The organism is Haloechinothrix aidingensis (genome assembly GCF_013450155.1).
Classification (GTDB): domain Bacteria; phylum Actinomycetota; class Actinomycetes; order Mycobacteriales; family Pseudonocardiaceae; genus Haloechinothrix; species Haloechinothrix aidingensis.
This window is the reverse complement of sequence record NZ_JACCKD010000003.1, coordinates 1-115,343: the sequence shown is the minus strand read 5'-3', so window position 1 is coordinate 115,343 and position 115,343 is coordinate 1. Positions and strand designations below refer to the sequence as shown.

104 protein-coding genes, 1 tRNA gene and 1 pseudogene (1 of these 106 running past the window's edge) are annotated in these 115,343 nt (G+C 70.2%); 43 read left to right on the top strand and 63 right to left on the bottom strand.

All coding sequences use genetic code 11. From position 1 onward, the window contains the following. Window positions 1-470, bottom strand: partial view of a DUF885 domain-containing protein gene (locus H0B56_RS08925; protein ID WP_180892524.1) — the 5' end (the start) only. The gene continues 1,222 nt to the left of window position 1, outside the view; 470 of the gene's 1,692 nt are visible here — the first part of the coding sequence; it begins with the start codon at window positions 468-470; the stop codon falls past the left edge of the window. A gap of 147 nt (window positions 471-617) precedes the next feature. Between H0B56_RS08925 and H0B56_RS08920 the strand changes: the two genes are divergently transcribed. Genes H0B56_RS08920 through H0B56_RS08905 form a run of 4 tightly spaced genes read left to right on the top strand, consistent with a single transcriptional unit; the run spans window position 618 to window position 5,016 of the window. Then, complete coding sequence (locus H0B56_RS08920; RefSeq protein WP_180892523.1) at window positions 618-1,709, top strand: polyprenyl synthetase family protein; 1,092 nt, start codon at window positions 618-620, stop codon at window positions 1,707-1,709. A 4-nt stretch (window positions 1,710-1,713) separates the two neighbouring features. Further along, entirely contained in the window at window positions 1,714-3,228 is a 1,515-nt protein-coding gene (gene crtI, locus H0B56_RS08915; RefSeq protein WP_180892522.1) for a phytoene desaturase family protein, read from the top strand. A gap of 2 nt (window positions 3,229-3,230) precedes the next feature. Beyond that, window positions 3,231-4,181, top strand: a complete 951-nt coding sequence (locus tag H0B56_RS08910) for a phytoene/squalene synthase family protein (protein WP_180892521.1) — start codon at window positions 3,231-3,233, stop codon at window positions 4,179-4,181. A 46-nt stretch (window positions 4,182-4,227) separates the two neighbouring features. Beyond that, the gene (locus H0B56_RS08905; RefSeq protein ID WP_180892520.1) at window positions 4,228-5,016 is read left to right on the top strand and encodes an LLM class F420-dependent oxidoreductase; all 789 of its coding nucleotides are present in this window, start codon (window positions 4,228-4,230) and stop codon (window positions 5,014-5,016) included. 108 nt (window positions 5,017-5,124) lie between these two features. On the opposite strand, the gene H0B56_RS22785 is transcribed toward H0B56_RS08905, so the two are convergent. After that, window positions 5,125-5,493 (bottom strand): Rv2175c family DNA-binding protein, encoded by a 369-nt coding sequence (locus H0B56_RS22785; protein WP_180892519.1) that lies wholly within the window; start codon window positions 5,491-5,493, stop codon window positions 5,125-5,127. 164 nt (window positions 5,494-5,657) lie between these two features. Here H0B56_RS22785 and pknB point away from each other — a divergent pair, with 164 nt between their 5' ends. Beyond that, on the top strand, window positions 5,658-7,607 hold the full coding sequence (pknB, locus tag H0B56_RS08895) for a Stk1 family PASTA domain-containing Ser/Thr kinase (RefSeq protein WP_180892518.1): 1,950 nt from the start codon (window positions 5,658-5,660) through the stop codon (window positions 7,605-7,607). Between the two features lie 25 nt (window positions 7,608-7,632). Here pknB and H0B56_RS08890 read toward each other — a convergent pair whose 3' ends face one another. Next, window positions 7,633-9,036: a class II 3-deoxy-7-phosphoheptulonate synthase gene (locus H0B56_RS08890; RefSeq protein ID WP_180892921.1), complete on the bottom strand. Its 1,404-nt coding sequence runs from the start codon at window positions 9,034-9,036 to the stop codon at window positions 7,633-7,635. A 193-nt stretch (window positions 9,037-9,229) separates the two neighbouring features. Here H0B56_RS08890 and H0B56_RS08885 point away from each other — a divergent pair, with 193 nt between their 5' ends. Together H0B56_RS08885 and H0B56_RS08880 are read left to right on the top strand one after the other, a co-directional pair. Beyond that, window positions 9,230-9,712 (top strand): helix-turn-helix domain-containing protein, encoded by a 483-nt coding sequence (locus H0B56_RS08885; RefSeq protein WP_180892517.1) that lies wholly within the window; start codon window positions 9,230-9,232, stop codon window positions 9,710-9,712. A 141-nt stretch (window positions 9,713-9,853) separates the two neighbouring features. Beyond that, the gene (locus H0B56_RS08880) at window positions 9,854-10,405 is read left to right on the top strand and encodes a GNAT family N-acetyltransferase (protein WP_180892516.1); all 552 of its coding nucleotides are present in this window, start codon (window positions 9,854-9,856) and stop codon (window positions 10,403-10,405) included. 76 nt (window positions 10,406-10,481) lie between these two features. On the opposite strand, the gene H0B56_RS08875 is transcribed toward H0B56_RS08880, so the two are convergent. Next, on the bottom strand, window positions 10,482-10,658 hold the full coding sequence (locus H0B56_RS08875) for a DUF397 domain-containing protein (protein WP_180892515.1): 177 nt from the start codon (window positions 10,656-10,658) through the stop codon (window positions 10,482-10,484). After that, complete coding sequence (locus H0B56_RS08870) at window positions 10,646-11,401, bottom strand: Scr1 family TA system antitoxin-like transcriptional regulator (RefSeq protein ID WP_089301283.1); 756 nt, start codon at window positions 11,399-11,401, stop codon at window positions 10,646-10,648. The genes H0B56_RS08875 and H0B56_RS08870 overlap by 13 nt, the downstream gene beginning before the upstream one ends. A gap of 109 nt (window positions 11,402-11,510) precedes the next feature. Here H0B56_RS08870 and H0B56_RS08865 point away from each other — a divergent pair, with 109 nt between their 5' ends. Together H0B56_RS08865 and H0B56_RS08860 are read left to right on the top strand one after the other, a co-directional pair. Beyond that, the gene (locus tag H0B56_RS08865; RefSeq protein WP_180892514.1) at window positions 11,511-11,684 is read left to right on the top strand and encodes a hypothetical protein; all 174 of its coding nucleotides are present in this window, start codon (window positions 11,511-11,513) and stop codon (window positions 11,682-11,684) included. 110 nt (window positions 11,685-11,794) lie between these two features. Then, a complete protein-coding gene (locus H0B56_RS08860; RefSeq protein ID WP_180892513.1) occupies window positions 11,795-11,935 on the top strand; it encodes a hypothetical protein in 141 nt (46 codons plus the stop codon). A 184-nt stretch (window positions 11,936-12,119) separates the two neighbouring features. Here H0B56_RS08860 and H0B56_RS08855 read toward each other — a convergent pair whose 3' ends face one another. From H0B56_RS08855 to H0B56_RS08830, 6 genes are all read right to left on the bottom strand, one after another. Next, complete coding sequence (locus H0B56_RS08855) at window positions 12,120-14,012, bottom strand: DNA/RNA helicase domain-containing protein (protein WP_180892512.1); 1,893 nt, start codon at window positions 14,010-14,012, stop codon at window positions 12,120-12,122. A 115-nt stretch (window positions 14,013-14,127) separates the two neighbouring features. Next, window positions 14,128-14,445: a nucleotide pyrophosphohydrolase gene (locus H0B56_RS08850; protein WP_180892511.1), complete on the bottom strand. Its 318-nt coding sequence runs from the start codon at window positions 14,443-14,445 to the stop codon at window positions 14,128-14,130. Between the two features lie 312 nt (window positions 14,446-14,757). Further along, window positions 14,758-15,777 carry a trypsin-like serine peptidase gene (locus H0B56_RS08845; RefSeq protein WP_180892510.1) on the bottom strand — a complete coding sequence of 340 codons (1,020 nt, stop codon included), beginning with the start codon at window positions 15,775-15,777 and terminating at the stop codon, window positions 14,758-14,760. A gap of 212 nt (window positions 15,778-15,989) precedes the next feature. After that, window positions 15,990-17,498, bottom strand: coding sequence for a glutamate synthase small subunit (locus H0B56_RS08840; RefSeq protein WP_180892509.1), 1,509 nt, complete (start codon window positions 17,496-17,498; stop codon window positions 15,990-15,992). Then, window positions 17,491-22,068, bottom strand: coding sequence for a glutamate synthase large subunit (gene gltB, locus H0B56_RS08835; protein ID WP_180892508.1), 4,578 nt, complete (start codon window positions 22,066-22,068; stop codon window positions 17,491-17,493). Before gltB ends, H0B56_RS08840 begins: the two co-directional genes overlap by 8 nt. Before the next feature lie 110 nt (window positions 22,069-22,178). Next, on the bottom strand, window positions 22,179-22,952 hold the full coding sequence (locus tag H0B56_RS08830; RefSeq protein WP_180892507.1) for a DUF998 domain-containing protein: 774 nt from the start codon (window positions 22,950-22,952) through the stop codon (window positions 22,179-22,181). 249 nt (window positions 22,953-23,201) lie between these two features. Between H0B56_RS08830 and H0B56_RS08825 the strand changes: the two genes are divergently transcribed. After that, window positions 23,202-23,993: an SDR family oxidoreductase gene (locus H0B56_RS08825; protein WP_180892506.1), complete on the top strand. Its 792-nt coding sequence runs from the start codon at window positions 23,202-23,204 to the stop codon at window positions 23,991-23,993. A gap of 39 nt (window positions 23,994-24,032) precedes the next feature. Then, the gene (locus H0B56_RS08820; protein WP_180892505.1) at window positions 24,033-25,103 is read left to right on the top strand and encodes an NAD(P)H-dependent amine dehydrogenase family protein; all 1,071 of its coding nucleotides are present in this window, start codon (window positions 24,033-24,035) and stop codon (window positions 25,101-25,103) included. Here H0B56_RS08820 and lgt read toward each other — a convergent pair. The 8 genes from lgt to hisF form a co-directional block, all read right to left on the bottom strand. Beyond that, window positions 25,065-26,144, bottom strand: coding sequence for a prolipoprotein diacylglyceryl transferase (gene lgt, locus H0B56_RS08815; RefSeq protein ID WP_180892504.1), 1,080 nt, complete (start codon window positions 26,142-26,144; stop codon window positions 25,065-25,067). The two genes, H0B56_RS08820 and lgt, sit on opposite strands and share 39 nt — an antisense overlap. Window positions 26,145-26,148: 4 nt before the next feature. After that, window positions 26,149-26,961, bottom strand: a complete 813-nt coding sequence (gene trpA, locus H0B56_RS08810) for a tryptophan synthase subunit alpha (protein ID WP_180892503.1) — start codon at window positions 26,959-26,961, stop codon at window positions 26,149-26,151. Then, entirely contained in the window at window positions 26,958-28,253 is a 1,296-nt protein-coding gene (trpB, locus tag H0B56_RS08805; RefSeq protein WP_180892502.1) for a tryptophan synthase subunit beta, read from the bottom strand. The genes trpA and trpB overlap by 4 nt, the downstream gene beginning before the upstream one ends. Next, entirely contained in the window at window positions 28,232-29,041 is an 810-nt protein-coding gene (gene trpC / locus H0B56_RS08800) for an indole-3-glycerol phosphate synthase TrpC (protein ID WP_180892501.1), read from the bottom strand. The genes trpB and trpC overlap by 22 nt, the downstream gene beginning before the upstream one ends. Before the next feature lie 171 nt (window positions 29,042-29,212). Further along, window positions 29,213-29,764: a Trp biosynthesis-associated membrane protein gene (locus H0B56_RS08795; RefSeq protein WP_180892500.1), complete on the bottom strand. Its 552-nt coding sequence runs from the start codon at window positions 29,762-29,764 to the stop codon at window positions 29,213-29,215. Then, window positions 29,757-31,397, bottom strand: coding sequence for an anthranilate synthase component I (locus H0B56_RS08790; protein WP_180892499.1), 1,641 nt, complete (start codon window positions 31,395-31,397; stop codon window positions 29,757-29,759). Before H0B56_RS08790 ends, H0B56_RS08795 begins: the two co-directional genes overlap by 8 nt. A 99-nt stretch (window positions 31,398-31,496) precedes the next feature. Further along, window positions 31,497-31,862, bottom strand: coding sequence for a phosphoribosyl-AMP cyclohydrolase (gene hisI, locus H0B56_RS08785; protein WP_180892498.1), 366 nt, complete (start codon window positions 31,860-31,862; stop codon window positions 31,497-31,499). Further along, window positions 31,859-32,632, bottom strand: coding sequence for an imidazole glycerol phosphate synthase subunit HisF (hisF, locus tag H0B56_RS08780; protein WP_180892497.1), 774 nt, complete (start codon window positions 32,630-32,632; stop codon window positions 31,859-31,861). The genes hisI and hisF overlap by 4 nt, the downstream gene beginning before the upstream one ends. Before the next feature lie 73 nt (window positions 32,633-32,705). Here hisF and H0B56_RS08775 point away from each other — a divergent pair, with 73 nt between their 5' ends. The 3 genes from H0B56_RS08775 to H0B56_RS08765 are packed head-to-tail and all read left to right on the top strand — an operon-like array spanning window position 32,706 to window position 34,623. Continuing rightward, complete coding sequence (locus tag H0B56_RS08775) at window positions 32,706-33,422, top strand: ABC transporter ATP-binding protein (protein ID WP_180892496.1); 717 nt, start codon at window positions 32,706-32,708, stop codon at window positions 33,420-33,422. Continuing rightward, window positions 33,419-34,153, top strand: a complete 735-nt coding sequence (locus tag H0B56_RS08770; RefSeq protein ID WP_180892495.1) for an ABC transporter permease — start codon at window positions 33,419-33,421, stop codon at window positions 34,151-34,153. Before H0B56_RS08775 ends, H0B56_RS08770 begins: the two co-directional genes overlap by 4 nt. Window positions 34,154-34,176: 23 nt before the next feature. Then, on the top strand, window positions 34,177-34,623 hold the full coding sequence (locus H0B56_RS08765) for a PPOX class F420-dependent oxidoreductase (protein ID WP_180892494.1): 447 nt from the start codon (window positions 34,177-34,179) through the stop codon (window positions 34,621-34,623). Window positions 34,624-34,735: 112 nt separating this feature from the next. On the opposite strand, the gene priA is transcribed toward H0B56_RS08765, so the two are convergent. The 3 genes from priA to H0B56_RS08750 all read right to left on the bottom strand — a co-directional run bounded on the left by priA (window position 34,736) and on the right by H0B56_RS08750 (window position 37,406). After that, on the bottom strand, window positions 34,736-35,467 hold the full coding sequence (gene priA, locus H0B56_RS08760; protein ID WP_180892493.1) for a bifunctional 1-(5-phosphoribosyl)-5-((5-phosphoribosylamino)methylideneamino)imidazole-4-carboxamide isomerase/phosphoribosylanthranilate isomerase PriA: 732 nt from the start codon (window positions 35,465-35,467) through the stop codon (window positions 34,736-34,738). A gap of 123 nt (window positions 35,468-35,590) precedes the next feature. Continuing rightward, window positions 35,591-36,220 (bottom strand): imidazole glycerol phosphate synthase subunit HisH, encoded by a 630-nt coding sequence (hisH, locus tag H0B56_RS08755; protein ID WP_180892492.1) that lies wholly within the window; start codon window positions 36,218-36,220, stop codon window positions 35,591-35,593. A 4-nt stretch (window positions 36,221-36,224) separates the two neighbouring features. Further along, window positions 36,225-37,406, bottom strand: a complete 1,182-nt coding sequence (locus H0B56_RS08750) for an MFS transporter (RefSeq protein ID WP_180892491.1) — start codon at window positions 37,404-37,406, stop codon at window positions 36,225-36,227. Between the two features lie 254 nt (window positions 37,407-37,660). On the opposite strand from H0B56_RS08750, the gene soxR reads away from it, so the two are divergent. Next, entirely contained in the window at window positions 37,661-38,122 is a 462-nt protein-coding gene (soxR, locus tag H0B56_RS08745) for a redox-sensitive transcriptional activator SoxR (RefSeq protein WP_180892490.1), read from the top strand. A 274-nt stretch (window positions 38,123-38,396) separates the two neighbouring features. On the opposite strand, the gene hisB is transcribed toward soxR, so the two are convergent. The 4 genes from hisB to hisD are packed head-to-tail and all read right to left on the bottom strand — an operon-like array spanning window position 38,397 to window position 42,733. Next, on the bottom strand, window positions 38,397-38,996 hold the full coding sequence (gene hisB / locus H0B56_RS08740) for an imidazoleglycerol-phosphate dehydratase HisB (protein WP_180892489.1): 600 nt from the start codon (window positions 38,994-38,996) through the stop codon (window positions 38,397-38,399). Continuing rightward, complete coding sequence (locus H0B56_RS08735; RefSeq protein WP_180892488.1) at window positions 38,980-40,089, bottom strand: histidinol-phosphate transaminase; 1,110 nt, start codon at window positions 40,087-40,089, stop codon at window positions 38,980-38,982. Before H0B56_RS08735 ends, hisB begins: the two co-directional genes overlap by 17 nt. 56 nt (window positions 40,090-40,145) lie before the next feature. Further along, window positions 40,146-41,387 carry an aminotransferase class V-fold PLP-dependent enzyme gene (locus H0B56_RS08730; RefSeq protein WP_343063817.1) on the bottom strand — a complete coding sequence of 414 codons (1,242 nt, stop codon included), beginning with the start codon at window positions 41,385-41,387 and terminating at the stop codon, window positions 40,146-40,148. Then, window positions 41,384-42,733, bottom strand: a complete 1,350-nt coding sequence (gene hisD, locus H0B56_RS08725) for a histidinol dehydrogenase (protein WP_180892487.1) — start codon at window positions 42,731-42,733, stop codon at window positions 41,384-41,386. The genes H0B56_RS08730 and hisD overlap by 4 nt, the downstream gene beginning before the upstream one ends. A 112-nt stretch (window positions 42,734-42,845) precedes the next feature. On the opposite strand from hisD, the gene H0B56_RS08720 reads away from it, so the two are divergent. Beyond that, entirely contained in the window at window positions 42,846-43,679 is an 834-nt protein-coding gene (locus H0B56_RS08720; protein WP_180892486.1) for a carbon-nitrogen hydrolase family protein, read from the top strand. On the opposite strand, the gene nadC is transcribed toward H0B56_RS08720, so the two are convergent. The 3 genes from nadC to nadA are packed head-to-tail and all read right to left on the bottom strand — an operon-like array spanning window position 43,644 to window position 47,313. Beyond that, the gene (gene nadC, locus H0B56_RS08715; protein WP_180892485.1) at window positions 43,644-44,537 is read right to left on the bottom strand and encodes a carboxylating nicotinate-nucleotide diphosphorylase; all 894 of its coding nucleotides are present in this window, start codon (window positions 44,535-44,537) and stop codon (window positions 43,644-43,646) included. The genes H0B56_RS08720 and nadC overlap by 36 nt on opposite strands. Beyond that, window positions 44,534-46,297 carry an L-aspartate oxidase gene (nadB, locus tag H0B56_RS08710; protein ID WP_180892484.1) on the bottom strand — a complete coding sequence of 588 codons (1,764 nt, stop codon included), beginning with the start codon at window positions 46,295-46,297 and terminating at the stop codon, window positions 44,534-44,536. Before nadB ends, nadC begins: the two co-directional genes overlap by 4 nt. Further along, a complete protein-coding gene (gene nadA, locus H0B56_RS08705; protein WP_180892483.1) occupies window positions 46,294-47,313 on the bottom strand; it encodes a quinolinate synthase NadA in 1,020 nt (339 codons plus the stop codon). Before nadA ends, nadB begins: the two co-directional genes overlap by 4 nt. A gap of 159 nt (window positions 47,314-47,472) precedes the next feature. Here nadA and H0B56_RS08700 point away from each other — a divergent pair, with 159 nt between their 5' ends. Continuing rightward, window positions 47,473-48,108 (top strand): NUDIX domain-containing protein, encoded by a 636-nt coding sequence (locus H0B56_RS08700; protein ID WP_180892482.1) that lies wholly within the window; start codon window positions 47,473-47,475, stop codon window positions 48,106-48,108. Between the two features lie 51 nt (window positions 48,109-48,159). Here H0B56_RS08700 and H0B56_RS08695 read toward each other — a convergent pair whose 3' ends face one another. From H0B56_RS08695 to H0B56_RS08670, 6 genes are all read right to left on the bottom strand, one after another. Continuing rightward, window positions 48,160-49,230, bottom strand: a complete 1,071-nt coding sequence (locus H0B56_RS08695; protein WP_180892481.1) for a M48 family metalloprotease — start codon at window positions 49,228-49,230, stop codon at window positions 48,160-48,162. Between the two features lie 69 nt (window positions 49,231-49,299). Further along, complete coding sequence (locus tag H0B56_RS08690; RefSeq protein WP_343063816.1) at window positions 49,300-49,905, bottom strand: DUF2567 domain-containing protein; 606 nt, start codon at window positions 49,903-49,905, stop codon at window positions 49,300-49,302. A 56-nt stretch (window positions 49,906-49,961) separates the two neighbouring features. Next, window positions 49,962-50,165 (bottom strand): biotin synthase auxiliary protein BsaP, encoded by a 204-nt coding sequence (bsaP, locus tag H0B56_RS08685; RefSeq protein ID WP_180892918.1) that lies wholly within the window; start codon window positions 50,163-50,165, stop codon window positions 49,962-49,964. Window positions 50,166-50,237: 72 nt separating this feature from the next. Further along, window positions 50,238-51,275 (bottom strand): biotin synthase BioB, encoded by a 1,038-nt coding sequence (bioB, locus tag H0B56_RS08680; RefSeq protein WP_180892480.1) that lies wholly within the window; start codon window positions 51,273-51,275, stop codon window positions 50,238-50,240. Between the two features lie 128 nt (window positions 51,276-51,403). Then, window positions 51,404-52,126, bottom strand: a complete 723-nt coding sequence (gene bioD / locus H0B56_RS08675) for a dethiobiotin synthase (protein WP_180892479.1) — start codon at window positions 52,124-52,126, stop codon at window positions 51,404-51,406. 78 nt (window positions 52,127-52,204) lie between these two features. Next, on the bottom strand, window positions 52,205-53,485 hold the full coding sequence (locus tag H0B56_RS08670; RefSeq protein WP_180892478.1) for an adenosylmethionine--8-amino-7-oxononanoate transaminase: 1,281 nt from the start codon (window positions 53,483-53,485) through the stop codon (window positions 52,205-52,207). A gap of 118 nt (window positions 53,486-53,603) precedes the next feature. Here H0B56_RS08670 and H0B56_RS08665 point away from each other — a divergent pair, with 118 nt between their 5' ends. Further along, window positions 53,604-53,969, top strand: coding sequence for a hypothetical protein (locus H0B56_RS08665; RefSeq protein WP_180892477.1), 366 nt, complete (start codon window positions 53,604-53,606; stop codon window positions 53,967-53,969). Continuing rightward, complete coding sequence (locus H0B56_RS08660; RefSeq protein ID WP_180892476.1) at window positions 53,962-54,423, top strand: hypothetical protein; 462 nt, start codon at window positions 53,962-53,964, stop codon at window positions 54,421-54,423. The genes H0B56_RS08665 and H0B56_RS08660 overlap by 8 nt, the downstream gene beginning before the upstream one ends. Window positions 54,424-54,454: 31 nt before the next feature. On the opposite strand, the gene H0B56_RS08655 is transcribed toward H0B56_RS08660, so the two are convergent. From H0B56_RS08655 to H0B56_RS08645, 3 genes are all read right to left on the bottom strand, one after another. After that, window positions 54,455-55,624 carry a glycosyltransferase gene (locus tag H0B56_RS08655; RefSeq protein ID WP_180892475.1) on the bottom strand — a complete coding sequence of 390 codons (1,170 nt, stop codon included), beginning with the start codon at window positions 55,622-55,624 and terminating at the stop codon, window positions 54,455-54,457. 121 nt (window positions 55,625-55,745) lie between these two features. Beyond that, entirely contained in the window at window positions 55,746-56,789 is a 1,044-nt protein-coding gene (locus tag H0B56_RS08650) for an NlpC/P60 family protein (protein WP_180892474.1), read from the bottom strand. 609 nt (window positions 56,790-57,398) lie between these two features. Continuing rightward, a complete protein-coding gene (locus H0B56_RS08645) occupies window positions 57,399-59,267 on the bottom strand; it encodes a D-alanyl-D-alanine carboxypeptidase family protein (RefSeq protein ID WP_343063815.1) in 1,869 nt (622 codons plus the stop codon). A gap of 278 nt (window positions 59,268-59,545) precedes the next feature. Between H0B56_RS08645 and H0B56_RS08640 the strand changes: the two genes are divergently transcribed. Then, on the top strand, window positions 59,546-61,237 hold the full coding sequence (locus H0B56_RS08640) for a DEDD exonuclease domain-containing protein (RefSeq protein WP_180892473.1): 1,692 nt from the start codon (window positions 59,546-59,548) through the stop codon (window positions 61,235-61,237). A gap of 75 nt (window positions 61,238-61,312) precedes the next feature. Here the strand turns inward: H0B56_RS08640 and qcrB are convergent, their stop codons facing one another. The 4 genes from qcrB to ctaE form a co-directional block, all read right to left on the bottom strand. Next, complete coding sequence (gene qcrB / locus H0B56_RS08635) at window positions 61,313-62,983, bottom strand: cytochrome bc1 complex cytochrome b subunit (RefSeq protein WP_180892472.1); 1,671 nt, start codon at window positions 62,981-62,983, stop codon at window positions 61,313-61,315. Continuing rightward, entirely contained in the window at window positions 62,980-64,155 is a 1,176-nt protein-coding gene (gene qcrA, locus H0B56_RS08630; protein ID WP_343063814.1) for a cytochrome bc1 complex Rieske iron-sulfur subunit, read from the bottom strand. The genes qcrB and qcrA overlap by 4 nt, the downstream gene beginning before the upstream one ends. Further along, a complete protein-coding gene (qcrC, locus tag H0B56_RS08625) occupies window positions 64,152-64,979 on the bottom strand; it encodes a cytochrome bc1 complex diheme cytochrome c subunit (RefSeq protein WP_180892471.1) in 828 nt (275 codons plus the stop codon). The genes qcrA and qcrC overlap by 4 nt, the downstream gene beginning before the upstream one ends. Before the next feature lie 67 nt (window positions 64,980-65,046). Then, window positions 65,047-65,676: an aa3-type cytochrome oxidase subunit III gene (gene ctaE / locus H0B56_RS08620; RefSeq protein ID WP_180892470.1), complete on the bottom strand. Its 630-nt coding sequence runs from the start codon at window positions 65,674-65,676 to the stop codon at window positions 65,047-65,049. 296 nt (window positions 65,677-65,972) lie between these two features. Between ctaE and H0B56_RS08615 the strand changes: the two genes are divergently transcribed. Continuing rightward, on the top strand, window positions 65,973-66,407 hold the full coding sequence (locus H0B56_RS08615) for a hypothetical protein (RefSeq protein ID WP_180892469.1): 435 nt from the start codon (window positions 65,973-65,975) through the stop codon (window positions 66,405-66,407). Continuing rightward, window positions 66,404-67,441 (top strand): anthranilate phosphoribosyltransferase, encoded by a 1,038-nt coding sequence (trpD, locus tag H0B56_RS08610; protein WP_180892468.1) that lies wholly within the window; start codon window positions 66,404-66,406, stop codon window positions 67,439-67,441. The genes H0B56_RS08615 and trpD overlap by 4 nt, the downstream gene beginning before the upstream one ends. 61 nt (window positions 67,442-67,502) lie before the next feature. Here the strand turns inward: trpD and H0B56_RS08605 are convergent, their stop codons facing one another. Together H0B56_RS08605 and ctaC are read right to left on the bottom strand one after the other, a co-directional pair. Beyond that, window positions 67,503-67,922, bottom strand: a complete 420-nt coding sequence (locus H0B56_RS08605; protein WP_180892467.1) for a cytochrome c oxidase subunit 4 — start codon at window positions 67,920-67,922, stop codon at window positions 67,503-67,505. Between the two features lie 79 nt (window positions 67,923-68,001). After that, window positions 68,002-68,925 (bottom strand): aa3-type cytochrome oxidase subunit II, encoded by a 924-nt coding sequence (gene ctaC / locus H0B56_RS08600; RefSeq protein WP_180892466.1) that lies wholly within the window; start codon window positions 68,923-68,925, stop codon window positions 68,002-68,004. A 302-nt stretch (window positions 68,926-69,227) separates the two neighbouring features. Between ctaC and asnB the strand changes: the two genes are divergently transcribed. Both asnB and H0B56_RS08590 read left to right on the top strand, forming a co-directional pair. Further along, window positions 69,228-71,156 carry an asparagine synthase (glutamine-hydrolyzing) gene (gene asnB, locus H0B56_RS08595; RefSeq protein ID WP_180892465.1) on the top strand — a complete coding sequence of 643 codons (1,929 nt, stop codon included), beginning with the start codon at window positions 69,228-69,230 and terminating at the stop codon, window positions 71,154-71,156. Window positions 71,157-71,270: 114 nt separating this feature from the next. Next, a complete protein-coding gene (locus H0B56_RS08590; protein ID WP_180892464.1) occupies window positions 71,271-71,441 on the top strand; it encodes a hypothetical protein in 171 nt (56 codons plus the stop codon). A 130-nt stretch (window positions 71,442-71,571) separates the two neighbouring features. Here the strand turns inward: H0B56_RS08590 and H0B56_RS08585 are convergent, their stop codons facing one another. Further along, entirely contained in the window at window positions 71,572-71,946 is a 375-nt protein-coding gene (locus H0B56_RS08585) for a HesB/IscA family protein (RefSeq protein WP_180892463.1), read from the bottom strand. A 146-nt stretch (window positions 71,947-72,092) separates the two neighbouring features. Here H0B56_RS08585 and H0B56_RS08580 point away from each other — a divergent pair, with 146 nt between their 5' ends. Both H0B56_RS08580 and H0B56_RS08575 read left to right on the top strand, forming a co-directional pair. Next, window positions 72,093-72,788, top strand: a complete 696-nt coding sequence (locus tag H0B56_RS08580; RefSeq protein ID WP_180892462.1) for a DUF3043 domain-containing protein — start codon at window positions 72,093-72,095, stop codon at window positions 72,786-72,788. Between the two features lie 12 nt (window positions 72,789-72,800). Continuing rightward, window positions 72,801-73,937 (top strand): nicotinate-nucleotide--dimethylbenzimidazole phosphoribosyltransferase, encoded by a 1,137-nt coding sequence (locus H0B56_RS08575; protein ID WP_180892461.1) that lies wholly within the window; start codon window positions 72,801-72,803, stop codon window positions 73,935-73,937. A gap of 30 nt (window positions 73,938-73,967) precedes the next feature. Here the strand turns inward: H0B56_RS08575 and H0B56_RS08570 are convergent, their stop codons facing one another. Further along, window positions 73,968-75,071, bottom strand: coding sequence for a branched-chain amino acid aminotransferase (locus tag H0B56_RS08570; protein WP_180892460.1), 1,104 nt, complete (start codon window positions 75,069-75,071; stop codon window positions 73,968-73,970). A gap of 114 nt (window positions 75,072-75,185) precedes the next feature. Then, window positions 75,186-76,124, bottom strand: a complete 939-nt coding sequence (locus H0B56_RS08565; RefSeq protein ID WP_180892459.1) for a hypothetical protein — start codon at window positions 76,122-76,124, stop codon at window positions 75,186-75,188. Between the two features lie 112 nt (window positions 76,125-76,236). Here H0B56_RS08565 and H0B56_RS08560 point away from each other — a divergent pair, with 112 nt between their 5' ends. Further along, the gene (locus tag H0B56_RS08560; protein ID WP_180892458.1) at window positions 76,237-77,739 is read left to right on the top strand and encodes a leucyl aminopeptidase; all 1,503 of its coding nucleotides are present in this window, start codon (window positions 76,237-76,239) and stop codon (window positions 77,737-77,739) included. Window positions 77,740-77,750: 11 nt separating this feature from the next. Next, window positions 77,751-78,983: an SMI1/KNR4 family protein gene (locus H0B56_RS08555; RefSeq protein WP_180892457.1), complete on the top strand. Its 1,233-nt coding sequence runs from the start codon at window positions 77,751-77,753 to the stop codon at window positions 78,981-78,983. A gap of 23 nt (window positions 78,984-79,006) precedes the next feature. Here H0B56_RS08555 and H0B56_RS08550 read toward each other — a convergent pair whose 3' ends face one another. Next, a complete protein-coding gene (locus H0B56_RS08550) occupies window positions 79,007-79,366 on the bottom strand; it encodes an oxidoreductase (RefSeq protein WP_180892456.1) in 360 nt (119 codons plus the stop codon). A gap of 282 nt (window positions 79,367-79,648) precedes the next feature. Here H0B56_RS08550 and lpdA point away from each other — a divergent pair, with 282 nt between their 5' ends. The 4 genes from lpdA to lipB all read left to right on the top strand — a co-directional run bounded on the left by lpdA (window position 79,649) and on the right by lipB (window position 84,750). After that, window positions 79,649-81,022: a dihydrolipoyl dehydrogenase gene (gene lpdA / locus H0B56_RS08545; RefSeq protein WP_180892455.1), complete on the top strand. Its 1,374-nt coding sequence runs from the start codon at window positions 79,649-79,651 to the stop codon at window positions 81,020-81,022. 67 nt (window positions 81,023-81,089) lie between these two features. Continuing rightward, complete coding sequence (sucB, locus tag H0B56_RS08540; RefSeq protein ID WP_180892454.1) at window positions 81,090-82,967, top strand: 2-oxoglutarate dehydrogenase, E2 component, dihydrolipoamide succinyltransferase; 1,878 nt, start codon at window positions 81,090-81,092, stop codon at window positions 82,965-82,967. A gap of 93 nt (window positions 82,968-83,060) precedes the next feature. Then, window positions 83,061-83,942: a TIGR01777 family oxidoreductase gene (locus tag H0B56_RS08535; protein ID WP_180892453.1), complete on the top strand. Its 882-nt coding sequence runs from the start codon at window positions 83,061-83,063 to the stop codon at window positions 83,940-83,942. Window positions 83,943-84,000: 58 nt separating this feature from the next. Then, complete coding sequence (lipB, locus tag H0B56_RS08530) at window positions 84,001-84,750, top strand: lipoyl(octanoyl) transferase LipB (protein WP_180892452.1); 750 nt, start codon at window positions 84,001-84,003, stop codon at window positions 84,748-84,750. 200 nt (window positions 84,751-84,950) lie between these two features. On the opposite strand, the pseudogene H0B56_RS08525 reads toward lipB, so the two are convergent. Further along, window positions 84,951-85,532: pseudogene (locus H0B56_RS08525) on the bottom strand (TetR/AcrR family transcriptional regulator); the annotation flags it as partial. A 213-nt stretch (window positions 85,533-85,745) separates the two neighbouring features. Here H0B56_RS08525 and H0B56_RS08520 point away from each other — a divergent pair. The 3 genes from H0B56_RS08520 to H0B56_RS08510 all read left to right on the top strand — a co-directional run bounded on the left by H0B56_RS08520 (window position 85,746) and on the right by H0B56_RS08510 (window position 88,404). Beyond that, window positions 85,746-86,294, top strand: a complete 549-nt coding sequence (locus H0B56_RS08520; RefSeq protein ID WP_180892450.1) for a hypothetical protein — start codon at window positions 85,746-85,748, stop codon at window positions 86,292-86,294. A gap of 65 nt (window positions 86,295-86,359) precedes the next feature. Further along, the gene (locus tag H0B56_RS08515) at window positions 86,360-87,340 is read left to right on the top strand and encodes an oxidoreductase (RefSeq protein ID WP_180892449.1); all 981 of its coding nucleotides are present in this window, start codon (window positions 86,360-86,362) and stop codon (window positions 87,338-87,340) included. Window positions 87,341-87,621: 281 nt separating this feature from the next. Next, the gene (locus tag H0B56_RS08510) at window positions 87,622-88,404 is read left to right on the top strand and encodes a DedA family protein (RefSeq protein ID WP_343063813.1); all 783 of its coding nucleotides are present in this window, start codon (window positions 87,622-87,624) and stop codon (window positions 88,402-88,404) included. Window positions 88,405-88,460: 56 nt separating this feature from the next. Here the strand turns inward: H0B56_RS08510 and H0B56_RS08505 are convergent, their stop codons facing one another. From H0B56_RS08505 to H0B56_RS23210, 7 genes are all read right to left on the bottom strand, one after another. Next, window positions 88,461-89,510, bottom strand: coding sequence for a saccharopine dehydrogenase family protein (locus H0B56_RS08505; RefSeq protein WP_180892448.1), 1,050 nt, complete (start codon window positions 89,508-89,510; stop codon window positions 88,461-88,463). A 132-nt stretch (window positions 89,511-89,642) separates the two neighbouring features. Next, window positions 89,643-91,595, bottom strand: a complete 1,953-nt coding sequence (locus tag H0B56_RS08500) for an aconitate hydratase (protein WP_180892447.1) — start codon at window positions 91,593-91,595, stop codon at window positions 89,643-89,645. A gap of 144 nt (window positions 91,596-91,739) precedes the next feature. After that, window positions 91,740-93,557, bottom strand: a complete 1,818-nt coding sequence (locus tag H0B56_RS08495; RefSeq protein WP_180892446.1) for an IucA/IucC family protein — start codon at window positions 93,555-93,557, stop codon at window positions 91,740-91,742. Between the two features lie 40 nt (window positions 93,558-93,597). After that, complete coding sequence (locus tag H0B56_RS08490) at window positions 93,598-95,298, bottom strand: IucA/IucC family protein (protein WP_343063812.1); 1,701 nt, start codon at window positions 95,296-95,298, stop codon at window positions 93,598-93,600. Window positions 95,299-95,436: 138 nt separating this feature from the next. Next, window positions 95,437-96,834 (bottom strand): lysine N(6)-hydroxylase/L-ornithine N(5)-oxygenase family protein, encoded by a 1,398-nt coding sequence (locus tag H0B56_RS08485; protein ID WP_180892444.1) that lies wholly within the window; start codon window positions 96,832-96,834, stop codon window positions 95,437-95,439. A 2-nt stretch (window positions 96,835-96,836) separates the two neighbouring features. Then, on the bottom strand, window positions 96,837-98,354 hold the full coding sequence (locus H0B56_RS08480; protein WP_180892443.1) for a pyridoxal phosphate-dependent decarboxylase family protein: 1,518 nt from the start codon (window positions 98,352-98,354) through the stop codon (window positions 96,837-96,839). Between the two features lie 182 nt (window positions 98,355-98,536). Continuing rightward, window positions 98,537-99,142: an HAD family hydrolase gene (locus H0B56_RS23210; RefSeq protein ID WP_219632537.1), complete on the bottom strand. Its 606-nt coding sequence runs from the start codon at window positions 99,140-99,142 to the stop codon at window positions 98,537-98,539. A gap of 75 nt (window positions 99,143-99,217) precedes the next feature. Here H0B56_RS23210 and moaA point away from each other — a divergent pair, with 75 nt between their 5' ends. Continuing rightward, complete coding sequence (gene moaA, locus H0B56_RS08470) at window positions 99,218-100,258, top strand: GTP 3',8-cyclase MoaA (RefSeq protein WP_180892441.1); 1,041 nt, start codon at window positions 99,218-99,220, stop codon at window positions 100,256-100,258. A 112-nt stretch (window positions 100,259-100,370) separates the two neighbouring features. Here the strand turns inward: moaA and H0B56_RS08465 are convergent. The 3 genes from H0B56_RS08465 to H0B56_RS08455 all read right to left on the bottom strand — a co-directional run bounded on the left by H0B56_RS08465 (window position 100,371) and on the right by H0B56_RS08455 (window position 101,549). Further along, window positions 100,371-100,442 (bottom strand) — tRNA-Val (locus tag H0B56_RS08465). 34 nt (window positions 100,443-100,476) lie between these two features. Continuing rightward, on the bottom strand, window positions 100,477-100,941 hold the full coding sequence (locus H0B56_RS08460; protein WP_180892440.1) for a peroxiredoxin: 465 nt from the start codon (window positions 100,939-100,941) through the stop codon (window positions 100,477-100,479). Window positions 100,942-101,123: 182 nt separating this feature from the next. Then, window positions 101,124-101,549, bottom strand: coding sequence for a DUF3052 family protein (locus tag H0B56_RS08455; protein ID WP_180892439.1), 426 nt, complete (start codon window positions 101,547-101,549; stop codon window positions 101,124-101,126). A 467-nt stretch (window positions 101,550-102,016) separates the two neighbouring features. Between H0B56_RS08455 and aceE the strand changes: the two genes are divergently transcribed. Continuing rightward, on the top strand, window positions 102,017-104,830 hold the full coding sequence (aceE, locus tag H0B56_RS08450; protein WP_246361010.1) for a pyruvate dehydrogenase (acetyl-transferring), homodimeric type: 2,814 nt from the start codon (window positions 102,017-102,019) through the stop codon (window positions 104,828-104,830). A 77-nt stretch (window positions 104,831-104,907) separates the two neighbouring features. Here the strand turns inward: aceE and H0B56_RS08445 are convergent, their stop codons facing one another. Next, window positions 104,908-105,660, bottom strand: coding sequence for a mechanosensitive ion channel family protein (locus tag H0B56_RS08445; RefSeq protein WP_180892437.1), 753 nt, complete (start codon window positions 105,658-105,660; stop codon window positions 104,908-104,910). Between the two features lie 155 nt (window positions 105,661-105,815). Here H0B56_RS08445 and H0B56_RS08440 point away from each other — a divergent pair, with 155 nt between their 5' ends. The 5 genes from H0B56_RS08440 to H0B56_RS08420 all read left to right on the top strand — a co-directional run bounded on the left by H0B56_RS08440 (window position 105,816) and on the right by H0B56_RS08420 (window position 110,785). Then, window positions 105,816-107,030 carry a PucR family transcriptional regulator gene (locus H0B56_RS08440; protein WP_180892436.1) on the top strand — a complete coding sequence of 405 codons (1,215 nt, stop codon included), beginning with the start codon at window positions 105,816-105,818 and terminating at the stop codon, window positions 107,028-107,030. 148 nt (window positions 107,031-107,178) lie between these two features. Further along, the gene (locus H0B56_RS08435) at window positions 107,179-108,129 is read left to right on the top strand and encodes an ACP S-malonyltransferase (protein ID WP_219632535.1); all 951 of its coding nucleotides are present in this window, start codon (window positions 107,179-107,181) and stop codon (window positions 108,127-108,129) included. Next, on the top strand, window positions 108,129-109,100 hold the full coding sequence (locus H0B56_RS08430; RefSeq protein ID WP_180892434.1) for a beta-ketoacyl-ACP synthase III: 972 nt from the start codon (window positions 108,129-108,131) through the stop codon (window positions 109,098-109,100). Before H0B56_RS08435 ends, H0B56_RS08430 begins: the two co-directional genes overlap by 1 nt. Window positions 109,101-109,138: 38 nt before the next feature. Then, complete coding sequence (locus tag H0B56_RS08425; protein ID WP_089300724.1) at window positions 109,139-109,384, top strand: acyl carrier protein; 246 nt, start codon at window positions 109,139-109,141, stop codon at window positions 109,382-109,384. 168 nt (window positions 109,385-109,552) lie between these two features. Further along, a complete protein-coding gene (locus H0B56_RS08420) occupies window positions 109,553-110,785 on the top strand; it encodes a beta-ketoacyl-[acyl-carrier-protein] synthase family protein (RefSeq protein WP_180892433.1) in 1,233 nt (410 codons plus the stop codon). A 47-nt stretch (window positions 110,786-110,832) separates the two neighbouring features. On the opposite strand, the gene H0B56_RS08415 is transcribed toward H0B56_RS08420, so the two are convergent. From H0B56_RS08415 to H0B56_RS08405, 3 genes are all read right to left on the bottom strand, one after another. Next, window positions 110,833-111,432, bottom strand: coding sequence for a hypothetical protein (locus tag H0B56_RS08415; RefSeq protein ID WP_180892432.1), 600 nt, complete (start codon window positions 111,430-111,432; stop codon window positions 110,833-110,835). A gap of 47 nt (window positions 111,433-111,479) precedes the next feature. Beyond that, a complete protein-coding gene (locus tag H0B56_RS08410; protein WP_343063811.1) occupies window positions 111,480-111,983 on the bottom strand; it encodes a DUF3145 domain-containing protein in 504 nt (167 codons plus the stop codon). A gap of 233 nt (window positions 111,984-112,216) precedes the next feature. Further along, a complete protein-coding gene (locus H0B56_RS08405) occupies window positions 112,217-113,692 on the bottom strand; it encodes a S8 family serine peptidase (protein WP_180892430.1) in 1,476 nt (491 codons plus the stop codon). A gap of 465 nt (window positions 113,693-114,157) precedes the next feature. Between H0B56_RS08405 and H0B56_RS08400 the strand changes: the two genes are divergently transcribed. Further along, on the top strand, window positions 114,158-115,252 hold the full coding sequence (locus H0B56_RS08400; protein ID WP_180892429.1) for a hypothetical protein: 1,095 nt from the start codon (window positions 114,158-114,160) through the stop codon (window positions 115,250-115,252). Window positions 115,253-115,343 lie beyond the last annotated feature (91 nt).

Here is a 115,343-nt window from a genome sequence, read left to right as displayed (position 1 = left end):
CGCAAGGCCGCGACACGGCCGGCGTCGGAGGAGACAAGCAACGAGGACCGCACCTGGTCCATCGCGCGGGGCACCTTGCTCATCCGCTCGGCGATGGTTTCCCAGTCCCGCACCGTTCCCTGCGGCATGAGGTCGAACACCATGCGCACCTCGTGCACCGGGCTCTCGATCACGTTCAGCGCGGCCATGTCGAGCCCGGCCTCGTGGAGCTCGGCGTCGACCGCGGCACGCTCGGTGAACACCGCCTTGGCCGCTCGCTCGGACGCGTCGGCGGGCTCACGCTCGGCGAGCGCGTCGGCCGCCCGGCGGGTCATTTCGGCGCGGGCCGCGTGCCCGTCCGGGGAGTAGTCCGTCATCTCGGTGTCGTGCCCGGCGACTCCCATGAAGGTCGCGGCCACGGGGTGTGCGGCGGCGTAGTCCTCCACGAACTGGTCACAGATCTGGTGGATATCTGATGTGCTGGAAACCATAGCGGCACGTTACCTGGCACTGTTGGCGCGAAGCACGCACCGTGTGTGGCCGGCACGCCGCCGCACCGGCGCCCGCGAGCCCGCGGGTGTCGCGCGGAGCACCCCTCGACGACCCCGCCCCCACCGTCGTTTCGCGCACACCGGACCATGGACCCCGTGAACGATCTCGACACCGAGCTGCCCGGTCACGTGGAGCGGGCGCTCGCCGACTACCTGGAGCGCGCAGGCGAGGGCATCGGCCACGTGGAGCAGTTCGCCGAGCCGCGGCGAGCGCTGGTCTCGTTCGTCCTCGGCGGGGGCAAGCGCATGCGCCCCACGTTCGCGTGGTGGGGCTGGCGCGGCGCGGGCGGCGCGTCAGGTGGTGAGCGTGCCGAGGCGACGCTGTACGCGATCTCGGCGCTGGAGCTGATCCAGGCATGCGCGCTCATCCACGACGACGTCATGGACGACTCGCACTCCCGGCGGGGTGCCCCGACCGTGCACGTCTCGTTCGCCGCCAAGCACACCGAGCGCGACTGGCACGGTTCCGCGGAGCGCTTCGGGCTCGCCTCGGCCGTCCTGATCGGTGATATCGCGCTCGCGTGGGCCGACGACATGTTCAACTCCGCTGGCCTGCCCGCCACGGCCCTGTCCGCCGCGCAGCCTGCCTGGCACGCCATGCGCACCGAGATGCTCGCAGGCCAGTACCTGGACATCGTCAACCAGGTCACGGCCGACCCCTCGCCCGAGGCGGCGATGCGCGTCGACGAGCTCAAGACGGCTGCCTACACCGTGCAGCGACCGCTGCACCTGGGTGCGGCCCTCGGCGGGGCCGGTCCCGAGCTCATCGCCGAGCTGCAGGCCTTCGGCAGGGACGTCGGCATCGCCTACCAGCTGCGCGACGACCTGCTCGGGCTGTACGGCGACCCTGCGGTGACCGGCAAACCCGCGGGCGACGACCTCCGCGAAGGCAAGCGAACGCTGCTCGTCGCGCTCGGCCTCGAACACGCCAAGCAGCAGGGCAAGCACGCGCTCGCCGCGACGATCTCCGACGCGGTGACCGGCCCGGAGCCCACGGACACGCAGATCGAGCGCGCGGTCTCCGCGCTCGACGAGGTGGGCGCCGTGGACTCGGTGGAACGCCGGATCGGTGAGCTGACCGGCTCGGCGCTGGCCGCCCTGGAGCGCGCCGACGTCGCCGAGCCCGCGGCGACCAAACTCGCCGAGCTGGCGCACACCGCGACATCGAGGACGTTCTGAGGCCATGCGCAGGAGGTCACCGCGCAGCGACGCGCACACGGTGGACGGCCGGGCCGAGCACATCGTCGTCGTCGGCGCCGGGCTCTCCGGCCTGTCCGCGGCACTGCACCTGCTGGGCGCAGGCAGGCAGGTCACGCTGATCGAGCGGGAGTCCGCCCCCGGCGGCCGTGCCGGGTCGAGCACGCTCGGCGGGTTCACCGTCGACGCGGGCGCGAGCGTGCTCACCATGCCCGCGTTGCTCGACGAGGCCTTCGCCGCCGTCGGCGAGTCACTGGCCGGGCGGGTACGGCTGGCGCGACTGGACCCCGCTTACCGCGCGCACTTCGCCGACGGCGAGTCGATCACCGTGCACTCCGATGCCGGTGCCATGGAGGCCGAGATCCGCAGGGTTTCCGGCCCCGCGGACGCGCAGGGGTACCGCGAGCTGCGCGACTGGCTGACCCGGCTCTACCGCGTGCAGTCCGAACGCTTCATCGGGGCCAACTTCGACTCACCCCTCGACCTGCTCGGCACCGACCTGGTCAAGCTCACCCTCCTCGGCGGGTTCGGGCGGCTCGGCCCGCGTATCGGCAGGTTCTTCCGGGACGAGCGGGTACGCAGGTTGTTCTCGTTCCAGTCGCTGTACGCGGGGGTCTCCCCCGCCACCGCGCTCGCCGCCTACGGGGTGATCGCCTACATGGACACCGTCGCCGGGGTGTACTACCCGCACGGCGGTATGGGGGCGGTCGCCTCCGCGATGACCGCGGCGGCCGAACGTGCGGGCGCCCGCGTGCGGATGGGCACGGACGTGACGGCGCTGGAGTCCGGTTCCGGCCGAGTGCGCGCGGTACGCACGCACACCGGCGAGCGGATCCCGTGCGACGCCGTCGTGCTGGCTGTCGAGCTGGACAGTGCCTACCGGTTGCTCGGCACGCGGCCACGACGGCCGGTGGCCCTGCGCCCCTCCCCCTCGGCGGTCGTGCTCGACGCGGGCTGCGACGCGGCGCCCGCAGGCAGCACCGACCACCACACGATCTACTTCGGCGAGCAGTGGGACCGCACCTTCGACGAGATCATCGACGAGGGATCCCTGATGAGCGACCCGTCCCTGCTGGTGTCACGCCCCACCGCGACGGAGCCCGCGCTCGCCCCGCACGGCAAGGAAGTGATCTCCGTACTGGCTCCGGCGCCCAACCTGTCCGCCGGTCACATCGACTGGCAGGCCACCGGCCCCGCCTACGCGGAGAAGATCCTGGCGACGCTCGAGGAACGTGGCATGCGTGGCGTCCGCGACGTGATCGAGGTGAGCAGGCTGCGCACACCGCACGACTGGGCGGCGCAGGGATTCACCGCGGGCACCCCGTTCTCGCTGGCGCACACGGTGCGGCAGACCGGCCCGTTCCGGCCCCGCAACGTGGTGCGTGGCGTCCGAAACGCCGTGCTCGCCGGGTGCGGGACCACCCCAGGCGTCGGGATCCCGCCCGTGGTGATCTCCGGGAAGCTCGCCGCCGAACGCATCACGGGGAGCGGGAACCGGTAGCCATGACACACGCCCAGCGAGGCATCCCGCGGCACGGCAGCGTGGTCCCGGCCGGGCAGCCGTCCGCACGGGAGCTACGCGCCGCCTACACGTGGTGCAGGCGCATCAACGCGCATCACGGGCGCACGTTCTACCTGGCGACGAAGGTGCTCCCGGCGCACGCTCGTCCCGCTGCGCACGCGCTGTACGGTTTCGCGCGCGCCGCGGACGAGATCGTCGACAACCCCGCGCCGCACAGCGACCCGGCCGCCGAGCTCGCCGCGCTGGAGACCGCCCTGTTCCGCGCGTTGGACGGGCAGCACACGCGAGACCCGGTCCTGACGGCCGTCGCCGACACCGCGAGCCGGTACCGCATCGACCGCGCGCACTTCGAGGCGTTCCTCCGCTCCATGTGGATGGACCTGCGTGTCGCGGAATACCCCACCCGCGCGGCCCTGTCCGAGTACACGCACGGCTCGGCCGCGGCGATCGGGCTACAGATGCTTCCGGTGCTCGGCACCGTCGTGCCGCGCGAGGAGGCCGCGGCGGAGGCCGCCGCGCTGGGTGAGGCGTTCCAGCTGACCAACTTCATCCGCGACGTCGGTGAGGACCTCGGCCGTGGCAGGCTCTACCTGCCCTCCGGCGAGCTCGCCGCGCACGGGGTGGACCGGCAGCGGCTCTTGTGGGCGCTGCGCACCGGTGAGCGTGACGCACGCATCCGCGGCGCCATCGCCGAACAGGTCGGCCACGCCCGCGCGATGTACCGGCGCGCCGAACCCGGCGTCGGGAAGCTGCGCCCCGAGTCCCGGCCGTGTATCCGCACCGCGCTGCGGCTGTACGAGGCGATCCTCGACGAGATCGTCGCCGCCGACTTCGACGTGTTGCGCGGGCGCGCCGTCGTTCCCCGCGCACGGCGCCTCGCGCTCGCCGGGCGGGCGGTGCTTCGCGAGTACACCGCATCGCGGCGAACGTGACCGCGACGGCCCACGCGCACCCCTGGGTCGCGCTAGGGTGGCGACCATGAGCACGAGTACGAATCGACCGGTCCGAATAGGCCTGCAACTACAACCACAGCATGCCGACTACGAAGCGATCCGGCGTACCGCCAGTGCCGCCGAGGACCTCGGCGCCGACGTGGTGTTCAACTGGGACCACTTCTACCCGCTCTACGGCGACCCGGATGGAAAGCACTTCGAGTGCTGGACCATGCTGGGCGCGTGGGCGGAAAGCACCTCGCGCGCCGAGATCGGGGCGCTGGTGACCTGCAACAGCTACCGCAATCCCGACCTGCTCGCCGACATGGCGCGCACCGTCGACCACATCAGCGGCGGCAGGCTCGTCCTCGGGATCGGCTCAGGCTGGTTCGAGAAGGACTACGAGGAGTACGGCTACCCCTTCGGCACCAAGGGGAGCAGGCTCGACGACCTCGCCGAGGCGCTGCCGCGGATCGAGGCCAGGCTCGCCAAGCTCAACCCGCGGCCGACCCGCCGGATCCCCATCCTCATCGGTGGCGGCGGGGAGAAGAAGACCCTGCGGCTCGTCGCGAAGCACGCGCACATCTGGCACGGCTTCGGCGGCCCGGACGTGGTCGAGCGCAAGGTCGACATCCTCGACCGGCACTGTGCCGACGTCGGTCGCGACCCGGCGGAGATCGAACGAGCCGTCGGGGTGAGCGGCCCGCCGGAGGAGCTCGGACCGCAGCTGCTCGAGCTGGGGGTCACGCAGTTCACCGTGGGCGTCGGCGGGCCGGACTACGATCTCGGCCTGCTCGCCGACTGGATCAACTGGCGGGACAAGCAGAACTCCTGACCACACGCCCGGGCAGCACGCACTGGCAGGGCGGAGCGAGTGCTGACGGCGAGGCCGCACGCGTCACTCGCTCCGCCGCCGTGCTGCCCACGGGCCGCGGTCCTTGTGCTACAGGGCCGAGGCTTGCGCGCGCCGCTTGACTTCGGTTCCTTGGTTGCTGCGCAGGGCGTTGATCGGTGTCCGCCCCGGCAGGCTCTCATCGGACGTGAACAGCCAGGTCAACATCTCCGTCGGTTCGAATCCGGCGTCAGCGAGCACCGTCAGGGTTCCCGCCAGCCCTTTGACCAGCGCGTCCTCCGCGATGAACTCCTCGGGCACGCACAACGTGCCCGACCGCCGCAGGGCAATGAGATGCCCGTCTCGTACTGTCTGCCGTACTTTGTTGACCGATACGCCGAGCCGGTTCGCCGCCTCTTCCAAGGTGATCACGGCGACGTCCGTACCCAGTACGTCATCGGCGACAGGGATCGCACTCACAGGTATCAGCCTGCCATAACGACCAGCCGCACAACATTCCGTCCCGCTGCTCCGTTCGGGGACGCCCGCGCCACGCTCGGTTCCCTCCCGGGCGGGCCGGAAGCCGGGGAGCGGCGCGCTGCCGCCCGCGAGCGCCCGTTCCGGTGCCGATAGCATCCCGTGGTGTGACGCAAGCGGACGCAACCCTGGTCGGGTCGCTGCTCGACAACCGGTATCGCGTGACAGGGCTCCTCGCCCGTGGCGGTATGTCAACCGTGTTCCGGGGCATCGACACGCGCCTCGACCGGCCGGTCGCGATCAAGGTGATGCATCCGCAGTACGCGGCCGACAGCAACTTCGCCGAACGCTTCGAGCGGGAGGCACGGGCCGCGGCGCGGCTGCACCACCCGCACGTGGTCGCCGTGTTCGACCAGGGTGTCGACCGGACGGCCGACCAGGCGTACGCGTTCCTCGTCATGGAACTCGTCGACGGCGGCACGTTGCGTGAGCTGCTCGACCAGCGCGGCGGGCTGGACGTCCCGCTGGTATGCGGGATCGCTCTGCCCGCGCTGCGCGCGCTGTCCACGGCGCACAAGGCCGGGCTCGTCCATCGCGACATCAAACCGGAGAACGTGCTGCTGGGCAGGACTCCGCAGTCCGAGGCAACACCGTCGGCCACCGTCAAGGTCGCCGACTTCGGGCTGGTGCGCGCCATGGCGAGTGCGAGCACGACCAGTTCCAGCGTGATCCTGGGCACCGTCGCCTACCTCTCCCCCGAGCAGGTCACCACCGGTGACGCCACCGCGCGCAGCGACGTCTACTCGTTCGGCATCCTGCTGTTCGAGATGCTCACCGGGCAGGTGCCCTACACAGGGGACTCGCCACTGTCGGTGGCCTACCGGCACGTCAACGACGACGTGCCGCCGCCGAGCTCGGTCAACCCGCGGGTACCGGCTGCCCTGGATGAGCTCGTGGTGCGCGCCACGCGGCGCGACCCGCAGTCCAGACAGGCCGATGCGGGCGTCCTGTTCGACGAGCTGGACCGGCTGCGCACCGAGCTCGTCATCACGCCTGCCGCCGTTCCCGCGCTGCCCCCGCCGGATCACGACGTGGACACCACGACGGGAGACACCGTGCCGGTACGGGCCGGGAGGCACAACCGGAACGGCACCCGGGTGTACTCACAGGCCGAGCTGGCCGGCGAGCTCGCAGACACCACCGGCGAGCACGACGCGGTGCGACCACGGCGACGCAGGACGCGCCGTATCGCACTGCTGTCGGCACTCGGGCTGGTCCTCGCGGCGTTGCTGGGGGCCGGGGCGTGGTGGTTCGCCGCCGGAGGTACCACGACCGTCCCCGAGGTCGCGGGAATGGACCAGGCCAGTGCCGAGGAGACGCTGGAGCGGGCCGACCTCGACGTCGACATCACCAGGCGTCACCACGACTCGGTCGAGGCAGGCACCGCCATCGGCACCGAACCGGCTGCGGGCACCGAAGTCGATCAGGGCGGGACCGTCGAGCTGTCCATGTCGATGGGCAGGCCGGTCGTTCCCGACATCGCCCCCGGCACCCCGCTCGCCGACGCCGAGGCCGCTATCGCCGATGTCGAGCTGGTACCGGTCCGCGACTCGGAAGCCGACGACTATCACGAGTCGGCCCCCGAGGGCGACGTGCTCGCGGTGTCCCCGGAGCCGGGCACCGCACTCGACGTGGGCGAGGAGGTCGCCATCGCGCTGTCCCTCGGTCCGCCGCCCGACCCGGTTCCCGACGTCGCGGGCCTCAGCGCGGAGAAGGCGCACGACGAGCTGAGCGATGCGGGGTTCGAGCCCTACGACGCGGGTGAGGAGTTCGCCGAAGGCGTACCCCCGGGTGCCGTCGTGCGCACCGACCCCGAGGCAGGCGCGCGGCCCGAGGGCGACACACCCCGGGTCGGGGTGTACGTCTCCAACGCGGTCGAGGTTCCCTCCGTCACCGGCCGGACCGTCGGCCAGGCCGAGAGCATCCTCGCCGAGCACGGCCTGGAAGCCGAGGTCGACTCGGCTGCCGGGCGGTTCTCCGTTGTGGTCGGCCAGGATCCCGAAGCCGGCGAGCTGGTCGAGCCGGGCAGCACGGTCACCATCGACGCGTTCCCGTAGAGGTCGCGCGCCCAGGGCCGTCCGGTCAGTTGCGCAGCATCTCGGCGACGAGGAAGGCCAGCTCGAGGGACTGCTGAGTGTTCAACCGCGGATCGCAGGCGGTCTCGTAGCGTCCCGCCAGGTCGGTGTCGGTGATGTCCTGCGCCCCGCCGAGGCATTCGGTGACGTTCTCGCCGGTGAGCTCGATGTGGATGCCGCCGGGGTAGGTGCCCAGCGAGCGGTGCACCTCGAAGAAGCCCTGCACCTCGTCGACGACCCGGTCGAAGTGGCGGGTCTTGTAGCCGGTGGAGGACTCGTGGGTGTTGCCGTGCATCGGGTCGCACTGCCAGATCACCTGGTGCCCGGAGGCCTCGACCTTCTGCACGATCTGCGGCAGTACCTCGCGCACCTTCCCGTTGCCCATCCGGGCGATCAGCGTCAGCCGCCCCGGCTGGTTGTGCGGGTCCAGCCGCTGCACGTACTCCACGGCCTGCTCGGGCGTGGTGGTCGGGCCGATCTTGACCCCGATGGGGTTGGCCATCAGCTCCGCGAAAGCGATGTGCGCCCCGTCCAGCTGCCGGGTGCGCTCGCCGATCCACAGGTAGTGCCCCGAGAGGTTGTACAGCTGCGCGTCCGGGGAGTCCGGATCGTCCAGCCGCAGCATCGCCCGCTCGTAGTCCAGCAACAGCGCCTCGTGGCTGGCGAAGATCTCGGTGCTGTGCAGCGACGAGTCGTTGACCCCGCAGGCAGACATGAACCGCAACCCGCGGTCGATCTCGCCGGCCAGCGCCTCGTAGCGCTCCCCGGCCGGTGAGGTGCGCACGAAGTCCTTGTTCCAGTCGTGCACCTGGGCGAGATCGGCCATCCCCGCGCCGGTCAGCGCCCGCACCAGGTTCATCGTCGCCCCGGAGTTGGCGTAGGCGCGGATCATCCGGCCCGGGTCCGGCACCCGCATCTCCTCGGAGGCGGCCAGCGAGTTCACCACATCGCCCCGGTAGACCGGCAGGCCCAGCGCGTCGGTGCTCTTCGACCGCGGCTTGGCGTACTGCCCAGCGATGCGGCCTACCTTGACCACAGGCAGGCTCGCGCCGTAGGTCAGCACCACGGCCATCTGCAGCAGCGTGCGCAGGTTCGCCTGGATGTGCGGCTCGGTGTTCGACTCGAACGTCTCGGCGCAGTCGCCGCCCTGCAGCAGGAACGCCTCGCCGCGGGCGACCATCGCCAAGCGCTCGCGCAGCCGGTCCACCTCGGCGGGCACGGTGATCGGAGGCACCGACTCCAGCACGCCGCGCACGTGCCGCATCATGTGCTCGTCCGGCCATTCCGGCTGCTGAGCCGCAGGCTTGGCCAGGGCCTCGTCCAGCTTCCGCCGCAGGTCGCCCGGCAGGGGCGGCAACGGCGGCAGGGATTCCATCGGGGCGTCGACAGTCCAGTTCACGCACCCCAGAATACGGGTCCGGCCGATCGCGGCTGCGCGGGACCGCGCCCGTCCCCGCTGGCGACCGCTCGATCGATGCCGACGTGTCGGTGGTCGACGGTACTCTGCGCCGCACATAGCGCGGGTGGTGCCGGCTTTCGGAGAGCCGGAATGCTGGCTTTCGTTTTGTTCGCATATTTGCGACGCAAAGGTTGTGGGTGCAGGCATGGTTGAACGCTTCGTCCTACCATCGAACCAGCCCGAGTCGCTCTCCGCGCTGGTCACAGCCCTACGACAGGATGCGCGTGGTCAGGAATCGGTGCTTGTCGCCAGCGACGAGTCCCGGATCGAGCTACCGGACGACCTGGTCGCCGTGCTCCGCGATGTCGCCACCGCGCTGTCCCAGGGGTTCGCGGTCAGGGTCGCCCCGCAACACACAACGCTGACCACCAGTCAGGCTGCGGACGTCCTGGGGATCTCCCGGCCGACACTCGTACGGCTACTCGAACAGGGCGAGATCCCGTTCGACAAGCCTGGCCTGCATCGCCGGGTGCGCTTGGCCGACGTTCTCACCTACCAGGAGCGCGCCCGCCGCGCGCGCTCCGCCGGTCTCGACGAGATGGTTCGCCACTCCGAGGAAGCCGGCGTCTACGACATCGACGAGGGTGCGACGACCGCCCGGTCCACGCCCGAGCAAGGCCACAAGTGAGCGCGCAGGATGTTCCGGGCATTCCTCATCGCCACCGGTGTCGCGCTCAATGCCCGATTGTCGGGCCTCGCCGGTACGGTACGCGCCTTCCTGCATGTGGTTACCCGCGCATGACGAGGCCAGATTGCGAAGGGACGCCCGATGGACGCAGCCAATTCGAAGCTCATGACGTATCCGGTGACGCCGCAGCTCTGGCCGGACCTGGCCGCGCTGTTCGAAAGACCTGGCCCTCGGGGTGGCCGTCCCGTCACGGCGAACTGCTGGTGCGCCGTCTGGCGCTGGCCGTTGCGCTCACCCGGGTCGAACAAGGAGGCGCTGCGCTCGCTGGTCGACGGCGGCGAGCACACCGGGCTGCTGGCCTACCGGGAGGACCAGCCGGTCGGGTGGGTATCGGTGGCGCCGCGCGAGCAGTTCGCCAGCCTGCGTTCCAGCCAGTTCAAGCCGAAAGACGACGACACGGGTGTCTTCGTGATCAGCTGCTTCGCCGTGGACCGCACGGCACGAGGCCATGGGATCGGCCGCGCACTGGTGGACGCGGCCGTGCGGTACGCGCTGGATGCGGGCGCGACCGCCGTGGAAGCCTTTCCCGGTCAGCCGACGGACTACAAGGGCAAACTCGAGTGGTTCCTGGACTACGACTTCGAAGCGACCCGCACGGTCGGCAAACGCACCGTCGTGCGGTACACGCCGTGAGCGGGATGCATTCTCCCGCGTACGGATTCGTGCCTCCGGCCCTGTTCGGTCCGGAGGCACGATTCCGCAGCTGGTGCTACTGCTCGGGAACGCTCGCGACGAAAGCGCGCCAGGCGTCGAACGAAACCGCCAGCGTGCCGCCCTCGCGGTCCTTGGTGTCCCGGATGCGAGCGCGGGTCGGTTCAACCGCCAGCTCAACACAGTCACCATGCGTCCCCGAGCGGGACGACTTGCGCCACTCTACGTGTTCCATTGCTCCGCCACTTCCACGATCCGTTCTTGAGACTGCCGCTGTGGTAGCGCCTCGCCTCTGAGGTGGTCCCATCGTCTCACGAGTTGTGTGACGACCTCTGGATCGTCCAGCACGAAGCCGCGCGCCGGTGTATCGACATAACTGATCTCTCGATTATCGACCGTTACCAGGCTGAACCCGCCATCGACTCCGAGATATGTGTCAGCACCGAAAGGCATGACCTGCACACTCGCTGATACTTCTGTGAGGTGCTTCAGTTGCCGGTACATGACGTCCCGACTGCCGATCTGACGGTGCAATACAGCCTCGTCCAGTACAGCGACGATGTCTGGAGGCTTGTCCTGAACGAAAATGTGCTGTCGTGCCATGCGCGCAGCGACCTGATCCTCGTCGCCGAGCAGCGCGCGAGCGTAATCCTCAATCTGCAATTGGCCGGGCACGACCAACGGCGCAAACAGTCGGATCACGCTGGCCTGCTCTTCGATGTCCGGCCATGCGCGGAACCACTCGGGGACGACGTCCTGCTTCAGCGTGTGCAGCCGGATTCGCGACAGGAAGCCATCGGTGCTCAACGCCTTATCGGCTTCCGTGGCGAACGCTTCGCTGGGAAACTTGTTACCGACCTCCACCTTCTCGACGAGGCTGGCCGAGAACTTGACTTCTTCCGCGAGCTGCTCTCGGGACCAGCCGAGGCCCTCCCGGGCACGCCGCAGCTCGCTGCCGAACAAACTCACCACATTCACTCACCCCATTCGCACGGCTTCCGCACTACGGCATCCGGGTGCCCCACTGATGTCGTGATGCGTACACGTTCCGTTTCGTAGCGTAATCGAGAGGTATGACACTCAGTACATGTCCACGCTCTGGATCTCGCTTCTGGTCGTCACGTGCCTGCTGATGATCGGCTACGTCCTCGGCCATGTCGTGCGCGACGCGCTGCTGCGTCGGCGTCGCTGGCAACACGATCCCCGGCCACACATGGTCATCACCGACAGTGAATCCTACTTGGACAGTGGCGAGCAGTAGCGGGGAAGTCCCGCTTGCCGTCATCACCCGTGACACTCCCGGCCGGTGCGCGTCGTTCCGCCCGCGCGCCGGCCGGTTCCCATCCCGAACCGCCAGAAAGGGACGAACGCATGAGCTGGTGGCACCGACTCGATGGCCGCATCATCGTCGACGACGGCGACAACGTGTACGTCATCCACCCTGACGATCCCGACCACCCGGACAACATCGGCGACGTCGAGTCGACCCTCGAACACGATGCATGGCGGTAAACGACGATGCCCCGGTTGCCTGTTCGCCGCAGGTGACCGCGCACTCGAAGGGTTGCTTGGCCTACTCGTCCAAGCCGGACGGCCCCCCGTTCGGCAGCACGCGGCTCGATACGTCCGGCGAGGGCACTCTCCCGCGCATGCGTGAAGGACTGCTCACTACACGCGACATGCCGAGAGGCAACACCTAGCGCGTCAGCTCCTCGAGGAACGCCTGTGTCTCCGGGTCTGTCGAGTACACGCACACACCTTGCATGCCACGTGTCAGCAACACCTTGTACGTGTTGCGGATCAGCGCACCGAAATGGAGCTCATCCGCCTTCCTGACCGCTGGGTCGTGTGAATACTCGCGCCGAGCGACCCATTGGCCATCGCGACGCACGAAGTCGGGACCGAAGATCACGCCTGCCCAGTCGTACTCAAAGCCCTGGGCGGTGTAGATGCAACCAACCTGTCCGAATCCTCGCTCGTCGGACGCCCAGTAGTACGATTCCGGCGCATCGGGTACCCGCTTGCCGGGTTTGGCGTTCCACGGACGTTGCCAGTCGCCGATGACTACGTCGGGTACGAGCCGCTTGCCTGTGTCGGTACTCACCGGATCGCTCCACTGCCAACAGAAACCTGCCGCCAGCCGGGACGTCCCGCCGTCCTGATCCTGCTTGGCGCGCAACCAGGACTCGACACCCTCGGGAGTCGAAGCGCTCGTGACGGAGAAGTCGTCATCGAGAGGGCTCGCCAGCTTGCCCCATTCGATCGGAGGTTGTTGGTCGAGGCCGAGCAACCGCGCAACCCAGGTATCGAACGCCGCTGAGCCGCCGCATCGGAACTGGCCTTCGAGACGTACGACCTCGAGCTTGCATCCCTTGGCTTCGGTGGCTGCGGAGATCTCCTCGAGGGAACCCATCTCGCCGGGCCGCACGATCTGGTTCTCGTCGAGCAGGAACACAGGAACCCACGCGACGTCGATGAGCTCGTCGACCTGCCGCCCGGCGCGTTCGCGCACCTCCTTCCTGGTGTAGCGGTTGACGCTGGTCTCCCTGATGCGGTGTGCCTCGTCGGCGATCAGCACATCCAGCTCTCGCGGTTCAGCCGTCGTGTAGTTGTTGAAGTACTTGAACAACGACTGGACCCGACCGTTTCTCCGGCCCGCGATCTTGCGCATGGTGTTCGTGAACGCGCTCGAACCCGTCGCGTGGTGGACCGTGCGGCCCTTCCGGGCAAGATCACCGAGCAGGCTCAGCGCGATAACACTCTTTCCCGACCCCGGCCCGCCGAGGACGACAACGACGGTCCTGGTGTTGGCCGCACGCGCGCGCTCCACTGCTTGGGTGACGTGCTCGTACGCGACTTGCTGCTCGTCGAGCAGGACGAACTGTTCCCGTTCCTGGATCTCGCGGGCGGCCATGCTGAGTAGTGGCTTCGACGGAGCGTGATGGATGCCGAGGAAGTCGTCTGCGGCACGCCGTGCGTCGGCGTAGTCCGAATCCGGATCGAGCAGCGCACGTAGCCGATCCAAGAACGCGGAACGCTCGTCGAGCGTGTAGAGCTGACCGTACTCATCCGGCGTGTACTGCTTGAGGGAAGCGATACCCGCGGTGGCGGCATTGTGCAGGTAGGCAAGTCCGCGCACGATATGCGGTCGATCCGCGAGAGCAGGCGTCGAATCGACGAGATACTGGCAGTACCTACGGACCTGCTCAGCAGGATGGAGCTGTAGCTCATCCCCATACGCCGTGATGCTTACCAGCTCGCCCGCCAGCAGCTCGGCTTGCGACCACTGCTTCAGCTCGATGAGCACATAGCTGGCTTCGCCGGTTCGCGGATGCCTGCCGCACAGGATGGCATCGACACGTTTAGGGCTGTGCGGGAGCTTGTGCTCCAGAAGTACCTCGACATGACCGAGCCCCGCCTCCGCGAGATCGGACAGGAACGTCGGCAGGCTCCGCATCCAGGAGCGCACCTCGCTCGTTCCAACCGACGAATCCAGCTGGTACGTGGCCTGCTCCGCAAGGAACCCGTGCAGCCTGTCGGCCTTGGCCTCGACAAGCAGGTCGGCGGCGCTCCGCCGGACAAGAGCCACTTCCTACCCCCACGAGGCACGCGTGATTCACGCGCGGGTGGGGGCAGCGACGAAGTGGCTACTTCGGTGCCCGTCGGGCCGCGATTTCGAGCACCCAGGTTAGTAGATGGGCCCCTCACCGGGACGGAGGGAATCGCAGTTCGTTGCGATCGATCTTGGCCTTGGCTACTTCGAGGATGTCCACACCGAGGACGTCTGCGAGCCGGATCAGGTAGATGGCGATATCAGCTACCTCGTCACGCACATCGGCGGCCAGCTCCGGGTTGTCCTGCCATTCGTCGGACTCCTCGGGGGTAAGCCACTGGAACAGGGCGTTGAGTTCGCCGACCTCGCCCGACAACGCCATGACGAGGTTCTTCGGCGTGTGGTACTGGTGCCAGTCCCGGGCGTCGGCGAACTCGCGGAGCCGCTGGCGGAGGTCGTCGAGGTTCATGGACGAGATCCTAGGTCTTGGTCGAAGAAGAGGCGCCACCACTCGTCGAGGACGGCGGCGGCTGCGCGGGTGGATCGAACGACCAGTTCGGGACGGCGAGCAGGAACTGGAGATCCAGCGCGCCGGGGCCAGGCGCGAGCACCAAGAGGCCAGTGCGTGAGACGAGAACGATGCCGAATACGGCCCGACACAACGTGCCCCAACGCCCAACACGGTGTGTCGGCACGCCCGACACGGCATGTCACAACGCCAGACGCGGCGTGCTGGAGCCCCCGGCACACGGGGTTGCCGGGGGCTCCAGGCGTCGAGGAGTCAGAAGGTCGAGGCGCGGTCGTAGACTTCCTGGGCCTCGTCCCCGAAGTACGGCCCGAACATGGTGCCGGGCCAGAAGACGTAGCCGAAGCTGTTCACCGAGTTCTGCAGGCCGGTGCCGGACTGCTCGTCGAAGTCGAGGAACCACGGTCCGCCGCTGGAACCACCGGTCATATCGCAGTCCATCCCCATGGCGTCGGAGAAGAACGGGTCGTTGAACGTGTCCCCGCTGCAGTGGATGAGCTCGCTGCCGTCATACGGATCCGCGGCCGGGTAGCCGAACGAGTACATGTGCTGGCCGCGCTCCTGGTTGAACGCGATGCCCTGGCCACCGACGACCTCGGTGAGGCTCTGGCCGTCCTGCTCGTGCACGACGGCGGCGCCGACGTCGTAGTTGATGTCCTCGGACTCGACCCATTCCTGCGTGGCCATGGTCGTCTCGGCAGGCCACTCACCGTGCGGGGCGTCCCCGTTGTCGTACCCGGGCACGAAGACCCAGTCGTCGTGCCACTCGCCGTCCATCCGCACGCAGTGCCCCGCGGTGATGACGGTGCTGTTGTTCTCGCTGGTCACCGCGTTGCCACTGCAGGAGGCATCCTGCCCGTCGTAGGTGAAGAACACGCGGCCCGCGGTGTCGGCCACCTCGCCGCCGCCCGTCCACGGCTCGCCCGAGCTGGAGCTGAGCAGTCCGCCGAGACCGGATCCCAGGTCGAGCCGCGGTGTGGCCGGGATCGACACCGGTTCGCCGCCGGTGAGCGAGCCGACGACCTCTCCGAGGCTGAGCACGTCCCTGCTCTCGGAAACCAGCTGGTCCATGGGCACGGCCCGGCGCATCCGCTCCGCGCTCCAGGATCCCGTGACCTCCTGCGCGGCCGAAACCGTGTCCGCCACGATGTTGACCACCGTGCCGTCCGCGTCGTCGGCGCCATAGCCGGACGCCGATGCCGGTGCCGCGAACGCGAACGTCGCCAGCGCACCGGACGCGAGCACGGCGACGACCCTCCGGGATACAAGCCTCATCGCTCACCTCGTCACTGGCCTGCGGCGATGCCGCGGGCCGCGTTGCAGGGTTCTCGTTACCGGGACCTTATGTACGGTGAACCCCATCTCCCTATGCTCATGAACCAATTGGCTCCGAACGGAGCAGCTCGTTGCTCCACCCGGTCTAGAACTAACGATGGAACCCGGCGCGGCGTTACTGTGCCCGCGCATAGAGCTACTCTGGAGAGTCGCTACACCGTCGACAGTGGCAGCGCGGTGGGGTGCACCGGATCCGGCAGCCGCGACTCCCCCATCAGGTAGCGATCCACCCAGTGTGCGGCCGACCGCCCCTCAGCGATGGCCCACACGATGAGCGAGGCCCCGCGGTGCGCGTCGCCACACACGAACACGCCTTCCGCGCCGGTGTGCCAGTCGGTCCCGCAGTGCACCGTCCCGCGCGGGGTGCGTTCCAGGCCGAGGTCGTCCAGCAGCCGCATCGGCTCCACCCCGTTGAACCCGATCGCCAGCAGCACCAGGTCGGCAGGTAGCCGGATCACCTCGTCGGTGGCCGGGAGCACCTCGCGGCGCCCGGTTTCCGGGTCGCGGCGCACCTCCACCTCGCGCAGCTCGATCTCGCGCACGTGCCCGTGCTCGTCCCCGTGGAACCGGCTGATCCCGACGCCGAACCTGCGTTCGCCCCCTTCCTGGTGGGCGGGATAGGTGCGCAGTATGTACGGCGACGTCGGCCACGGCGAGTGCTCCTCGTTACGCTCGTCGGGCGGGCGCGGGTACTGGTCGAGCTGGGTGACCGAGCGAGCGCCCTGGCGCGTGGCCGTGCCGTAGCAGTCCGCTCCGGTGTCGCCGCCGCCCACGATCACCACGTTCTTGTCCCGCGCGGTGATCGGGCTCGGGCCGTCGCCTTCGCACTCGTGGTTGGCAGGCACGAGGTGCTCCATGGCGAGGTGGATGCCGTCCAGCCCGCGCCCCGGGATGGTCGGGTCGTCGCGCCCGTCGAGCGCGCCCACGGCGAGTACGACGGCGTCGAATCGCGCGCGCAGTTCGGGCACATCGACGTCCACGCCGACCTCGCAGCCGGTGACGAACTCCGTGCCTTCCGCGCGCAACTGCTCGATCCTGCGGTCGATGCGGTGCTTCTCCATCTTGAACTCGGGGATGCCGTAGCGCAGCAGGCCACCGATCCGGTCGTCGCGCTCGAACACGGTGACGGCATGCCCGGCCCGGCTCAGCTGCTGCGCGGCGGCCAGGCCTGCGGGCCCCGAGCCCGCCACGGCGACCCGCTTACCCGTATGCGTGTCCGGCCGCAACGGCCGGATGTAACCACGTTCCCACGCGGTGTCCACAATGGTTTGTTCGATCCGCTTGATCGTGACGGGGCCGCCGACTTCCGTGGGTATCGCCAGCACGCACCCCGACTCGCACGGGGCGGGGCACAGCATGCCGGTGAACTCGGGAAAGTTGTTGGTCGCGTGCAGCCGCTCGCTGGCCTGCTCCCACTCGCCGCGGCGGACGAGGTCGTTCCACTCCGGGATGAGGTTGCCAAGCGGGCATCCCGCGCTCGCCGAGTGGCAGAACGGGATGCCGCAGTCCATGCACCGCGCCGCCTGGGTGGCGACCTCGGCGTTGCGCGTCGCGGGTTCGGGTTCGGCATAGACCTCCCGCCAGTCACGGACCCGCTCGGCGACGTCGCGCTTGGGCGCGTCGGCGCGGGCGTACCGCAGGAACCCGGTCGCGTCAGCCACGGGCCGCCTCCATGATCGCCTCGTCGACGTCGCGGCCCTGCTCGCGCGCCCGGCGCGCGGCCTCGAGCACCCGCTGGTAGTCGCGCGGCATCACCTTGGTGATGGCCGCCGAGCGGCGGGTCCAGTCGGCCAGTACCGCGGCGGCGACCGTGGAGCCCGTCAGGTCGCGGTGGCGCGTGATGATCTCCCGCAGCCACGTGAGATCCTCCGGCCCCGGTCGCTGCAGGTCGACCATCGCGGTGTTGACCTGCTCCGGGTCGAGATCGAGCACGTACCCCGCTCCCCCGGACATCCCCGCGGCGAGGTTGCACCCGCACGGGCCGAGCACCACAGCGCGCCCGCCGGTCATGTACTCGAAGGCGTGGTCCCCGACTCCCTCGGCGACCACGCTCGCCCCGGAGTTGCGCACGCAGAACCGCTCCCCGACCTGGCCCCGCAGGAACACCTCGCCACCGGTGGCGCCGTAGGCGATCACGTTGCCCGCGATCACGTGATCCTGCGCGCCCGAGCCGGTGAACCGCGTTCCCTCGGGTGGCCGGACGACGATCCGGCCACCGGACAGCCCCTTGGCGACGTAGTCGTTCGCGTCACCGACGAGGTCGAGCGTGACCCCGCAGGGCAGGAACGCCCCAAGGGACTGGCCCGCCGAGCCGGTGAGCGTCACGTGAATGGTGTCCTCGTCCAGGCCCGCTGCCCCGTACCGTCGTGTGATCTCCGCGCCGAGCAGTGTGCCGACCGTGCGGTTGACGTTGCGCACCGGCACGTCGAGCCGGACCGGGTGAGCGTCCTCCAGCGCCGCCTCGGACAGCTGGATCAGCGTGCGGTCCAGCGCGTGGTCCAGGCCGTGGTCCTGCTCGCGGGTCTTGTGCCGCGACCCGCCGTACGGCCCGAGGGTGGGGATCTCGAAGATCGGTGTCAGGTCGAGACCGTCTGCCTTCCAGTGCGACACCGCCTCGGCGGTGTCGAGCATCTCGGCGCGCCCGATCGCTTCGTCCAGGCTGCGCATGCCGAGTCCGGCCAGCGTCTCGCGCACCTCTTGAGCGACGAACCGGAAGAAGTTCACCACGTGCTCGGCCTGCCCCCGGTACCGGGCGCGCAGGTCAGGGTTCTGCGTAGCCACCCCCACCGGGCAGGTGTCCAGGTGGCACACCCGCATCATCACGCAGCCTTCCACCACAAGCGGAGCCGTCGCGAAGCCGTACTCCTCGGCACCGAGCAGGGCCGCCACCACGACGTCGCGCCCGGTCTTGAGCCCCCCGTCGACCTGCACGGTGATGCGGTCCCGCAGCCCGTTGAGCAGCAGCGTCTGCTGGGTCTCGGCCAGCCCGATCTCCCACGGGGTGCCCGCGTGCTTCAGCGAGGTCAGCGGAGCCGCGCCGGTCCCCCCGTCATGCCCGGAGATCAGCACGACATCGGCGTGCGCCTTGGACACACCCGCTGCGACGGTCCCCACGCCCAGCGAGCTGACCAGCTTCACGTGCACGCGAGCGAACTCGTTCGCGTTCTTCAGGTCGTGGATCAGCTGGGCCAGGTCCTCGATGGAGTAGATGTCGTGGTGCGGCGGCGGGGAGATCAGCCCCACGCCCGGTGTCGAGTGCCGCGTGCGGGCGATCCACGGGTACACCTTGTTCGGCGGGAGCTGGCCCCCTTCACCCGGCTTGGCCCCCTGCGCCATCTTGATCTGGATGTCGCTGCCGTTGACCAGGTACTCGCTTGTCACGCCGAAACGCCCGCTCGCCACCTGCTTGATCGCGCTGCGCCGCTCCGGGTCGTACAGGCGGTCGGCGTCCTCCCCGCCCTCACCGCAGTTGGAGCGCCCCCCGATGCGGTTCATCGCGATGGCCAGCGTCTCGTGCGACTCCGCCGAGATCGCACCGTAGGACATCCCTCCGGTACCGAACCGCCTGCAGATCGACTCGACCGGCTCGACCTCCTCCACCGGGATGGGCTCACGGTCGCTGCGCAGGCTGAACAGCCCGCGGAGCGTGCCGCCCTGCCGCTCGAGCCTGCGCACTTCCTCGGTGTAGGCGCGGTAGGCGCGTTCCCGCCCCGAGCTGCTCGCGTGCTGCAGCAGGAAGACCGTCTCCGGGGTGAACAGGTGCAGTTCCCCGTCCCGCCGGACGGTGTACTCCCCGCCGCTGTCGAGACCGCGGTGCGCCTGTGTGGCGGGGTCGTCGTGGTGGGCGCGCCGGTGGCGCGCGGCCACCTCGGCGGCGAGGACGTCGAACCCGACACCGCCCAGTACGGACCGGGTCCCGGTGAAGTGCTCGTCGAGCAAGCCCTGGTCCAGCCCGAAGGACTCGAAGACCTGGGCGGCGGTGTAGGCGCCCACCGTGGAGATCCCCATCTTGGACATCACCTTGCGCACGCCCTTGACCAGTGCCTCCATGTAGTTGCCGAGCGCGGTCCCGGTGTCCACCTCGGTGATCGCGCCCGAGGCCACGAGATCCTCGATCGACTCCAGCGCGAGGTACGGGTTCACCGCGGCGGCGCCGTAGCCGAGCAGCAGCGCGACATGATGCACCTCGCGGGCGTCGCCGGACTCGGCCACCAGCGCCACGCGCAGCCGCTCCTTGGTGCGGATCAGGTGATGGTGCACGGCCGAGACGAGCAACAGCGACGGGATCGGGGCCCGCGTGCCGGTCGACCCGCGGTCCGAGAGCACGAGGGTCCTGGCCCCGCCCGCGATGGCCTCGGATGCCTCGGCGCAGACGCCGGCCAGCGCCTCGGCCAGCGCCGCTCCCCCACCGTCGGGCTCGTACTGCCCGTACAGCACGCGGCAGGCGAATCCAGGCAGGTCACCGTCGTCGTTGATGTGCACGAGCTTGGCGAGCTCGTCGTTGTCGATCACCGGGTAGGGCAGCCGGATGTGCCTGCACGACACGGGGCCGGGGGCAAGCAGGTTCTGCTCCGGTCCCATGATGCGGGCCATCGACGTGACCAGCTCCTCCCGGATCGCGTCCAGCGGCGGGTTGGTGACCTGCGCGAAGTGCTGCACGAAGTAGTCGTAGAGCAACCTCGGCCGCTGCGACAGCACCGCCTGCGGGGTGTCCGTGCCCATCGACCCGACCGGTTCCGCCCCGCTGCTTGCCATGGGGGCGACCAGCATCTTCAGCTCCTCGGTCGTGTAGCCGAAGGTGAGCTGGCGCCGCAGCACCGACTCGTGGCTCGGTACCGCGTGCGGGCGCTGCGGGAGGTCGGCCAGGTGGAGCAGCCCCGCGTGCACCCACTCGCCGTAGGGATGCTGCGCGGCGAGCTCGCCCTTGACCTCGTCGTCGTCGATCAACCGTCCCGCGCCGGTATCGACCAGGAACATCCGGCCCGGGCGGACCCGCCCCTTGGCAACGACGTTCTCCGGGGCGATGTCCAGCACCCCGGACTCGCTGGCCAGCACCACCCGGTCGTCGGCGGTGCGCCACCAGCGCACCGGGCGCAGGCCGTTGCGGTCCAGTACCGACCCGACGACGGTGCCGTCGGTGAAGGTCACGCACGCCGGCCCGTCCCACGGCTCGGTGAGGCTGGAGTGGAAGCGGTAGAACGAGCGGCGAGCGGGGTCCATGCCCTCGTCGTTCTCCCACGCCTCGGGGATCATCATCAGCACCGCGTGCGGCAGGCTCCTGCCACCGAGGTGCAGTAGTTCGAGCACCTCGTCGAAGGAGGCCGAGTCGGAGCCCTCCTCCGAACAGATCGGGTAGAGCCGGGAGAGGTCACCGGGGATGAGGTCGGACTCCAGCAGCGCCTCCCGAGCGCGCATCCGGTTCCGGTTGCCGCGAATGGTGTTGATCTCTCCGTTGTGCGCCACGTACCGGTACGGGTGCGCCAGCGGCCAGGAGGGGAACGTGTTGGTGGAGAACCGGGAGTGCACCAGGGCGATCGCCGACGCGAAACGCGGGTCGGTGAGGTCACCGAAGAAGACCGGAAGCTGCGCGGGTGTGAGCATCCCCTTGTAGACAAGGGTTCGCGCGGACAGCGACGCGAAGTACGTGCCACAGCCTGCGGTCACGCTGTCGTGCTCGACGCGCTTACGCAGGCAGAACGCCATCCTGTCCAGCGCGATCCCGCTCGCGCACCGAGCATCGCCCGTCGGGTCGGCGGTCACGAACAGCATCGCGAGGTGCGGCATCACCGAGCGCGCGGTCGGCCCGATGCCCGCGCGGTCCGGCGCCACAGGCACGTCCCGCCAGCCGAGTACGGTGAGCCCCTCGTCGGCAGCCAGGTGCTCGGCAAGGGCGACAGCATCCGCGCGCAACCCGGGGTCGGCTGGCAGGAACGCGATACCGGCGGCATAGCGGTGGGCGCCCCGCCCATCGGGTTCCGGGAGCGCGAAACCGGTCGTGGCCCGCAGGAACGCGTCCGGCAGCTGGACCAGGATGCCCGCGCCGTCACCGCTGGCCGGCTCGGCGCCGGCCGCACCGCGATGGTCGAGGTTTCTCAGCGCGGACAACCCGTCGACGACGATCCCGTGATCGGCACGACCGGCGATGTCGGCGACCATCGCCACGCCGCACGAGTCCTGCTCGGCCGCCGGGTCGTAGAACCCCTGGCGGTCGGGTAGCGCGGAGAAGATCATCTGCCGACCTCCCTCGGCGAGGGTGCCATCGATGTACCGACAGCATGCGGTGACCAGCACGAACGCGCAAGGCCGCCGGTCGATGTACCCGCACCCACCGGGGAGTCGTGTCAGCCGTCCCGCCCTGCGGGATCGCCCGCACCGTCACCGTCCAGCGGCGCCCCGGAACGGGTCACGGCGAACAACCATCCGGCGAGCACGAGCAGCAACACCAGCTCACCGGCGAACAACGCGCGCTGCAACAGCCCGCCGACGGCGACGTTACCGATGGCCGAGACGAGCGGCCAGCCCGGCGCGATGTCCGGCAGCCGCGCTGTCAGGTAGGCAAGCGCGAGTGCCAATGTGGCGATCGCTGCCCGGCGCAGTGTGGTCGCGACGCCACGCGCCCGTACCGCACCGGACGGCTCACGCAGGGCCAGCAGTACCGCGAGGGGCAGCGTCACGAACAGCGACGCTCCGGCGACCTGGTGAATCACTCCGGACACCGACAGGATCCGCGGGTCGTCGTCGGTGGGGAACAACGCCACCAGCACCACCCCCGCGCACCAGCTGTTCATCAGCACGAGCGCCGCGGTGCGGCGCAGCGCGCCCGCTTTGAGCAGGGCCAGCGTCAGGGCCGCGCCGGCGAGCGCCATCTCCAGCAACGCGACCGTGAACCGTACGCGAGCGCCGTCGACGTATGCGTAGTAGCTGATGGCCTCGGCGACGGGATCGAGCTCGGCGGGGAACCGGAACGCGAGGTACAGGAGCGTCCCGGCGCCGTGGACCGAAGCGAAGATCACCACCGACGTCAGCAGGATCAGCCCGGTCGAACCGCTGAGCACCCAGCTCCGCTCCGGGACAGCCCGCTCGTGCCCGCTCGCTGCCCGATGCTGTCTACCCATGCTCTACCGCTCCCCCGAGCATCGGACACACGCCCACCCGTACGTGCACAACAACCCCTCCAGTACCGACCACCAGCCGCAGCGGCGGTGCGCAGCCGGGCGACGTTCCGGATCGCGCACGACATACGCGAGTACTCGCCCGACTGCCCGAGCCAGACTACCGCCGACCCCTGACAGGACGCGCGCGAATTACCCGGCCGCCACTCGTTCCGGCGACACATGAACTAGAACATGTTACAGTCCGTCGGTATGATGATCGATCGCTTCCGTGTCCAGGACCGTGCCGCCGTCGTCACGGGTGCCGGTAGGGGCATCGGCGCCGCGACGGCGGTCGCCCTCGCCGAGGCAGGCGCCGACGTCCTGATCGCCTCCCGCACCGAGTCCGACCTCACCGCCGTGGCCGAGCGCGTCGAGCAGGCAGGCCGCAAGGCACACGTGGTACCCACCGACCTGTCCGACCCCGAGGCAGCCGGAGCGCTGGCGAACGCCGCGCACGAGCGGTTCGGCAGGCTCGACATCGTGGTCAACAACGTCGGCGGCACCTACCCCAAACCGCTGCTGGAGACCGACACCGAGTTCCTCGAGGAGGCGTTCCGGTTCAACGTCTCCACCGCGCACGCGCTCACCCGCGCCGCCGTACCGGCCATGCTCGAGTCCGGCGGCGGCGGCGCGATCGTGAACATCTCCTCGGTCATGGGCCGCGTCAGCGGGCGCGGCTTCCTCGCCTACGGGACCGCGAAAGCCGCCCTGTCCCACTTCACCAGGATGGCCGCCTACGATCTGGCGCCCCGCATCCGGGTGAACGGCCTCGCGGTCGGTTCGGTAGCGACCTCGGCGCTGGACGTCGTGGCGCAGGACGACAACCTCCGCCAGCAGCTGGAGAACAACACCCCGCTGGAACGGATCGGCGACCCGGAGGAGGTGGCCGCCTCCGCGCTGTTCCTCGCCTCGGACGCGGGCAGCTACATCACGGGCAAGGTGCTCGAAGTCGACGGCGGGTTGCAACGTCCCAACCTCGATCTCGGGCTGCCCGATCTCTGAGCCGCACACCCACGGGTCCCACGACACCAAGGAGGCAGCATGAGCTATCGCGTCGTGCAGTGGAGCACGGGAAACGTCGGACGGAACACCATCGCGGGAATCGACGCTCATCCCGAGCTCGAGCTCGTCGGCGTGTGGGTCTCCGACCCCGCCAAGGACGGCAAGGACGCCGGTGACCTTGCGGGTCTGCCCCACTCGCTCGGGGTGTCAGCCAGCACGGACGCCGGGACCGTGCTCGGCACCGCGCCCGACTGCGTCGTCTACACCGCCATGGCCGACGACCGCATCTCCGAGGCCATCGAGGATCTCACCGGGTTCCTGCGCGCCGGCATCAACGTGGTCTCCAGCTGCCCGGTGTTCCTGCAGTACCCGGACGGTGTCGTCCCCGACGAGATGTCCCGCCCGATCCGCGAGGCCGCGGCCGAGGGCGGCGCGTCGTTGTGGGTCAACGGCGTCGACCCCGGCTTCGCCAACGACTGGCTGCCCCTTGCCCTGACGGGCGTGAGCGAGCGGATCGAGCAGGTCCGGTGCGCGGAGATCCTCGACTACAGCACCTACGACAACGGCACGGTGCTGTTCGACATCATGGGCTTCGGCAAGCCGCTCGACGACACACCCATGCTGCTGCAACCGGGTGTGCTGTCGATGGCATGGGGCAGCGTGGTGCGCCAGCTCGCGGCCGGGCTCGACGTCCGGCTCGACAGCGTCGACGAGACCTACGAGCGCCTACCGGCGCCGGAGACGTTCACCGTCGACTCGGGAACCATCGAGCAGGGCACCGCTGCCGCGCTACGTTTCGAGGTGCGCGGCTGGAGTGGCGGCGCACCCGTCTGCGTACTCGAGCACGTCACGCGGCTGCGCTCCGACCTCGGTCCGGACTGGCCGCAACCGGCAGGCGCAGGCTGCTACCGCGTGGAGGTCACCGGTGAACCGAACTACACGCTCGACCTCCAGCTGCTCGGCTCGGACGGCGACCACAACACGGCAGGCCTGAAGGCCACCGCCATGCGCCTGGTCAACGCCATCCCCGCGGTGGTGGGGGCGCAACCCGGCCTGCTCAGCGCGCTGGACCTACCGCTGATCCCCGGGCGCGGGCTCGTCCGTACCTGACGCAGCCTCCGGCTCCCCGGCAGGCTCGTCCGCGGGCGGGGAACCGTCCTGCCCCTCGCCGGCAGCGGTCCCACCCGCGGGGTCAGCGCCCGTCGTGCCTGCTTCCGCGTCCGCCGAGTCCTGTGCGGCTTGTGCCGGGGCTTCTGCCGGGGCTCCGGCGGGCGCGAGAAGCGCCGGGTCCTCCCGCGGGCCACGACCGCGGGCCACGATCATGTAGAGCACCGCGCCGAGGAAGACCGCCGTCGCGGTCCACACGTTGATCCGCACATCCAGCACCGGCCGCCACGCCTCGTCCACGCGCAGCAGCTCGATCCAGAACCGGCCCGCCGTGTAGCCGGCGACGTAGAGCGCGAACGCCCGGCCGTGCCCGAGGCGGAACCGCCGGTCCGCCCAGACCACGAGCACCGCGACACCCAGGCACCACAACAGCTCGTACAGGAACGTCGGGTGGACGACGGCCAGCGGCGTGGTGTCCACGGCTACACCGTCCACACCGGCCGGTCGCGACGGGTTGTCCGGGTCGACACGCTGGTAGATCTCCAGCCCCCACGGCAGCGAGGTCTCCTTGCCGTAGAGCTCCTGGTTGAAGTAGTTACCGAGCCTGCCGATACCCTGCGCGACGACGATGCCGGGAGCGACGGCATCCGCGACGGCCGGCAGCGGGATCCCGCGGCGGCGGCAGGCGATCCACGCGCCGACCGCGCCGAGCGCGATCGCGCCCCAGATGCCGAGCCCACCGTCCCAGATGCGCACCACGTCGAGCGGGTCGTTCCCCGCGCCGAAGTACCGCTGCCAGTCGGTCATCACGTGGTACAGGCGGCCACCGACCAACCCGAACGGCACAGCGAACACCGCGATGTCGGTGATCAGCCCACGCTCGCCACCGCGCGCGGCCCACCGCCGCTCGCCCCACAGGATGGCGATGATGATCCCGGCGATGATGCACAGCGCGTACGCGCGGATGGGGACCGGACCGATCTCCCATACCCCGCGAACAGGGCTGGGGATGTTCGTATGGAACAGCTGCGCAGCGTACGTCACGGCGTCACCGTAACCCGGACGGCCGGGCCTCCCCCGCCGAGGGGGCACGTACCCCGCCTGCCAGGTCGGCGGCCAGGTCCCGCACCGCGCGCGTCCCGCTGCCTGCCTGGCTCACGAAGGCGGAACCGACGATGACGGCGTCGGCGAACGACGCGACCTCGGCGGCCTGCTCGGCCGACCGGACGCCCAGCCCCACACCGATCGGCAGGCCGGTTACCTCGCGCGCCCTGCCGACCAGCTCGGCAGCACCGGCCCCGACCTGGTCCCGCGCCCCGGTCACGCCCATCACGGCCGTGGCGTAGAGGAATCCGGAGCTGGCCCTGGCCGCGCGCTCGATCCGCGCCTGCGAGGAGGACGGCGCGATCAGGAACGTCCGGCTGAGATCGTGCGCGGCCGAGGCGGTGAGCCACTCCTCGGCCTCATCCGGTATCAGGTCCGGAGTGATCAGCCCGTGGCCACCCGCGGCAGCAAGGTCCCTCGCGAACGCGTCGACACCGTAGCGGTGTACCGGGTTCCAGTAGGTCATGACCACCGCGTGCCCGCCGCGCGCGGCGACGGACTCCACGACCGTGAACACGTCACGAAGCCGGAACCCGTTACGCAGCGCGGTGCCGGCGGCCGCCTGGATGGTCGGGCCGTCCATCACCGGGTCCGAGTAGGGCACACCGACCTCGACGAGGTCCACGCCGCCGTCGATCATCGCGCCGAGCAGCTCCATCGAGCCCTCCAGCGTCGGGTAACCCGCTGGCAGGTAGCCGATCAGGCTTCCCCTGTGCTCGGATCGCGCCGCGGCGAACACCGCATCGAGGCCGCTCACGATCGCCCTCCCGTGTCGTGGTCATCCACGTAACCGAAGTACTTGGCCGCGGTGTCCATATCCTTGTCGCCCCGGCCGGAGAGGTTGACCACGATCAGCGATCCCGCACCGAGCTCCTGACCGAGTCGCAGCGCCCCGGCGAGGGCGTGCGCCGACTCGATGGCCGGGATGATGCCCTCGGTACGCGACAGCAGCTGGAACGCGTCCATGGCCTCGGCGTCGGTGGCGTAGCGGTACTCGGCTCGGCCGGTGTCCTTGAGCCAGGCGTGCTCGGGGCCGACCCCCGGGTAGTCGAGGCCGGCCGAGATCGAGTAAGCCTCGATCGTCTGCCCGTCGTCGTCCTGCAGCAAGTAGGACAGCGCGCCGTGCAACATCCCGGGTGAACCGCTCGTCAGCGTGGCGCCGTGCTCACCGGAGTCGATGCCGTGACCACCCGCCTCGACACCGACCAGCCGTACGTCGGGGTCGTCCCGGAACCCCTGGAAGATCCCGATCGCGTTGGAGCCACCTCCCACGCACGCGGCCACGGCGTCCGGCAACCGACCGGTCGCGTCCAGGATCTGCCGCCGCGCCTCCTCGCCGATCACGGCGTGGAAGTTGCGCACCATGACAGGGAACGGGTGCCCCCCGGCCACCGTGCCGAGCAGGTAGTGCGTGGTGTCCACGTTGGTGACCCAGTCGCGCAACGCCTCGTTGATCGCGTCCTTGAGGGTGCGCGACCCCGTGTTCACCGGTACGACCCCGGCACCGAGCAGCTGCATCCGCGCCACGTTGAGCGCCTGCCGCTCGGTGTCCACCTCCCCCATGTAGATCACGCAGTCGAGATCCAGCAACGCGCAGGCGGTCGCCGTCGCGACACCGTGCTGACCGGCCCCGGTCTCGGCGATCACCCGTGTCTTGCCCATCCGCTTGGTCAGCAGCGCCTGGCCGAGCACGTTATTGATCTTGTGGGAGCCGGTGTGGTTGAGGTCCTCGCGCTTGAGGAAGATCCGCGCCCCGCCCGCGTGTTCGGCGAACCTCGGTGCCTCGGTCAGCAGCGAGGGGCGGCCCGCGTAGTTGGTCAGCAGGTCGTCGAACTGCGCACCGAACTCCGGATCATGGCGCGCCTTGTCGTACTCCGCGGCCAGCTCGTCGAGTGCGCCGATCAGAGCCTCGGGCAGGAACCGCCCCCCGTACGGGCCGAAATGCCCCCGGTCCGTCGGGTCGTGCTGCTGACCGGTTCCGCCGCCCGCGGGTGCGCTCGCCCGCCCGGTGCCGCCGTCCCGCTCGGTCACCGGCTGGGCCTCGGGCATGCCGGATGGGATCCCGCCGTCACCAGTTGCACGAGTGCACCCTTCGGATCCTCGGCGGTGACCAGCCCTTCCCCCACGAGCACGGCATCCGCGCCGTGCCCGGCGTAGGTCATCAGGTCGCGCGGGCCGCGCACACCGGACTCGGCGATCTTGAGGACCTCGGCGGGCAGGCCGGGAGCCAACCTGCTGAACGCGTCCCGGTCCACATCGAGCGTGTGCAGGTTGCGCGCGTTGATGCCGATCACCTTGGCACCCGCCTCCAGCGCGCGGTCGGCCTCCTCGGCGTTGTGCACCTCGACGAGCGCGGTCATGCCGAGCGACTCCACCCGGTCGAGCAGTGCCGCCAGCGCGTTCTGCTCCAGCGCGGCCACGATCAGCAGCACCATGTCCGCACCGTGCAGGCGCGCCTCGTGCACCTGGTACGGGCTGACGATGAAGTCCTTGCGCAGCAGCGGAACGTCCACCGCGTCGCGCACGGCCGCCAGGTCCGACAGCGACCCACCGAACCGGCGCTGCTCGGTGAGAACGCTGATCACGCGCGCGCCCGCGTCCGCGTAGTCCGCGGCGAGCGCGGCGGGATCGGTGATCGCGGCGAGCTCGCCCTTCGACGGGCTGTTGCGCTTGACCTCGGCGATGACGCCGATACCTGGCTCGCGCAGTGCGACCATCGCGTCGCGGGGCTCGGCAACGTTGGCCGCCTTCTGCTTGAGCTCGTCGAACGGCAGCGCGGCCTCTCGCTCGGCGAGGTCCTGCCGCACGCCGGCGACGATGTCATCGAGAACGCTCACGGCACCTCATCCACGGAAAGTTGCACACGGCCCGGCCGTGCTGGCAACGCGACCTTCGTATCAGCGTCACTGCCGCTTGCACCACTGCTGATAGCTCACAAAAACTGTCCTTCCCGCCCTCAAGATGCTAACCCGCGCGCCCACACCGGCGGAGTGCGGGGTCGGGCGGCGTCATCGCGTGTCCCTGGTCGGATCGTCACCTGCGGAGAGGGCATCCCACAGCTCGGCGTCGGGGTCGGAAGCGGCGCTCCGCTCGGGCGCACGGGAGTACCGCGCCCCCATGGCAGGCATCCGGTCGGCGGCGACGGCACCGGCGAGGCCTGCCGTCGTGACCAGCAGACCACCCGCCAGTGCCAGGCCGTGCCCGGGCAACACGGTGGATAGCTCCAGTACCCCTGCCACACCGAGCGCGCAGGTGGCCAGCCCCGCCAGCACCAGCACGCCGCTGAGCACCCGGCGCGCCCAGCCGGACGTCGCGAGCACACCCGCGATACCGGCGAGCGCGAGGACCGCCAGCGGCAACAGCGCCGGAACCGCGTCGGCCCCCGTCTCGGCCTGCTCGACCATCGCCGCGGGCCCGTGGCCCGCTCGCTCCTCGCCCCACCGCTGCCGCGTGGACAGCCAGATCGCGCCCGACCCGAGTACGAGCCCCAGCACGACCAGCCAGAGCGTGCGCGCCGACCGTGCCGGACGCCGCCGGGAGTCGTTGCCTGCCTCAGGCACCGCCGCCTCCCCCCGCCGTATCGGCCACGGCAGGCCCGGCGGGCCCGGCGGGCTCGGCGGGCTCGCCCTCCCCGCCCTGCCCGTACGGCCGGGGCGGCGACATCGTCTCCGCGGCGGCCACCGCCGCCAGCACGGTGCGGGCCTTGTTCAGCGACTCGTTGTCCTCGTACTCCGGGCTGGAGTCGGCGACGACCCCTCCCCCTGCCTGCACGTACGCGACCCCGTCGCGCATCAGCGCGGTGCGGATCGCGATCGCGGTGTCCGCGTCACCGGCGAAGTCCAGGTAACCGACCACGCCGCCGTACAGGCCCCTGCGCGTCGGCTCCAGCTCATCGATCAGCTCCATGGCCCGCACCTTCGGGGCTCCGGTCAGCGTGCCTGCCGGGAAGCACGCGGCGACAGCGTCGGCGGCGGTCGCACCGGTATCCAACTCCCCGGTGACGGTGGAGACGATGTGCATCACGTGGCTGTAGCGCTCGATGGAGAAGGAGTCGACCACGTGCACCGTGCCCGGCTTGCACACCCGGCCGAGATCGTTGCGGCCGAGGTCGACGAGCATGAGGTGCTCCGCGCGCTCCTTGTCGTCGGCGAGCAGGTCCTTGGCCAGCATCGTGTCCTCGTCCGGGTCCTCGGCCCGCCAGCGGGTACCCGCGATCGGATGCGTCGTAGCGCGCCCGTCCCGGACCGTCACCAGCGACTCCGGGCTCGAACCGACGATGTCGAAGGCGATCTGGTCGCCGTTGGTGTCGAAACCGTCCAGCCGGAGCAGGTACATGTACGGGCTGGGGTTGGACGTGCGCAGCACCCGGTACACGTCCAGCGCGTCTGCCCCGGTGGCCATCTCGAAGCGCTGGGACGGCACGATCTGGAAGGCCTCCCCCGCGTGCACGGCCTCCACCGCCCTGCGGATGGCGTCGTGGTAGTCCTCGGGCGTGCGGCGGCGGCGGAACTGCGGCGCGGGCCGGTCGAAGGTGGCCGCGGTGGGCGGTGTCGGCTGGGCCAGCGCCGCGCTCATCTCGTCGAGCCGTGCGACCGAGTCGTCGTAGGCCGCGTCCACCCGCTCGGGCGAGGCATCCCAGTTCACCGCGTTCGCGATCAGGGTCACCGTGCCCTCGTGATGGTCGTACGCGGCCAGATCGGTGGCCAGCAGCATGATCAGTTCGGGGATGTGCAGGTCGTCGCGAGCGTGCTCGGGCAACCGTTCCAGCCACCGCACGGCGTCGTAGCCGATGTAGCCCACCATGCCCCCGGTCAGCGGCGGCATGTCCGGAAGCGGTTCGCTGTGCAGCTCCTCGACCGTCTCGCGCAACGCGCTCAGCGGGTCACCGCCCGACGGCAGGCCGACAGGGGGGTGACCCAGCCACGTCGCCTCGCCGTCGCGCACCGTCAACGCCGCCGGGCTACGCACCCCCACGAACGACCACCGGGACCAGGACTCACCGTGCTCGGCGGACTCGAACAGGAACGTTCCCGGCCGGTCGGCCGCGAGCTTGCGGTAGAGCCCGATCGGCGTCTCGGCGTCGGCAAGCACCGTGCGCACCACGGGGATGACCCTGCGCTCGCGCGCCAGCGCGCGGAACTCCTCCCTGCTCGGCCTGACCGAACCCAGGCCTGCCCTGCCGGAATGCACCATGCGCGCAATTGTGCCCGGCGGCACGCGACGCGTGACGGCCGGGACCGGCGCGGCGCGCGGCGGCCCAGCAGCCCGGATGCCGCGGCGTAGCCGGGCGGGTCACGGCCCGTCGTCGGTGAGCAGCAGGCGGTCGGCGCCGTCGAAGCAGGTGCGCTCGCCGGTGTGGCAGGCCGGACCGGTCTGCTCGACACGTACCAGGACCGTGTCGCCGTCGCAGTCGATACGCACCTCGCGGACCGCCTGGGTGTGCCCCGAGGTCTCTCCCTTGACCCACAGCTCGCCCCTGCTGCGCGAGTAGTACGTGGCTCGCCGGGTCACCAGGGTCCGGTGCAGCGCCTCGTCGTCCATCCAGGCCATCATGAGCACGTCCGAGGTGTGATGGTCCACGGTGACGGCGGCGACCAGACCGTCGGCGTTGCGCCTGAGCAGGGAACCGATCGCGGGGTCGAGTCCGGACGTAGTCACCTGACCTCGATTCGTTGTTCGCGCATGGCCTCTTTGACGTCACGCAGCGTCAGTTCCTTGAAGTGGAACACGCTCGCGGCCAGCACCGCGTCAGCGCCCGCGTGCACAGCCGGGGCGAAGTGCTCGGTCGCTCCCGCCCCGCCGCTGGCGATGACCGGTACACCCACCGCGGCGCGCACCGCGCGGATCAGCTCGACGTCGAACCCGCTCTTGGTGCCGTCGGCATCCATCGAGTTCAGCAGGATCTCCCCCACGCCGAGCGCCTCGCCGCGTTCGGCCCACTCGACGGCGTCGATACCGGTGCCTCGCCTGCCGCCGTGCGTGGTGACCTCGAACCCCGACGCGGTGGACTCGGATCCCTCCGGAACCCGGCGCGCGTCGACGGACAGCACGACGCACTGCGCGCCGAACCGCTCGGATGCCTCCCGCAGCAGCTCCGGCCTGGCGATCGCCGCCGTGTTGATGCTGACCTTGTCCGCCCCGGCGCGCAGCAGACGATCGACGTCGGAGATGCTTCGCACGCCGCCGCCCACGGTCAGCGGGATGAAGACCTGCTCGGCCGTTTGACGCACCACCTCGTAGGTCGTCTCCCTGTCGCCGGAGGACGCCGTCACGTCCAGGAACGTGAGCTCGTCGGCACCTTCGGCGTCGTACACGCGCGCCAGCTCGACCGGATCACCGGCGTCGCGCAGGTCGGTGAAGTTGACGCCTTTGACGACGCGACCTGCGTCGACATCGAGACACGGGATAACCCTGACCGCCACGGACATGCCCCCAGCTTACGGGGTGGGTGATCGCGGGCCGTGCTTGTGTCGGCCGCCAGGAGCCCGCATAGTTCAACACATGATGAATTATGCCGTGGAAGTCAGCGGGCTGCGCGTCGAACGCGGCGGGCGCGAGGTCGTGCGGGGCGTCGGCTTCGGGGTCGAGCCCGGCACGGTCACCGGGCTGCTCGGCCCGAGCGGGTGCGGCAAGAGCACCCTGATGCGATCCGTGGTCGGTGTGCAGATCATCCGCGCCGGCCGGGTCACGGTGCTCGGTCACGATGCCGGGGCCAAGGCCGTGCGCGGCAGGGTCGGTTACGCCACCCAGGACCCGGCGATCTACCCGGACCTGACGGTGGCCGAGGCGCTGCGGTACTTCGCCGCCATCGTGCGCGCCTCCACGTCCGATGTGTCCAGGGTCATCGGTGAGGTCGGTCTGCGCGATCACGCGGACTCCCTCATCGGCACGCTGTCCGGCGGCCAGCACAGCAGGGCCAATCTCGCCGTCGCGCTGCTCGGCAGACCCGAGGTCCTCGTCCTGGACGAGCCGACGGTCGGCCTCGACCCCGTGCTGCGGGACGAGCTGTGGGAACTGTTCACCCGGCTGGCCGCAGGCGGCACGACCCTTCTCGTGTCCAGTCACGTGATGGACGAGGCCGCCCGGTGTCACCGCCTGCTCCTGATGCGCGACGGCGCACTGCTCGCGTCCGACACCCCGGAACGCCTGCGCGAGCGTACCGGGGAGTCCGATCTCGAGCGTGCGTTCCTCCGCCTGATCCAGGAGGTCACGCCATGAACCCCGTGCTCACCCTCGCCACCGCGCGGCGCATCCTCACACAGCTGCGCCACGACCGGCGCACGGTGGCGATGCTGCTGCTCATGCCGTCGATCCTCATGGCGCTGCTGCGGTACGTCTTCAACTCCGAGGCGGCCTTCGACCGGTTCGCGCCCGCACTGCTCGGCATCTTCCCGTTCGTGATGATGTTCCTGGTCACCTCGATCACGACGCTGCGGGAACGCACCACGGCGACGCTCGAGCGGCTGATGGCGCTGCCGATGGGCAAGCTCGACCTGCTGACGGGCTACGCCGTGGCGTTCGGCGCCCTCGCGCTCGTCCAGGTATCGATCGTGACGGCGGTATCGCTCACCTGGCTGGGGCTGGACCTCGCGGGGCCGGTGTGGATGCTGTTCCTGATCGCCGTGCTCGACGCGGTACTCGGCATGGCTCTCGGCTTGTTCGTCAGCGCGTTCGCCAGGACGGAGTTCCAGGCCATCCAGTTCATGCCGGTCATCGTGATGCCGCAGTTCCTGCTGTGCGGGCTTTTCGTACCCCGCGACGAGATGGCTGTGCTGCTCAGGTGGCTGTCGAACGTGCTGCCGCTGTCCTACGCCGTCGACGCGATCACAGCGGTCACCAGGACGGCGACCGTGCAGGCGTCCCTGCTGCGCGACATCGGTGTCGTCGCCGGGTTCGTCCTGCTCGCGCTCGCACTCGGCGCCGCGACGCTGCGCAGGAGGACACCGTGAGTTCCGGTAAGTAGGGTGGGCCCATGCCGACCGACCAGGAACGACTCGGTGACGAGAAGTACGTGCAGCTGACCACCTACCGCAGGTCCGGCCGGGCCGTTCCCACCCCGGTGTGGGTCGCACGTCACGGTACCGAGCTCGCCGTCTGGGCCGAGCGCACCAGCGGGAAGGTCAAACGTATCCGCGCGGGCAGCAGGGTCGAGGTCACCGCGTGCGACGCGACAGGACGCAAGGTGCACGGCCGCACGGTTTCGGGGCGGGCACGGCTGCTCGACCAGGACGAGACCGACACGGTCCGGGGTCTGATCCGCGCCAAGTACGGCATCCTCGGCGCGCTGGGCATCTACGGCAGCATGCTGCGCGGCGGCAAGCAACGCACCATCGGTATCGCGATCACCCTCGACGGCGCCGAGCCCGGCGGTGACGAGCCCGGCCACCCGGCCGGCTCCCGGGAAGCCGAGGACACCTAACGGCTCAGCCGGGCGAGCCGAAGGCCTCCTCGGATACCTCATATGTACCCAAGGGGCCCTTCGGCTCGCCCCCTGGGCGGGTGTCGGCGGTCGGTGCGGGGTGCCAGGACGATCAGCGGACGGCGGCGAGCGCCTCGCGCAGCGTGAACGCGCCCGCGTACAGCGCCTTGCCCACGATCGCGCCTTCCACGCCGTCACCTTCGAGCCGCGCGAGGTTCGCCAGATCCTGCACGGTCGAGACCCCGCCGGAGGCGATCACCGCGGCGTCGGTGCGCGCCGTGATCTCCCGGAGCAGATCGAGGTTCGGGCCCCGCAGGGTGCCGTCCTTGCTCACGTCGGTGACCACGTACCGCTCGGCGCCGTCGGCGTCCAGCCGCTCGAGGGCCTCCCACAGGTCGCCGCCGTCGGTGGTCCAGCCGCGCGCGGACAACCGGTGCCCGGACTCGGTGATGCGCACGTCCAGACCGATCGCGACCCGGTCGCCGTGCCTGGCGATCACCTTGGTCGTCCAGTCCGGATCCTCCAGCGCCGCGGTACCCAGGTTCACCCGCCGCGCACCCGTGGCCAGCGCCGCCTCCAGCGAGGCGTCGTCGCGGATGCCCCCGGAGAGCTCGACCTGGACGTCCAGCTTGCCGACGACCTCGGCGAGCAGCTCCCGGTTCGACCCGCGCCCGAACGCGGCGTCGAGGTCGACCAGGTGGATCCATTCGGCGCCGTCGCGCTGCCAGGACAGCGCGGCCTCGAGCGGGCCGCCGTACCGCGTCTCGGTACCGGCCTCGCCCTGGACGAGCCGCACGGCCTGGCCGTCGGCGACATCGACTGCGGGAAGCAAGGTGAACGTCACGGCCCCAACTCTATAGAGCGCGCTCCGCACCCCCGGCAAGGTGGTCACCCTCGCCACCCCGGGTGTGAGCTGAATGACGCTTTCAGCGCACCGGATGGACCGAAAGCGTCCTTCATCGTTCCGTCACAGCGTGGTGAGCCAGTTACGCAGCACCTGTGCGCCCGCGTCGCCGGACTTCTCCGGGTGGAACTGGGTCGCGCACAGCGGCCCGTTCTCCACCGCGGCCACGAAGTCCTCGCCATGATGCGCCCAGGTGACCTTCGGGCCCGCGGAGGGAAGCTCGGAGTCGAGCTGCCAGCTCCGCGCGGCGTAGGAGTGTACGAAGTAGAACCGCGTGTCGGCGTCGAGCCCGGCGAACAGCACCGAGCCCTCCGGAGCGCGCACCGTGTTCCATCCCATATGCGGCAACACGTCCGCACGCAGCCTGTCCACCGTCCCCGGCCATTCCGCGAGGCCCTCGGCCTCGATGCCGTGCTCGATCCCGCGTTCGAACAGGATCTGCATGCCGACACAGATGCCGAGCACGGGGCGCGCGCCCGCCAGGCGCTTGCCGACCAGCTTGTCCCCGCCGACGCGCCGCACACCCTCGGCGCAGGCGGCGAAGGCGCCGACCCCCGGTACGACGAGCCCGTCGGCGGCCAGCGCGGCCTGCGGGTCGGCGGTGACCTCCACCTCCGCCCCGGCTCGTTGCACGGCGCGCTCGGCCGAGCGCAGGTTCCCTGAGCCGTAGTCCAGAATCACAACACGAGGCACCTGTTCAGCGTACTGCGTATCGTGCGCGCGGCCACGCGACGGGCACGAGCAGGATGGCCAGTGCCGCGAGCATCGCGAACGCCACGGGAAACCCCGTCAGCGTCACCACGGCGCCGACCACGGCGGCGCCGGCACCCTGCCCGGCGTCGAACGCGATGTTCCAGGCCACGCTGGCACGTGCGGCGGATACCCGCGCGAACATCACCACGAGGGCGTCGTTCTGGATCACACCGAAACCCGCACCGTAGACCGCCACGAAGCTCACCCCGAGCACCAGCGCCGCCGTTCCGCTCGCACCGGCCCCCACCGCGAGCCCCAGCAGCCCGGTCGACGTCGCGGCCAGGCCCGCGACCAGCAGCTTCCCGGTCGGCCTGGCGCTGTCACCCCAGATCCCGGCCAGCCACCTCCCGACAAGCGCGGTCGCCGACATCAGCAGCAGCGCAGCCGAACCCGCCAGCGGCGACTCGGTGAACACTATCGGCAGGAACGTCACCAGCGCGCCGAAGGCGACGGAGCCGGAGAGCATGACCAGCCACGGGCGCCACACGGCCCGTGCGGCGGGCACGGTGCCGCGACCGTCCTCCTCCGGGTGGGCCGTGGTCCGCGGTAGCAGGGCCAGCGGCACGATCCCCAGCAGCGGTAGGGCCGCCCCGGTGACGAACACGACAGCGAACCCGACGTTCTGCGCGAGCCAGGCTCCCGCCGGCAGCCCCACAAGCAGCGGCAGCCCCACGGCGAGCCCGAACACCCCCGACCCCTTGGCGAGCATGCCGCGCGGCAGCAGCTCCGCGATGAGCGCGCTGCCGCACACGGTGACGATGCCGAACCCGATCCCCCGCACGAACGACACCGCCAGCACCGGCTGCCAGTCGGTGAACAGCGTCAGCAGCGACGCCGGTGCGCCGAGCAGGACCGCTCCGGTGATCGCCATGGCGCGGTAGCCGAACCTGCGCACCAACGTGGACATCATCAGCTGGGCCAGCACGGTGCTGGTCATGAACACGCCGGTGACAGCGCCCGCGCTGAACTCGCCGGAGCCGTGCTCGACGACCCACAGCGGCACCACCGACACCAGCAACGCGAAGCCGAAGAACATGCCGCCTGCCGCGAGCAGCAGCAGCACGAACGGCCTGCTGCGCAACGGCGAGCGGACGACGTCGCGATCGGTCTGCTGAGGCGTGCCCACCTCACCGTTTGTACCCTGCCGAGCGCGACTCACGACCCCGCAGGGGTGGGAGCCGAATGTGACATCGGGCGCCTTCTACGGAACCGGTGTCACCTTGGGCTCCTTCCGGCCACCGGAAGCGGTGGGAGCCGAAGGTGACATTCGGTTCTTCTAGGGAGCCGAACGTGACATTCGGCTCCCACCCGGTCGCCGGTGCCGGCACGCCGCGGCGAGGCAACTTCGACTAAGCTCGAAGTCAGCGATAGTGTGGACGGGTGTCGAAACTCGCCAACACACTGACCATCGGGCAGGTAGCGGAGCGAAGCGGTGTCCCCACAACCGCGTTGCGGTTCTACGAGGACCGCGGCCTGATCACCTCGCAGCGCACCACGGGCAACCAGCGGCGCTTCCCGCGATCGATACTGCGCCGGATCGCGTTCATCCGCTCGGCTCAACGGATCGGGCTGAGCCTCGAGGAGATCAGCCAGGCACTGGCCACACTGCCACACGACCACGCACCCACCAAAGCGGACTGGGCGCGCCTGTCCAGCCAGTGGCGTCAGGAGCTGGACGCGCGCATCGACGCGCTGCAGCGCCTGCGGGACAACCTGACGGGGTGCATCGGGTGCGGCTGCCTGTCACTGAAGTCCTGCGCGCTGCAGAACCAGGACGACGAGATGGCGCGCTTCGGGCCAGGGGCACCGCGACTCAAACCCGCGACCGAAGGAGGGCGCTGACCGGGCAGCGAACGGCCCGCGGCGACGGTGTTCGCTCCCTCAGAGGGAGCTCCACCACACCACCGCGCCACCCGCCGCCAGTACCGCGCCCACCGCGAGCAACATCGCCATGGCTTTGGCGGTCTTCCACGTGGTGTACACGCCCCCGATGAGGAAACCGGCTACTGCCAGCAGGACAACGATGAACAGCTCCTGGGACAGGGTTCGTCACTCCTTCGACATCCGGCAGCCGGCACCGTCCCGGTGCCGGCTGGTACTGGCTGGTACGGACCCGCTACAGCGTGCCCTTGGTGGACGGGATGCCGCCCATGCGGGGGTCGGCCTCCGTCGCGTCGCGCATCGCGCGCGCGACCGCCTTGTACTGTGCCTCCGCCATGTGGTGCGGGTCCCGGCCGTGCAGGACCCGGACGTGCAGCGCGATCTCGGCGTGGAAGGCCAGCGACTCGAACACGTGCCTGGTGAGCACGAACGGGTAGTTACCGCCGATGGTGAAGTTCTCGAACCGCTCCGGCTCGCCGAGCTGCACGCAGTACGGCCGCCCCGATACGTCCACGGCAGCGTGCGCGAGCGTCTCGTCCATCGGGACCCAGGCATCGCCGAAACGCCGGATGCCGCTCTTGTCACCGAGCGCCTCGCGGACCGCCTTGCCGAGCACGATCGCGGTGTCCTCCACCGTGTGGTGCGCATCCACCTCCACGTCACCCTCGGCACGCACCCGCAGGTCGAGCGCGCCGTGCACGCCGAACGCGGTGAGCATATGGTCGTAGAACGCCACACCCGTGTCGACCTCGACGCTGCCCGTGCCGTCGAGGTCGACCTCGACGGCGATACGCGACTCCTTGGTGTCGCGCTCCACCTTACCGATCCGGCCCACTGGCGACCTCCTTGCTCGCTGCCAGGAACGCGTCGTTCTCCTCGGGCGTGCCGATGGTCACCCGCAGGTACCCGTCTATACCGACGTCCCTGATCAAGACACCGTTGTCCAAATAGGATGTCCACACTCGATGCGCGTCGGCGAACTGTCCGAACAGGACGAAGTTCGCGTCGCTCGGCACCACGTGGAAGCCCATCTCCGCGAGGGTGGCACTCACGCGTTTGCGTTCGCCGACGATGGTCGCCACCGACGCCAGCGTCCGCTGCCCGTGCTCCAGCGCCGCCCGCGCGGCGGCCTGCGTCAGCACCGAGAGGTGGTAGGGCAAGCGCACCAGCTGCAGCGCATCCACCATCGCGGGCGCCGCCGCGAGGTACCCGAGCCTGCCGCCGGCGAACGCGAACGCCTTGCTCATCGTCCGCGACACGATCAGCTTACCGGGGTACTCGTCGAGCAGCTCGATACTGCTCGGCTGCTCGGAGAACTCCGCGTAGGCCTCGTCGACGACCACGATCGCCGGCGCGGCGTCGAGCAGGGCACGCAGCTCGGCCAGCGAGGCCGACCCACCTGTCGGGTTGTTCGGGCTGGTCACGAACACCACATCGGGCCGGAGCCGCAGCACAGCGGCCACTGCGGCGTCGATATCCAGGGAGAAGTCCGCGCGGCGCTGCTCGGCGTGCCACTCCGTCCTGGTGCCCGCGGCGATGATCGGGTGCATCGAGTACGACGGCACGAAACCCAGCGCGCTGCGCCCCGGGCCCCCGAATGCCTGCAGCACCTGCTGCAGGACCTCGTTCGAGCCGTTGGCGGCCCAGACGTGCCCGGCCGTCAGCGCAGAGGACGTTACCGCGTTCAGGTACCCGGCGAGCTGCTCGCGCAGGGCCGTGGCATCCCGGTCCGGGTAGCGGTGCAGCTGACCGGCTGTGCGCTCCACCGCGGCTGCGACGTCCGCGCTGAGCTCGACCGGCGGCGGGTACGGGTTCTCGTTGGTGTTCAGCCGGACGGCGACATCCAGCTGCGGCGCGCCGTACGGCGTGCGGCCGCGCAGGTCCTCCCGCAGCGGGAGGTCGTCCAGGGTCACTTCGTCAGTGCTCATCTCGGTCCTTGGCTGCGCAGGGTCGTGCCCCACCAGCGTACGGCGTGGCAGGGCGCTCAGCTGCGCGGGGACATGCCGGGTACCCGCGCCAGGTCGGCGACCGCCGCAACGCACGCGTCGAGCTGCTCGGCGGTGACGAAGTAGTGCGGGGACGCCCGGACCACCGCGTCGAGCCCGCGTCTGGGCAGGTCCATCCTGCTGGAGGCCGCGGTGCTCACGGTGACCGTGACACCTCGTTCGGCGAGCCGGTCCCGCACACGTTCCGGATCGACCCCGGTCACGGTGAACGTCACGATCCCGCACGTGCGCTCACCCAGGTCGTGGACCCGCACCCCGGGTAGGTCGGCGAGCGCGTCCCGCAGGTGGGCCGCCCGCCAGGCAACGGAGGTGGCGACCTGCGCCACGCCCAGCTCGAGCAGGTACTCGGCGGCACGGATCAGCCCGAGACGCTCGGCGATACCGGTCTCCCACAGCTGCAACACCCGCGCGTCCGCCCGCAGCCGGTACGCGCGCTCGGCCACCCAGCTCGCCCCGGAGTGGTCGATCTGGCGTGGCGCGAGGTGGTCGAGCACGGACCGGCGGACCGCGAGGAACCCGGTGCCGCGCGGGCCGCGCAGCCACTTACGCCCGGTTCCGGTGAGCATGTCCACGCCGAGCTCGTCCATGCGCACCGGCAGCTGGCCGACGGACTGGCAGGCATCCAGCATGACGAGCGCGCCCGCCTCGTGCGCGGCTCGGGTGATCTCGCGCACCGGGTTGACCAGCCCACCCTGGGTGGGTACGTGCACGGCGGATACCAGCCGGACCCGTTCGTCGAGCCGGCCGCGCAGCGCAGCGACGTCGAGCTGGCCGGAGCCGTCCGACGGCACCACCTCCAGCCGGGTCCCGAATCGCTCGGCGTGGCGCAGCAACGCGACGGCGTTGGCGGCGTACTCGGACTCGCCGACCAGCACGCGGTCACCTTCCCGGAATGGGATCGCATCCAGCAGGCTCAGCCAGGAGCGGGTGGCGCTGTCCGTGAACGCCACCTCGTCCGGTGCGCAGCCGAGCAGCTCGGCGAACGTGCCGTACCCACCTTCGAGAGCGTCCTGCCGTTCGGCGGCGGCCCGGTACCCACCGACCTCGGACTCCCTGCGCAGGTGCTCGATCACGGTCGTCAGCACCGGCGCAGGCGGAAGCGACGAGCCCGCACTGTCCAGGAACACCTGCTCGCGGCATCCCGGGGTGTCGGAACGCACCGCGGCGAGATCGGCGATGCCCGGCCCGTCCGAGGCAGGCACGTCGTGTGACGCGGTCACGACCCGGCGACGTCCCCGGACCGGCCGCGCGCGGGGCCCAACCGTGCCAGCACGGCCTCACCGTGCGCGGGCAGGTCCTCCACGTCGGCGAGCGTGACCACGTGCCCGGCGACCTCCCGCAGCGCGTCGGCGCTGTAGTCGACCACGTGGATGCCACGCAGGAAGGTCTGTACGGACAGGCCCGCGGAGTGCCGCGCCGACCCGCCGGTCGGCAGGACGTGGTTGGAGCCCGCGCAGTAGTCCCCGAGCGACACGGGCGCGTACGGGCCGACGAAGATCGCTCCCGCGTTGCGTACCCGCGCGGCGACCTCGCGGGCGTTCGCCGTGTGGATCTCGAGGTGCTCGGCGGCATAGGCGTCGACCACCCGCACGCCGTCGTCGAGGCCCGCCACCAGCACGGTGCCCGACTGCCTGCCGCGCAGCGCCTCGGTGACGCGCTCGTGGTGTTTCGTCGCGGGCACCCGGCGCGCCAGTTCCGCGTCGACGGCATCGGCGAGCTGTACCGAGGGGGTCACGAGCACGCTCGCTGCCGCGGGGTCGTGCTCGGCCTGGCTGATCAGGTCACTGGCGACGTAGGCGGGGTCGGCGGTGTCGTCGGCGAGGATCGCGATCTCGGTGGTGCCCGCCTCGGAGTCGATGCCGATCACCCCGCGCAGCATGCGCTTGGCGGCCGTCAGGTACACGTTGCCGGGACCGGTGACCATGTCCACGGGGTCCAGGTCCGTGCCGTCGGTGTCGGTGCCGCCGTAGGCGAGCAGGGCCACCGCCTGGGCTCCCCCGACAGCCCATACCTCGTCCACCCCGAGCAGCGCGGCGGCCGCGAGGGTGGTGGGGTGCGGCTGCCCGCCGAACTCGGCCTGCGGTGGGGTGCACAGCACGACGGAGCTCACCCCGGCTTCCTGCGCGGGAACGACGTTCATGACCACGCTCGAGGGATAGGCGGCCAGCCCGCCCGGTGCGTACAGGCCCACCCGGCCAACGGGAACCCACCGCTCGGTGACCGTGCCGCCCTCGGCCACCCTCGTCGTCACGTCGGTGCGCCGCTGGTCGGCATGGACCGCCCTGGCGCGGGTGACGGACTCCTCGAGCGCGGCACGGACGGCCGGGTCCAGCTCGGCCAGCGCGCGGTCCAGCTCGCCCCGCGGAACCCGCACGGTGTCGGGCCGGACGGCGTCGAAGCGCGCGGTGTAGTCCAATGCGGCAGGCACGCCACGCTGGGCGACGTCGTCGACGAGCGGGCGCACGGCCCGCAGCGCGTCGTCGACGTTCACCTCCGCGCGCGGCAGGCATGCTCGCAGGGCGGCGCCCGAGGGGATGTCGGCACGCCAGTCGGTGCGTTCGAGCATGCCCCCACCTTAATCCGGGTTGGAGCCCGATGTGACGTTTGGTTCCCTAGAAGAACCGAACGTCACATCGGGCTCCAACTCCAGGGGCCGTACCAGCCAGCAGGAGGCGCGCATGCCACGCATCGCCCTGTGCCAGTTCACCGCGAGTGCCGATCCGGCGGCCAACCTCGAGCACGTGCGCACCGGTGTGTCCACGGCGCGGTCCGAGGGCGCCTCGATCGTGGTCTTCCCGGAGGCGACCATGGCACGCTTCGGCACACCGCTGGTGCCGCTGGCCGAACCCCTCGACGGGCCGTGGGCCGGTGAGGTAGCCGCCGCCGCCGAGGACGCGGGCGTCCTGGTCGTGGCAGGCATGTTCACCCCGGCCGACGAGGGCAGGGTGCGCAACACCCTGCTGGTCACCGGGCACGGGCACCACCTCGGCTACCACAAGATCCACCTCTACGACGCGTTCGGCTTCTCCGAGTCCCGCGTCGTCGCGCCCGGTGACGCGCTGGTCACGGTGGATACCGGCGACCTCAGGCTCGGTCTGACGACCTGTTACGACGTGCGCTTCCCCGCGCTGTTCCACGCGCTGGCCGAGAACGACGCCACCGCTATGGTCGTACCGGCCTCCTGGGGAGCGGGCGACGGCAAGCGCGAGCAGTGGGACGCGCTGCTGCGTGCGCGTGCCCTGGACGCGGGCTGCTGGGTGCTCGGCTGCGATCAGGCCGACCCGGCGGCCACCGGCGTGGAGGTATCGAGCAAGGCGCCGACCGGCATCGGCTACTCCGCGATCGTCGACCCGTTCGGCAGGCCGCACGCGCAGGCGGGCGCGGGCGCAGAGACGCTCATCGCCGACATCGACCCGGAGCGGGCGCACGCCTCGCGACGCGCGACCGGCGCGCTGGCCAACCGGGTCGACCTCGACTCACTCGAGGTCCAGACCAATGTCCAGCGCGGGTGAGGAGTGCGTCAGCGCCCCGACGGCCAGGTAGTCCACCCCGGTCTCGGCGTACGAGCGCGCCGCGGCCAGCCGCAGCCCACCCGACGCCTCCAGCAGCGTCCGGGGAGCGACGGTGTCCCTGCGCCGCACGGCCCCGGCGCACTGCGCGGTGTCGAAGTTGTCCAGCAGGACCTCGTCGGCACCCGCCTCGAGCGCCTCGTCGAGCTGGTCGAGATCATCGACCTCGACCTCGCAGGACAGCTCCGGGGCATGCCGGCGCACCGCGGCCAGCGCCGCCGTGACCGACCCGGCCGCGACGATGTGGTTGTCCTTGATCAGCACCGCGTCGCCGAGACCCATCCGGTGGTTGACCCCGCCGCCCGCACGCACGGCGTACTTCTCCAGCTCGCGCAGCCCGGGTAGCGTCTTGCGGGAGTCGCGCACCGCGCAGCCGTGACCACGCACCTCGGCTACCCATGCGGCCGTGGACGTCGCGACCCCGGACAGGTGACACAGCAGGTTCAGGGCGGTGCGTTCCGCGGTGAGCAGCCCGTGCACCGGCCCGCGTACGGCAAGCGCCTGCCTGCCCGCGCGCAGTGCCGTGCCGTCCCCGGTCCGTTCCAGTAGCTCGTAGTCCGCGCCGAGCACCGCGTCGAACACCGCGAGGGCGACGGCCCCGCCTGCGAGAACGCCGTCGGAGCGGACCCGCAGCCGGGCGGTGGCCCGGCTGCCCGCCGGCACCGTCGCCGCCGTCGTCGCGTCGGGACCGAGTCGCAGGTCCTCGTCCAGCGCGGTGCGCACCACGCGCCGCACCGTCTCCGGATCGAGCGAGCAGTCGCGCAGCAGCCGCGCCGTCGCCTCGCTGACCCACGCGGTCACGCCGCGTCCCGCAACGGCAACGGCGCGGTCAGCACGGGCTCGCCGGAGGGGTCGAGCCGGATGCGCTGGCTGTGCTGCCACCGCGCGTCGTCCCGGTCGCCGAAGTCCGCGCGGACGTGGCAGCCGCGCGACTCGGTGCGGTTGCCTGCCGCGACGAGCAGGGCTTTCGCGATCAGGGTCAGCGCGGCGTCCTCCACGTCCCTGTGGCCGTCCACGGCGCTCACGACGGACGCCGAAGCCACGGTCTCCCGCAGGGTGCTGAGCCCGCCGGCATCGCGGCCGATAGCCGCGTACCTGCTCATCGCGCGCTGCAGCACGTCCCGCTCGACGCGGCAGGCGGGCTCATCCCGGTCAACCGTGGAGTGCCGTGCCCGCGCCAGCAGGCCGGCGGCCAGGTCGGCGGCGACGGCCTCGGCCGCCCGCTCCCCGACGACCAGCCCTTCGAGCAGGCTGTTGGACGCCAGCCGGTTCGCCCCGTGCAGGCCCGTACGGGCGACCTCTCCTGCCGCATACAGGCCCCGCACGTCGGTACGCCCCTCGGGGGTGGCGAGGACACCGCCACAGGCGAAGTGGGCCGCCGGTGCGACGGGGATCGGGGCGCGCACCGGGTCGACCCCGGCACGCAGGCACGCCGCGTGCACCGTGGGGAACCTGCCCGCGAAGTCGGGTACCGCCGTGGCGTCCAGGTACACGTGGTCGTCGACGCCGTGCGGGGCCTGCGCCATCCGCCTGGTGATCGCGGCCGAGACGACATCACGCGGGGCGAGGTCGGCCTGCGGATGCACCCCCTGCATCACCCGGTCGCCTGCGGCGTCGATCAGCACCGCCCCCTCGCCCCGGACCGCCTCGGTGACCAGCGGGCAGCGCCCGCGCGCGCCCGGCACGTAGAGCACCGTGGGGTGGAACTGCACGAACTCCAGGTCCGCGGCCGTGGCGCCTGCCCGCAGCGCCAGCGCGAGCCCGTCGCCCGTGGCGATGTCCGGGTTGGACGTGGCCTGGTAGAGCTGGCCGAACCCGCCGGTGGCCAGCAGCACGGCAGGCGCTCGCAGCACCCCCCGGCTGCCGTGCGGGTCGAGCACCCGCAGTCCCCCGACCCCGCCGTGCGGGGCAGGCACGTCACCGACCGCGATGTGGTGTTCGAGCACGGGGATCCGGGCGCGCGTGACCTCCCCGGCCAGGGCACGCTCCACTTCGGCACCGGTGGCATCGCCACCCGCGTGAATCACCCGGAACGCCGAGTGACCACCCTCGCGCGTGCGGGCGAGCATGTCCCGGTGGCCGGTGCTCGTACCGGCGACGGGGTCGAAGGTGGCGCCACGAGCCATCAGGCGCCGCACGGCGGCCGCGCCACCGCCGATCACACTCCGTGCGGCCTCCGGGTCGCACAGCCCTCCCCCGGCCGCCACCGTGTCCGCGACGTGGCGCTCCGGGGAGTCCCCGCCCTCGCCGGGTCCCCCGTCGAGTACCGCTCCGTTTTCCCCCTCGCCGGGTCCCCCGTCGAGCACCGCTCCGTTTTCCCCCTCGCCGGGTCCCCCGTCGAGCACCACCGCGAGTCCGCCCTGGGCCCAGCGCGTGTTGCTTTCGGTGACCGTGCCCTTGGTGACCACCAGCGTGCGCAGCCCCAGCTCCCGCGCCCGCAGCGCCGCGGTCAGCCCGGCGATTCCACTGCCGACCACGATCAGGTCCGCGCTCGCGGACCATTCCGAGAAATCACTGGTTTTCGACTGTTGGTCGTCAACCAGTCGGTTCTCCGCGTTCATTCTCCGCCACCCGGTTGCCCGATCGAGACCATGCGGCGCACCGACTCGCGCGCGCTCTCCGCGACACCGGCGTCCACGTGCACCTCGTCGACGCCCTCCCGCAGGGCGCGTAGCAACGCCGCAGGCGTGATCATCTTCATGTAGCGGCAGGAAGCCCGGTCATTGACCGCCTGGAAGTCGATCTCGGGCGCGGCCTTGCGCAGCTGATGCAGCATGCCGACCTCCGTGGCCACCAGGACCTCCTCTGCCGAGGACTGCCGGGCCTGCTTGACCATGTCCCCCGTCGAGAGGATCTTGACCTGCTCGCTCGGCACGGCCCCGTCCCCTGCCAGGTACAGGGCCGAGGTCGCGCAGCCGCACTCCGGGTGGATGTACAGGTCGGCGTCGGGGTTGGCCGCCGCCCGCTGTGCGAGCTCCTGGCCGTTGATGCCCGCGTGCACGTGGCACTCGCCTGCCCAGACGTAGAGGTTCTCCCGGCCCGTCTCCCGCTTGACGTGCGCCCCGAGGAACTGATCTGGGCAGAACAGCACGTCGGTCTCGGCCGGTATGGAGCGGACCACCTCGACCGCGTTCGACGATGTGCAGCAGATGTCCGTCTCGGCCTTGACCTCCGCGGTCGTGTTCACGTACGACACGACGACCGCACCGGGATGTTCGGCCTTCCACGCCCGCAGTTGCTCGGCCGTGATGGACTCCGCCAGCGAGCAGCCGGCGCGGGCGTCCGGGATCAGCACCCGCTTGCCGGGGCTGAGGATCTTGGCCGTCTCGGCCATGAAATGCACGCCGCAGAACACGATGGTGCTCGCGGCCGACTCGGCGGCGATCCTGGACAACGCGAGCGAGTCACCGACGTGGTCGGCGACCTCCTGGACCTCGGGAACCTGGTAGTTGTGCGCGAGCAGCACGGCATCCCGCTCCGAGGCGAGGCGTCGCACCTCGTCGAACCAGGCGGCGTCGGCCTCGACTCCGCCGTAGGGAACGAGCTCCGCCGGGTTCTGCGCCAGCGTCTCCGTCATCGGTCTTCCTCCTAGCATCGCCGCGCACGACACTCGATCCGCGATTCCGGGTGCGCTCGCTTTACGCATCCAGGTTTTCGCTCTACGATCGAAAACGTGCGTAGCCATCTTAACACTGACACCCGGGTGACTCACGAGGTTCTGTGTGTAGTCCTACAGGTGCGGTCCGGCACGCTGCAGGCACTCCTCTGGCGGCGCGCGCTCGAGCCGCATCTCGGCCGCTGGTCGCTGCCCGGCGGCAGGCTACGCCACGACGAGGACGTCGAGACGTCCATCCGGCGCCAGCTCGCCGAGAAGGTCGACCTGCGCAAGCTCAAGCATGTCGAGCAGCTCGCCGTGTTCAGCACTCCGGACCGGGTCCCCGGTCCACGGGTGGTCGCGACGGCGTTCCTCGGCCTCGTCCCGAGCGATGTCGAGCCGACCGTTCCCGAGGACACCTCATGGCACACGGTGGAGCAGCTACCCCGCACCGCGTTCGACCACGGTTCCATCACGTTGCGCGCCCGTGAGCGGCTGCGCTCCAAGCTCAGCTACACCAATATCGGCTTCGCGCTGGCGCCGGACCTCTTCACCATCTCGGCCCTGCGGGACCTGTACTCCGCCGCACTCGGTTACCGGGTATCGGCGACGAACCTGCAGCGCGTACTGACCAGGCGGGGAGCGCTCGCGACCACGGGGGAGACCGTTCCGCCGGGCCGCTCCGGCGGTCGCCCCGCAGCGCTGTTCACATTCGCCGAGCACGGCATGCAGGTCACCGACCCTTTCGCGGCATTTCGCCCGCCGAGCACGCGCTGACTCCCGTTACCCGGGTGCGCCCGCAGGCGCGCGCCTGTCAGGGCGCGGTGCCTACCCGGATTCGCCGCCGCGGCCCTGCTCGTCGCCCTCGTCGGGATCGCTGCCGCGGGCACCCATCTTGTGCCACACCTTGCCAGCGACGTCGGTGACGGCCTCGCCGACACCGGTCAATACCTTCGACAGCGGGTCCGCCGACGTCGTCACGGCATCCTTGTAGGAGCGTGCCGCCGACGCAACGTCCTCGCTCCAGGCCGTGTGTGGCCGTTCGGCGTCCCGCCGCGGGTAGTCTCCGGCGAGGACGGCCTGGTACTCCGGCGACGACGCCCACTTCTGCAGCTCATCGGCCCGTACCACGGCGAGCGGGTGCGAGAGGTACTCGATACCGCGCAGCTTGTGAATGCTGTCCCGCAGGTCCTCCACGCCCTCGTACTCGGCTGCCTGCTCCAGGAAGGCGGAGACGTCCACCTGCTCGATATCGACTCCGCCGGCGAGCATGACGTGTACGCGCAACGCCGCGGGCGGGTCCTGCCCGCACAGCAACCCCGCCCGGTCGCAGGACAGCTCTGCCTTGCGGTACCACTCCGACAGCGCGGCGACGACCGCGCGCAGCGCGAGCGCGCTCACCGGCATCCATCCCAGGGCGCTCTGCATGCCGAGCAGGCGGTACAGCAGGGTGCGGTAGACCGCGTGACCGGACAGCACGTGCCCCATCTCGTGACCGACGACGAAGCGCAGCCCCGGAACGTCCAGCCGCTCGACGAGGTCCGTGGTGAGCACGATGAAGGGTTCGTCCATACCCAGGGTGTAGGCGGCTGCCTCACTGGACCGCGCGACGAACATCCTCGGCGCGGGGTGGACGTCGAGCGTGTCCGCGCACTCGCGGCGTATCCGGTCGAGCTCGGGGTACTGCGTGGGCCCGACCCGGATCATCGACGACAGCGCCATCATGCGCTCGCCACGCTCGGCGAAGAGTCCCGAGATCGTCTTGACCACCTCGGCGAAGCCGGGCACCGAGCGCAGCACGCCGAGCGCTCCCCTGTCGACGGGATGCTCATAGGCTCGTGGGCTGATCCCCGGGAAGCGCACTCGCCCGGCCGGCCCGTCCGCCTCCTCGTTCGACACAGGCGCTCCTCCATTCGGGTCCGCATCCAGGCTACGCCCGGCTACCGCCCCGTACGAACCGGTGAACGGTCAGCCCAGCCGCCTGCCAAGATCGTCGGTACCGTTCCACGCGGCCAGCAGCCCGTAGGTCAGCGCGGTGGCGAACGGCTGTGCCACCAGCACCAGCGGGGTACCCGGCTGGGGCGCCCGGGTCACCACGTCACCGACCTCCGGAGCGCCGGTCACCTCGTACATGCCCGCCACGAACATCTCGCCCATCAGGCCGGCCAACCATGCCGCGAGCAGCGAGCCGCACACCGCGGCGATCATCGCCACCGGACCCCGCCGCTCCCGCAGCATCCACACCAGCGCCCCGACGATCACGCCCGCGGCGATGCACAGCAGCGCGAAGATCACCAGCGCGTCGAACTGGTGCCAGCTCTCCAGCTCCGGGGCGACGAGGCTGCCGTCCGAGAGCACCCGCACCCGCTGCGGGGGTGCCAGCTGGGCCCAGATCCAGCCCACCGGGATGCCGATCAGACCGACGGTGGACAGCACGGACAGCGCGGGCAGCAGGTCCGCCTTAACGACGACCTTCGGGTGCTGCCTGCGCAGCACCTCGCGCACGCCGAACCGCGCGGCATCGCGGGATTCGGTACGTACCGAGCCCTCGCCGTCGACCTGCGAACTAGGCACTCACGACCTCCCGCGTACAGCTGAAGAACCCCCGGCACGGGACACTACCGGTCGCCTCACACCTGGTGGGAACGGCTGGTCGTTTCCCCGTGTCTGCTGCACCGCGCCGTCCAGCCGCTCGGCGTGACCTGCACGGTCATCCGCCGCGCGCACTGCGCGCAGAACCGGGGAGGTTCCAGTGAGGTCCGGGCGTTGCGGCATGCGGCCGCGTCGCACTGCTCCACGGTTCTGCCGCAGTGCACGCAGTAGAGCTCGTCCACATCACGCTCCTGCCGTGTTGTCGTGTTCACCGGTAGCGCCTGCCCCGGCCCCGCGGGCCGGGGCAGCGACGGTCACAGGGTGTCGGACAGCGCCTTGATGGGCATGCTGAGGTCCTCCAGCATCGAGAGGTCCCGCTCGGCAGGCCGCCCCAGGTTGGTGAGGTAGTTGCCCACGATGATCGCGTTGATCCCCCCGAGCATGCCCTGCTCGGCGCCGAGGTCACCCAGCGTGAGCTCGCGGCCGCCCGCGAACCGCAGCATCGTCCGCGGCATGGCCAGCCGGTACGCCGCGACGATGCGCAGCGCGTCCGGGCCCTCGATGGTCTCGTAGTGCTCGTACGGGGTGCCGGCCTGCGGGACGAGGAAGTTCATGGGCACCTCGTGCGGGCCCAGCTCGGCCAGCTGGACGGCGAACTCCGCACGCTGCTCGTCGGTCTCGCCCATCCCGACGATCCCGCCGCAGCACACCTCCATACCGGCCTCGCGCACCATGCGCAGCGTCTCCCAGCGCTCCTCCCAGGTGTGCGTGGTGACCACCTCGGGGAAGTGCGAGCGGGCCGTCTCCAGGTTGTGGTTGTAGCGGTGTACCCCCATCTCCACGAGCTCGTCGACCTGCTCCTGCGTGAGCATGCCCAGTGAGCAGGCGATGTTGATGTCGTTGCCGGACTCGCGGATCGCGTTGATCCCGTCCCGCACCTGCGACATCAGGCGCTTGTCCGGGCCACGGACGGCGGCGACGATGCAGAACTCCGTCGCGCCGGTCTCCGCGGTCTCCTTCGCCGCCTGGACCATCCCCGGGATGTCCAGCCACGCGGCACGCACCGGAGTGGGGAACAGTCCGGACTGGGAGCAGAAGTGGCAGTCCTCGGGGCACCCACCGGTCTTCACGCTGACGATGCCCTCGACCTCGACCTCAGGGCCGCACCACCGCATACGGACATCGTGCGCCAGCGCGAGCAGATCCTGTAGCCGGTCCCCACCAAGCCGCAGCACCTGCAGCACCTGGTCCTGGGTCAACCCCACGCCACGCTCGAGCACCTGCTCGCGAGCGACGGCGAGCACATCCTGCTCACCCACGGTCGATTCGGACTGTTGCGTTGCTGCGGTCACACGTTCTCCTAACCTCGGCTGCGTGCACGCCCGCGGGAATCGTACTCCGGCAGCGCACTCCGTCCGAACGTCGCCACCGGCCGCATCGGTACGCTACTGCCCCACGGCCCGGTACACAGCGAGCAACATCACGTTCGACCGGCCGACTTCGCGGTGAACTGCTCGGGATCGAACTTCCCGCCCAACCACGGGGACAACCCCCGGCGGGCACCCTCGATGAACGCGGACGGTTCCGCCTCGCCGAGCCCGTCGTCGAGCGCCCCGAGCAACGGGGCGGCAGCCGCGACCGGCAGGTCGTGCAGGTTGCACAGCTCGGCCGTTCCGGGGTCACGCGGCCAGGTGCCGATGATCACACCGGCGACGTGCAAGCCGCGCCGGTCGGCGACCTCGGCGGTCATCGCCGTCGCGTTCAACGTGCCGAGGCCGGCGCGTGCCACGACGACGACGGGAGCCCCGAGTGCCCATGCCACGTCCGCCAGCGTGCCGCCTGCCGGGTCGAACCGCACGAGCAGGCCGCCTGCCCCCTCGACGAGGACGTAGTCGTGTGTCTCGTCGAGCCGCGCAGCGGCCTCCGCGGCCTCGCCTGGCGTGACCGGCGGGAGGCCGCTACGCAGCGCCGCGGTCTCCGGGGCGAGCGGTTCCGGGAAACGCCGGATCTCGTGTGTGGTCACCGCACCGGCGTACCGGCGTACGACGTCGAGATCCGCGTCCTCGTGCTCACCGACCCCGGTCTGCGCGGCCTTGACGACCGCGACGCGATGACCGTTCGCGCGTAACAGCGCGGCGGCGGCCGCGGTGACCACCGTCTTGCCGACACCGGTATCCGTCCCGGTCATGACCAGCACGCTCACGAGCCAACACTGTAGTGCCTCGCAACTCGACGCCGATCACGAGGCGTCGCTCGGCCCGGCTTGTCGCCGCGCGCCCGGTCACGCCTCGCGCGCGACGGCCACCATGGCGTCGGTGATCGCGGCGATGTCGGCGTCGGTGGTGATGTACGGCGGCATCGCGTACACCATGTTCCGGAACGGGCGTAGCCACACGCCCCGCTCGGTGGCGACCCGGGTGGCTACGGCCATGTCCACCGGCCTGTCCAGCTCGATCACGCCGATCGCGCCGAGCGAGCGCACGTCGCGCACGCCCGCGACGTCGGCCGCCTGCCACAGTCCCGACCGCAGGCCCGCCCCGATCCGCGCGACGGCGGAGCTGAAGTCCATGTCGTGCAGCAGCTGGATCGAGGCGTTCGCCACGGCCGAGGCCAGCGGGTTGCCCATGAACGTCGGGCCGTGCGCGAGTACCGGCAGCTCTCCCCTGGAGATCCCGTCGGCGACCCGCGGGGTGCACAATGTCGCGGCCATCGTGAGGTACCCGGCGGTGAGCGCCTTACCCAGGCACAGCACGTCGGGGCTGACCCCGGCATGGTCGGCGGCGAACAGCGCGCCGGTACGCCCGAAGCCGGTGGCGATCTCGTCGAAGACCAGCAGGACGTCATTGGCTCGGGTGGCCTCCCGCAGGACGCGCAGGTACTCCGGGTGATGGAAGCGCATCCCCCCTGCGCCCTGCACGACCGGTTCCACGACCACGGCCGCGAGCTCGTCGGCGTGCTCGGCGATCGACTCGGCGAGCACGCGCGAGTAGGACTCGTCCGGGCCGGTCTCGTAGTCGGCAGGCGGTGCGGGCACGAAGACCTGCTCGGGCAGCACCCCGCGCCACAGCGAGTGCATCCCCCCTTCCGGGTCGCACACGCTCATGGGGTGGAACGTGTCCCCGTGGTAGCCGCTGCGCCAGGTCAGCATCTTCTGCTTACCGGGCTTGCCCACCGACCGCCAGTACTGCAGGCACATCTTGAGCGCGACCTCCACCGACACCGATCCGGAGTCGCACAGGAACACGTGCTGCAGGTCCTCCGGCGTGAGGTCCACGAGGTTCGAGGCCAGCGTGATCGCCGGTTCGTGGGTGAGCCCGCCGAACATGACGTGGCTCATCCGGCCGACCTGGTCGTGCACCGCCTGGTCCAGCACCGGGTGACGGTAACCGTGGATCGCCGCCCACCAGGAAGACATGCCGTCGATGAGCGCGCGCCCGTCGTCGAGGTGGAGGCGCACTCCCTCGGCCGAGGACACGAGCAGCGGGTCGACCGTGCCCGGCATCGGGCCGTAGGGATGCCACACGTGCTGGGCATCCAGCGCAAGCAATGTCTCGCTGTTCATGGTGTGTAGCCTATGAGGCGCCGGGAACGGCGCGTGCGCGCCGGGCACGCCGTGTCGCGTGCCGTGCCCGGCGACCAGCAGGAACGGCCCCGCGACTGCCGCGTGGAGGGATCACGTCGTGCCCGAGTACCTACCCACCGTCCTCGTCTTCGCGGCACTGATCGCCGCGGGGTGGACGCTGATCGGCCTGCTGCGCGATCGCGGGCCGGACAGGATACTGCTCGGCGCGCTGGCACTGATCGAAGTGGGCCTGCTCGCGCAGGCCGTGCTCGGCATCGCCGGTCTCGCGGGCGCCGAACGCGAGGTGGCGAGCGTGACGTTCGTCGGTTACCTGCTCGGTATCCTGCTCGTCCTGCCGATCGCCGCGGCTTGGGCGCTGGCCGAGCGAAGCAGGTGGGGCAACGCGGTACTGCTGGTCGGCTGCCTGGCCATCCCGGTCATGATCGTGCGCCTGCAACAGGTCTGGGACGGTCAGGGTGTCTGACGGCGCCCGAGGGGCCGGCCCGCGTGCACCGGCCGGAGCGCTGCGCCACGGTCCGGGACGCGCGCTCATCGCCGTCTACGCCCTGTTCGCCCTCTCAGCCACCGCGCGATCGGGCGTGCAGCTCGCGACGCGGTTCGACGAGGCCCCGGTGCCCTACCTGCTGTCCGCGTTCGCGGCGCTGATGTATGCCCTGGCGACGGTGGCCCTGGCGCGCGGCAGCGAGTCCTCCCGTGTGCTGGCCACCGTCATCTGCCTCGTCGAGCTCCTCGGGGTTGTCGTGGTGGGCACGATCAGCATGCTGACACCTGAGGCGTTCCCGGAAGCCACCGTGTGGTCCGGGTTCGGCAGCGGGTACGGCTACGTCCCGCTGCTGCTGCCCGTGCTGGGGCTGGTGTGGCTACGCATGGCCGGTCGCGGAGCGCGCGGCGCCGCGCAGGACCGGCGGGCGCGGTAACGGCTCCGCTCGCCGGGGTGGCGACCGGCTGTCAGCTCCGCTGTCCAGCCGGAGCCTGGCCGAGCAGCTCGGACAGCCTGCCCGCGATCCGGTCCCACCGCCAGTGCTGGTGCACCCACTGCCTGCCCGTCCGGCCCATCGTCCTGGCCCGCAACGGGTCGCCGAGCACGCTCGCCAGCGTGTCGACAAGCTGGTGCCTGTCGCCCCCCGCCACGACGTGCCCGGTCACCTCGTCCTGCACGGTCTCCGGCGCACCCCCGGAACGGCCGGCTACCACAGGAAGGCCGCTCGCCGAGGCCTCCAGATAGACGATCCCGAGGCCCTCCACATCGAGCCCGCCCGCGCGCGTACGGGCGGGCATCGCGAAGACGTCACCCGCCGCGTAGTACGCCGGTAGCTCGCCCCACGACACGCCGCCTGCCAGCACCACGTGCTCGGCGACCCCGAGCTGCTCGGCGAGCGCTCGGATGCGGTCGCGGTAGCGACCGTCCCCGACCAGAAGCAGAGCCGCGCCCGGCACGCGCTTGCGCAGTTCCGGCAGCACGCGCACCAGCATGTCCTGGCCCTTGCGCGGGACCAGCCGGGACACGCAGAGCACCGTCGGCCGGTCATCGAGGCCGTGCCGCCTGCGAACGACCTCGCGGGCCGCGGGGTCCGGCCGGAACCGTTCGGTGTCCACACCCGACGGGAGATGCTCGAGCCCGGCGAGCGGTCCGAACGCGCTCGCGACCCGCCGCCGGGTGTACGCGCTGACATAGGTGACGACGTCGGTCGTATCGCCGATCCGTCGCAGCGCCGACCTCGCGGCCGGCATCATCGACCAGCCCACCTCGTGACCGTGCGTACTGGCAACGACCCGTCCGGCGCCTGCGCGCCGCATCGCGGGTGCCAGCAGGGCCAGTGGGGCGGCCGCACCGAACCACACCGTCTCGGCCCCGTGCGCGCGTACCAGCTCGGCCGCCCTGCGCCGGACGTCGGCCGTTGGCAGCATCAGCGTCCCCGGGTGCCGGACCACCTCGAAGGGCTGCCGCGCGTCGAACGCGCTGTGCGAGCCGGTCCGCCGCGCATCCGGACCGTCCCACGACGGCGCGTACACCATCAGGCTCTCGGCTGGCAGGTGACCGGCCAGGCTGTGCAGGTAGGCCTGTATCCCACCGGGACGCGGCGGGAAGTCGTTGGTGACAAGCAGGGTTGGGCGCACGCGCCGAGGCTACCGTGACACGCCAGCGCGCGTCGCGTCATGCGGGTGTGGGGCGAGCCGAAGGGGTCCTCGGGTACCACATATGTACCGGAGGAGTCCTTCGGCTCGCCCCACCCGATCGTTACGCGACGCGGCGGGCACCGCTGAAGTCGTCCTCCATCATCTTCTGCACCTTGACGACGTCGCCCTCCTGCGGAGCGTGCACCATCTTGCCGTCGCCGATGTAGATGCCCACGTGCGAGACCGGGTTGTAGAAGAACACCAGATCACCCGGCTCCAGCTGGTCCCGCGGGATCGGCTGGCCGTGCTGGGACTGCGATCGGCTGGAACGCGGGATGCTCACGCCTGCCTGGTTGTAGGCCCAGGAGGTCAGGCCGGAACAGTCGAAGGTGTCCGGGCCCTGCGCACCCCATTCGTACGGGCTGCCACGCTTGGACATGGCCGCGTCCACGGCCTGTTGCGCCGCCGGGCCCGGCGCGACGATCTCCGACGGTGCGTCGGCGGCGTCGGAGGTATGCATGTCCTGGTCGGCATCGGACAGCAGGCCCGCTGCCTCCTCGACGCTCGCGATCTTCTCCTCGAGCGCCTTCTGGCGGGCCTCGATGTCCGTGACGAGCTGCTGCGCCGCCTCCTGTGCCTGTTCGGCCCGCGTCTTGGCGTCGTCGGCGTCACGCTGGGCCTCGCTGGCCTCCTCGACCGCAGCCGAGAGTTTCTCCACCGCCTTGTTCTGGTCGGCGGCGAGCACGTCGAGCGCAGCCGACCGGTCGAGGTAGTCGCGCGTGGAGTTACCCGTCAGCAGCGCCGACATCTGGGAGAGCTCGGCACCACCGGTGTAGGAGGCGCTGGCGAACTTGTCGACGATCTTCCGGTGCTCACGCTGCTCGGCGAGCGCCGCCTGCTTGGCGTCCTCGGCCTCGGCGAGGTCGGCCTCGGCCTGCTCCAACTCGCTTTCGGCCTTGGCCAGCTCGTCCTGCGCCTGGAGATGCTCCTCGTTGAGCTTCTCGGCCTCGGCGACGAGCTCGCGGTACTCCCGGAGCTCCTCCGAGGCGTTCGGGGGAAGTGGGTCGGGGTCTGCGGCGGCGGGCGCGTGGACTCCGAACACAGCGATGACTGCTGTAGCGGCGATCGCGCCGGACACCACTCGCTTCACATGTTGCGACTTCACGCCGCGCACATCTCCTTTGCCTTCGGTCGCCTGTCCGGGGCTGGACAGCGGAGAGGTCGGGGGCCCTCTCCTCGCACCGCGCGCGATGCGGAGGTACCGCATCGTCACCGCACGGCGCGTCGTACCGCGACACGGTCGGCAACACGTATGCCAGTCGGTGTCTGAACCTGCAGACTGCGGGTGTTCCAGCAGCCTCGCGGCAGCCCCGGAAACAGCTCCCCGACCAGCTGCCTCAGCGACAACCCCACAGCGCCGCCTCCTGTCGTATGGCGACTGCCTTCCGTGAGGTCTCGGCTAGGTTACGAAACCACACACGCCACGTCCAGCCCGACTCGGCCATTCAGCGCAGCCCGATCTGCGAGACACCATCAGAGCAGCAGCTCATCGCAGGTTGTGATTACCGCAACACCTAAGGATGACGCGATACGCCACCGCTCACCGAACGGATCAACCGTTCATCGCACGCGACTACGGATCGTCACCCCATGTGACAACCGGCATACGGACCGGAACCGACCACGGCACGCCCGTCGATCCCCTCTGCCGCACGGCCGCCGTGCGGGTCCGCACGCACCGTGCGAGCAGGTACACGGGGCCGCGCGCCACCGCCTACCCGCGCCCCACGTACTCCCAGTGCCACGGCTCTTCGCGGCCACCGCCCTGCCGCGCCCAGTTCGGGTGTATCCACCCGAACTCCGGCGCGTTCTCGGCCATCCACCGGAACTGGGCGGTACCGAACGACTGCACCCCGCCGCACATATCCAGCGCGAGTCCCCAACCGTGGTTGCTCGTGCCGGGAACCGCGGCCAGCGCAGGCTTACGGTGGTACAGGTCCACCTGGGCATCGAAGGTGCGGTACGAGTCGGTCACGCACAACCCCTCGCCGAACTCGCCGGCGTAGGCGCGAGACATCGCCACGAAGGCCTGTGCGGCGTCACAACGCAACGTGTGGCTGGATACCCCGATAGCGCACAGCGCAGAGGACGGGATCATGCCGTTGGGGTAGCCACCCCAGGCACCCGCCCCGTCGTGCTCGGTGTCACCACCGGTCGTCATCGGCAGCTCGACGCCGCCGCAGCGCCACGTCAACTCCCCGTCATCGCGCCGCGGCACATCACGCGCCTCGTCGCGCCTGCCGAGCGCGGGCCGTACCACCGCCAGCGCCGAATCGCTCGCGGGGAGATCGGTCACAGCTACGCTCGCGATCCTGCCGTCGGCTGCCAGCATGGTGCGGTCGTCGAGCACGACACCGACATGCTGCACGCCGTACTTCTCCGGCCCGATGAACACCAGGTCGCCGGGTTGCGCATCCGCATGTGGCACCCGCACGCCCCGCGCGAGCTGCTCAGGGGCGCGCTCGGGCAGCTCGAGACCACCCGCGCCGAATGCCGCGCGGACCAGCCCGTCACAGGAGTACGCGACCGGCCCCTCGCCCTCGTCCCGCGGCACGTACGGCTTGCCCAGCGCGTCCACGGCACTGCTGACCGCCTCGACCGTCTCCTCGGGTAGGACGAGCAGGCGTTCGCCGTCCACACTGGTCTGGGCCACGCCCGCCTGCGGGGTACCGTCGGTGCCCTCCACCGTACGCAGCCCGGACGGCAACGAGTCCGGGTCGCGCAACGCCGCCGCGCTCGGCGGGTCGATGCCCGCCTCGTCGAGCCGGTCGACGTAGGACTCCCAGTTCGCCGCGGTCTTCGCGTTGCGCTTCTCCTGTGCTCGTTGCTGGGCAACCACCGCCTCGTTGGCCTCCCCGATCGGCCCGCGGAGCTCGGACGAGATCGCGTCTGCGCGGTTCGACGCGTCATTGCTGCGGCGTTCCAGCTCCTCGGCACGCTCCTCGGCAGCCTCTTGCGCGGCCTTCGCCTCCCGCTCGGCGTCGACGGCGGCACGATGCCGGTCGAGCGCGTCGAACAGCCGCTTATCCTGCTCGGAACGCAGCATCCGGATCATCGAGGAACCGGCGAGGACATCCTCGGTGCTCTGCGCGGTCAGCAGCATCCGCATGTCATCCGGCCGCCCCATACCGGTGTACATCGCCCTGGAGAAGTCGTCGACCTCGTCCTGCTTCTCCCGCAGCGCCTCCTCGGCCTCCTCGCGCTCGCTCGCGGCCTCCTCGCGCTGCGCCGTCGCCTCGTCGAGCGCACGTTGCGCATCGGCGATACGGCTGGTCAGCTCGTCGAGCTCCTCCTGAACGTCGGTAGCCGACTCCTGCAACTCGGCGATCTTCGGATCGGCGAAGGCCTCCCCAGGGCGGGAGTCAGGCACCCCGGCATCCGGCGCCACACCCGCTTCGACCGGCGTATCGCCGGGGTCACCCGGGGAGTGTTCATCGGCCGAGGCGAACGGGACGACCACCAGCCCGACAGCCAACGCGAGGGCCGCCAGCAACGATGCGGAAGCCCGCATGCATACCTCCCCGTGCTCACCGGCGTGCCCGCCGCCCGTCTCGCCGTGCGCGAGTTGCTTACCAGCCTCCACCGACGCACCCACGCCAGTCGTCCAGCCGTGCCGGCCACCGAACTCGCCTGAGTCGTCCAACGGTAGCTAGCCACCGAACTCTCCCGAGCCGTCTAACGGTATTAACTACCGAACTCAGCTTACGTGACGGTTCCCACCCGAGTACGGTGATCTACCCACTGAAACGCCAACGGAGCCGCAACCGTTACGGGTCACGTGGTACTCGTCGGTCGCGGTATCGGTCTCACCCCGCGCCGTGCCGGGGCCGCGATGTCGGCCGAGTGGCTTATCGTGCCCCCATGGCCGCGCAGCTGACCTTCGACGAGCTCGGGACACCGCTACGCGACACCACGTTCGTCGTCGTCGATCTGGAGACCACAGGCGGCCGTGCCGGTCAGGACGGCATCACCGAGATCGGTGCGGTCAAGGTGCGCGGCGGTGAGGTCCTCGGCGAGTTCGGCACGCTGGTCGACCCCGGCCGCGCGATCCCCCCGCAGATCGTCTCGCTCACCGGTATCACCGAGGCCATGGTCGCTGACGCGCCCACGATCGACACGGTGCTGCCCGCGTTTCTCGAGTTCGCGACGGACGCGGTTCTCGTCGCGCACAACGCGCAGTTCGACACGGGGTTCCTCCGCACGGCCGCCGCCGAGCACGGCTACCCGTGGCCGCGCCCACCGGTGGTGTGCACCCTACGGCTCGCGCGGCGGGTGCTCTCCCGGGTCGACGCGCCGAGCTGCAAGCTCTCCGCGCTTGCCGCGCTGTTCGGCACGGACGTCCCCGCGCACCGCGCCCTCGACGACGCGCGCGCCACCGTCGGCGTGCTGCACGGCCTGCTGGAGCGAGTCGGTCCGCTCGGTGTGCAGTCCCTCGAAGAGCTACTCGGCTTCCTCCCGAACGTCACCACCGAGCAACGTCGCAAGCGCGGGATGGCCGCCCACCTCCCGGAGCGTCCCGGCGTCTACCTGTTCCGAGGTCCCCGGGACGAGGTCCTGTACGTGGGTACCGCGAGCAACCTGCGCCGCCGGGTCCGGCAGTACTTCACCGGATCCGAGGGGCGCGGGAAGATGCGCGAGATGGTCGCGCTGGCCGAACGCGTGGACTACGTGGAATGCGCGCACGCGCTGGAAGCCGGTGTCCGCGAGCTACGCCTGCTCTCGGCGCACCGCCCGTCGTACAACCGCCGCGCCAAGAACGCGCGGGGCCAGTGGTGGCTGGCGTTGACCGAGGAGCCCTTCCCGCGCCTGTCGGTCGTGCGCACCGAACGGGAGGGGGCACTGGGGCCGTTCCGGTCGCGTGCCGCGGCCCAGCGCGTGGCGGAGACGTTGACCGCGGCCACCGGCCTGCGGTCCTGCACGCAACGCATCCCCGCCCGCTCCCCGCAGGGCAGTCCCTGCGCGCAGTTCGACCTCGGGCGCTGTGGCGCACCGTGCGCGGGCAAGCAGAGCGTGTCCGACTACGCACCGGCCGCGCGCTCGGTCACCGGCCTGGTGGCCGGGCACGGCGCCGAGCCGCTACGCGCCGCAGAGGCGGAGATCGACGCCCTTGCCCGCGCGGAGCACTTCGAGCTCGCCGCACAACGCAGGGACGACCTCGCGGCCGTCGTCCGTTCCGTGGGTACCGCGCACCGCATGGCCTCGCTGGCCTCGATCGCCGAGCTGGTCGCTGCGGCGCCCGACGGATCAGGAGGGTGGGAGATCGCCGTCGTGCGTCACGGGCGGCTGGCCGCTGCGGGCACGGCACGCCGGGGAGTCGCCCCGATGCCGGTGGTCGAGCAGCTACTCGCGGCCGCCGAGACGGTGATCCCCGCGTCCGGCCCGCTGCGCGGCGCCCCACCCGAGGAGGTGCGCGTACTGCTGCGCTGGTTGACCCGCCCGGAGGTGCGGCTCGTCCGTTCCAGCCAGGGATGGGCCGAGCCCGCATGGGCAGCGGGGCCGTGGTACCGGTGGCTGGACGCGGTCGCTGAGGCCGCCACGGCCGAGCGCGGGTGACACGGGGCGTGCGCTCCCGTGTCACCCGCGCTCGGTACCGGCTCCGTATCAGCTCACTGCCGGCTCAGGGCAGGATCAGTGCTCGCCGGAACGGGTGGTGGTGACGTCACCCTCACCGGAGGGTTCCTCCCCGCCGTGCTGGCCGTTGCCGTGCCCGTGCTGGGCCGCGCGAGCGGCCTCGAGCGCTCTCGTCTCCTCACCGGGATCGGGTGTCAGCACACCGGGCACCGGCTTGCCTGCCGTGCCCAGCTCGTTCATCTTCTTCGGCACCGGGGCACCCTGGTACTCGAGCGGGATGGCGTGGCCGTGCTCGTCCACCCCGCCGAGTGGCTGGTGCACCTCGATGAACTCACCGTGCGGCAGCCTCTTGATGATGCCCGTCTCGATCCCGTGTTCCAGCACCTCGCGGTCGGACCGCTGCAGGCCGAGACAGATCCGGTACGTGATCAGGTAGGCCAGCGGCGGCAACACCAGCAGGCCGATGCGGCCCGCCCACACCATCGCGTTCAGCGAGATGAAGAACTTGTCCGCGATGACGTCGTTGCCGGTCGAGATCAGCGTGACCATGAAGTACGTGATCGCCATCACGCCCAGGCTGGTCCGTACCGGCACGTCCCTCGGACGCTGCAGCAAGTTGTGGTGCGCGTAGTCCTTGGTGAACTTGCGCTCGATCCACGGGTACAGCGCCGCCGCCGTCACCAGCAACGGGAGCCCGGCCATGAACGGCAGGAAGGTCGCGGGCAGGGTGTACGGGCCGATATAGGCCTCCCACGCCGGCCAGAGCCGCAACAACCCGTCCGTCCAGGCGATATACCAGTCCGGCACCGTGGCCGCCGAGACCTGCGAGGCGTTGTAGGGGCCGAGGTTCCAGATCCCGTTGATCTGGAACACGCCGCCCATGATCGCCGTAACGCCGGTGACGATAGCGAAGAAGCCGCCACCCTTGAGCGCGAACACCGGCATGATGCGCACGCCGACGACGTTGCTCTCCTTGCGCCGCACCCCGGGCATCTGGGTGTGCTTCTGGTACCAGACCAGCGCCAGGTGTACCGCGATGAGTGCGGCGAGGATCGCGGGCAGCAGGAAGATATGCACCGTGTACAGCCGGGGGATGATCTCCGTTCCCGGGTACTCCCCGCCGAAGGCCAGCCAGTGACCCCACGTACCGATCACGGGGATCGACATGATCAGCCCGGACATGATCCGCAGCCCCGAGCCGGAAAGCACGTCGTCCGGCAGCGAGTACCCGGTGAAGCCCTCCATGATGCCGAGGGCGAGGATCGTGATCCCGATGAGCCAGTTGGCCTCGCGCGGCTTGCGGAACGCGCCGGAGAAGAACACGCGCAGCATATGCGCGACGATCGCGGCCATGAACAGCAACGCCGCCCAGTGGTGCACCTGCCGCGCGAACAGGCCGCCGCGCACGTCGAACGAGATCTCCAGGGTCGACTCGTAGGCGCGGGACATCTCCAGGCCGCGCAGGTTCGTGAACGCCCCCTGGTAGGTGACTTCCTCCATCGAGGGGTCGAAGAACAGCGCGAGGTACGTACCCGACAGCAGCAGGATGATGAAGCTGTAGAGCGCGATCTCCCCGAGCAGGAACGACCAGTGCGTGGGAAAGACCTTGTTCATCTGGTGGCGCATGCCACCGGACAGGCGGAACCGGTCGTCCAGCGAGTTCGCCGTGCCCGCGGCCGCACGCTCGGCCGGATGCGTCCCCTTGGTGGGTGTGGTCAGCTCACTCATGACTCGCGCTCCCAGTATGCAGGACCGACCGGCTCAGGGAAGTCCCCTGTCGCGATGAAGTAGCCGGTCTCCGGGTCCACGGTGATCGGCAGTTGGGCCAGCGCACGCGCGGCGGGCCCGAAGACCGGCTTCGCGTACTGCAGGGCGTCGAACTGCGACTGGTGGCATGGACACAGGATTCGGTTCGTACGCTGCTCGAACAGCGACGTCGGGCAACCCAGGTGACTGCAGATCTTGGTGTAGGCGTAGTAGTCGCCGTAGTTGTAGTCTTCCTGGCCTTCCCGCTTGACCACGTGCGCGGCGTCATCGGGGCGCAGCCGGATCAGCATGACGGGCGCGTCCCCGGCCTTGATCGCGTGCACGAGGGCCTCGTGGTCGTGGCGATCCTCCTCGCGGAACGGGTACACCGTCTCCATCCCGCCCGCGGCAAGGTCCTCGGGCCGGACAAGGGAGATCTCCTCGAAGTTACCGGTGTGCCTGCGCAGGAACACCTTCTCACCGGGCTGCCGGTGCTGCCACGGCGTCGTGGTCAGCGCCTTCTCGCCCTCCGGGCCGCCCCACGGGTCGCGGACAAGGCCACCGAGGGCATAGGCACCGACGGCGAGGCCGAACGTACCGGCACCGAAGCCCGCCGTCCGCTTGATCAGCTTGCGGCGGCCGATCGTGCTGCGCGAACCGGCATCGGCGAGGTGCGCCGCCGCCGTCTTCCTATCCACCTCGGCAGACGGACCGTCGTGGCGCTGCTGGACGGCGACCTCGTGCGGGATGAACCGCTTCGTGTAGAGGATGACACCGATGCCGACGGCCAGGATCGACAGTCCCAGCGTGCCACCGATCAGCGGGGTGTAGAGGCTGTACAGGAAGTGGTCCTGACCGTCTCCGGGGGTCGGCGGCGCGTACTTCCACGGCCACCAGATGAAGAAGCCCAGGAACGCCAGCGCCGACAGGCCCGCCAGGCCGAACCACATGGCGACGAGGCGTTCCGAGCGCTTCTCCGCGCGCGTGCCCTTGACCGGCCACGGGTCGTGGTACTCGACGATCTCGACGCCGTCCAGCCGCCCGCCCAGCTGGACGAGCTCCTCCCGGCTCATCTCCGAGAGCTCGGCGTCGCTGGGAATCGGGCGCTCGTCCCCTGCGCCGTGCGTCTCCTGATCTCTCGGCTCGCTGCTCACCGCTTCGCTCCGATCCACATGGTCACACCAACCAGCCCGGCCAGACCGACGATCCAGGCGATCAGCCCTTCCGGCATCGGGCCGTACCCGCCGAGGGGGTGCCCACCCGGGGTGTTGTTGCCGTCCGTGACCGACTGAACATACGCGATGATGTCCTTCTTCTCGTCCTCCGTGAGCTGGCGGTGCGAGAACTTCGGCATGTTCTGCGGCCCGCTCGCCATGGCCGTGTAGATGACTTCCTCGTCGAGCCCGTCCAGGTTGGGCCCGTACTTACCGGCGGACAGCGCGCCACCCCTGCCGGTGAAGTGGTGGCAGGAGGTGCAGTTCGTCCGGAACAGCTCACCACCGCGCGCGGGGTTGTCCCCCTGCAGGTCGACACCGGTCTCCTCGGGGCGTTCCGGCCCGCCACCGTGCTCGTGGATGTAGGCGCTCACCGCGTCGATCTCGCTCGGCTCGAGCTGCGGCGGCTTGTCCGGGGCCTGGGCCTCCTGCCGCACCATCGGCATACGCCCCGTCGAGGTCTGGAAGTACACCGCGGCCTCGCCGATCCCGATCAGGCTCGGACCGCGATCCTCGACGCCCTCCAGGTTGGCACCGTGGCACGTGATGCAGGTGTTGTTGTAGATCTGCTCGCCCTCGCGCAGCAGCGTCGGATCCGCGTCCGCCCGGGCCTCCTGGGCCTCGGGGACGAACACGGCATACAGCGCACCAGCGGCAACGAGTGCCATCGCCAGCGCCAGCGCACCGGCAAGCTTGCGCTGGAGCCTGCGTTGCGGGCGAAAGCGACGCTTACCTGCCTTCGCCGGATCGGGACGGGTGGTCATTTCTGCGGCAACCTTACTGTCAGTTCGGGCTGTCTGGCTGTCGGTGCTGGCACTGCTCGCTGAGACGTCATGGCACGAAGTAGATGACCGAGAACAGGCCGATCCACACGACATCGACGAAGTGCCAGTAGTAGGAGACCACGATCGCCGATGTCGCCTGCTGGGGCGTGAACTTGGCCAGGTGGGTCCTGGTGATCAGGAAGACGAACGCCGCGAGCCCGCCGATCACGTGCAGCATGTGGAACCCGGTGGTCATGTAGAAGACCGTGCCGTACGGCACCGAGGAGAGCGTCACATGATGCTCGGCCAGCTCGATGTACTCCGTGATCCCGCCGAAGACGAAGATCGCCCCCATCAGCAGGGTGAGCAGGTACCAGCGCCGCAGGCCGAACACGTCACCACGCTCGGCCGCGAACACCCCGAGCTGGCAGGTGAACGAGGACGCGACCAGGATGATCGTGTACGGGAGCGCCTGCGCAAGGTTCAGCTCGATCTGCTCCCCCGTCTCGGGGTGGATCGGCGGCCATACGCCGGTATCGTTCTGGGCCTTCACGGTGAAGAACATCGCGAAGAGCCCGGCGAAGAACATCAACTCGCTTGAGAGCCAGACGATGGTGCCGACGCTGACCATGTTGGGCCGATTCAGCGAGTGCACGCGATGGCTCATCGTGGGCGCTGCCGTAGTCACGCCTGGCATTATGTCCTCCCTTGACCCCGGACGTACCTCCGGGTCCGTCATCCAGCCCGCCATCCCGCCAGCCACGGGTGGTCGAGTTGATCATCACCCCGCCCGGCCGTGCAGGGTGCGCTACACGATCGGACCATGCCGCCCGGCCGTCCACCCGGCAGCCCACCCGCCCGGGCGAACCACCTGGTGACTCCCTGGCCCTTACGGGCACGGCCGGAGTTCCGGCTACGATCGCCATGCCGGTCGGTGCTCCCGCAAGTACCCGACAAGTACCCCAGCAAGTACCAACGTCGAAGGCGGTCGTAATGAGCAGTGAACCGCACACGATCCTGGTGTTCTCGCACCGGGATGACGTACGTGAGTCGATCATCACAGCGATCGGCCGCCGCCCGGCGGCCGACATCGGCCGAGTGAACTACATCGAGGCCGCTCAGGTCTCCGACGTGCTCGCCGAGATGGACGCCGGCACCGTCGACCTGGCGATCCTGGACGGCGAGGCACAGCCGACCGGCGGGATGGGCGTGAGCAGGCAGCTCAACAGCGAGCTCGCGCAGTGCCCGCCGATCGTGGTCACCGTGCTCCGCAAGGACGACCGCTGGCTGGCGACCTGGTCGAAGGCCGACGCGGTACTGGTGCACCCGCTCGACCCCGTCACGGCCGCGGAGACCGTCGCCGACATCCTGCGCGCGCGCAAGCTGCCCACGGCCACCGGTGCCGGCGGGCGCGGAGCCGCGACATGAGCCGGTACACCTGGCCGACCGTGCTCGACCAGCTCATCCGGGGCACCGATATCGACGAGGCGGGCGCCGCGTGGGCGATGGCCGAGATCATGTCCGGCGACGCCACCCCTGCCCAGATCGCGGGCTTCGCCGTCGCGCTGCGCGCCAAGGGCGAGACGCCGCACGAGATCGCCGGGCTGGCCGGGGAGATGCTCGCGCACGCGCACCGTGTGGATGTCACCGTTCCCGCCGTCGACGTGGTGGGCACCGGCGGCGACCGCGCGGGTTCTGTGAACATCTCCACAATGTCGGCCCTTGTCGTGGCCGCCGCGGGGGCGGCCGTCGTCAAGCACGGCAACCGCGCGGCGTCCTCGCAGGCAGGTACCGCGGACGTGCTCGAGGAGTTGGGCGTGGTCATCGACCTCTCCCCCGGCGGCGTCCAGCACTGCGTGGCGGAGGTCGGGATCGGGTTCTGCTTCGCCCCGGTCTTCCACCCGGCCTTGCGGCATGCCGCCGCCCCGCGCAAGGAGCTCGGCGTTCCCACGACGTTCAACCTGCTCGGCCCGCTGACGAACCCGGCACGGCCCGGCGCCAGCCTGATCGGCTGCGCCTACCAGGACAAGGTACGGCTGCTCGCGGAGGTGTTCGCGAAGCGGGGGGCGAGCGCGCTCGTGGTGCGCGGCGACGACGGGCTCGACGAGCTCACCACCACGACGACGAGTACCGCGTGGGTGGTGCGTGACGGAGGTATCCGCAGGGAGTCGATCGACCCGCGCGCGCTCGGCTTCGGCATCGCCGATCCGGCCGATCTCCGTGGCGGGGACGCGGCGTTCAACGCGCGGGTGGTGCGCGACCTGCTGGCAGGCGAGCCCGGGCCGGTACGGGACGCCGTTGTGCTCAATGCCGCCGGCGCGCTGGCAGCGCACACCGGGTTCTCCGATTCGGTGGAGTCGGACCTGGCCACGGCTGCCGAGCAGGCCGCGGCGGCGATCGACTCCGGCAAGGCGGCCACCCTGCTCACCGACTGGGCCGCCCTGTCCCACACCCTCCGGTAAGTGCGCTGAATGACGCTTTCAGTCCACGAGAGGAACTGAAAGCGTCATTCAGCGCAACACGCTAGGTCTGGGGGGACCGGGTGTGGTACTCGAAGACGAGCCCACCCACAGTGATCAGGATGCCCACCACCGCGACGACGACCAGCCACCACTGCATGACGGCCAGGGCGATGCCGGCCAGCGCCGCCCCGGCGGCGATGGCGACCGGCCAGTAGCTTCCGGGGCTGAAGAAGCCCAGCTCGCCTGCGCCCTCGTGGATCTCGGCATCGTCGCGGTCTTCCGGCCGCGGGGTGAGGCGGCGCTCGACGAAGCGGAAGTAGCTACCGATCATCAACGCCAGCCCGGCTGTCAGGATCAGGGCGATCAACCCGATCGGCTCAACCCCGTACGGCATCCACAGGTGCGTGCCGACGCCGTAGAGCACAGCCACGACGACGGCGAAGACGGTCACCATGTCGAATATCCGGGCTTCGACCTTCATCGGAAGTCCTCACTCTCAACTCGTCACCGGACGTACTGCCGGATGTGTCCACCCCGCTCCCGGAGCCGGACCGCTGCGGCTAGCCGGAGGGCTCGCGCGCGGTGCGATCCGGGTCGAACGGCGCCGTCGTCTCGGCCTGGGACGGCAGGCCCATCGCCTCGAGAGCCTGCGTCGTGGTGTACGGCCGGCCGGTCTCCTCGTTGACCTGCGACATCAGGCCCAGGTACTCGTCGTACTGCTCGGGGGAGACCGCGCGCACCTCGAAGTTCATCATCGAGTGGTAGGTGCCACACAGCTCGGCGCACCGCCCGACGAACGAGCCTTCGCGCTCGATGGTGTTCTGGAAGGTGTTGTCCTGGTTGTTGCGCTCCGGCTCCGGGAAGACGTCCCGCTTGAACAGGAACTCGGGCACCCAGAACGAGTGGATCACGTCCGTCGAGCGCAGCTCGTAGCCGATGGACCGGTCCGTCGGCAGGACCAGGATCGGGATGTCGTCGGTGCTGCCCACCGTGCTGACCGGTTCACCGTCCGGGGTCTCGGCGTCGAGGTGGCGGAACTCCCAGTTCCACTGGAACGCCACGACCTCGATGGCCACGTCCGGGTCCTCGTCCTCGTCGAGAACCGAGAACTCGGTGGTCACCGTGAAGAAGAACAGCACGCAGACCATCACGACCGGGATGACCACGCAGAACAGCTCCAGCGGAACGTTGTACTGGAACTGCCTGGGCAGCTCGCCCGAGTCGCCCTTCTTCTTCCGGTGGAACGCCACCGACCACAGGATCAGGCCCCACACGATCACACCGACGACCAACGCGGCCACGGTCGCCCAGGTCCACAGCTGGCGCATCTCCTCGGCCTGCGGGGTGACGCCTTCCGGCCACCCGAATCGCAGAACCTCCTCGGCCGAGCAGCCCGTCACCGTGAGTGCGACGATGCCGGCAAGGACACTCGCCTTGCCGGCCCGGGACCACCGCGACACCGGGCTGCGCTCCTTCAGAGTCACTGCGCCACGCCTCCTCAGAGAGTTATTCCGAACGCTCGGGCAGAGCCTAGCCGAAACACCATGCCCCCCGACGCAAGGGGGAGAGGTGCCCTCACCCCGGGCACGGCCCGGTCGGGCCGTGGCTGTCGCATGCCCGGACCAGGGAATCGATCCCGCGCACACGCCCGCTGCGGGTCCGCCGGACCGGGGGCGTGCAGCGCTGTCCCGGGGCTTGATCAGGCACGGTGAGACGACCGGCATACTTGACTCTCACCTGCCAGGACCGGTGAGCGACGACGAGTGCGAAGGAAGTGTGAGGACCCGTGTGCGGCCTGCTCGGACTGATCTGCGGCACCACCCACGACACCCAGCAGGCGCGGTCGGCGGTGGCTGCCGCGTTGCACTGCCAGCGGCACCGCGGTCCCGACGAGAGCGACACCTGGGTCGACGACGAGGTCATCTACGGGTTCAACCGCCTGTCGATCATCGACATCGAGCACTCCCATCAGCCGCTGACCTGGGGACCGCCGGAAGCCGGGCAGCGGTACACCCTGCTGTTCAACGGCGAGATCTACAACTACCTCGAGCTACGTGAGGAACTGATCACACAGCACGGTGCTGTGTTCCATACCTCAGGCGACGGTGAAGTGATCATCGCCGCATACCACTACCTCGGGCCGGCCGCCGTCGGGCGGCTTCGCGGCATGTTCGCGTTCCTGATCTGGGACGCCGAGCGCCGCGTCGTCTTCGGCGCGCGTGACCCGTTCGGCATCAAACCGCTGTTCTACGCCACCGGCCCGGCCGGAACCGCGTTCTCCAGCGAGAAGAAGAGCCTCCTCGAGCTCACCGGCACGCTCGGGCTGGCAGGCGAGCTCGACCGCACGGCACTGCAGCACTACCTGACGTTGCAGTACGTGCCCGAACCGGAGTCGCTGCACGGCGCCATCCGGCGGGTCGAGTCGGGATGCTCGTTCACCGTCTCCCCCGGCGAGTCCCCTGTCTTCGAGCGGTACTTCGCCCCCGAGTTCACCGCGCGCAAGGTGACCGGGCACGCGGAGGCTTCCGAGCTGCACGAGCGGATCGCCTCGGTGCTACGGGACTCCGTAGCCAAGCACATGCGTGCCGACGTCACCGTCGGCGCCTTCCTGTCCGGCGGCATCGACTCGACCGCGATCGCGGCGCTGGCCCGCGAGCACAACCCGGACCTGGTCACGTTCACCACCGGATTCGAGCGCGAGGGCTACTCGGAGGTCGACGTCGCGGCGGAGTCGGCTGAGGCCATCGGTGTCAAGCATGTCGTGCGCACGGTCTCGGCGCAGGAGATGATGGACGTGCTGCCGCTGATCGTGTGGTACCTGGACGACCCGGTGGCCGACCCGGCCCTCGTCCCGCTGTGGTTCATCGCGCGCGAGGCACGCAAACACGTCAAGGTCGTACTGTCCGGGGAAGGCGCGGACGAGCTCTTCGGCGGGTACACGATCTACCGGGAACCGCTCTCGCTGGCGCCCTTCGAGAAGGTCCCCGGCCGGGTACGCAAGCTCCTCGGTGCGGTGTCGGCACGGATCCCGGAGGGCACGCGGGGCAAGGACCTGCTGCGCCGCGGCTCGATCCCGCTGGAGGAACGCTACTACGGCAACGCGCGGCTGTTCCGCGACGACCAGCTACGCCGGGTCCTGCGCACGTTCGACGAGGGCGTCGGACATCAGGACGTCACGGCTGAGCCGTACCGCATCTCGGCGGGATGGGACCCGGTCGCGCGCATGCAGCATGTCGACCTGTTCACCTGGCTACGGGGCGACATCCTGGTCAAGGCGGACAAGATGACCATGGCGAACTCGCTGGAGCTGCGCGTCCCGTTCCTCGACTCCGCGGTGTTCAACGTCGCGTCCGGGATCCCGCTGGACGAGAAGATCACCAAGGCCACCACGAAACACGCCTTGCGCCGCGCACTCGCCATGATCGTCCCGGAGCACGTGCTCAACCGCCGCAAGCTCGGCTTCCCGGTACCGATCCGGTACTGGCTGCGGACCGAGATGTACGAGTGGGCCAGGGCGATCATCGATGACTCGGCCACCGACGATGTGCTCGACAAGCAGGCGGTGCGCAGGCTGCTCGACGAGCACAAGGACGGGATCGTGGATCACAGCCGCCGGATCTGGGCGCTGCTGGTGTTCATGATCTGGCACGGGATCTTCATAGAGGGCCGCATCAGGCCCACGGTTCCCGAGCCGCACTACCCGGTGAAGCTGTAGCGCACGCCGGCCGAGCCCGTCTCGTCGACCGGTCGAGCTATGTCGAGCCGGGCAATGACATTACTTGCGAGTAGGGGTGTTGTGCTCGGCACTGAGTCTCTACCGTCAGCAGATGTGACGAAGGTAACCGAACCGGAGACCATGCAAGAGCTCATTGCTGACTGCGCCGAGCTCCCGACCGCGCTGACGCCTACGAGCGCGGTGCCCCCGCCACCGAGGGCACCCACCTGGGATGTCGACGATCGGTGTTGCGCACAGATCGCGGACCTCGACGAGTACGTCTAGGGCCCGAACTCCCCCAAGCCAACTCCAAATACAGCGGGGCCGTGAGCACATGTGCTCGCGGCCCCGTTTGTCGTTCGGAGAATGCTGGCCGGCAGCCATCCAGCCGGCTGCCGACCCGACGCCCGCCTGATCAGTTGAACGAGTCCCCGCAGGCGCAGGAACCCGTGGCCTGCGGGTTCTCGATCGTGAAGCCCTGCTTCTCGATGGTGTCCACGAAGTCGATCACGGCCTCCTGGACGTACGGCGCGCTCATCCGGTCGACCGCAACCTGCAACCCGTTGAAGTCGCGGACCAGGTCACCGTCCAGGGTGCGCTCGTCGAAGAAGAGCTGGTAGCGGAGGCCAGCACACCCACCGGGCTGCACAGCCAGACGCAGGTGCATGTCGTCGCGGCCCTCCTGCTCGAGCAGGGCCTTCGCCTTGGCCGCGGCCGCATCGGACAGGATCACGCCGTGCGTGGATTCAGCCGTCTCGGTTTGGGGGCCGCTCTGCTCAGCAGTCGTCATGGCACTCCTCAAGATGTCGCTGTCATGCGTTCGTCGCGTTCACCGATGCGAACGCCGGCGCAACACGGTGTATTCCGTGCCCTTTCATGGTGGCACATGCTGCGACCGGCTGAACATCATCGTGACGCCTACAATACTCTGGGCCGGTGAGCTTCTTCCGTCGTAACAGCACGTCAGCAGCAGAGTCCGGCGCCGAGGGCGACCCGGCCGCCGGCAGCGCGGCAGGCACCGGCGACAACGAGGCCGGTCAGGACGCCACAAAGGGGGCCACGCCGAAAAAGGGCAGGCCGACACCGCGCCGCCGCGAGGCCGAGAGCAAGCGCAGGGGCCCGGTGGCTCCGCCACCGAAGAACACCCGGGAAGCCATCAAGCGCAGCAGGCAGCAGCGCAAGCAGAACCCCAGCACGAAGATGAGCAAGGAGGAACGCCGGGCCGCGACCAGGGAGCGCAGGGAACGCATGATGGCCGGGGACGAGCGCTACCTGCTTCCTCGCGACCGCGGCCCGGTCAAGGCGTTCGTCCGCGACGTGGTCGACTCGCGGCGCAACCTCCTCGGGCTGTTCATGCCACTGGCGATCGTCGTGTTCCTGTCCCTGCTGGTGCCCGACCCGGCCATCCAGCAGGTCGCTACGTTGGCGACCACGGTGATGTTGTTCGGCATGGTGGTCGAGGGAGTGGCCAACGGTCGCCGGATCACCAAGCTGGCACGGGAGCACTTCCCGAACGAGGTGGTCAAGGGGCGGTCCATCGGCTGGTACGCCTTCGTGCGGGCCACCCAGCTGCGCAGGTTGCGGGTGCCGAAACCGCGGGTCAAGCCGGGCGACTCCGTTCGCGTGCACTGACGGGGCCGCGCCATGACATCGGACCCGGACGACGCCCGAGGCGGCCCTACCGAGCACGACGGCACGGGGTATGCCCCTCCCGAGTTCGGCCCCGTCGAGCCACCGGACGACACGGCGCGGGCCAGGACGCTGGAGCAGGCGGGTACACCGCTGTTGAGCACCCCCGTGCCGCCCCGGCGGCGGACCGGGGAGCGCAGCACGGCGCAGGCGCGCGCGGGCGGGCTCGGCCCTCTCGACGAGCTGGCCGCGTGGATCGCGGCATGCCAGGGGCGTTTCCCGCCCCGGCCGCTGCGCGCGCCCCGCCCCGTGGTGTTCGCCGCCGACCACGGCATCGCGGCACGGAGCGTGTCCACCCGCGCGACGAACTCGACGGCGGACCTCCTCACGGCCCCTGTCTCCGGTGCGGGCGTTGCCATGCGCCTGTTCGCCGAGCTCGCGGGGGTCAGCCCCCGGATCATCGACATCGGGCTGTCCGGCGATGTCGACGGGTCACTCGCCGAGACACGCTTCAAGGTCCGCCGTTCCTCCGGCGCGATCGATGTCGAGAACGCCCTCGACGAGCGGGACACCGTCTCCGCCGTCCGGGCGGGCATGACCATCGCGGATGCGGAGGTCGACTCCGGTGCCGACCTGCTGCTGGCCACCGGGATCGGGGTTGCCGCGTCGACACCGGCAGCGACCGTCATCGCGGCGCTGGCAGGCGCCGAGCCGGTGGCGGTGGCCGGGCGTGGCTCCGGCATCGACGACAGGGCATGGATGCGCAAGGCGGCGGCCATCCGTGACGCGCTGCGCCGCGCGCGCCGGGGGCAGCACGCTCCGCTGGCATACCTGCGCACCGTCGGCGGGACGGATATCGCCGCCATCGCGGGTTTCCTGGCGCAAGCCGCCCTCCGGCGAACCCCGGTGCTACTCGACGGGATGACGGCGGCGGCGGCCGCGCTCGCGGCCAACGAGCTCGCGCCAGGGGCCTGCCTCTGGTGGCGTGCGACCCACCTCGAGCCGGAACCGGCGCACGCCGTCGCACTCGAGCATCTGGGGCTCGACCCGGTGCTGGAGTTCGACATGGGTGCGGGCGCGGGTGCGGCGCTGCTTCCGATGCTCAGCACCGCGACCCGCGTGCACGCCGGGCCCGGCACGGCCGCCGAGTAGCAGGCGGATCCGTCAGCCGCGCCCTGCGCCTCACATCAGCGGGCGCATCCACCCGTGCGGGTCGGGATGGGTGCCGGTCTGGATGCCGATCAGCTCACCACGCAGCCGCATGGTGACCTCACCCGGGTCTCCCCCGCCGACGTCGAACTCTCCCCCTGCGTGCCGCACCCGGCCCACCGGCGTGATCACCGCGGCGGTGCCGCAGGCGAAGACCTCCGTCAGCTCTCCCGACGTCGCGGCCTTCTCCCATTCCTCGGTCGAGATCTTGCGCTCCGTCACCGGGTAACCGAAGTCGCGGCACAGCGTGATCAGCGAGTCGCGCGTGACGCCGGGCAGCAGGGTGCCGGTCAGCTCGGGCGTGACGATGTGCGCGTTCTCCCCGGACCCGAACACGAAGAACAGGTTCATGCCGCCCATTTCCTCGACCCACCTGTGCTCGGTCGCGTCGAGCCACACGACCTGGTCGCAACCCTGCTCGACGGCCTGTGCCTGCGCGACGAAGGAAGCGGCGTAGTTGCCGGCACACTTGACGAAGCCGGTCCCGCCGGGAGCTGCGCGCGTGTAGTCGGTCGACAGCCACACGCTGACCGGCTTGACACCACCGGCGAAGTACGAGCCGGCAGGCGAGGCGATCAGCGAGTACAGGTACCTGTTCGCCGGCCGGTTCACACCGAGACTCGCCTCGGTGGAGATCGTGAACGGGCGCAGGTACAGGGACTCACCCTCCTGCGCGGGCACCCAGCGATGATCGACCGCGATCAGCTCCTCGAGCGACCGGAGGAAGATCTCCTCGTCGAGCTCGGGGATGGCCAGGCGCCTTGCCGAGCGCTGGAAACGAGCCGCGTTCTGCTGCGGCCGGAACGAGGCCACGGAGCCGTCCGGCTGGCGGTAGGCCTTGAGGCCCTCGAAGATCGCCTGCCCGTAGTGCAGGACCGACGTCGCGGGCTCCAACGTCACCGGGCCGTACGGCTCGACGGTGGCGTCGTGCCATCCGCGCTCGGAGTCCCACCGCACGGTCACCATGTGGTCGGTGAAATGCGTGCCGAATCCGGGATTGGCCAGTACCTCAGCGACGCGTTCCGGGGTCGCCGGGTTGGAGCTGAGGTTGCGGGTGAAGGGTAGTGAGGTCGTCATGGGTGAACCGTATCTCGTGTGCCGGCGGAGAGGGAGGTCTGTGTCAAGTTTGCCGTGCCGTCGGCGGGCTCGGCCCCGTACCGCGCCCCCATCCGAGGTGTACCGCCAGGGAGCTTAGCCGCCGGACCGGCGGGCGGGCATGGCGGCACCGCGCGGCCGGACACACCCCAGCACGGTCGCGACCAGCGCCACGGACGAGGCCAGCAGCAGCGCGGTACCCGGGGACGGCAGGACGGCGAGCCCGGCGGCGAGTAACGCGGGGGGCGCGGTGAGCACCATTCCCCGCGCCCGCGGGGACATCCCGCGACGTGGGGCCAACGCGGACCCGCCGAGATCGTCGCGTGCCGCCGCGAGCACCACGACCATCCCCGCCACGGTCGCCAGCGCCACAACGGCATGCGCGATCCCGACCAGTCCCCCCGCGTCGGCCGCGACCAGCACGTCCCGCACCGGTGCCGGGGACAGGCCGAGCCGCTCGGGGCCCAGCTGGTACAACGCGGCGGACGCGACGGCCGCGGCCACCCCGGTAGCTCCGGCCAGCCGCAACAGGACCGGCCCGCGCCCCTGACCCCTGTCCAGCCCCCTGTCGAGCCCGGCGAACAGCGCGAACAGCACCACCGCCGAGACGACCACGTCCTGGGCCACACCGAGCACCGTCGGGGCGGGTCCGCCGGCCGTACCCGTGCCGACCGGCCGGATGGCCAGGCAGACCGCGACGAATGCGGCGGCCGCGACCAGCAGCAGCGCCGTCACCAGGCGCCGGAAGTGCCGGTCCGGCCTCCACCCGAGCGCGACCACCGTGGCGGAAACGGCGACCAGGAGCACGGCCGTGCCCGCGGTATGGCCGGGCACGAGGTAGGTGGCGAACGTCAGCGACAGCATGGCCGCGTATACGGCGGCCACCGCAGCGCGCAGCTCCGGCCAGGCCGGGCGCCGGGCCCACTCCGCGGCCGCTGCCAACAGCCCGGCGAGTACGAGCCCGCCCGGCATCCACCAGCCACCGGCCGCGGCACCGGCGGCGATGCCCACCAGCAGTCCGGCGCCCAGCAACACCGGCGATCACCGACCTCTCGTTCGGTCCCCGTCGGCGTCGCCAATAGCATGGCATCCGTGCCCGCCCGACAGGCAGGTGCAAGTACCCGCGATCGACACGCAAGGAGTCACCGTGACCGTGCCCCAGTTCGCGCTCGTAGACAGCCGTGACGACGCTGTGACCGCAAGCGACAGCGAAGCGATCATCATCGCGACCCTACAGGGCGAGGACGGGGTCGAGATCGCGAGTGGCTCGCGGGCGGTCGACGCCGCGTTCGACGGCACGCTCGCCGAGGTACTCGCCACTCTCGGCGCCAAGGGCAAGGCGGATGAGGTCGTCAAGATACCCACCCTCGGCAGGCTCGGCCCCGGTCTCGTCCTGGCCGCCGGGCTCGGCAAGGTCGACGACGGCATCACACCCGAGCAGGTCCGGCGCGCTTCCGGCGCGGCGGCACGGGCGCTGCCGAGCGGTACCACGCATGTGCTGTCCACCCTTTCCGTGCTCGACCCGCAGGCCACGGTGGAAGGTACCGCCCTCGGGGCCTACGCGTTCACCGACTACAAGTCCGAGTCCGGCGGCGAGTCCCTTGCCAGGGTCGATCTGCTCAGCCCCGCGGAAGGGTCGTCCCAGGATCACCGTGCCACCGTCACGGCCGCCACGAGCATCGCCGAGGCGGTCATCCTGGCGCGCGACCTCGTCAACACGCCGCCGAACGACCTCTACCCCGAGGTGTTCGCCGACCGGGCACGCGAGCTCGCCGAGTCCGCCGACCTCTCCGTCGATGTCCTCGACGAGCAGGATCTCGAGCGCAACGGCTTCGGGGGCATTCTCGGGGTCGGCGGCGGCTCGGTCCGTAAACCGCGCCTGGTGCGGCTGCGGTACAAGGGCAGCAAGCCGGTCCGGAAGGTCGCGCTCGTCGGTAAGGGCATCACGTTCGACACCGGCGGCATCTCGATCAAGCCTGCCGCCGGCATGGAGAACATGACCTCGGACATGGCCGGTGCGGCGGCCGTGCTCGCCACGATCGTGCTCGCCGCGAAGCTGCGGTACCCCCTCGAGATCACCGCCTACATCCCGCTCGCGGAGAACATGCCTTCGGCGACGGCGTACCGCCCGGGGGACGTGCTGGAGACCTACGGCGGCACGACGGTGGAGGTACTCAACACCGACGCGGAGGGACGGTTGATCCTCGCGGACGCGATCGCGCGGGCGGCCGAGGACGACCCCGACTACCTGATCGAGACCTCGACCCTGACGGGCGCGCAGACTGTCGCGCTCGGCAACAGGACCCCTGGGGTGATGGGCTCCGACGAGTTCCGCGACCGGGTCGCCGACATCGCGCGGCGCACCGGCGAGGGTGGCTGGGCGATGCCGCTTCCGGAGGAACTGCGCGGCGAGCTCGACTCCCGGATCGCCGATATCGCCAACGTGACCGGCAACCGCTGGGGCGGCATGCTCGTGGCGGGGGTCTTCCTCCGCGAGTTCGTCGCCGAGGACCTGCCCTGGGTGCACATCGACGTGGCCGGACCCGCGTTCAACACCACGGGCGCGTGGGGCTACACGGGCAAGGGGGGAACCGGCGTCCCGGTCCGCACGATGGCCGCCGTGCTCGCCGACCTCGCCGAGCGCGACTAGCGGAACCGGCGATGTACCCGCCGCACGGTCCGGTCCCGGCGCCCCCGGTCACTGACTGGGATCCGGACTCCTACGTCGAGCTGGCGGCCTCGACCGCGCTGACCGCGCCGCCCGCCCGGCTGGCAGCCACGGTCGGCCACGCCGCGGTCCTGCTCGCGGGCTGCGGGTTCGCAGGCGAGTCGGACCGGTTGATCACCACGTGGCGTCGCACGGCGGGATCGGCCGTCGAGGAGTTGTTCACCGACGCGGTGACGCGGCGGGCGGTGGTGGTACTGGCCGCCCACCGGCCAGCGGTGCCGGGGTGGGCTGCCGAGCTCGTGCCGCCCGACCTCAATGCCGAGCAGCGGGCGCATCGCGCGTACCTGAGCAGGCGGCAGCACGCCCCGAGCGACCTGCTCGGCCGGCTCGTGGGAGATGCCGGCGCGGAGGCGGCCACCGAGCTGGCGGGCGACCTCGCGAGCAGCGACGCACGGTCCGGGGACGGCGCGGAGCCGGAGCCTGCCGACCCGCTGCGCCCGATCGCGGCCGAAGCCGATGACGCCGCGCTCGCCGGGGACATCGAGCTCGCGCGTGCTGCGCTGCACCGCTGGGCCTTCGCGGCGCGCGGAAGGGCGTGGCCACCGGTGGCGATGCTGGCAGGATGCCGCAACCTCGCGGGGCTGCTGCTGGAGGGCGCACTCGCCGGGCCCCTCGGCGTCGGTGACTCGTGGGCACAGCGCTGCGCGGGCGAGCTGCAGGCCGTGCTGCGCGGCAGGCACCCGAGGGAGCACCGCGACAGATCGGGTGAGCGCACCATGGGCGAGCTCGTCTCCGCGATCCTGGCGGCCCGGCATCATCCCGACGTCGAGCCTCCGCCGGTGCCCTCCCCCGCTCCGGAGCATCGGGTGAGCGAGGCGGAGCGCACGCTCGGCGTGGCGCTACCGGCGGACTACCGGGAGTTCCTGCGGACCTGTGACGGCCTGCCGTCCGATGTGGTCTTCCCCCGGCTACTCGGCGCCGCCGAGCTGTACAGCAGCACCGAACGCGGCATCGTGATCAGCGCTCCCGGCCCGACCGGCGTGCTCGTACTGCTGGTGCGGGGCCGGTCCGCGGCACGCACGGGAGCCCGCGACGACGGCGCGGCGGGCCGTGGCGCGACGACGTGGTACGCGGCCGAGTGGGATCCGCAGCTCGGCACGAGCATGCACACCGGCTTCCGCCCGCTACTGGAACGGCACCTGCACCTGCTGGAGCAATGCCGGTGAACCGGAGCACACGGACGGGCCGGTCACGCCTCGCCCCGTTCCCGCCGCCGCCTGTCGAGGATCTTCTGGCGCTCGGTGTAGTCGCGCATGCGTTGCGGGTAACCGACCTTGGATACTTCGTAGACCGGCATCGACCGCTTGTGCCCGAACTCCTGGGCGGCATCCAGGCTGCCGATCCTGCGACGGGTCCATTCGCCGTCATGCGCGATGAGTACGACGGTCGTCTCCGTGATCCGGGTGGGGGGTTCGACGAACGCCTCGACTCCCCGCCGCTGGGCGGCCCACTCATCGAGGTGCGCGATGTCGTTCGACGTCGACTTGCGCACACCTCCTGGCGCCCCACCCGACTTGCGACGCTTGCGGAACGAGTCGAAAAGACCCACCGAGAACCACCTCAGCTCCTGTCGGGCCACGCTCGCGCGCGCGGCGCTCGGTCACCGGCTCCACCGGCACGACAAGTACGACCGCGCGTAATCCACCGGCCACGGCCGTGCTGCTGTCTCCATTATCACCACGATCACGTGCCTGTTGCTCACGCGCACTCGCGGGTAACTCGCTACCGTGGCAACCGTAGTGACAAGATGACGTGTGCCACCGGCGGGACCGTACCGTCGGCAGCGTACGACCACGACCCATTGTCGTCGCCTTCGCAAGGAGAGTTCGAAGTGTCTGATACATCCGCTGACCTGGTGATCCTTGGTGGCGGATCGGGCGGCTATGCCGCGGCGTTCCGTGCGGCCGAGTTGGGCCTTTCCGTAACCCTGATCGAGAAGGACAAGCTGGGAGGGACGTGCCTGCACCGTGGTTGCATCCCGACCAAGGCCCTGCTGCACGCGGCCGAGATCGCGGACGCGGCACGCGACAGCGACCAGTTCGGGGTGAAGGCCACCTTCGACGGCGTCGACATCGCAGGGGTCAACAAGTACAAGGACGGCATCGTCAGCCGCCTGTACAAGGGTCTGCAGGGGTTGACCAAGGCCCACGGCGTGACCTTCGTCGAGGGCAGCGGAACGTTGGTCGACCAGCACACCGTCGAGGTCGACGGGACCAGGTACACCGGCCGGAACGTACTGCTGGCCACCGGCTCCTACTCCAAGACCCTACCCGGACTGGAGCTGGGCGGCCGCATCGTGGCCAGCGAGCAGGCACTCACGCTGGACTACGTACCCGACAAGGTCGTCGTGCTGGGCGGGGGCGTGATCGGAGTCGAGTTCGCCAGCGTCTGGGCCTCCTTCGGTGCCGACGTGACGATCGTCGAGGCTCTCCCCCGGCTGGTGCCCGCTGAGGACGAGTTCGCGTCCAAGCAGCTGGAACGTGCCTTCCGCCGCCGCAAGATCGGGTTCAAGACAGGGGTGAAGTTCACCGAGGCGGCCCAGACCGACAACGGGGTGACCGTCTCGCTGGAGTCCGGCGAGACACTGGACGCCGATCTGTTGCTCGTTGCCGTCGGCAGGGGACCCAACACGGCGGGCCACGGCTACTCCGAGGTGGGCGTCGCCATGGACCGCGGCTTCGTCACCACCGACGAGCGCATGCGTACCAACCTGCCCGGCGTCTACGCTGTCGGGGACATCGTCGACGGACTGCAGCTCGCCCACCGCGGGTTCGCACAAGGGATCTTCGTGGCCGAGGACATCGCGGGTCTGAACCCGGAGCCGATCGACGAGGCAGGCATTCCCCGGGTGACCTACTGCCATCCCGAGGTCGCCTCGGTGGGGCTGTCGGAGGACGAGGCTCGCCAGCGTTACGGATCCGACGTCACCACCTTCACCTACGATCTCGGGGGGAACGGCAAGAGCCAGATCCTGAAGACATCCGGAGCGGTGAAGTTGATCCAGGCACCGGACGGTCCGGTCGTCGGCCTGCACCTGGTGGGCGACCGCGTCGGTGAGCTCATCGGGGAAGCACAACTGATCTACAACTGGGAGGCGTTCCCCGCAGACGTCGCCCCCCTGATCCACGCCCACCCCACGCAGACCGAAGCGCTCGGCGAGGCGCATCTCGCGCTCGCGGGCAAGCCCTTGCACGTGCACGGCTGATCACGGCCGAGCGCACGACTACCGTGAACAACCGGCTTCGAAACAGACACTGAGGAGTCAGCAAGAGATGGCCTTCTCCCTCACATTGCCGGAACTCGGCGAGAGCGTCACCGAAGGCACCGTCACCCGGTGGCTCAAGCAGGAGGGCGACCGCGTCGAGGTGGACGAACCCCTGCTGGAGATCTCCACCGACAAGGTCGACACCGAGGTACCCTCCCCCGTCTCCGGCACCGTGACGCGGATCGTCGCAACCCAGGACACGACCGTCGAGGTGGGCGCCGAGCTCGCCGTCATCGATGACGGCTCGGGGGGCGACGCCGCCCCGGCCGAGCAAGCCCAGCCGCAGACACAGCAGCAAGCCCAGCAGCCCGCTGCCGAGCAGGATGCCGCCCAGCAGGCCACACAGCAGGCGCCCCAACAAGCGGCCCAGCAGGCGCCCCAGCAGCCGGCCCAGCAGCCGGCAGGGCCCGCACCGGCGACGTCCGGGGGTGGCGGCACCCCGGTGACGCTGCCCGAGCTCGGTGAGAGCGTCACCGAAGGCACCGTCACCCGGTGGCTCAAGCAGGAGGGCGACCGCGTCGAGGTGGACGAACCCCTGCTGGAGATCTCCACCGACAAGGTCGACACCGAGGTACCCTCCCCCGTCGCGGGCACGCTCCTGGAGATCACGGCGCAGGCGGACGAGACCGTGGAGGTCGGCGGCCGCCTCGCGGTGATCGGCGACGCCCCGGCATCCCCGGCCGCCGCCGAGCAGCCCCAGCAGCAGCCCCAGCAGCAAGCCCAGCAGCAAGCCCAACCTGCCCCGTCCCAACCGGCTCAGCGGGAGCAGGCCCAGCCGCAACAGGCCCAGCCGCAGCAGGCGGAGGAACCCGCGGCAGCCGCGAACTCCGGCCGCCACGCCGCACCCGAGACGGCAGCGCCGTCCGGGGGGCCGTCCGGGGGGCCGTCCGGGGACGGTGCGGCACCGGCCGACGGCACCGCGTCGACTCCCTATGTCACACCGCTGGTGCGCAAGCTCGCGTCCGAGCACGGCATCGACCTGAACTCGCTGCAGGGAAGCGGGGTCGGCGGCCGGATCCGCAAGCAGGACGTCACCGCCGCGATCGAGGCCAAGCAGCAGGCGCCCGCGGCGGAACCGGCCGCTCCGGCGGCGCAGGGTCCGCAAGGGGGGCCCGCGGCGGGCTCCTCGGCGACCGCCGCACCCGCCGAGGACACCTCGGGGATGCGCGGCACGACGCAGAAGGCGAACCGGGTCCGGCTGACCATCGCGAAGCGGACCAAGGAGTCACTGCAGAACTCGGCCCAGCTCACGCAGGTACACGAGGTCGACGTCACCAAGATCGCCCGACTGCGTGAGCAGGCCAAGGCCGCGTTCCTCGAACGCGAGGGCGTCAAGCTCACGTTCCTGCCGTTCTTCGCCAAGGCCACGGTGGAAGCGCTCAAGCAGCACCCGAACGTCAACGCCTATCTCGACGAGGAAGCCCAGCAGATCACCTACTACGACGCCGAGCACCTCGCCGTCGCGGTGGACACCGACCGTGGGCTGATCTCTCCGGTGCTGCACAACGCGGGAGACCTCAACCTCGCGGGACTCGCCACCCGGATCGACGACCTCGCCAAGCGCACCCGGACCAACAAGATCACCCCGGAGGAGCTCTCCGGTGGCACCTTCACGGTCACCAACCTCGGCAGCAACGGCGCGCTGTTCGACACCCCGATCATCAACCAGCCGCAGTCCGGGATCCTCGGTGTGGGTGCCGTGGTCAAGCGACCGGTGGTGATCAGCGATATGGATGGCAACGACACCATCGCCATCAGGTCCATGGCCTACCTCGCGCTGACCTACGACCACCGGCTGGTCGACGGCGCGGACGCGGGCCGCTTCCTGACGACGATCAAGCACCGGCTCGAGGAGGCCGCGTTCGAAAGCGAGCTCGGCCTGTAACCGCGCGCCCCCGGTCCGCTGTGCGGGATCCGGTACGCGGCCCGCGCAGCGGAACGCGCACACAGGATCCCGCACAGGCGATAGGGTCTCGACATGCGGATTCTCATCGCGGGGTCGAGCGGGTTCATCGGCAGCGCACTCGTCGACGAGCTGCGTCGCGCGGGGCATGAGGTCCTCAGACTGGTGCGCCGGGAACCGGCCGCCGAGGACGAGCGCCACTGGGATCCCCCGCGTGGCACGCTCGCGGACGGGGCTCTGGACGGTGTCGATGCCGTGGTGAACCTGTGCGGGTCGTCCCTGCTCGGCCGCTGGAGCGCGGCACGCAAGCAGATGATCCGCAACAGCAGGATCGAGCCAACCGAGGTGCTCGCCGAGGCGGTCGCCGAGCGCGGGGTGCCCGTCCTGGTCAATGCCTCCGGGATCGGCTACTACGGCGACACCGCCGGCGTCGCCGTGGACGAGTCGCGCGGCCCCGGCGAGGGGTTCATGGCACAGCTGTGCGTGGAGTGGGAGCGCGCGACCGGACCGGCACGCGAGGCGGGTACCCGGGTGGTGTCGGTGCGCACGGGCCTGGTCCTCGCCGGTCACGGTGGGCTGCTCCGGCTCCTCCGGCCGGTGTTCCTGCTCGCTCTCGGTGGCCGCCTGGGGTCCGGGGCGCAGTACATGTCCTGGATCAGCCTGTCCGACGAGGTCGCCGCGATCCGGTTCGCCGTCGAGCACGGCTCCGTCTCCGGGCCGCTGAACCTGTGCGCGCCGAGCCCCGTCACCAACCGCGAGTTCACACGGGCGCTCGCCCGGCAGGTGAACCGACCGGCGCCGTGGACGGTGCCGGCACCGGTGCTGCGTGTCGCTCTCGGCGAGGCAGCCGAGGAGACCGCACTGATCAGCCAGCGCGTCCTACCGGCCGCGTTGAGCTCGGCAGGATTCGAGTTCGCCCATACCGAGCTCGACACCGCCCTCGGTGACCTGCTGTGACGCCGGGACCCGTGCCGTCCACTCCCGGGCGGCACCGCGGGCGCGGTACGCTCGCGTCGTGACGGACTCGTACCCCAGCTGCCGCGAATCCAGTGAGCCGGTCGTCGTTCGCGAGGTCGGCACCATCGAGTACTCCCGGGCGTGGGACCTGCAGCGCGATCTCGTCACCGCACGCGTGGAGCGGGACCAGCCCGATACGCTGCTCCTGCTGCAACACCCGTCGGTGTACACGGCAGGAAAGCGCACCGAGGACGCCGAGCGCCCCGCGGACGGCACCCCGGTCATCGATGTGGACCGCGGCGGGAAGATCACCTGGCACGGTCCGGGTCAGCTTGTCGGCTACCCGATCATCAAGCTCGCCGATCCGATCGACGTGCTGCACTACGTGCGCCGCCTCGAGCAAGCGCTGATCAGCGTGTGTGACCGGCTCGGGGTGCACACCGGCCGGGTGGACGGCAGGAGCGGCGTCTGGTTACCCGCGGACCGGCGCGGGCCCGAACGCAAGATCGCCGCGCTGGGCATCCGCGTCCAGCAGGGCGTGACCATGCACGGGTTCGAGATCAACTGTAACCCGGACATGACGGCGTTCGACCGCATCGTGCCGTGCGGCATCAGCGACGCCGGCGTGACGTCACTGTCGGCCGAGCTCGGCCGCGATGTGACCGTGGACGAGGTGCTGCCGCTCGCCCGCGAGGCCGTGCTCGCCGCCCTGGACGGCGACCTCGCCGTCGACGACCAGCGCAGCCTGGATCGCGCCGAGGGCCGGGAGGCACAGGCACCCGGCGTGACGTTCGCGTTCCAGGACTGACCGCGCAGGCGGCGGGGCCACACCGGCACGAAGCCGCGCTGGGTGCGACGGCGTGCCCTCGGGACAGCGGACTACCGCTCCCCCGCACCGGACGGGTCGCCTGCGACCTTGGTCCTGATCTTGTCCGCGATGGCCGCGGGGGCCTTCTTCCCCCGTGCCGACCCCGCGTCCGTTTCCGGCCTACCGGCCTGAGCGCTCGCCCGGACCGAACGCAGGACCTGCACGATGACCTCCTCGGTCCGGGCACTGACGTCCTTGGGGTCGGCGGAACCGGCGATCATCGACGCCGCCGCCGACAGGGCCCCGAACAGCAGGTTGGCGGTCACGTCGAGCGGGACCGGGACGAGGTAACCCGAGTCGATCAGGTCATTGAGGATGGACCGGATCACGCCGTAGCTGTAGTGGCTCTCCGCCTCGCGCCACCGTTCGGCACCCATCACGACAGGGGCCTCGTGGATCACGATGCGCTGGTACTCCGGCTCCAGGCAGATCGTGAGGAACGTGCGCAGGCCGTCGACGGCACGGTCCCACGGCGCGCCGTCACCTTCGGTCACCTCGGTGAGCTTGGTGTGCACCCGCCGCTCGACCGCGTCGAAAGCGGCCTCGAAGAGCGCTTGCTTTCCGCTGAAATGGTGGTACAGCGCGCCCTTGGTCACCCGTGCGCGCTTGGCGATCTCGTCGAGCGAGGTGCCGGCGTAGCCACGCTTGGTGAACAGGGTGACCGCGCTCTCCACGAGCGCGGTCCGCGTCGACTCCGAGTAATCCAGCCGTCTGGACCGCATTGTCACCACCCTCACAAGCTTACAAGCCCTTCTCCCGCGCCCGCGCATGGTAACTTCGAGCTGTCGGACCGTACCGTCAGTATGCCGCACACTCACGGTATGACGCAGGTCACGGAGCTCGGCGCCACGCCCGAGTCAGCATGCTGCGTCCGCGTGTGTCCCGCGTGCGCACAGCGGGGGAGCACAGGGCATCAGCGGGGAAGGAGACAGGCCATGAGCTGGGAGGACTTCTACAGGCGCCGCGACACCATCGCAGCCGTCCTGCACGCGGCGGAACGGGCCCCGGACGGTCCGCTGCCGTTCACCGAGGTCGGCGCCGGGCAGGTGTTCCGCGACGAGCGGGAGCTGCTGCTCGCCCTGCACTATCACTGGATGCAACTGATGACGGGCCGGCTGCGCGCGGAGCTCGGCCGGCCGGACGACGGGGACGCCTCCGGCGAGGGCGGCGACGACCTCTCCGGCGACCCCTCCGACGGTGTCTCCCGAGCCTGGCGACGGGCCGCGGACGAGCACCCCACCCTGCGCGCCGTGCTGGACGCCAACCTGGAACGGTATCCGGATGTGGGCACCGCCGCGCTCGAGCGGGAACAGCGCGTACTCGCGGTCGCCGCGGGCCTGGCCGAACCGGACGAGTCCCCGGCCGAAGCCGCCAGGGTCGGTGCGGCGTTCCTCGCGCTGACCCGGCACGGTGCCGCGCACGGTGCCGCGCGCAGCGAGCGTTCCAAGGGCCAGGTGCTCCGCATGCTCGCGCGGAGCGCCTGACGGCACCTGACAGCGCATGCCAACACAGGGTCGTCCGGTCCACCTACGACCAGTAGGGTGATGCCATGGCAGATCAATCCCCTCGAACCGACAGCTGGGACGAGTCACGCATCCCCGACCAGTCGGGAAAGACCGTGCTGGTCACAGGGGCGAACTCCGGCCTGGGGCTCCGGACGGCGAGCGTGCTGGCCGGCAAGGGCGCGCACGTGCTGCTCGCCTGCCGCTCGCCGGAACGCGGCCAGAGCGCCCTCGATGCGGTAACCCGGCAAGCCACGGGCAGCAAACCCCGGCTCGTGCAGCTCGATCTCGGCGATCTGGCCACCGTACGGCAGAGCGCGACCGAGATCCGGGAGATCACCGGAGACCGGCTGGACGTGCTGGTGAACAACGCCGGCATCATGGCGCTACCCAAGGGATCCACCGAGGACGGGTTCGAGCTGCAGTTCGGCACCAACCATCTCGGGCACGCCGCGCTCACCTGGCTGCTCATGCCCGCATTGCGCGGGTCGGCAACCGGCGCCCGCGTCGTCTCGGTGTCCAGCATCGCCGCGACGCAGGCCAAGATCGACCTCGACGACCCCAACTACGAGCGCCGTACCTACAACCCGTGGGGCGCCTACGGCCAGTCCAAACTCGCCAACCAGGTGTTCGCCCTCGAGCTGCACCGCAGGCTGCAGGCGGCCGGTGAGCCCGTCAGCAGCGTCGCGGCGCACCCCGGCCTCACGGCCACCGGCCTGGCAGGCTCGATGGCAGGCAGCTACCGCAACCCGCTGGTCTCCGGGGTACTCCGGGCGGGCTCGTGGTTCAGCGACGCCGTCCTGGCCCAGAGCGTGAACCGCGGCGCCCTGCCCCAGCTGCACGCGGCGACGGCACCGGAGGTCGAGAGTGGCCAGTACTTCGGTCCGGACGGGTTCCGCCAGCTGCGTGGTGCGCCGACCGCGGTCAAGCCGCTGCGCCCGGCACGCGACACCGAGCTCGGCGACCGGTTCTGGGCACTCACCGCACGGCTGACCGGGGTCACGCCGGACCCGGACGGGCGTTCCTGAGGCAGCGGGCGTGGCTACCCGGCAGTGCCCGCACGCCGGCTGACTACCGGTGAGGTGACTCACAGCGCATCGCACTGCCGGATGCGCGTGTAACGCCAGCGGGTGAGCCCGCGTATGGTGACGGAAGGAGTTCCGGGCTCGCAGGGCGGAGTCGACGGCCGGTCAATGTACGGCGCAGCACGCTCCGGGCACCGTGGCACACCGCTCGGGCGCGGGACCGCAGGATGTAACCGATCGTCGCGCGGCCTCGTGCCGGCGTCACGCCACGACTAGGACCCTCTGTGATCACGGAGCTTCTCGCATGGCTGGCCAGCCTGCCGCAGGAACTGTTGATGCTGGCCGCCGGCCTGCTCGTCGCGGCGGAAACCACGCTCGGCTTCGGGATGGTCGCACCTGGTGAGGCCGGCCTCCTGGTTGTGGGGACGACCGCGACCACGACGGGCACGTTCCTGACCATCTGGGCCGTCACCTCGCTCTGCGCGATCCTCGGTTACTGCATCGGTTACGGGCTGGGGAGGTTCTTCGGGCCACGCATCCGGCAGACCAGACCCGTCCGCCGGTACGGGGGCCAGAGCTGGGACTCCGCCACCCGGTTCCTGCGCCGCAGGGGCACGATCGCGGTGATGATCGCCATCTACCTCCCGGTGATGCGCACGCTCGTGCCCGCGGCGGCCGGTGCGGCGGGTCTGCCCTTCCGGAAGTTCCTGCCTGCCTCCGCGGTCGCCGGGATCACGTGGTGCGGGCTGCACATCCTCGTCGGGGCCGCCGCCGGTAAAGCGGCACGCCAGATCGAGGAGGCCATCGGGTACGGCAGCTGGATCCTGCTCGCGCTGCTCGTAGCCGTTCTCGCGCTCGTTGTTCGCCGGAAGCGACGCAAGAAGGCGCTGGCCAGGCAGGAGGACCCGGACCAGGACCGGGCAGGCTCGGCGCCGATTCCGGACCTGTCCGAACCGGGCGCACCGGCACCGAGCGACGGTGACGGCGGCGCGCAGCCGGAAGCCGACCGCACGGCACGCGACGACCAGCGGCACCGCCACGCGCACCTGCCGGCTTCGGGGGACTGATCCCGGCCTCACCGGGACCTCGCGCGCACCGGCACCGGAGCGGCCGGCGTGCTACGTCAGGTCTGGACCGGCTCACCGAGCTCGACGCCGTCCAGCTCGGCGGCGAAGCGCGCACCGAACGCCGTGGACGGGGTGTGCGCACCCGGCGGAACCTCTCCGGCCGCCAGCCGCTCCGCGCTCCGGACCACGCCGTCCGCTGTGAGGGGTAGCGCGTTCGGGCCGCGCAGCGTCATCGTGACGCGCCTGCCCGACGGGTCACGGGCCTCCCCCCACACCTGCGACCCTCCCCGCGAGTCCAGCTCGGCCCCGCGCCGCACGACACGGTCGGCAACGGAACGAGCCGCGCGCTGCACGGTGGCGCGACGCAGCAGCGGGGCGCCGATCCGCTGGAATGCCGGGAGCACGGTTCCGCCCGGCACCACCGTGTAGGTCGTGATGTTCGGGATCCCTGTGGAGCGGTACGCGGAACTGACATCACCCCACGGGATCGCCGTCACGACCCGCTCTCCAGCCGGGAACGCCGCCGTGACCCGTTTGTGCCCGAGCGCGACGTGCCGAAGCGTGCCGTCGACTCGCGCGCGGCCACCATCGCCCGCACCCTCGATGACGGTCTTCACCGTCCCAGGGCCGAGCGCGACGTGTGCGCTGAACGCCAGGTCGAGATAGTTCGCCCGCGGCAGCCGCTCGGCGAGAACCGCTGCGACGCAGTCGGTCGGGACGACATCGAAGCCCGCGCCGGGTAACAGCACGACCCCTGCGCGCTCGGCCTCGGCATGACGCGCGTACACGTCCTCGAAAACGTCGATCTCGCCGGTGATGTCGAGATAGTGGACACCGGCGGCAAGGCACGCGTCGACCATCGGGCGCGCGGTCGCGGAGAACGGGCCCGCGCAGTGCGCCACGGCGTCGATCCCGCGCAACCCCTCACGCACCGCGGCAGGGCTGACCAGATCGAACACCCTGTACTCGAGGCCGAACCGGTCGGCTATCGGCCGCAGCCGCTGCGCGCTGCGCCCCGCAAGGACCGGGCGCAGCCCGCGCGCGGCAGCCAGCTCCGTCACCAGGTGGCCGGTGTGCCCGCTCGCTCCATAGATCATCCACGCCATGTGTCACCAGCCTGCCTGACTCGGCTTAACGTTACCAGTGAGTAACACTAACGTCGCACGACTTCCGCGTCCACCGGGATGTCCGGGCGTGCCGTCTCGGCATGGTCGGCACGCGACCGGTGACCTGTCGCGTCACGAACCGGCGAGCAACGGGATCATCCCACCCGCGAGCACGCAGTCGACCTGGCGTTGCGACAGGCGGTGCCGCAGCGGGTAGCTCTCCGACCGGGACACGTTGTGCATCGTCAGCTCGTCGCCCGCGCGCACCGCCTCGCGGGCCGCCTCGAGCACCAGCTTGTCCCCTGCCCCGATGCGGTCGTAGTCGGCGGCGTCGAGGAACTCGAGAGCGAGGATCCCGAAGTTGGCGAGGTTCTGCCAGTGAATCCGCGCGAACGACTTCGCGATGACCACGCGCAGCCCCAGGTGACGCGGTGTGATGGCGGCGTGCTCCCGTGAGGAACCCTGCCCGTAGTTCTCACCACCGATCACGATGTGCCCGCTGCCGCCTGCGAGCTCCGCGGCCCGCTTCGGGTAGGTCTCGTCGACAGGGATGAACGTGAACTCGGCGAGCTTGGGAATATTGGAGCGGTACGGCAGGGCGCGCGCTCCCGCGGGGGAGATCTCGTCGGTCGAGATGTTGTCACCGACCTTGAGCAGGACCGGTGCTTCGATCCGCTCGGGCAACGGCGGGAAGTCCGGCAGCGCCGAGATGTTCGGCCCCTTGACCAGCTCGACCCGGGTCGCCTCCTCGGCGGGAAGCGGCGGCACGAGCATGTCGGTGTTGACCGACGCCCGCGCAGGCAGCTCCAGCCGGGGCCAGTCGAGGTCGAGCTTCTCGGCGAGCTCACGCGGATCGGTGATCACACCGGTCAGCGCGGAAGCGGCGGCGGTCTCCGGGGAACACAGCCACACCGAGTCCTCTTTGGTGCCCGAGCGCCCTGGGAAGTTCCTCGGGAACGTGCGCAGCGAGTTCTGCCCCACCGCGGGTGCCTGCCCCATGCCGATGCACCCCATGCAGCCCGCCTGGTGTATACGCGCTCCGGCGGAGATCAGGTCGAACGTGGCCCCCATCTTGGTGAGGTCGGCGAAGATCTCCCGCGAGCTCGGGTTGACGTCGAAGCTGACCGCGTCGTGGGTCTGCCGCCCCCGCACCATCGCCGCGGCAACGGCGAAGTCGCGCAGCCCCGGGTTGGCCGATGAGCCGATCACCACCTGGCTGACCTCGGTGCCCTGCACCTCGGAGACCTCCGCGATGTTGTCCGGCGCGGAGGGCTTGGCGATCAGCGGTACCAGCGAGGACAGGTCGATCTCCTCGGTGACGTCGTAGGTCGCGCCCTCGTCGGCCGCGATCGGCACGAAGTCGCTCGCGCGCTCCTCCGCGGTCAGGAACTCGCGCACGGCTTCGTCCGCGGGGAAGATCGTGGTGGTCGCCCCCAGCTCGGCACCCATGTTGGCGATCACGTGCCGGTCCATCGCCGACAGGCCCTCCAACCCGGGGCCGTGGTACTCGATGATCCGGTTGACGCCTCCCGCGACCGTGTGCCGTCGCAGCATCTCCAGGATCACGTCCTTGGCGGAGACCCACGGGGGCAGCGACCCGGTCAGGCGCACCCCCCAGATCTCGGGCATGCGCAGGTAGAGAGGTCGCCCGGCGATGGCCATGGCCACCTCCAGGCCGCCGACGCCCATGGCGAGCATGCCGAGTGAGCCGGCGGCAGGCGTGTGCGAGTCGGACCCGACCATGGTCTTGCCCGGTACACCGAAGCGCTGCATGTGCGTGGGATGCGAGACCCCGTTGCCCGGCTTGGAGAACCACAGTCCGTACCGCGAGCACGCCGAGTGCAGGAAGGTGTGATCCTCGGCGTTGCGCTCGTCGGTCTGCAGCAGGTTGTGGTCGACGTACTGCACGCTGACCTCGGTGCGCGCCCGCTCCAGCCCCAGGGCTTCGAGCTCCTGCATCACCAGGGTCCCGGTCGCGTCCTGGGTGAGGGTGTGATCGATGGCCAGCGCGATCTCCTCGCCCGGCTCCATGCTGCCGCTGATCAGGTGTGCGGCGATGATCTTCTGCGCGACGTTGCGTGTCATGTCGTCCGTATACCCCCGGTGCGGTGGCTTCAACCATTCCATGGTCAGTATCCGCGTCACACCGGTCGGGGCACACCGGTCACTCGCCTGATCGTGTCCCGCGCGGCGGTACGGGCGGGCGGCGCCTCGCCAGGGGGTGCCGGCTCACCCGCTGCTACCGGCACCACGTGCGGGCCGGTGGCGTGCCAGGGCGTGGTACAGCGGGTTGGCCACGGTGCCGTGCACCGCCGCGTGCGGGCGCTCCGGCCGGTCACGGTAGCCGTCGAGCAGCAACCTGTTCCGGTTGAGGCACAGCCGGTCGATCTCGGGAGTGAACAGGTCGAACAGCGCGAAGCGATCCGCGAGCTCCGGGAAGCGCTTCTGGTAGGCGAGCACCTCGTCGGCGACCAGCTCCCAGAACCGCTCCTCGCCGACCCCGAGGTACCGCTCGACGATCGGAGCCAGGTAGCGGAAGTGACAGACGAACAGGCCACTCTGGATGAACTGCCGCAGGAACTCGGGCGGCTCGCGCAGCAACACGGAATCCACTTCGGCCGGCATGCTGTCCAGCTCGTCGACACCGGTCGCGCTGACGTTGACGTCGTCGACGAAGTCCTTCACGGCCAGGCGTTCCGGGACCTCGCCGGAGAAGACCACGATGGTGTTCTCCCCGTGCGGCGAGAACACCACGCCGTACCGGTACAGGAAGTGCAGCAACGGCGGAAGCAGCGCCGCGAACAGGCGGGACAACCACTCCTGTGCGCCCAGCCCGGACCGGCGCACCAGCTCGGCCACGAACGCCTCGTCGTCGCCGTCGACGTACAGCAGCGAGGCCAGGGTCCGGGCGCGCTCGCCAGCGCGCAGCCGCGCGTCGAGCGGCTGGCGCCAGATCGCGCCGAGCAGCTCACGGTACTGGTACGGCACGTCGGGGATGTCCTCGAGCTCCCGGTGCCGCACCGCGACCGAGGCCACCTCGCCGAGCAGGATCGCGCCTGCCTCGTCCCGCAGGAACGGATCGGACTCCGCGAGGCCGCGTACCCAGGAGGTCACCGCGGGAGCGGCGACCGTGCGTTCGGTAGGCAGACCACGCCACACGAGCGTGTTGAGAATCGACAGCGGGAGCTTCACGTGGTGCCGTCGCGGGTGGTCGGTGTTGCTCAGCGTGCGGATCGACTGCTGCGGCCGGTAGCGGTCCGGAGCCTCGCCGAGCGGCACGATCCGCTTGTGCGCGACATCGGCAGCGAACACCGGCAGGACCACCTCGTCCCACTGCCACGGGTGCACCGGCAGCCACTCGTACTCCTCCGGCGGCACACCGTGGCCTGCCAGCGCCGCCGTGAACCGGTGCCGCGTGTCCTCGTCGAGCTCGCCGGCGAGCAACACCTCCCGGTCCAGGCCGGCGACGGCGCGGTAGTCGGCGAGCGAGCGGTGCACGGCGATCCACGGCAGGCGGACGGGCTGCCGTGACTCCGGCGCGTACCGCTCGGTGTCACCTGCGGAGAATCCGATCCGCCCCTTGTTCGGGACCAGCCACGGATGCCCCGTCTGGTAACCCTCGAGCTCGGCGTACGGCAGCTCGGCCAGCTCGGTCGCCGTGGGCGCTCCCGGGCCGCGCAGCCGCGCGTCGGCCGCGAGCGTGGCGGTGAGCTCGCAGGCCAGGTGGCCGGCCGTGTTCCCGCTGATCCCCAGCACGTCGTGGGCTTCCCGCAGGAACAGGAGCGGGTCGCTCGCCGCCTCGCTGCCCTCGCCCGCTACCCGCTCGATCCGGTCCGGGTCCACGCGCCAGTCCCCGAACGCACCGCGGCGCGCGGCGAACCGGTACGAGACCCCGCCGGGCAGGTCGAGCCGGTAGGTGTCCCCTGCCACCGGCTCGGGGCGCAGCAAGCACTCGTAGCAGAACTCGCCGAGGGTCTTGGCCAGCAACTCCTTACTGACCAGGTGCCAGGTGTGCTCGTTGAGCGAACGGGGCACGGTCACGGACATCGGTCTCCTCCTGTACCGGTCAGGGGCTGCGCGTCCCGGTTCATCCCGCGAACGCGTTGGGGATCTCGCAGTACACCGACTGCGTCTCCAGCGGGCCGACGAGCTCATCCAGCCCGTCCACCCGGGTGAGCAGGTTGGCCTTGCAGCGCAGGGTGGCCGCGTCCGCCAGCGCGGTGGCCAGGGGCAGGTCGGCGAACGAGCGCAGGCGCTCGCGCAGCAGCTCGAGCAGCGGCCGCTCCCGGCACCCGGCGAGCGAGCCGAACGCGCCCACGAGACCGAGCAGGTTGTTGACGCCGACGTAGTAACCGAGCCGCTCGTCGATCACCTCGTCCGCGCAGCGGTTGTCGCCGGCGGTCCCGACCCCGGGCAGCAGTCGCTCCAGCTCGCCGGCCCGCCGGTGCGAGATGTAGTAGCCCTGGTTGTCGCGGTACCACCCGCCGCACGGCCGGCCCTCGTCGTCCAGCACGACGAGGGTGTTCTGCTGGTGGGCCTCCAGGCCGAGCCCGTAGTGCCGGTACAGCCACAGCACCGGGGCGACAACGGCGTCGAAGTACCGCGCGCACCAGTCCTCGGCGACGTCCTGCGTGCCCTTGCCGGTGCGCGCCGCCAGCGTGTCGAGCACGCTGGTGATCTCGGCACCGCCGAGGCCGGGGCGGTCGGCGAGCAACCCGGCCACGCACCACACCCGGTCCGCGGGGCCGAACGGGTTGGCCCGCACCACGACCTCCAGCCCGCTCTCCGGGCGGCCGGTGCCGTCAGGCGGGTCCACGGCCAGCCAGGCCGGGTCGCGGACGATGCCGAAGGTGGGATGGTGCCGCGCGAGCTCGGCGGCGAGCCCCGCGTCGAGCAGCCGGTCGATCTCCACCCCGCGCCGCAGCTCGACACGCAGGTTCTCCCGCTTCGAGTTGGTGATGGGCAGCCCGAGGGAGAGCTTGAGCATCACCCGCTCCCCTGGCGAGTACACCGTGCGCAGCGAGGCCGTCGGGTGCCACTGCGGGCCGTGCGGGCCGAGGTCGCGCAGCGCGTCACCGGCGAGCAGCCGCGCGATGCCCGGCCGTGTCAGCAGCTCGCGTGCCTGCCAGGGATGGGCAGGCACCGCCACATACCCTTCCGGGGTCTCGGGTGCGAAGGGGGCCAGCCATCCGTGCGCGTCGCCCTCAGCGGCCACGATGGACCGCTCGGCGGCGAACCAGTGCAGCGGGAAGCGGCCCCGCAGTTCCGGGGAGATCCTGCCGGCCTCCGACTCGGTCAGCCCGATCCTGCTCTTCGGAGCCGGGTGCAGCGGGTGCCCGAGTACGAGCGCCTGCTCGGCCTCGAGGAACGGCGTGCGGCCCGGATCGCCTGCCGTGACGGCGCGGGAGGAGAGGAAGCTCGCGATGCGTCGCGTGGAGTCGGACACCCGCGCGACGAGCTCGGTCACCGCGTCCGGGCCTCCCCCGCGCGCCGCCACCGACTCGGTCACCAGCAACGCGGCGAGCGTCACGGAACTGACCGGCTGACCGGACGGGAATCGCACGGACCCGAACCGGTGGAAACCCGCCTGCGAGCGGTACGCGACGTCGGCCTCCAGCCGCGTGCCGCTGGCCGGCAGGTCGATCGTGGCGGGCCCGGCGTCCGGGACCGGCAGCCCCGTCTCGCGCACCCAGCAGCGCAGTAGCGCGTCGCACGCTGCCGAGTCGGCCTGCTCGCTCCAGTCCCCTTCCGGTGTCGCGTCAGCGCGCGTGGACGGCGGTACGGTCACGGTGATCCTCCTTGTCGTGCGATCGGATGCCGGGCGCGGTGCTGCCGCAGCCGCGGCCGGGCAGAGCGCGGCAGCCCGCACGACGGGCAGCGCGATGAGCAGCGAGGGTGCTGGTCGTGCCGCTGGCATGGCAGCCGCTCAACCGCGCGCCCCCGCGCGCCGGGTCGCGGCGCCCGCGTTGCCGGCGGTCGCCCCACCGGGCTCGCGGGCTCCGGCCGCTTCCGCCGCATCGTGGGGTATCCCGAAGGTGGTGAACGCTGCCCGTTCCGGCAACGAGTACACGGGGCGGTCCGCGAGATCGTTCAGGATCCGCGCCGCGCGCCACGCGCCGAGCGTCAGGTCGGGCGCGCCGACACCGTGACTGTGCATCTCCGCGTTCTGCACGTACAGCCCGCCGGTCACCTGCGGGTCCAGCCCCACCCGGTAGTCACCGTCGACCCGGTACCTGCCGTGCTCGTCCCAGTCGATCAGGTGCCGTACCGGCCGCAGGAACTCGGCGTCGCGTGGCGCGTACCCGGTGGCCAGTACGACACGGTCGGTGCTGACGGTGAAGTCCCGCTGCTGCTCCCGCTGGCGGCACAGCAGCTCGTAACCGGAGGATCCGGCCGGTGTCGCCGCGATGACCTCCACGTTCGGTGCCAGCGTCACATCCGGCCACTGACCGCCGACCCCGCGCTCGTAGAGCAGGTCGTAGATGTCGCTGATCGTCTCGTCGCTGATCGCCTTGTAGAGCTGCCACTGCTCGGGAACCAGCCGGGCGCGCGTCTCCGCGGGCAGGTGCCGGAAGTAGGCGGTGTAGTCCGGGGTGAAGTGCTCCAGCCCGAGCTTGGAGTACTCCATCGGCGCGAACGCCGGGGTACGCGCCAGCCACCGCAGCCGCCACCCGTGCGCGGGTTGCTCGCGCAGCAGGTCGAGAAAGATCTCCGCCCCGGACTGGCCGGAGCCGACCAGCGTGATGTCCCGCGCGTCGTGCAGCAGGGACCTGCTGTCCAGGTAGCGGCTCGAGTGGACGATGTCCTCGCCGACCAGCCCGTGGAAGGCGGACGGCGTCGCCGGTGCTGTGCCCACCCCGATCACCACGTTGCCCGCGGCAACCGTCCTGCGCTCCCCCGAGGCGAGATCGCGGTAGCCCACCAGGAACCGCTCGGTCTCCGCGTTCCAGCTCACCTCCTCGACGTGGGAGCCGAACCGGCAGCTGGGCAGGGACTCGGCCACCCAGCGGCAGTAGTGGTCGTACTCCTGGCGCGGGACGTGGAACCGTTCCGCGAAGTAGAACGGGAACAGCCTGGCGTGTTCCCGCAGGTAGTTCAGGAACGACCACCGGCTGGTGGGGTCGACGAGGCTGACGAGATCCGCCAGGAACGGCACTTGCAGCACGGTGCCTTCCAGCAGCATCCCGGGATGCCAGGAGAACCGCTCGCTCTGCTCCACGAACAGCGTCCGCGTTCGCCCCGCGCCGTCCGCGAGCGCCGCCAGCGCGAGGTTGAACGGGCCGATGCCGATACCGACGAGGTCGTACTCGGTTACCGGTCGCATGTCTACCCGTCCTCCTCGGTTCCCGCGATCACGATGTCGTTGAGCAGGGCGTCGGCATCGGTACGCGCTGCGCCCGGGTGTAGCAGCGTGAGCTTGAGCCACACCTCGCCGGACAGCTCGGTGCGCCCCACCACGGCGCTGCCGCGCCGCAGCAGGCGGCGCCGCAGCGCGGCGTTGACCCTGTCCGGGTGGCCGAACGCCCGGTAGCGGAACACCACTGTGGTCAGCGCGGGCTCCGCGGCCAGCTCCAGCGCCGGGTGACTCGCGATCTGCGTGGCGATGTACCGGGCCAGCGCGTGACACCGGTCGACCAGCTCGCCGAGCCCGCGCCTGCCCAGCGCGCGCATGGTCACAGCGATCTTGAAGGCGTCGGCGCGCCGGGTGGTGCGCAGCGACCGGCCGAGCAGCCCGTCGTAGCCCGCGGCCTCGTCGTCGGCGGGGTTGAGGTAGGCCACGCGCCGGGCCAGCGGCTCCATCGCGTAGCCCTCGCCTGCGAGGAACACCCCGGCCGCGATCGGCTGCCAGCCCAGTTTGTGCAGGTCGAGGGCGATCGAGTCGCTCAGTGCGATGCCGTCGAGCAGTGGCGCGAGCTCCTCGGACAGCAGTGCCCCACCGCCGTAGGCGGCATCGGTGTGCAGCCAGGCTCCGTACTCGTTGGCCAGCTCGGCCACCTCGGGCAGCGGGTCGATCGCACCGAGGTCGGTCGTGCCCGCGGTCGCGACGATGATCGCCGGGGAGTCCTCGCACCGTCGCAGCGCACGGCAGAGCGCGGTGGTGTCCATCCGGTGCCGGTCGTCGACGGGCACCGCGGTCACCGATGCCTCGCCGAGTCCGAGCAGTGCGGCGTTGCGCTGCACCGAGAAATGCGCCGCCGTGGAGCAGAACACCCGCATCCGGCAGGCGGGACCGCTGACGCCCTCGTACGCCGGTTCCACACCGGCGAGCTCGCGCAGCGCGGCGTCCCTGGCCAGCGCAAGGCCCATGAGGTTGGACTCGGTGCCGCCCCCGGTCAGCACCCCGGCGGCGCGCTCGGGCCGGTAGCCAGCCAGCTCGGCGAGCGCCGCGACGACCTCACGCTCCACTGTGGTGGCCGCGGGCGCCTGGTCCCACGAGTCGAGCGAGGGGTTGAGCGTGGCGCTGACGAGGTCCGCTACGGCGGCAACCGCCAGCGGCGGGCAGTGCAGGTGTGCGGCACACGCCGGGTCGGACGGGTCGACCGAGCCCGCGGCCAGCATCCGCGTGAGACAGCTGAGGGCCTCCTCGGCGCCGGTGCCGAGCTCCGGCAGGGCCTCTCCCATCGTGTCGCGTACCTGCTCGGCCAGCGCGCACGGTTCGCGGGCAGGAGCGGGACCACCACGCTCGGCGACGCCCGCCGCGATGGCCTGGACGGCGGTGCCGACGAGCGCGGACAACCGTGCCGGTCCCGCGTGCCCGCCCGCCAGCTCGGCACCGGCGACCGGCGCGGGTGGCTCGGTGATCCCGGCCTCGCCGGACGATCCCGCGTTCACATCGACCGACATACGTTCGCTCCAACCACAAGAAGATCATTTAAGGTTAGCCTAACCTAGTATAGGTAAGCCTAACCTTCAACTCGTGGACGACACTCGTTCAGGGGAAGATGACCGTCACGGGTCCGGAAAGGGGAAGGAACACCGGCACAGCAGGGCCCAGCACCCGGCGGGCCGGCGACGCCGGGTGCCGCTCAGCCGCGCAGCAGCCCGCGATCGACCAGCTGGCCGCGGAGCGTCGCGGCGTCGACGAACTGCTCGGCGTCGATACCCCACGCCCGTGCGGCCGCGACATTGCCGGGCAGGTCATCGGTGAAGAAGGTACGTTCCGGCTCGAGCTCGTACCGCTCGAGCAGCGTGCGATAGATCGACGGGTCCGGCTTGACGACCCCTTCCTGCCCGGAGACCACGGCTCCCCGCAGCCGGTCGAGGAAGCCCCAGCGCGCCACAGCGTCCCGCCACTTCGCCGCGGAGATGTTGCTGAGCACGTACAGCGGCACGCCCGCGAGCCGCAGCTCGTCGAGCACCTCGACCATCCCGGGGATCGGACCGGCGATCATCTCGTCCCAGCGACGGTGATAGGCGGCGATCAGCTCGGCGTACGCGGGAAACCGCTCGGCTCGCTCGGCGATCGCCTCCGCCCAGTCACGGCCGACGTCCAGCTCGGCGTTCCATTCCCGGGGGCACACCTCCGTCAGGAAGTACCGGCGCTCGTCCTCATCCGGGATGAGGGAGGCGTACAGGTACTCCGGATCCCAGTCAAGTAGTACTCCTCCGAGATCGAAGACGGTAGCGTGCACGTAAGGCAGGATAACGTGGTCACTGTCGCCGGTAGCGCCTACCGTTGACGGTGACATCGAGGATTAGGAGAGCCCATGGACACGCCGGTCGGCACCAGTGGCGCCACCCAGCCGTCCGACCAGATGGGTCGCGGGCTGCGGGATCTGCGCATCTCGGTCACGGATCGCTGCAACTTCCGCTGCCGGTACTGCATGCCTCGCGAGATCTTCGGACCGCAGCACGCCTTCCTGCCGCGCGAGGAGCTGCTCAGCTTCGAGGAGATCACCCGGCTGGTGCGGGCGTTCGCCGGCATCGGTGTGCAGAAGATCCGCCTGACGGGCGGTGAACCACTCCTGCGTGCCGAGCTGGAACGCCTCGTGGAGATGGTGGCCGGCGTCGACGGCATCACCGACATCGCCCTGACCACCAACGCCTCGCTGCTGCGGTCCAAGGCCCGCTCGCTGCGCGATGCCGGCCTGTCGCGTGTCACCGTCAGCCTCGACTCGCTGGACCCCGAGCGGTTCGCCAGTATCAGCGACACCCCGGTGCCCCTGGAGCGCGTGCTCGACGGGATCGCGGCTGCCGAGGAGGCCGGCCTGTCCCCCATCAAGATCAATGCGGTGGTCAAGCGCGAGCTCAACGACGGCGACGACATTCTCGGGCTCGCCGCGCACGGCAGGGAGACCGGCAGGGTCGTACGCTTCATCGAGTACATGGATGTCGGCACCACCAACGGCTGGCGGCTGGACGAGGTCGTGCCCGCCCGCGAGATCGTCGACCGCATTCACGCCTCGTGGCCGCTCGAGCCCGTGGACGCTGCCTACTCCGGCGAGGTGGCGCAGCGGTACCGCTACGCCGACGGCGCGGGGGAGATCGGCGTGATCAGCTCGGTGACCCAGCCGTTCTGTGGTACCTGCACGCGGGCGCGCCTTTCCGCGCAGGGTGAGCTGTTCACCTGCCTGTTCGGCACGAAGGGCCACGACCTGCGTGCGCTGGTGCGCGACGGCACCAGCGACGCCGAGCTGGATGAGCGGCTCCGGTCGATCTGGCGGATACGCGCGGACCGTTACTCCGAGCTCCGTACCGAGGAGACGGCGCGGCGCCCCAAGGTCGAGATGTCCTACATCGGGGGGTGACCCGCCGCATCGGCATGACCACGACCGTGCGGCACAAGGTGCGTGATAACCGCCGAAACGTCTCACGATCGCCCGGAAGCGATCGCTACCCCGTCGCTCGATCCGTATCCGGTGGGCGCAGCTGGGTTCGAACCAGCGACCCCTTGCTTGTAAGGCAAGTGCTCTTCCGCTGAGCTATGCGCCCGGGCGGTGCCCCGTTCCCGGAGCACCGTAACCGACTACGCGGCCAGGTCCGCGATCGCCTTCTTCCACGCCTGCTGATCACGCGCCTGGCCGGGCTCGTTGACCTCGGCATAGCGTACGACACCGTCGGTGTCGATCAGGAAGGTACCTCGCACGGCCATGCCCGCCTTCTCGTTGAACACTCCGTACTCCTTGGCGACCTCGCCGTGCGGCCAGAAGTCCGACAGCAGCGGGAACTGGTAGCCCTGCTGCTCCGCCCAGACCTTCAGGGAGAACGGTGTATCCACCGACACGCCGATGACCTGCACTCCCTTGCCGTCGTAATCGGCGAACTCGTCACGGAGCTGGCACAGCTCACCCTGGCAGACGCCACTGAAGGCGAACGGGTAGAACACCAGCAACACCGGCTTGTCGCCCCGAAAGTCCGACAACGTCACGGGCTGCTTGTTGTAGTCGTTGAGTGTGAAGTCCGGGGCATTCGCGCCAACCTCGACGGCCATTCGAGCATCCTCTCGCACGCTGGGTTCGATTCATCTGCCGAGCCGACTTCCCGCCGAGAGCACCAACAGCACGCCGTGGAACCCGTATCGCCACGGGCCTGCCGGACCCGGCTCGGGACCTTCGCCTGCCGGGCCAGCCTATCGATGCGTACTCGCCAGCAGGGCAGCAGCCCTCGGGAACTCTACCGGCGCGACTGTCGCGGGGGGACCAGCCGCGACCCCGTCCATCCCTGGCCCAGACTGACATTGGATGTCTGCGACAGCCCGACCGTGGGGACCGCCTCTGCGATCTCTGCTGGTTCGACGTGCCCTGGCTGGCCCGTCTTGGGCGTCAACACCCAGATCACACCGTTCTCGTCGAGTGGCCCGCGAGCGTCGACCAGGGCGTCGCCCAGGTCTCCGTCCCCGTCACGCCACCACAGCAGCACCACGTCGATGACCTCATCGGCGTGCTCGTCGAGAAGCTCACCGCCGATGCGTTCCTCGACGGCGGCGCGCACGGCGTCGTTGACGTCCTCGTCCCATCCGAGCTCCTGGACCACCATGTCCGGTTCGATACCGAGCCTGTCGGCGACGTTGTTCTTGTCAACGTCTCCCGCGGCGACCACGACTGCTAATCCTCCATCTGTCTGTGCGGCACGCACGTACCGCGAAGCGAACTCCGTCCAAGTTCAGCGAACACCGACGAGGCCGGATGCGCAACCACCAACACCGCGTGCACGGAAAATCCCCACCCGGAGGGCTCATTCCGCACCGCCACGGCAGGACCGTACGCGCCGCGCCGAGGAGATCCTGCGGCATACCGGTCGCCGGTAACCGGACAGCGCACGAGCCGTGGACACACTGGACGGGAACGCGGCACGACGGGGTTCACACGCAAGTCCGTGCGCTGCGCAAAAGGCGGCGCGATCAATGATCTGAGATTACTCCCGAGTAAGCGCGCATTCCGGGCGCCACGGGACCGGACGGCATGTAACGATGGCGGAGTAGCGCGTGCGCGACCGCCGAACACGGCGATGTTGTGCGCGAGACAATGAGAACGACCACACCCGCACAATCCAGGCTAGGAGATCCCTTGCCCCAGCACAGTTCGAACGGTCGAGGCGTCAGCGGCCAGGAGGCAACCCCCCAGCGGGCCCCGGAACGCGTCCGCGTCATCCGTGACGGCATGGCGGCACACCTGCCCGACATCGATCCGGACGAGACCTCGGAATGGCTGGACTCCTTCGATGCCGCCCTCGCGCACGGAGGCCAGCAGCGTGCCCGGTTCCTCATGCTGCGCCTGCTCGAACGCGCGCGGGAACGCAACATCGGAGTTCCTCCGCTGACCGCTACCGACTACGTCAACACCATCCCGACCGAGAACGAGCCGTGGTTCCCCGGCGACGAGGAGGTCGAACGCCGGTACCGCGCGTTCATCCGGTGGAACGCCGCGGTGATGGTGCATCGTGCCCAACGTCCCGGTGTCGAGGTCGGTGGGCACATCTCCACCTACGCTTCCTCGGCGGCACTCTACGAGGTCGGGTTCAACCACTTCTTCCGTGGCAAGGATCACACCGGCGGTGGCGATCAGATCTTCATCCAGGGGCACGCCTCCCCCGGCATCTACGCGCGCGCGTACCTCGAAGGCAGGCTCACCGCCGACCAGCTGGACGGGTTCCGGCAGGAGCACTCGCACGCAGGCCAAGGGGGCGGCCTGCCCTCCTACCCCCATCCCAGGTTGATGCCCGACTTCTGGGAGTACCCCACGGTCTCCATGGGCCTCGGGCCGATGAACGCGATATACCAGGCGCGGTTCAACCGGTACCTCAAGGCGCACGGCATCAAGGACACCGACGACCAGCACGTGTGGTGCTTCCTCGGGGACGGGGAGATGGACGAGCCGGAGTCGCGCGGCCTGATCCACGTCGCCTCCGGCGAGGGGCTGGACAACCTCACCTTCGTCATCAACTGCAACCTGCAGCGGCTCGACGGCCCGGTCCGGGGTAACGGCAAGATCGTCCAGGAGCTCGAGGCGTACTTCCGCGGTGCGGGCTGGAACGTCATCAAGGTGGTCTGGGGCCGCGAGTGGGACGCGCTGCTGCACGCCGACCGCGACGGCGCGCTGGTCAACCTGATGAACACGACGCCGGACGGCGACTTCCAGACCTACAAGGCCAATGACGGCGCCTACGTCCGGGAGCACTTCTTCGGGCGCGACCCGCGCACCAAGGACCTCGTCAAGGACTTCTCGGACGCCGACATCTGGAACCTCAAGCGCGGCGGTCACGACTACCGCAAGGTCTACGCCGCCTACAAGGCGGCACTGGAGCACCACGGGCAGCCCACCGTGATCCTCGCGCACACCATCAAGGGCTACGGCCTGGGTGCCTCCTTCGAGGGGCGTAACGCCGCGCACCAGATGAAGAAGCTGACCACCGACGACCTCAAGCTCTTCCGCGACGCCCAGCGGATCCCGATCAGCGACGAGCAGCTCGAGCGTGACCCGAAGCTGCCCCCGTACTACCACCCTGGCGAGCAGTCACCGGAGATCGAGTACATGATCGGCAGGCGGCGCACGCTCGGCGGCTTCCTGCCCGAACGGCGTTCCACGGCGAAGCCGCTCGTCCTGCCCGGCGATGCGATCTACGACAGTATCCGCAAGGGATCCGGCAAGCAGGAGGTCGCCACCACGATGGCGTTCGTGCGGCTGGTCCGCGAGCTGGCCAAGGACGCCGAGATCGGCGCGCGGATCGTGCCGATCATCCCGGACGAGGCCCGCACCTTCGGGCTCGACTCGATGTTTCCCACCGCCAAGATCTACAACCCGCAGGGCCAGATCTACACCTCGGTGGACGCCCAGCTCATGCTGGCCTACAAGGAAAGCGAGAAGGGCCAGCTACTCCACGAGGGCATCAACGAGGCCGGGTCGGTTGCCTCCTTCACCGCGATCGGCACCTCGTACGCCACGCACGGCGAGCCGATGATCCCGATCTACATCTTCTACTCGATGTTCGGGTTCCAGCGCACCGGCGACAGCTTCTACGCCGCGGCGGACCAGATGGCCCGCGGGTTCGTCCTCGGCGCGACCGCCGGGCGCACCACGCTCACCGGCGAAGGCCTCCAGCACGCGGACGGGCACTCGCAGCTGCTGGCCACGACCAACCCGGCCGTGGTCTCCTACGACCCGGCGTGGTCCTTCGAGATCGCCCACATCGTGCGGGACGGTCTGCGCCGCATGTACGGCGAGGGCGGCCCGGACGGCAACGGTGAGAACGTCTTCTACTACCTGACCGTGTACAACCAGCCGTACCAGCAGCCGGCCGAGCCGGAGGACCTCGACGTGGACGGCCTGCTGCGCGGTCTGTACCGCTACGCCGAGGCCGACATCGAGGGGCCGCGAGCACAGATCCTGGTCTCCGGCGTCACCATGCCGGACGCGCTGCGCGCCAAGGAGATGCTGGCCTCCGAATGGGGCGTCGCCGCGGACGTGTGGTCGGCGACCTCATGGTCGGAGCTGCGCAGGGAAGCTGTCGAGATCGACAGGGACAACCTGCTGCACACCGATGACGAGCCGCGGGTGCCGTACGTGACCCGGGCGCTGACCGGCACGAGCGGGCCGATCGTCGCGGTGTCCGACTGGATGCGCTCGGTGCCGGACCTGATCCGGCCATGGGTGCCGAACGAGATGTACACCCTCGGCACGGACGGTTTCGGTTTCTCCGACACCCGCCCGGCCGCACGGCGGCACTTCCTGGTCGACGCGGAGTCGATCGTGGTCGCCACGCTCTCCTCGCTCGCGCGGCGTGGCGACATCCCGCACGAGACGCTGTCCCAGGCGGCACGCCGGTACCGGATCGACGACGTGTTCGCCGCCAGCATCCCGGAAGCCGACTCCGACGAGGACTGAGAACGCCGGGAACCCGGGAACGCCGAATGGCGCTTTCCCTCCGTCATGTGGAGGGAAAGCGCCATTCAGCTCATTCTTCAGCGCGGGGTGGTGCCCTGCGGAGGGGTCGGGGGTTCCTGACCCGACCCGGCGCCCGAACGCTGGCCCGCCTGGGCCTGCCCACCAGAGCTGAGGTTGCTCTGCATGTTGTCCAGCCAGGCGGCCCAACGCTCCTGCGCCGGTTTGATGAGACCGCCGCCGAAGCCGACGACGATCACGCCGCCTACCGTGGCCAGCACGGCGATCAGCACCGGCGTCGTCACCGTGGTGGCGATCTGCACCTGGTTGAGCGCGGCGATGATGCCCAGCGCGATGATGAACCAGTAGGCCACCATACCGAGCAGCCAACCGGCCGGGCGGCCCGCCAGCGCCGAGTTCACCAGGTCACGCACCATCTTCGCGATGGCGGCAGCGACGATCACCAACACGATCGCCACGAGCACGCGTGGCAAGAACGCGATGACATCGTTGAGAAGCTCGCTCACCGGATTGGTCGGCCCGAACACGCCGAAGGCCAACTGCAGCGCGATAAGCAGAATGAAGAAGTACGCCAACTTCGCGATGAGCGACGCGGCGTCGATATTGGCTTGGCTGAGCGTCCCGGACAGCCCCGTCTTCTCGACGAGACGCGAGAAGCCCAGCTTACCGAGTACGAGGGTCAGCGCCTTGGCGACAGCCTTCGCGATCAACCAACCGATCAGTAGGATGATCAAGAAGAAGACGAGCTTGGGAACGAACGTGGTCACCAGACTCCACGCGTCACCCAACCCATCTCTGAGCTGGTCCATCACAGTCTCCTCCCTTGTCCTGGCACTATGCCTGTAGTCCGACGATCATTCGCCAGGGCACGGGGAGCCGGCAACTCGACACGGTGCCACGGGTGAGTGATATCGGCGGGCGGAGCACCATCGGCCCGTCCGGAGCGGGGCGTGGGATTGTGGTAACCATGAGCGGAAATCGCGCCGACCAGTCCGGGCGCTCGCAGCTCAGCCTCTCGGCGAGCACTGTGCACAACCTCGAACGAGCCTCCGGTGACCTCGCGGCCAAGAGCGTTGCCGCCATGGAAGAACACCTACCGTGGTTCTCCCGCATGCCCGCCGACCAGCGCGCGAGCGTCCTGTTCATCACCCAGACCGGGGTGGCGGGGTTCATCGGCTGGCTCCGGGACCCGGCCGATGCGCTCAAACTGACCACCGAAGCGTTCCGGGAAGCCCCACCGGAGCTGTCCCGGTGGATCAACCTGCGACACACCGTGCACCTCATCCGGATCGCCACGGAGGTCCTCGAAGAGCATCTGCCGACGTTCGCCGCCGACGACAGCGAGCGTCGCGTCCTGACCGAGGGCATCCTGCGCTACGGCAGGGAGATCGCCTTCACGGCCGCGACGACCTACGCCGCGGCCGCGGAGAGTCGTGGCGCCTGGGACGCGCGGCTGGAGGCCCTCGTCGTCGACGGCATCGTCCGGGGGGACGCCGAGGAGTCGCTCCTCTCGCGCGCCTCGGCTCTCGGCTGGGACCCGGACGCGGCCGCGACGGTGATCGTCGGCCACGCACCCGCCGAGGACCCGCCGACCATCGTGTCCACCGTCCGCGGCAAGGCATCCCGTATGGACCGGCCCGTTCTGGTCGGCGTGCAGGGCTCTCGCCTCGTCGTGATCATCGGCGGCGGTACCGTGCGGTCCGGCCGCGACCGCGAGATCCTGCCCAGGATCGCCGAGGCGTTCGGCGACGGCCCCGCCGTGGCCGGCCCGACGATGCCCAGCCTTGCCGAGGCGTACGTCAGCGCGTCCGAGGCGCTGTCCGGGCTGCGCGCGGTCTCCGGCTGGCCGTCGGCACCGTCCCCCGTCCGCGCGGGCGACCTGCTCCCGGAGCGTGCCCTCGCCGGCGACGCGGAGGCCGAGCGGCAGCTCATCGACACGATCGTCGAACCCCTGGAACGTTCGGGTACCGCCCTGATCGAGACCCTCACCACCTACCTGGAGGTCGGGGGCGTTCTGGAGGTCTGCGCGCGCACGCTGTTCGTCCACCCGAACACCGTGCGCTACCGGCTCAAGAGGGCGGCGGAGCTGACCGGCAGGGACGCGTCCAACCCGCGGGACGCGCTCGTGCTGCGGATCGCACTGATCCTCGGCAGGCTGCCGCACACCAGAGGCCCGGTATAACACCCCTCGCCAGCACACCGCCTAATGGGCGAACCCGACAAGTGACCTGCACCACGATCTCCGGGCCGGCCACCCGCCTTTGGAGAGACCCTCCAAAAATGGCCCGACGACTTCGTACATGACAGCATCCCCCCGAACCTCGCTCAGCATGTTTTCTGAAGGAGTGACAGTGACCGCCGTGCTTGCGCCCGGACAGGGCTCCCAGACCCCCGGAATGCTCACCCCCTGGCTCGACAACGAGGACGCGCGTGCGCGCCTGCGGCACTGGTCCGAGCGAGCGGGACTGGACCTGATCCGGCTGGGAACCGAGGCCGATGCCGACGAGATCCAGGACACCGCCGTCACCCAGCCGTTGATCGTCGCCGCGTCGCTGCTGAGCGCCAACGAGCTCGACCGTCACGGTGCCCTGCCAGCCGACTCCCCCGTCGCGGGCCACTCGATCGGCGAGCTCGCTGCCGCGGCCGTCGCAGGCGTACTCGCCCATGACGACGCCGTCGCGCTCGCCGCGGTTCGCGGCGCCGAGATGGCCAAGGCCTGCGCGCTCGAGCCGACCAGCATGGCCGCGGTCATGCTCGGCGACCCGGACGACGTCGTCGACTGGCTGGAACGGAACGGGCTCGTCGCGGCCAACCGCAACGGTGCCGGCCAGATCGTGGCCTCCGGTTCGGCCGCCGCGATCGAGCGGATCGTTGCCGAGCCGCTCGAGGGAACCAAGGTCCGCAGGATCCCGGTCGCGGGCGCGTTCCACACCCGGTACATGGAACCCGCGCAGCAGGCCCTCGCCGAGCACGCGGCTAGCGTGTCCACCTCGGATCCGGTGCGGCCACTGCTGTCCAATGCCGACGGCGCGGTGGTCGACAGCGGCGCCGAGTACCTCGACAGGCTCGTCCAGCAGGTCACCCGGCCGGTGCGCTGGGACCTGACGATGGACACGTTGGCCACGCTCGGCACGACAAGTACCGTTGAGCTTGTCCCCGGCGGAACGTTGACGGGACTGGTCAAGCGCCAGCTCAAGGGCACCGTGACCGGCACGGTCGCGGTCAAGGCGCCTGCCGACATCGACTCCGTGTCCTCCCTGCTTTCCGAGGTGGCGACCTGATGGCCCTGACTCAGCTCACCGGTGCTGCGGCTACCCGCATCCTCGGCGTGGCGAGCATGCAGCCGGACACGATCGTGAGCAACGACGACCTCGCCAAGTACCTCGACACGGACGACCAGTGGATCAGGGATCGGGTCGGGATCGTCGAGCGCCGGTTCGCCGGTCCGGACGTCTCCCTGGTCGACATGGCCGTACAGGCTGGTTCCCAGGCGCTCGAGGACGCCGGGCTCGAGCCGGGCGAGATCGACACGGTCATCGTGCCGAACTGCACGATGCCGTCACCGATCCCGAACGCCGCCGCGCAGGTCGCCGACCGTATCGGCATCCGCGCCGCGGGGGCCTTCGACGTCAACGCCGCCTGTGCCGGGTTCTGCTATGCGCTCGGGCTCGCCTCCGACCTGATCCGGACCGGCTCGGCAGGCAAGGTGCTCGTGATCGGTGCGGAGAAGCTCACCGACGTCGTCGACCCCTACGACCGCGCGAACGCCATCATCTTCGCCGACGGTGCCGGGGCGATGGTGGTCGGCCCCTCGGAACAGGCCGAGATCGGCCCGGTCAGCTGGGGAAGCGCGGGTGACCTCGTGGACACCATCTACATGCGCGACCACCGGTACATCTACCAGGAGGGCCAGTCCGTGTTCCGGTGGGCGACGACCAAGATCGCCCCGGTCGCGCTGCGCGCCGTGGAGGCTGCCGGCTTGTCCCCGTCCGACATCGACGTGCTCATCCCCCACCAGGCGAACCTGCGCATCGTCGAGGCCATCGCGAAACGGATGCGCGTCCAGGGTGCGCGGGAGGACATGGTGGTCGCCGACGACATCGCCTACTCAGGCAACACCTCCTCGGCGTCCATCCCGATGGCCCTCGACCATATGCGGGTCAAGGGACAGGTACGGCGCGGGGATGTGGTACTGACTGTCGGGTTCGGCGCGGGGCTTTCCTACGCTGGGCAGGTCATCATCGCGCCCTAGGTGGCGTGTAAGGAAGAAGAAACCGAAAGGATCAACAAGTGGCTGACAACCAGGAGATCACCGCAGGGCTCGCGGAGATCATCGAAGAGGTCGCCGGCGTCGCCAAGGACGAGGTCACCTCGGACAAGTCGTTCGTGGACGACCTCGACATCGACTCGCTGTCCATGGTCGAGATCGCGGTGCAGGCGGAGGACAAGTTCGGGGTGAAGATCCCGGACGACGAGCTGGCCAACCTGAAGACTGTCAGCGACGCGGTGAACTACGTCCAGGCCAACTCCAAGTAGCAGGTGGTCCCGGCTGAGCGCTCCGCCCCGCGAGGGACGGGACATCAGCCGCGCATCCCGGCCCGGCAGCCGCGGACCGGCAGCGGTCGAGAGAGGTTCCCGGGTCGACAACGACCAGCCAAATCCCGGTGACCCCGGGGCACAACCATTCGTGCGGGAAGGACGAGCATGAGTTCAAGCGACGTCGTAGTGACCGGGCTCGGCGCTACCACGCCGCTCGGCGGGGACGTCGAGTCGACGTGGGAGGGCCTGCTGTCCGGGCGCAGCGGTGTATCGGCACTCGAGACGGACTGGGTCGAGCGGTTCGACCTGCCCGTCAAGATCGCCTCTCAGCTCGCCGTCGACCCGGCCGAGGTGCTGTCCCGGGTGGAAGCGCGCCGTCTGGATCGCAGCGAGCAGGTCGCCCTGATCGCGGCCCGGCAGGCCTGGCAGGACGCGAGCTTCGGCGATGACGGCGTCGAGCCCGAACGGCTCGGCGTCGTCATCGGCACCGGTATCGGGGGCGCGACGACCCTGCTGCACCAGGATGATCTCCTGGAGAACCACGGGTTGCGCAAGGTCTCCCCGCTGACCGTTCCCATGCTCATGCCGAACGGGCCTGCCGCGCACGTGGGCCTCGAGTTCACCGCCCGCGCCGGAGTGCACGCGCCGGTGTCCGCCTGCGCCTCGGGGGCCGAGGGGCTGGCGTGGGCATGGCGGATGCTGCGGGCCGGTGAGGCCGACGTGGTGCTCGCAGGCGGCGCCGAGGCATGCATCGCCGCGATCACCATGGCCGGGTTCGCCCAGTCCCGCACCATGAGTACCCGCAACGACGACCCGGAGCACGCCTCGAGGCCGTGGGATATCGAGCGGGACGGGTTCGTTCTCGGCGAGGGCGCCGGCGTGGTCGTGCTGGAGCGGGAAGAGTACGCGAAGGCACGCGGCGCGCGGGTTTACGCCCGCCTCGCCGGAGCGGGCACCAACGCCGACGCGCACCACATCACCGCGCCCGACCCGGAAGGGACCTGGCAGGCCAAGGCGATGGAGGCCGCGCTGCGCAACGGCGGTATCGCAGCCTCGGACGTGCAGCACGTCAACGCACACGCCACGTCGACCCAGGTCGGCGACGTCACCGAGACGGTAGCGGTACGCAAGGCTGTCGGGGACCAGCCGGTGCTGACCGCCCCGAAGAGCATGCTCGGCCACCTGCTCGGTGCGGCCGGTGCGGTGGAGTCGATCGCCACGATCCTGTCGATCCACCACGGGCTCGTTCCCCCGACGACGAACCTCAAGGAGCTCGACCCGGGCGTCAGCCTGGATGTGGTCACAGGCGAGCCGCGCAAGATGGACCTCGACGTCGCGATCAACGACTCCTTCGGTTTCGGTGGGCACAACGTCGCCCTCGCCTTCACCTCCGCTTGATGTGCTGAATGACGCTTCCAGGCCGTTCAGCGGCCTGGAAGCGTCATTCAGCACGCCTCGTACAGGGGCGGGGTGCCGGGTGAGACGGCGTCGACCCGCCAGCCGTCCCCATCCCCGGCCGCGGCCAGCGGCAACGCCAGCCACCAGTGAATGCACGGCTCGGGCAGCGTGGCGGGCGCGTCCTCGACGTCCTGCGTGCTGGTGAAGCTGACCAGGACACGGAGCCGGTCGTCGCGCGCGGGCTCGATCCGGTGCACGAACATGTCACCGTCCCGCGTCGACCGGAAGTCCTCGATCCACTGGTCCTCCTCGGTCGTGCCCAACCGTTCGGACGTGACCACGGATCGCCAGAGGTCGAAATCCCGCTCGTTGATCGCGTCGAAGTATGTCTGCAGCACGCGACGCACGGCGTCCCGCTCGGGGTGGCGTGCCGCGTCGGCGCTCAACCTGACCTCGCGACGCCCCGGCCGGTCCTCGGGATCCCGCTCGACCGGGACGGGAGCCGGATCCGGCGCGGCCGCCTGGCCGTCGGCCGCGGAGTACATATCGTGCAGAACGACGCCGCCGCCCACGGCGAGCACGATCATGACCGCGAACAGCGACACGACCGAGCGAAGCGACATCAGGTGATCCACACTGCCTGGCACGGGGACGAGGCTACGATGCCGTCACGCCATCGGCACGGCGGAGGCCATCACCCGACACGATGGAGCCAGGCCACGGGCGCACCGTCCCCTGCGTAGCGGAACGGTTCCAGCGCCTCGTCCCACGCGCCGCCGAGCACCTCGTCCACCTTGTGTGCCACGGCCTCGCTCGACCCGCTGGCCGCCACGAGCGAGCGCAGCTGGTCCTCGCCGACCACGGTGTCCCCGTTGGCGCTGGTGCGCCCGTGCCACAGCCCCAGGCCGGGCACGTAACACAGCCGCTCACCGTCGACACCCCGGCTGGGCTCCTCGGTGACCTCGAAACGCAGCATGGGCCACGCCTTGAGCGCAGCCGCGAGCTTGGCACCGGTGCCCGGCGCGGCCTCCCAGGCACATTCGGCGCGCAGCTGTCCCGGTGCCGCCGGCTGCTCCGTCCAACGAAGGTTGACGCGGTATCCGACGACACCGGAAAGTGCCCACTCGACGTGCGGGCACACCGCAGACGGCGACGAGTGGACGTACACCACACCACGGGTACTTCCACGAGTGCTCACTGCTGACCTCCGCTGCTCGAACCTGCTGACTGACGAGGAGCATCTTCCCCTACGTCCTCGACTGCCTGCGTGGAACTCGAGCGGAGGCGCACTCGGCGCAACTCGTGTGATGCTCGGTCTGAATTTGTGGCTCCAGTATGCCATGAAATCACATCAGCAACAGGCACAACAGGGAAACGCTCCCGCGTGGGTGCCGCACATGGCCGGCCACCCACGCGGGAGCTCCCGTTGCGTCATCCCGTGAGGTACTCCACCGCGGCGACCGTGTCGACCAGGCCGGTGCCCTTGTCGAAGCTCGAGGTGTAGCCGTCCACCTTCTCGTACGACGCGCCGTCGGTGTACTTGTACGCCGTGGACTTCAGCGCGTCCTCGATCTCGGCGGGCGTGGCATCCGGCTTCGCCTGGGACAGCTGCGCGATGATGCCGGTGACCTGTGGCGCCGCCATCGACGTCCCGCTGATCACGTTGTAGGTGGCCAGGTCGAGCGCACCCGGGCCGTTCCGGAAGTCGAAGCCGGTCGAGCAGATCGGCATCGTGGGCCTGCAGGCCGACAGCACCTCCTCACCGGGTGCCGAGATGTCCGGCCAGCTCTGCGTGTCGTCCTGCGCACCGCGCGAGGAGAAGTCGGACACCGAACCGTCGCGGGTTCCCGTCCCCTCGTCGAAGTAGGAGGCAACGGACACCACACCCGGCGTGGGGTCCTGACCCGGCGGGTTGGAGAGGTTCTGCGACCCGTCCCCGCCGTCGTTGCCGTTCGCCCACACCGTCATGACGCCTTCTTCGGCGAGCGCGCGCTGCAGCTTGACCGTCAGGGAGTTCTCGTCGAACTCACCGCCTCCCGCAGGGCCCCAGGAGTTGTTGACCACCTTCACCGGGGCGCACTCCTCGGCGGGGACGTCGTCACCGCACGGTGCGTCGTGGTTCTCCAGGACCCAGTTCATCGCGGAGTTCGCGCCGAGGATCGCCACCGCTGCTCCGGTGGCCACCGAGACGATGTCGGCTCCCGGTGCCGAGCCACCCACCTGCGAGCCGTCATTCAGCTCGTAGTCCTGCCCGGCCGCGATTCCGGTGACGTGCGTGCCGTGCCCGCCGAGCGACGTGGAGTCGGTGTCCAGCGGGCCCGCGTCGACGATGCAGCTGGTGTCGCCGCTGTCGCCGAGGCAGAGGCTCCGCATGTTCGCCACGACCCTGCTGTCGCCGTTCTCGTCGGCGAACGCCGGGTGATTCGGGTCGACCCCGGTGTCGATGACCGCGACCGAGGTGCCGCTGCCGTCGATCGGCTCGCCATCGGCGTCGGTCAGCGTCTCCTGCGCTTCGTTGGACCGCGTGGCTTCGGTGCCCGACGTCGCGAAGAACTCCACCGGGGAGTTGTTCTCCACATAGGTGACGCCGTCGGCGTCTCGCACCTCGTCGACCTGGTCCGCGGTACCGCTGGCCGCGACGACACCGACCTTGTCGAAGGCGGTCAGCCGGTCCATCCCGGCGTCGGCGATCGCCTGGTCGGCTGCCGCGACGTCAGTGCCGTGCACGAAGACGGATACCGGTTCCGAACCGGAGTCCCCAGACAGCACCCCGCCGAGCGAGTCCCCGATCGGCGCCAGCGGATCGGTCGTTTCCTGGGCGATCACAGGCGTGGCCCCGATCGTCGACACAGCGAGCGCCGATGTGGCCGCGACCACTACCGCGCGTCGCCAGGGTCTTCCAAGCACTGATGACTCCTCCCTGTTTGCCCGCTCAGTTCAGCGGCAACCTCACACGATGGAATGACACACAACTAGGGACATCGCGTTCCTGTCAATAACTCAACGTGAACCTATGTGAACCCTTCTCGACTCTTCGTCCCTCTAGACACAACGCAGGGTGTACGCGCTCGGATACGCACGCGCGACTAGTCTTGTCCCTGACCGGCTCAGCTCCGAGCCTTGTTCCGCGACCGGGTTTCGCCGATGGGGAGGGTTGCGACGGTGCGAGTTGTCCGCGCTGGCGAGCGCGTTTCAGGTATCAGCGACGACATACGCGCCGCGCTGACGGCTTTGGGACGGGGACAGGCCGACACCGGCGGACTAGCCCTTCTAGGCGTCACCTTTCCGGGTGATAATTACCCTGTCGAAGCCGTCGTTCTACGACCGCACGCCGTACACGTCGTTGTCGGGGTGCACCTGGAGAGCCCGGCCATGCGGCTCATCGCTCCGCTGCACGGTCAGTGGCTGGCCGACGGCTGGGCCGTCGCGGGCACCGACGACCCGGAGAGCAGCCCGGTGGTGAACGCGTTGCGCGACGCCCGCACCGCCCTGTCGGCGCTGTCTGCGGCGACGCACACCACGCTGCCGAGCGGCATCGTCGTCGCGGTCGGTCCGTACGCGCACACCATCACCGTGCCGGACGCCGGTGAGGACGGCTCCGTACACGTGCTGCACCCCGCACCGGCGAGCCTGCGCGCCGCTCTCGACGGCGGGGTAGCCTCCCCCGGCGAGACCGCCCGACCGTGCACCATCGAACACGCCAGGGCGATCATGCGGCTGCTGATGCCCGGCACACAGGCGCTGACCGTCGAGGAGCTCGCCGAGGAAGGCTTCCCAGCGGGCGAGACGACCTCGGCGCGCCAGGCATCCCAGCTACCCCCCGAGGAACCGGACGGGCAGGCGCGGCCCGGCCGGGTCGGTGCGCAACGGCTGCCCCCGCGCCGTCGCCCGGCCCGCCGCGTCACGTGGTGGTCCCTGGCCGCCCTCGCGCTCCTGCTGCTCGTCGTGCTCTCCGCCATCGGCGTAGCGGTGGCCACCGGCGAGGCGGAAACGCGTCCGGAGCCACACTCCGCGGGCGACTCCGCCGAACGGAACGTACGGGATGTCACCTTCGTCCCGGTGGCCACCAGCAGCGAGCCGGACTGTGTCGCGCACACCTTCGGAGACGCGCAGGTGGCCGTGGAGCAGCTCACCTGTGCCCGCATCCACCTCGGCAGCTTCACGGCACGCCACGGCGGGGTCGAGGCTGCCGTGAGCATCGCGGAGTTCGAGTTCGCCACACCGGATGACGCGCATACGTTCCGGGACATCGTCGACACCCCGGGACGCGGGGGTGCGCATGACCTGGCGGCGCGGAGCGGGCGGTGGCCGGGCGAGCCACCCGGCTTCGACGGCGCCGTCCAGCGCAGTGACACGCACGGCTCGACCGTGCGTGTCACCCTCCTCGCCCCAGCCGGGTACGGGGACGGCGGCCCCGACACGGACCGCGTCCTCGAGGCGGCCGCCGACCTCCCGCTCGGCCGCTAGACACGCTGGGCACGTCCAGTGCGCTGGGTGTGGGTTTAGAGTTGTTTGAGTTCTTCGACGATGTCGGTGGTGGCGGTTTTGGCGTCGTTGA

Coding starts and splice junctions, on each gene's coding strand:
- H0B56_RS08920 (WP_180892523.1), top strand. CDS start 618: ATGGACCCCGTGAACGATCTCGACACCGAGCTGCCCGGTCACGTGGAG.
- crtI (WP_180892522.1), top strand. CDS start 1,714: ATGCGCAGGAGGTCACCGCGCAGCGACGCGCACACGGTGGACGGCCGG.
- H0B56_RS08910 (WP_180892521.1), top strand. CDS start 3,231: ATGACACACGCCCAGCGAGGCATCCCGCGGCACGGCAGCGTGGTCCCG.
- H0B56_RS08905 (WP_180892520.1), top strand. CDS start 4,228: ATGAGCACGAGTACGAATCGACCGGTCCGAATAGGCCTGCAACTACAA.
- H0B56_RS08885 (WP_180892517.1), top strand. CDS start 9,230: ATGGTTGAACGCTTCGTCCTACCATCGAACCAGCCCGAGTCGCTCTCC.
- H0B56_RS08880 (WP_180892516.1), top strand. CDS start 9,854: ATGGACGCAGCCAATTCGAAGCTCATGACGTATCCGGTGACGCCGCAG.
- H0B56_RS08875 (WP_180892515.1), bottom strand. CDS start 10,658: ATGGAACACGTAGAGTGGCGCAAGTCGTCCCGCTCGGGGACGCATGGT.
- H0B56_RS08865 (WP_180892514.1), top strand. CDS start 11,511: ATGTCCACGCTCTGGATCTCGCTTCTGGTCGTCACGTGCCTGCTGATG.
- H0B56_RS08860 (WP_180892513.1), top strand. CDS start 11,795: ATGAGCTGGTGGCACCGACTCGATGGCCGCATCATCGTCGACGACGGC.
- H0B56_RS08850 (WP_180892511.1), bottom strand. CDS start 14,445: ATGAACCTCGACGACCTCCGCCAGCGGCTCCGCGAGTTCGCCGACGCC.
- H0B56_RS08845 (WP_180892510.1), bottom strand. CDS start 15,777: ATGAGGCTTGTATCCCGGAGGGTCGTCGCCGTGCTCGCGTCCGGTGCG.
- gltB (WP_180892508.1), bottom strand. CDS start 22,068: ATGATCTTCTCCGCGCTACCCGACCGCCAGGGGTTCTACGACCCGGCG.
- H0B56_RS08830 (WP_180892507.1), bottom strand. CDS start 22,952: ATGGGTAGACAGCATCGGGCAGCGAGCGGGCACGAGCGGGCTGTCCCG.
- H0B56_RS08825 (WP_180892506.1), top strand. CDS start 23,202: ATGATGATCGATCGCTTCCGTGTCCAGGACCGTGCCGCCGTCGTCACG.
- H0B56_RS08820 (WP_180892505.1), top strand. CDS start 24,033: ATGAGCTATCGCGTCGTGCAGTGGAGCACGGGAAACGTCGGACGGAAC.
- trpB (WP_180892502.1), bottom strand. CDS start 28,253: ATGCCCGAGGCCCAGCCGGTGACCGAGCGGGACGGCGGCACCGGGCGG.
- H0B56_RS08790 (WP_180892499.1), bottom strand. CDS start 31,397: ATGGTGCATTCCGGCAGGGCAGGCCTGGGTTCGGTCAGGCCGAGCAGG.
- hisF (WP_180892497.1), bottom strand. CDS start 32,632: ATGTCCGTGGCGGTCAGGGTTATCCCGTGTCTCGATGTCGACGCAGGT.
- H0B56_RS08775 (WP_180892496.1), top strand. CDS start 32,706: ATGATGAATTATGCCGTGGAAGTCAGCGGGCTGCGCGTCGAACGCGGC.
- H0B56_RS08770 (WP_180892495.1), top strand. CDS start 33,419: ATGAACCCCGTGCTCACCCTCGCCACCGCGCGGCGCATCCTCACACAG.
- H0B56_RS08765 (WP_180892494.1), top strand. CDS start 34,177: ATGCCGACCGACCAGGAACGACTCGGTGACGAGAAGTACGTGCAGCTG.
- H0B56_RS08735 (WP_180892488.1), bottom strand. CDS start 40,089: ATGAGCACTGACGAAGTGACCCTGGACGACCTCCCGCTGCGGGAGGAC.
- hisD (WP_180892487.1), bottom strand. CDS start 42,733: ATGCTCGAACGCACCGACTGGCGTGCCGACATCCCCTCGGGCGCCGCC.
- H0B56_RS08720 (WP_180892486.1), top strand. CDS start 42,846: ATGCCACGCATCGCCCTGTGCCAGTTCACCGCGAGTGCCGATCCGGCG.
- nadB (WP_180892484.1), bottom strand. CDS start 46,297: ATGAACGCGGAGAACCGACTGGTTGACGACCAACAGTCGAAAACCAGT.
- nadA (WP_180892483.1), bottom strand. CDS start 47,313: ATGACGGAGACGCTGGCGCAGAACCCGGCGGAGCTCGTTCCCTACGGC.
- H0B56_RS08670 (WP_180892478.1), bottom strand. CDS start 53,485: ATGAACAGCGAGACATTGCTTGCGCTGGATGCCCAGCACGTGTGGCAT.
- H0B56_RS08640 (WP_180892473.1), top strand. CDS start 59,546: ATGGCCGCGCAGCTGACCTTCGACGAGCTCGGGACACCGCTACGCGAC.
- qcrB (WP_180892472.1), bottom strand. CDS start 62,983: ATGAGTGAGCTGACCACACCCACCAAGGGGACGCATCCGGCCGAGCGT.
- qcrC (WP_180892471.1), bottom strand. CDS start 64,979: ATGACCACCCGTCCCGATCCGGCGAAGGCAGGTAAGCGTCGCTTTCGC.
- ctaE (WP_180892470.1), bottom strand. CDS start 65,676: ATGCCAGGCGTGACTACGGCAGCGCCCACGATGAGCCATCGCGTGCAC.
- H0B56_RS08615 (WP_180892469.1), top strand. CDS start 65,973: ATGAGCAGTGAACCGCACACGATCCTGGTGTTCTCGCACCGGGATGAC.
- trpD (WP_180892468.1), top strand. CDS start 66,404: ATGAGCCGGTACACCTGGCCGACCGTGCTCGACCAGCTCATCCGGGGC.
- H0B56_RS08605 (WP_180892467.1), bottom strand. CDS start 67,922: ATGAAGGTCGAAGCCCGGATATTCGACATGGTGACCGTCTTCGCCGTC.
- H0B56_RS08585 (WP_180892463.1), bottom strand. CDS start 71,946: ATGACGACTGCTGAGCAGAGCGGCCCCCAAACCGAGACGGCTGAATCC.
- H0B56_RS08575 (WP_180892461.1), top strand. CDS start 72,801: ATGACATCGGACCCGGACGACGCCCGAGGCGGCCCTACCGAGCACGAC.
- H0B56_RS08570 (WP_180892460.1), bottom strand. CDS start 75,071: ATGACGACCTCACTACCCTTCACCCGCAACCTCAGCTCCAACCCGGCG.
- H0B56_RS08555 (WP_180892457.1), top strand. CDS start 77,751: ATGTACCCGCCGCACGGTCCGGTCCCGGCGCCCCCGGTCACTGACTGG.
- sucB (WP_180892454.1), top strand. CDS start 81,090: ATGGCCTTCTCCCTCACATTGCCGGAACTCGGCGAGAGCGTCACCGAA.
- H0B56_RS08535 (WP_180892453.1), top strand. CDS start 83,061: ATGCGGATTCTCATCGCGGGGTCGAGCGGGTTCATCGGCAGCGCACTC.
- H0B56_RS08520 (WP_180892450.1), top strand. CDS start 85,746: ATGAGCTGGGAGGACTTCTACAGGCGCCGCGACACCATCGCAGCCGTC.
- H0B56_RS08515 (WP_180892449.1), top strand. CDS start 86,360: ATGGCAGATCAATCCCCTCGAACCGACAGCTGGGACGAGTCACGCATC.
- H0B56_RS08505 (WP_180892448.1), bottom strand. CDS start 89,510: ATGGCGTGGATGATCTATGGAGCGAGCGGGCACACCGGCCACCTGGTG.
- H0B56_RS08500 (WP_180892447.1), bottom strand. CDS start 91,595: ATGACACGCAACGTCGCGCAGAAGATCATCGCCGCACACCTGATCAGC.
- H0B56_RS08495 (WP_180892446.1), bottom strand. CDS start 93,557: ATGTCCGTGACCGTGCCCCGTTCGCTCAACGAGCACACCTGGCACCTG.
- H0B56_RS08485 (WP_180892444.1), bottom strand. CDS start 96,834: ATGCGACCGGTAACCGAGTACGACCTCGTCGGTATCGGCATCGGCCCG.
- H0B56_RS08480 (WP_180892443.1), bottom strand. CDS start 98,354: ATGTCGGTCGATGTGAACGCGGGATCGTCCGGCGAGGCCGGGATCACC.
- moaA (WP_180892441.1), top strand. CDS start 99,218: ATGGACACGCCGGTCGGCACCAGTGGCGCCACCCAGCCGTCCGACCAG.
- H0B56_RS08460 (WP_180892440.1), bottom strand. CDS start 100,941: ATGGCCGTCGAGGTTGGCGCGAATGCCCCGGACTTCACACTCAACGAC.
- H0B56_RS08440 (WP_180892436.1), top strand. CDS start 105,816: ATGAGCGGAAATCGCGCCGACCAGTCCGGGCGCTCGCAGCTCAGCCTC.
- H0B56_RS08435 (WP_219632535.1), top strand. CDS start 107,179: ATGTTTTCTGAAGGAGTGACAGTGACCGCCGTGCTTGCGCCCGGACAG.
- H0B56_RS08430 (WP_180892434.1), top strand. CDS start 108,129: ATGGCCCTGACTCAGCTCACCGGTGCTGCGGCTACCCGCATCCTCGGC.
- H0B56_RS08420 (WP_180892433.1), top strand. CDS start 109,553: ATGAGTTCAAGCGACGTCGTAGTGACCGGGCTCGGCGCTACCACGCCG.
- H0B56_RS08400 (WP_180892429.1), top strand. CDS start 114,158: ATGCGGCTCATCGCTCCGCTGCACGGTCAGTGGCTGGCCGACGGCTGG.